Below are 115,343 nucleotides of genomic sequence, written 5' to 3' on the forward strand. Positions count from 1 at the left end.
CCGGCGTCTGCCACACCTGTCGACAACCCGCCCAGGCCACAACCAACCCACAGAAACCCCAGGTCGACAGCACCTAACGAAGCCCTACTAGGACCTGTTCACGAATCCCGAGAGGGGAGTGCGTCCCAGCCACCCGCCAGCGGCGACCGAGTAGACGCTTGGGTCCTGGGCCACTCCCACCCTCGGGGTCGGCTGGTTATTGGTAACCGGCGGGCGCGGTCGCTGTCGGTGAGGACGGGCACGCTCCCTCTCCCCGTGCCCGCGCGGACAACCGGGCAGTTGGCCCACGACCTGACGCTGCCCGAGCTGGTCGATTGGTGGCGCGCGACCCAGGACATCCTCACCGACGAGGCGGGCCCAACCAGCAGAGGGGCCGTCGACGTCGGCGCCAGACTCGACCAGGCTGACGCGGGGCGGCGACACGCTATGGGCGATGGCTCAACGGCACATGATCACCGCGACCGGATTGCTGGACTGCCTCGACCTCGACGACCCGGTCCACCGGCACGTGGCCGTGGAGCAGGCCGCGCAGTTTACCGCGGTGCTCGAGCTGTGCTGGCCCGCCGACCGGGCCGATGGACATCAGCGGCACGTGGCCGACGCGGTGCGCTGCGCGGCCGACGACCTCGCGGCCGCGACTCGGCTGTGGCACCCTTGCCGACGCCGCTCGCCGCGACTCCGGCTGTCACCAGTTTCCTGGTCGTATTCAGCTTTTGTCGCACTTCGACCGGCCGCAGTTGCCCACTTCAAGCGCCGTCTCGCAAGGTGGATCACCACAGAGCGATGAGACGGACGGGGCAGGGACATGGCTGACCAGTTGGGCAGCAGGCCGGGGTTGCTGCAGGATTTCCGGACCCGCGCGGGATTCGCACCGGAAGCGGTGGCGACGAAGCTAGGGGTGGGCCGTACGACCATCTTCAATTGGGAAAATGGTCGTACGGATGGTCCCGACCAGCACCAGTTGAAGGCCTTGGATGAGCTCTACGGTGCAGGCGGTGTGCTGCGCGACCTGTACCTTGCCTTGCGCACGCCCGACGCATTGCCCTCTGGAGGGCAGTGGTACCACAACTTCCAGGGCGAGTCCGGACCGTGCTGGGCGTGGGTGCGCGTGAAGGGCGACAAGCACCGCATCGTGTACGTCGATGCCGGGCCGTTCCGGGCGGAGCAAAAAGTCCAGCCCGGAGCTGGAGTTTTCTTACAAGCGCACGCGTTCGCCCCCAACCCGCCGGTGCACGTGCAGATCGAGGGCGAGGGCTGGGCCGATTTCGGCAAGGGGGTCCTGCCACCCGACATCGGCGCGCCGGTCGTGAACGCGATCGACATCGCGGTGATCGGCCCTCGTGACACCCCCGACTACGCGCTCGTGATGGCCGGGAAATCGTGGTTGCCGTATACGAAGTACAAGGGCATGCCGACCTGGTTTGCCGCTCTGAAGGAGCGCCTCGGCGATCAGGTCGAACGGGCCCGGACTGCTCTCGTGTCCGCCGCGAGGGCGGTGGTGTCCATGAAGACCGATGTCAGCTCCATGCCCGCGTCGCTGGACGAGGTGCCGCGTCACTGGGGTGGCGAGCCGTACCGCCGGCTGAGGGATGCCCGCGGCCTGAGTTTGCAGGACATCGCCGAACTCGCCACCAAGCTGGACGCGTCCCTGCCGCCGGTCACGAAAGACCACGTTCACCGGCTCGAGCACGGCTCGACACCGCGCGTTCCACAGCTGGTGGAGCGCCTTGACGCCGTGCTCGGCGCCGATGGTCGGACGTGCACGGTCGAGGTCACCGACGTCCAAGCCACCGGGCGGCTCACTGCGATCACCTTCCCGACCTACTGGATCGGGCCGGTGTGGGTGCAGTTCCTGCGCACAGGGCAGACGGAGGACAACAACGCCACGCTCTTGTGGAGTCCTTGGCGCAAGAAGCTGACCCTTTGCCATAGCGTTGTGGTGACGACTCGGCGCGCGGAACCGGCACAACCCCCGCTACGGGTAGACCTGCCACCGGGCTGGGAGGTGCGGGCGGGCGTCGGCGTCCACCCGCGGGCAGTAGATGTCCAGGTGGGCTGGGGGCTGATCAACGTCGACCTGGGCTCCGCCGCCCTCGGCCGCTACTTCGCGGTCATGAAGCAGGCTTTCGACGGAGCCCGTCCCCGCTAGAGATCGACCATCCACTGGTCACGGGCGCGGCTGTCCTGCGTCCGGTAGTTCAGCACACCCAAAAACAGGAGGAACCATGCGAGCAACAAAGGTCTTCGTCACCGGGATCGCCCTGATCGCAGGGACGCTCTTCACGGCCACCCCGGCCCATGCGACCTGGAACGACCCCAAGGTCAACGTCAGCGGCCACCTAGACTGCGGTGGCGCGCAGGAAGCGACGTGGGTGTGGTACGAGGCCTCCAACGGCGAGCACGGCTGGGCCGACACGTCGAAGTGGACGTCGGTCAACGGCTGGTGCCGGGCGCATTCCTTAAGCTCATCAAGATCAAGTCCTACCAGGTCAACCTGACCAACGTGTCCAAGGACGGCACTTGGTTGACCATCAAGGTCGGCTGCAAGGGTGTGCTGGGCGGCCCGACCAAGGAGTATCAGACCGGCTTTGGCGTCGACCGGCCGACGTTCGGCCGCGGCGTCACCCAGCACGTCTGCGTCGACGCACCGTTGGGCTGCATCTGGTAGCAGCAGTTCTGGCAGCTACCGCACGCATCTCACGATGACAGCTTGGACCAAGCGGTGCTCGAAAGTTCGCTACTACGCGTCGTGCCCTCGCCCGAAGTTCGGGGAGGGCACGACGTCGCTTCTCGCGAGACGGTGCCTGCGTCAACAGGGGAACCGTCAACCCGCGCTTCGCCGCAGCCATGCAGTGATGCCGTGGGTCCCAGCGTGGACAGTTTCCTGACCTCCGAGCTGGTGATGACGAGCTAATCAGCGTATCCCCTGGCAGGCAACAGTTTTGGAATCTTGGAATCCGTTGTAACTCTCTCACCTGCGACTTAGGCTCGATCGAGGCACTTGGCAGGCGCCTGTCAAGCTTCACGGAATCCGAGCTATTAGAATAATTTAGGATCTTTTTGGAATAACTTGTAAGATTTTGGAGAAGTAGGTTCCGCGCACCTGCTCGCGGAACCTAAAAAATTGTGTTTGGACTGTGGACCAATCGTTTTGCCCAGGCAATGATGAGGGGTGGCGTCACGCTTTAGAGGTCGTAACGCCACTTGCCGACGGCAGCGTCAACTGCCCGACGCGAGTGTTCCGCCTCCTGCATCGCCGATGCAGCAGCCGCAGCCAGCGGGTGGGACGGTCGAGCTCGTGGACCGTCCCACCCGCTCTCGCAGTGACGGAGACCGCAATGGCCGTTCGAGGTTTGGTCCCAGTTCCCGCACCGCCTGCCCGGTCGTCGGGTAAGACACCGATGCTGACCACCCAGGTCGTGTGGCTGATCGGTCTAGTACTCGGCCTGGGCGCCGTGATGACGCTGGTCGGGCACGTGAACGTGCTCCTCGCGTTCGGGCTGCCCGTGGCGGTCGTGATCGCCATCCTGGGCGCAATCGGGATCGGCAGGGCCACGAACACGATGTACCGCGATGTCCTCGCGTTCTTCCAGCAGGGCGGCAACGACGGCCGAGGCACGCCATGACCAGGGTCAGCGTGGTGCGGCCGCAGAAATCCACCACCCCGCGTGCCAGCACGCAGCGGCCTGCCGTAATCAAGAACGACCCCCCGGTCGTCCAGGCTGGGACGATCGGGGTGGCCCATTTACGCAACGCCAGCCCAGGCAGGTACATCCCGGCGGTGCCAATCCACGCCTCGGAGTTGCAGGCGACCAGCGTCTCGGAGTTCCTGAACCTGCTACGGGAACTGCTCAAGCGGTCGGGCGTGAACCGCAAGCGGATCGCCGAGCGCTCCGGCATCCCACAGTCCACGGTGTACCACCTGCTCAGCCCCAAGACCACCACGCTACCGACGAAGATGGTGCAGGTACGGATGTTGGCGGCGGCGTGCGGCCTCGCTCCGACCGAGGTGGAGCGGGTGTCCCGGTTGTGGATCGAACTCCGCGAACTGCCCAAGATTGCCGCAGCGGACACCGACGCCGTCGGTGTCGACCAAGCCGTCGAACCACCCTCTGATCAGCATGTGGTTCGCCCCATGCTCAAGAAACGGCGCGCCATGAAGCTCATGAAGAGGAGCCTCCCGACCCAATTGCTCCCGATGTTCTTCATCTTGGTGCCGATACTGCTGAGTGTGATGATGATGGTGATGTCCGAAATGTCCGAGAGAGGCATCATCGCCCTTCCCGTCGTGATCTCCGTCGCGGCAGGGATGACGGCCGTGTACCGCTCTTGGACCAAGCCGAAGGTCATGGTCGTAGAGCAGCACACGCTGTCCGACGGGACGGTCAGGACGTTGGAGCGGTACGAACGCTCGAACGGGTCATTCGGATACCTGGATCGGACCGTGGACCCCGAAGGACGGGTCAGCTTCTCCCAGTGCGATGAGTGAGACCTGCATCCGTCATTGATCTAGATCGGATGCTTTGGGGGCGTTGGTAAAGGTTGACGGCGCCCCCAAAGCGTTTCGATGGGTTATCCACAGTCTTGCCATATCAAAAATCGAACATATGTTTGATTTGACTTTCGATAAGTGACCCCTACCGGAAGTGAAACGATACAGTCTCGAAAATCACTTTCAGGAGCGACGTGCAGACCAGACCGGACAGGGCGAGCCGATCCAACCAAGAGTACTTGGATTCGCCCTAAGTGTTTCGAAAGACTATTAAAGACGGAAACCGCTACTAGTAGCCGATTTGGCTTTTTCTAGTCATGCTGGCTCCATGCTTCCTCCGCGCGACCGCATCGACGACCTGGCTCTGCTCGTCCACCCCGTCCCTCTCCCCGGCGAGGTCGATCCGCCCGAACTGCTCGACGACGCCCGCGACGACATCGCCGACCGCCGCCGGGAGTACGCCGACAACCTGCGCGCGATGACCGACGACACCGGCGAGGACTCGCTGCTGGTGGTCCTGCGCGCCGCGGCACGGCACCGCGATGTCAACGACCGCCGCATCCGCGACCTGCTCGCCTACGGCCGGCACTGCACCGGCACCCGCCCGGACTACACCTGGGACGCTCTCGCGGCCGCCGCGGGCATGCCCTACTCCACCGTCCGTAAGGCCATCGACCCTGACGACGTCGACCGAGTCCGCGACCTCCTCGGCGGCGGCCGCGCCGCCCCGCCGACCATCGACAGGCACGTCCCGTTGCGCCACGAGCACCTGGTGGACCTGGCTACGCGGATGAACTCCGTGCTGCGGCCCGCGACGCTCGGCCCGGACACCCCGCCGCTAACCTCGATCGCCTGGCTGACCCACCAGATCATCAGCTCGCTGGTCGACCTGCTCGACCCGAACCCGTCCGCAGACATCGACCGCGCCGAACAATTGCACGGCTTGGCCGCCTACGCCGACACCATCCGCCACCACGCCCACCAGCAATGGGCTGGCGAAACCGAAGACGTCGACCTCGCAGCCTTCACCGACGGCCGCGCGGCAGCCGAGACTCATCTGGGTATCGCCGCCCACGTCGAAGCCGCGACCCTGACCCTGGTGCTGCCCGACGGCCGGACCCGGATGACGGTCGAGATGAGTCCGGCCAGGCACCGCGACCCGGAACCGGAAGGTTGGATCCGCTGGCAGGGCGACACGCCGCTGGCCCCGGTCGACGGCGCCCGACACCTCGCCATCTCCTCGGCACTGACCATACTCAGCGAAGTCGTCACCGCCGCCTTGCCGACGGAACTGCGTAAGCAGAACGGCTAACCGCCATCACAGTCACTCGACAGCGGGGAGGAACCGCTGCAACTCTGGCGGTACACCACGGTCGAACCGCACAGACTCGAAGTTGGCGTTGTCGGTGAACGTCGCCGAGCTGAAGTAGGCGTTGTCGGTGAACGCCGCCCAGCCGAAGTAGGCGACGCTGGCGAACGTCGCCGACCTGAAGTTGGCGTCGCCGGCGAACGTCGCCGAGCTGAACCGGGCCGTCCGGGTGATGCAGTGGTTCAAGTCGAAGTCGATCAGGTGGGCGCCGGTGAGGTCAAGGTCGGTGTCGGGCCAGAACGCGGCCACAGGCTGGGAGCCGTCACCTGGTCGCAGGTGGTCTCCCAGGATGCGTTGGGCGGCGACCCGGACCTCACGTTCCTGGACCCGCTCGCGGTACACGACCACCGCCGCCTCGTACTCCGGCCCGGTCTCCGGCTGCGGCGGGTCGCCGGGGAGTTCGAACGGCATCCGCAGGTAGGCGCAGAACACGCGGACCACGGTCGGCCGCTGGTCGAGGTTGTCCTGGGCCAACCGTTCCAGCGCGTACAGGCCACCCAACCGGACCGCGGCCTTGTCCGACCCGAGCTGCTCCACCGCTCTGGCGAACAGGTCGGTCACCCGCCGCGCGGCCGCGTCCCGCTCGGTGGCCTCGGCCACCCGCTCGGCGTGCAACCGGTTGATCTCCGCGACCCGCACCGCGTGCGCCTGGACGTCGACCGCATGCGCCTGGACGCGTTCCCGCTGCTCCAGTTCGCGTTTGCGCTCCTCGAGCTCCAACTCTTGGGTGCGCTGGCGCCGGGCGGCCAGGTAGAGCGCGAACAACCCGCCGCCACCGACCGCGATCGACGCGGCGAGCTTGAGCACGTCCAAGTACGCGGCGGCCTTCTTATCCGAGTCGACGAACGCCAACCCGTCCACCCACCGCCACAACAGCGCCGACGCGACCGCGGCAGCGCCCAGCACCAGCACGGCGACCACCGGCACCGTCCACCGCGGCAACGGCGCCCGCGCCACCGGACTCGATAAAGTCGGGACTATAGAGGTGTTCTCGGAGTCGACCATGTTCGTACGATCGCCTGCCCCATGCCCAGCGCTACACCTTAGATGAGCATGACCAGCGTCCATCGTCGAACCGATCGGAGCTTCGGGATGTCGCCACGACAAGGACCAAGTGGTCTGAAATCCGGGAAATTCTCCGCCATGAGTTCGATTCCGTTTGCCAGATGGATCCGGGTCTCCTCCGGGGCAGCGGCCGGTGACGATTCGGATGACTTCGTGCCCGAAGCGGGCAGAATCTGCTGTTGACGAGGTCGAGACGGCAGTGCTCTTCGTCTCTGGGCTGGAACTGTCGGACAAAGTGAATGGCATGGCAACGAAGCCGATAGCCATCAGTGTCAGATATACGACGGCTTTACGGGGCGGGTTTCGGTCATGAGATCAGGGTCCACCAGCACGGGCTAGGGTTGACGCGCTACGTGTGCCCTGACGGGTGAGATTGTTCCGCCCGATGACCGAACGAAGTCGAGTTCGAGCCACGACCGGAACGAGCGACGAGCACCGCTTGGGCCGGGCCAACATCTCAAGGCTTCGGCCGGTCGTCGTGGAGCGGCCCACCGCGACGAGGCCTGATCCGTCACCCCATCACGACCAACTGCAGCACGACAATGTCATATTTCTTGGTCAACTGCCTATAGAGAGGGGGCGCTAGCTGACGGGGTCGCCCAGGATCTCGCTGATATCAAGGGTCTTGCTGATCATTAGAATCTGCATGCGCTTGTGGTCACGCCAGTTCTGCACGGTCCGCTCGAATTCCATAAGGTCGGGATCGCAGTACTGGACCCTCAGGCGGAGGTTCTGCACGTCGTCCCCCTCTGCTGGAATCGGGAAAAAGATTATCGAGAAGGCGGACTCCGAGGTCTGCAGCGCGGCCACGCCCAGCCGCCATGGCTTCTCACCTGCCGCGATGAGGAAGAAGTGGAGAGCTTGGCCGACGTAGTAGAGGTGCTCCGCAAAGCTACCGCTGCTCTTCCATGGATCTAGAAGCGTCGCTCTGATATGAGTGACGAGCGGGCCGCACATCTGCACGAAATCCAGCAGCGGGATGTCGGGACGGTCTTCACGCAGAAGACGAACGAGTGCGAGCACACTCGCGCGGGACCGCTCAGCCGTATGTGCGCCGCGATCATGGGTGCTGTCGACCACGAGCGTTCTGGTAAGAACTGCGGGCACTGTGAGCTGGTCGTTTTCGATTCTGACCAGGTAGTGGTCCATCAATGTGCGCAGAGCCGAGCGTGCAAGAATTCGCACGTGGGCGACGTTGGCGTCCTGGAGACCTCGGTGGTTGGCGATGGCCTGCACCACGAACGCGGTGGGAATGGGGCTCGGGTCGAGATATACCAGCAGCTCCAGCACCTCGCGGGCGTCCGAACTGAGGCGATCGATCGCCGTCCGATACAGACCTGTCAGCGACGGGAATCCGTCCGCCGTGTCGAGAAGTCCCGCGATGGTGCGACCCAGATCGCGGCGGAACTCGCTGACATCGGCCTGGTCCTCGGCGATCAGGGCGGCGGCAACGAGCAAAGCCAACGGGTGGTGTCCCAGGTCATGGGCGAGAGAGGCAGCGTCTGCAGGCGTGATGTCCGGGAGCACCAGTGACAGTAAGGCAGCCGACTCGGCCGGCTCCAGCTCACCGACCTCGACGTGGTCGACATCGCGCAGGCGGCGTGTGGTGGTCAGCACGACTGTCGTGTCGGTCTTGGTCTGGGTCAGGAACCGTGCGAGTTCGGTGTCCACCGCGTCCTCGATCACCACGAACCGGGGATTGTTCGGCGAGAGCATCAGTTCCCGCAGTGAGTGCGTCGGCACGTGATAGTTGATGTCCTGAATGGACAGTCGCAGCAGTTCGGTGATGATCGATTGCTGGAGCGCCTCCTGGCTTGAGCCGATGAGTCGCACGACCGATGAACCGGCAGCCCGGTATTTTTCGGTGAGCCGCCGTGCCAGCGTCCGCTTGCCGACGCTCGGCAGGCCAGCGAAGGCGATCACCGGCTTTCGGGCATTCACCAGTTCCCGAAACCGGCCCTCCAATCGCGGGCGGGATACGAATGGTTCCGCCTCGGCTGGAACAGCGACGAGCATGCGCCGACGCTTCTCCACGAGCGCGAGAACTGCTTCCGCTACATCGATGAAGCGCTGACGTCTATCCTGCGACTTGCGATATTTGCTGTGGCTGATGCCCAGCACGCCTGCCGCAGCCGTCTCACGCGCGGTGAGATTGGCTTTGTCGGTAGGCGTTCCCGATGCACCCAACGCGATGATCAATGCCTTTCTCTCGGCGTCGGTGTAGCGCTCGGTGACCGGTTCGAAGTCGATGGCGCCCTGCAGTAGCGCGCTGACCACTTTGCTGGCGCGCGGACGGGCACCGACGACGAGGTTCGCAGTGTCCGCCAGCAGCAACAACGGAGCGATCCGGGCATCGTCGTCGCCCAGGTGAGGCACGCCCTTTGTCCGGATGTGTTCGAGCACTTCGACGACATGGTCCAGCTGCACGCTCACTCCGATCACATATTGGCCAGGATCCTGTCAGAGATGCTGCGTCTTCCTTGACAGCGTGGGACATGAGCCGGCTCGCACCATTGTCCACACCACCGCCAGGAGATACCCATGACCAGCACCAACCCCCGTCGCGGCAGCCGACGGGCCCGCCTCGTTCTCATGGCCGCGGCCGTGCGCGGTACCTGCGCCGGTGTGGTGCGCGCCGTCGCCGAGTACCTGCTCGACCTGTTCTGACAGTGAGGGCCGGGGATCGTTCAAGACGATCTCCGGCTCTTCATTCCGCTATCGCGCCAGCCCTGAACGGGGTTAGCTCTGCGCCGAATCTTCACCCGAACAGCAGCACCCTCACCTGCACTCCGGACAACCTTCCAGGCTTCCGGGTAGACCGAAACTCGGAAGTATCTGGTCAGTCTCATGGTGGACGCGCTACGGGTGGGTAGAGCGTGGTGGCGGGGGCCTCGGCAGCAGAGCTCGGTCGGATGGCCACCATCGGGGCGGGTACAGCCGGTGTCCAAACAGTGGTACATGTTATAAATCAATCGTTTCTCGACATGATCCACAATTGCAGGTCCGAAACCCGTCCGGCGGGGGGCGAAGTGTTGCAAAAGGTGTTGAGAAATCGGTGTGTTCAACAAGTCGCCGACCGCCCTTTTTCATAAACTCTGGGGTATGACGCGTACCTGGCCTCCGTCCGACGACTGGTGTGAGGCGGCACCTCGCTGACCTGCGATGCGGCATCTAGTGTCACCAGGTAGGCGACACTCATTGTCAGTAGATCTGGTCCGCATCTTGCTTCTGGAGTGTCGGTAATGTCGCCTCAGCACTGACGTCCTGGTTGGTCCACTTCTTCGCCTCGTTGAGCTCGGGTTGCCGTTGCATCGGATGGACGACAATGCCGATAAGTTAAGAATCCAAGTTGATCTTCTGATGTCGCGATACGCAGGCCGCCTGCCTGCATGTTGATCTTGAAAGGCCTTAACTTACTGGCATTGGGATGGACGAATGCGGATGGATTGGCCTCTGAGCTGCGGTAATGCCCAACTCCTTAAAGTCGGAGCCGGGTTATGTGTGAGGGCTTGGCGTTGGATCAGACCTATTCGATGAGGAGGTAGAGGTCGTTCACGGATGGGATGACAGCCAACTCGGAGTCAACCGCAGCAGCGAACAGGTAGTGTTGATCATCGGGGCGTACTCGCCCGCAGTCGGATCGCTGTTCAAGGAGCAGGCATGAGCCAACCGATGGGATGGGCGCCGAACGGTGCTCCGTGTTTCGCCAGCGGTACCGCGCCGTCGTTTTTATGGATGGAGAAGCAGCTGCGCGAGCATGGCCTCCGGCCCGCTACCGGCGTCGCGGATGCGTTCGTCCAGTCGCAGCACGGTCCGGCGGCGCTCTACCTGATCACCACATGTGTCCTGGAGAACCCGGACGCGTGGCCACCGCTTCGTCCCGCCGATGACGCGCCCGCGGCGAGCACGCCGCCACGATGATCATGGCGAGCAGTCGACTTGATAATCGCCGGGCGACCACGGCGCTTGCGCATGAGCGCACCGGTGGAGCAGGACTGTGACCGGCGCCGGTTTCCCGGAGGTACCGGAGATCGAGAAGGCCTGTCGCACAGCCTATCGGGCGCTGTCGGCTCTCGTCCCTGGCTGCGTCACCGCCGAGGAGGAGTCGTCGCTGCCGGAGATCCTCTCCCAGTTCGGGTTTCTGGTCGACCGGGCCGATCTGGTGATCATCGGTCAACTCGGCCCGGCGGTGTCCTGGCAGGCACCGCCCCCAGGAGACGACTTCGACTTCGACCTGATGATGTCGGGCGTAGACCTCGACGACGACTTCCACACCTTCGGTGACGTCCGGCTCGGCGATGATGTGTTCACCGGCCCGGCCCGGACGTGGTACGACAGCCCGCTCAACCGTGCGGCTCTGGCGTACAAGCGACTGTGCGGATGGGATTTCGCCCCCGGTGAAGCGGGCGTGTGGTTGGTGATGCTGGCACCGATGTCCGCCAGCGGCGGAGAGGACGGACCGTGGTTCTACGGCGGACGGCTCGTCGGCTTCTTGGTGGTCTATGACCGCGACGAGGACGGGATCTATGAGTCGATCGGTCACATCTGGACCGCGACGGCCTGGCAGCGTCGCGGAATCGCCCGCCGTTTGCTGGCCGAGGCACGGTCACGGTTCACCATCACCACCATCGAGGAGCCCCTCACCAGTGCCGGTGCCGCGTTGCTGAAGCGCTGCTGATCCGGCCATTGCGGTTTCCTTAAGGACCCTGTTGTGGTGGCTGGCATGACCATCATTCGTCAACGGCGAGTCGTTCGATCACGCGTTGCTGTCCTGCTCGATAGGCAGGCCGTAGCGGCCTCGCGTAGCGCAGGCGGAAGATAGCGATCGGCGTTACTGACCCTGATCAGCACTCGCTGGTCGATGGGATGCCACGCGGTGACCGACTGCCGAGTCCCTTCAACCTGCTGCGAGACGTAGTCGAACTTATACATGTCCGTTATCTCCAGCAATGTCGGTGGCATGTGAGAAGCTGATGGCAATAAGCCGAGGATCGAAAAGGTGATGCTCAGTGGTCGAACTACACCCTTCGACGTACCTGCAAGCGGCAGCATGGGTGCCCGACGACGACCCGGAGCGTGCCTGGTCGGATGCCGCCGACCTCGCTGCGAACTGGATCTGGGGGCGTAGTGAGATCGAAAAAGTAACGCCCCTCCTGGTGACTAATACCTTCCAGAATGGTGTGGGCATCGGATGCCTAGACGAGATGGCTCGTCGTGGCGGTCAGGCCACACCGCAGGGTAAGCAACGGTTTGATCGCGGTCCAGTATTGGTCTACGTGCCGGATGCCCGGACGCTGAAGTTCGCTCTCGATCTCGCCCACGGCTACTCCCTTGCGATAGTGGAAGCGGTAGGCTTCTCGATTGCCGAGTGGGCGGCAGGCGCGGGAGCCATTAACCTGCTCGACGGCACCACGAGTACCAGTGGCATTCCGGCGGACGTCAAAGCCGACCTCGATCACGCGGTGTTCTTCGGCGGCAATAATGGTTGGACCGGGCCGCATGAAAAACAGCACGCCAGTTCTCACCTCGAAACCCATGTCCAGTCCGGCCGACTCACACCAGAACAAGCAGCATCCTACGTCATATCACAGGGCGTTTCCGACGCGGGAGCCAAAAGACTGCGCCGACTTCTCGAGAAGTCGGCATAGCACATGCAGGAGCTTTATGATCGCGCGTTTGCACGCCTCGGCCGCGTGGCTGTCAAGCGGCAGGAATTCGCTCAGTGCTGGGCGAGTTACATCTCGATGCACCAATGGGACATTGATGTCCGGGACATCGATGTTACCGAGGTTCTACTCGTTGGCCCGTCGCGGAGCGGACGGAACCCTGCCGTGCGAACTCGGCCGCGACCGGGAACTCGTAGGTGCCGTACGGGTTGACGTGTGCGACGACCATGCTGTGCTGCTCAGCGTTCAAACTCGTTGAATCGTAGCTTATCTATTCTGCTGCAAGTAAAGACGCGAACCACAGGTGGTGGCGATCGGCGACAATCGACTCAAATAGATTCGCCGAATCCATCGTCATTCTATTCCGCCGGGCGGGTCGATCCGGCGTAGTCGTCGCCGTTGTACCGGTAGTTCGCGATCTGCACTGGCTGCCCGAAGGTCGGCGCGTTGATCATCAACCCGCCGCCGATGTAGAGGCCGACGTGGTGGATGTTGCCGGGTGTGCCGTAGAAGACGAGGTCTCCCGGCAACAGTGGCTGACCGGCCGGGACGCGCGAGCCTGCGTCGAACTGGGTCTGCGCGGTGCGCGGCAGGCTCACCCCGGCGGCGTCGTAGGCGGCTTTTGTGAGCCCGGAGCAGTCGAACCCCGCATCGCCTCCCGCTGGCCCGTTGCCGCCCCATATGTAGGGCAGCCCGCGTTGCCCGCAGGCGTAGTTGATCGCAGCCAGGGCGATGGCATTGGGGGCCTGGATGGCGTTGCAATCGCCGTTGCCGACGCTGCTGGCGGCGGCCTCGGCGTATTCGGCGGCCTGCTCGAGGACCATGTCGACGTACCAGTCGGCGTGGTTGTAGGAGAAGATCGCCGCCCGTAGGTCGCCTCGACGTACTCCGTTGTCGCACAACATGAAGGTTGCGGCGTGGATGGCGTCGTGCGGGTTGTACCGAGAGGGCGGCGAGGCGCCGCCGGGCGGGATCTGGTGTGCGGCGATGACACCGTTGAAGGTCGGCGCGAGGAACTGCATCGGCCCGCCGGCCCCGGCGTAGTTCTCGCCCTCATGGACACCGGGCAGCGAGGACCGGCCGTGGTCGGTCTCGACCTTACCGATCGCGGCGAGCACGGTCCAGTCCAGCCTGGGGCAGTCTGGGGCCGCGGTGACGTAGAGCAGGCAGTACTCGGGCGGAATGTCGGCGATCGGTGTCGTGCAGTCGGCGATGGTGTTCGACGAGCTGCCGAACAGCGCCTCCACCACCGAACTCACGCCCATGCCGAGGAGGATGGGGATGAGCAGCAGTACGGCCGCGGCGCCGATGGTGATTTTGGCGAGCACGTTCTCACCGCCTCCCCGGCCGACTGGCCCCGCGCGAGGCCCGTGGGCTGGTCGAGGTGGGCGGCATCGGCGAGGGCGGTGGCGTCATCGGCTGCGGCGAGTCCGCTCCCGCCGGACCTTCCTCGGTGGGCGTGACCGGCGGCGGCACGTGCGGCCAGGTGTCGGGCAGCCCAGACAGCGCCCGCCTCGACGCTCCGGCGGCGGCGTGCAGCGGTAGCCAGACCTCGTCGGCCGGGCTCGGATGGGTCGCGTCGGGGTTGAGCAGTTCGGCCGCCGAGGTGGCGACCGGGACCGAGCGCCGGTCGTCGAGCTCGCGCCACACCTTCGCGAGCAGCTGGCGGGCGGCGGCCTCGCGCCGCAAGGTCGGCAGCCACACCAGCAACGGCGTGGTGATACCGGTGGCTTGTGCGAGGGCGGCGTAGCCGGCCAGTTTCCCGGCGACCTTGTTCAGCGGCTCGGTGCCGAAGTCGTACTCGAGAAACCACTCGACCTGCCGGTCACCGTGCTGGTCGTGGTACCTCCAGCGGCCGTAGCCGTCGGGTTTGATCAGGTCGCCGAAGTGGCGCGCGCAACGGGTCTCCGACCACCACGCCACCAGCTCCCCCTGTTCGCCGGACCGGGGGTTGCGGGCTCGGTCGACCAAGGCGGTGAACCACTCGTTGACGCCGACGGTGTGGGCCAGGCGCAAGCTGTGCGCGACGCCGAAGACCCGGTCGTGCCGGTAGCCGAGTTCCTTGACGTCCAGGCCGTCCTCGGCGGCGAGCACGGCCGCGCCGGCGGGCGCCAGGACGTAGTGCATGGGTGCGGTGCCGAGGGTGACGAAAGGCTGGAAGCGGTCGACGACACCCCAGAGGTAGAGCTCACGCAGCCGCATCCGGCCGGAGCGGAAGCTGGGAAAGGCCAGAGCGGTGATCTGGTGTGCCGTGAGGACCTTGTGTTCCCACAGCATCCGGACGATCCACTTGTCGCGGGGGGTAAGCCGCCACGCCAGCACAGCTTGGTGCTCGGCGGTGTTCGCGACACGGGGGGTGGGCCGGGTGGGCTTGTGGCCGCGCAGGGCGCGCTGGCGGGTGGGGTTAGTGATCATGGTGGGCACCTCCGAGTGGGCAGAGCGAAGCCGCCCCGGCGCGAGGTGCGCCGGGGCGTGGTGGACAGGCGGAAGGGGCGGAATAGGGGTGCGGTCAGCCGTTGCGGCGGGGGTCGGCGCTACGCGGGCGCGCGACGGCCTCGCTCCGGTTCGTAGGTCGGGCCGAGCCCGAGGTGCCGCAAGGCCGGGTGCTGGCGTTTCCGACGCCACCCGTGGCGGTCTCGGTCGCGCGAGTGCGAGCCGTGCGGCGCGCCACGCCGCGGATCTCCCGTGCCCGGCCGGGGACGGCAACCGGGAGGGGTTGGGTGAGCATGGTGAACGGCTGGGTTTCCTCGCCGTTGAGCACGAGGCGGACGGCCGCGTGGTAGACGCCGAGGTGGGCGAGGTCGTGATCGGACAGCCGCGGCGCGGTGTGGCGGGACAGCTCGCGCGAGTCCTCGGGGCTGGCGTTGAAGAAGATCTTGCTGCGGGCGTTGGTGGACATGCCTTCCCGCAGTTCGCGGGGAAGTTGGCCGAGGTGCTGGTGGGCCAGGGTCATCGCGACCCGGAACCCGCGGGCTTCGGCGAGCATGTCCTCGATCGGATAGGGCAAGTTGAGGAAGTTATGACACTCGTCGATCACCATTGAGGCGTCCCGCCGCTGCCGTTGCGGGGTACGAGCCCGTCCAGTGGTGGCCTGCCAGGTGCGGGCGACCACCAGCGACCCGACCAGCCGGGTGGTCTCCTCACCCAACGAGCCCTTAGGGATGCGCACCAGACAGATCCCGCCGTCCAAGACCTCGTTCATGTCCACTGTAGAGTGACCGCCCGCGATCGCGTCACGGACGAAGGGCCGCAACAGGAACGCGCGGAGCTTGTTCATCAGCGGGCTGATGACCTGGGAGCGGGAGGAGTCGGTGAGTTCCTCGTACCAGGACCAGAACCCGCGCAGGACGGGGTCGGTGACCCCGGCGATGACCCGGCTGCGGAACGCCTCGTCCGTGAGCAGCTTGGGCAGGTCCGCCAGGGTGGCGACGCCTTCCTGGGTGCGCAGGGTGAGGCAGGCGGCGCGCATGACGTCGTCGGTACGCGGGCCCCAGAACGCCGAGTAGACCCGGCGGAAGACACTGACGAGGTTGTCGACGGTCAGGTCGGTCTCCCCGCCGTCGAGCGGATTCAAGCAGGGCGGCCGGGACTTGCTGTCCGCATCGAAGATCACGACTTGATCGGCCGCCGACTTGGGAAGGCGGGACAGGACATCGGTGACGAGGTCGCCCTTGGGGTCGATCAGCACGATCCCGCGTCCGGCCTCGGCGTCGGCCAGGATCATGTTCCCCAGCAGTGTGCTCTTGCCGGAACCGGTGGCACCGATGACGTGCAGGTGGTGTCGCGCGTCGGGGACTCGTAGGGCGACGGGGCGCTGGTGGCCGGTGTCGCTGACCCCGAGCGGCTTGGCCTCCGGCCCTGGGGCCGCGATCCCTGGCGGCGGGGCGATGGCGCGGGCTCCGGCACGTTGGATGCCGGGGATGGCCTCGTCGGTGGGCAGGTGCGCGATCGCCGCCAGCTCGGGCACCGACAAAAGGTCGCCACGTCCGAGCCGCCGGGAGTCGACCACGACGCCGGGGTGGCGGACGCGGTGGCGGGTGTAGTGGTTGTGCTCTGTGTAGGAGGCGAACGACGCCGCCAAGGCGTGCGCCCGGCCGCGAGCGACCTCCCGCGCCCGGCGAACTTCGCCCTCGTCGGCGTCGGCAGGCAGCAGGGTCGCTACGGCGTAGCGGATGACGGTCTCGAACTGGCTGCCACGCTGCTTGCCGACGATGGCGCGGTTCTGTGCGGCATATTCCAGCGAGGTCTGCGGGTCGCTGTACAAGGCTCCGGTCTTCGACCGCGCTGCAGCCGTCCGCCGTGAGCGGCTGCCGGTGCCGGGGGTGACTGCGTCGAGCAGCCGGCCGACCAGCCGGGTCGAGCCTCCGGTGTGGACTCGACGAGCGGCGCGGCGCGCCTGCTGGACGCGGCGGCCGGTGACCGGCCGGGCCAGCACCTGTACACAGGCGTACTCCTCACGCCCCAGTCCGACCGGCGCGCCGATCAGCGCGCGGATCGGGTCGGCGTCGAAGGCGCTGCGCAGCGGCAACGCCTCCGGCCGGGCCAGCCGCAATTCACCGCCGACCACCAGCCGTCGCTGACTCTTGCCCGGAGTCGGCAGGGGTGGCTCGGCCAGGCCGACGCGGGTGTGTGCGCCGGGCCAGGCTGCCTCGACGGCGCGTTCGACCAGGCCGGGTGGGATGACGCCGGGCACCCACAGCCGGATCGCGACCCCGGCTTCGGAGAACACGTACTCGCACGCCACGTGCGGCTGGCCGGTGAACGCCCGCCGCCACCCAGGGCGGAGCAGGCCGACGAGGTTGGACCACAACGCGGCGCCGCCCGCGGGATCCACTGTGGGCGGGGCGAGCACGGTGACCTGGCGGGCATCAGCCAGCAGCAGTTCGTGGCAGCGGCGTGCCCACCACCGTCGGCCGAGCACGATCCCGGTGATGAGCACCGCGAGGACCGGCGCCGCGATCGGGCCCCTGTCCAGGGCGAGGTTCCGCAGCCGTGTCAGCAATGCGAGCAGGGCACCGCCGGGGTCGCGCAGGTAGTCCTCCATCCACCCGGCGGCGACAGCGGTCGACGAATGCGTGGACGGCATGGTGAGAGGTGGTTGCGGTGGCTGGTCAAGGCCAGCCGATATCCAGGTCAGTGGTCGGGGCAGCATGAACGAATCCCTTCACGGGAGATGTACGAGGCGGTGGTGCGCGCGCAGTCAGACGGCGTCGAGGTGGACCTGGTCGTCGGAGCCGAACTCGTCCTCGTCGGTGTCGTCGAAGCCCAGGTCGACGAACGCGGCCTCGGCCTCGTCGACCGGTCCGGCGGTGTCGGCGTAGGCGGCGAGTTCGGCCGGGTTACTGGTGACCAGGTAGTGCTCGGTCGGGGAGGCGATGCTCTGGAACGCCACCCGCTGCGTACCCGCAGACAACAGGCCCTGGCCGCGGTCGGCCGAGAGCAGGAACGCCCGCTCCCCGGCGGACAGGTCGAAGGTCCGGGTGATCTCGTCGATCGCCTGCGAGGCCTGCCGCAGCAGGATCTGCGTGGCCGCGTTCGCCACGACCGCCTTGCCCAGATCGCTGCCGAGCACGTCGGCGGTGTCCTGGGTCGCCACGGTCAGACCCGCCCAGTGCTTGCGCGACGCCTTCGCCATCCGGAACAGGAACTCGGCGCCGGACTTCTCCTTCATCAGCAGCCACGCCTCGTCCACCACGACCAAACGCGGGCGGCGGATGGCCGGGTTGGACACCCGCCGCCACACCGCGTCCAGCGTGAGCAGGGTGCCGATGCCCTTGAGCTCGTCGGGAAGGTCACGCAGGCTGAACACGGTGAGGTGGCCTTCGGGATTGATGCTGCTGGGCCCGTCGAACAGTTGCTTGAAAGCGCCCTCGGCGAACGGGTGCAGCCGCCCCACCAGCTCGCCCGCGGCCCGGTCGCCAGCCTGCCCGGCGACCGCGAGCTGGTCCCGCAAGACCGACAATGTCGGGGACGGGCGGGTCCACGTCCGGGCGTCGGCAGTGATCCCCACGCTCTGGTACGTCGCGGCGATCGCCCGGTCCAACGCCGCCCGCTCCGCTGCCTCGGACTCGCCTCCGATGAGGACGGCGATGACGGTGTGCAGGAACAGCGACCGGCGCACGAGCGCGTCTTTCGGGGCGGTGCGGCGGCCGTCGGCGCGGGTGTGGATCGGTAGGTCGAAGGGGTTGAGGCGGACTCCTCGCGCGCCGAGGTGGACGTAGGTGCCGCCGACCGCGGCGGCCAGCCTGGCGTACTCGTCCTCGGGGTCGATGACGGCGATCTCGATGCCCCGGTACAGCGACCTCAGCAGCTCCAGCTTGACCAGGTAGGACTTGCCCGCGCCGGAGCGGCCGAGGATCACCGAGTTGTGGTTGTGCATCCCGTCGCCGAACCGGTCCCAGTGCACCAAGCCTTGAGAGCCGACGTTGTAGCCGTAGAGCACCCCGGACGGCGCGGCCACGCTGGTCGGGTCCGGTGCGGGGAGGTCGGGGCTGGTGAACGGGAACGCCGCGGCCAGCGCCGAGGTGTCGAAGGTGCGCCTCATGCCGATCAGGTCCAGCCCCATCGGCAGCGTCGACACCCAACCCTGGAGGCTGCGGTAGGTGGTGTGCTTGGCATCAAGCAGGAGGCTCGCGCACAGCGACCGCAGCGCGGCCGCTTCATCCGCGAGGATCGTCTCGGAGACGGCGTGGATGGTCAGGTAGAGCCCGACCCGAAACAGCTTCCCCTCACCGCGGGCCACCTGCGAGGACAGGTCGTAGGCGTCCTCGGTGGCCGCCTCGACATGGGGATCGAATAGGCGGCCGTGCTCCGCGGTGTGACGGCGCCCGGACTCCAATTTCGCCAACTGCTTCTTCAACCGCGACGCGGCGGTCACCGGGTCGATCGGCTCGATGTGCACCGACACGTCCAAGCGGCCGGGGTAGGTCAGCAGCGGTGCCAGCCAGCCGGGATGCACCTCGCGCGGGAATCCGATGACGGCGAAGCTGGAGACCCATTCACCCCCCACCTCCAAGTGCCGCGCGGCCACCGACAAGGCATCGGGAGTGAACGCGGCAGCTGCCGAGGTGGCCGGACTGTTGCTGTGTCGTGTGCGGGAGGCCATCAGGACCGCCCACCCTCATCGCCGTCGTCCTCGTACTCCCAGTCGTCGAAGTCCTCCTCTTGACCCGCTTGCGCTAGGCCGGGTGGGAAGAGTGAGCCGTCATCGAAGTCTCCCTCACCGAGACCGGCACTGGAGGTGGTGATGACCTCGTCCGCGCCGGCCAGCCCCGCGGAGGGCGGCAGCAGGCTGTCGGGATTGCACGCCGACGCCAGCACCGACGTCGCCTGACCGGCATCGAGCGGGGTGACCACGATCCCGGCCGGGGACAGCAGTTCGATCGCCTCGCCGAGGCGACGCACCAGACGCGATTCCGCCGCTCGGCGGGTTCCGGTGTCGACCTGCTCACCGGACTGCTTGCGGTGCCTGCCGGCCATCGACCCGAGTACCGCCAACGGGCCGGGCCCGCCCAGGCCGTCGGTGGGGGAGGCGACGCCGAGTGGTTCGCGCAGCACGAGCAGGACTTGGCGGCGCAGCAGGTCGGACTGCTGTCCGAGCTGGGCCAAGTAGTCGGCGTGCTCGACCGCCGCGGCCTCCAACGCGGGGTGCGGAAGCCCGCCCGAGCGCTCACGCAGCTCGGCGATCTGGGCGGACAGGTCGAGCCGTTCGGTGCGCACGAGCACCTGCACCGGAGCGGTCAGCGAGTGCAGGTAGCGGCCGAACGAGGCGACCAGCCCTTCCTGCTCGTTCGGGGTCCGCAGCGCGAAGTTCACCGTCGAGGCGACCGCGACCACCGCCAGGCCGTCGGCACCCAGGTCGACCACGCCGGTCTCGGTGACGGCCTCGGCGGGAAGCCGCAGCGCCGAGGGCGAGACCGGCTCCGGCCGCGATACCCGGCCGTCGCCCGTGCGGCGACTCGCGGCCTGGTCGGTGTCCGGGATGAGCCAGGCGGGTGCCGGGCGCACACCCTCGGGCGCGGCGACCCGGTGCCGTGGTGCGACCCGCTGGCGGATCGCGGCGACGAGCAACCTGTCCATCGGCATCCCGTCACGTGTGCCCAGCGCGAGCATCGCCGAGGCCGCGCCGATCGGGACGGCGACGGCCAGGAACACCGGGATCGGAACGAACGCGCGGGTGGCCGCCCAGATCAGGTACAGCACCGTCCCGGCGGCAGTGAGGATGGCGAGTTGGCGTGCGGTCAGAGGGCCGAGGACACGGTCGCGCATGTCGACGTCGGCGGGGATGCGGACTGGTGCGGTCATGAGGTCTTACCTCCTGGCTTGGGCTTCGGCGGTACCGCTGGCGGTGAACTGAAGACCGGTGCCGTCGTCGGCGGCTTGGATGGCTTGGGCAGGTCCAGCGGTAGCCGCAACTGCCGTCCCGCTCGCGAGACAGGGCGAGGAGGTGTCACCGGCGGTGGAGCGGGAGCGGCATTGGGAGCGGGAACCCGACGCACACCCTCGAGTGGCAGCGGGTACTGGCCACCGCGATCGGCCCGGTTGCCCTTATAGGGATCGAAGGGCAACTCCGGCTGCACCACCCGGTTGCGGCCACGCGATGGCGGGGGTGGCGGCGGACTCATGGGGCGAGGTGTTCGACGCACTCCCTCCAGTGGCAGCGGGTATTGCCCGGACCGGGTGGGCCGGTTGCCCTTGAACGGGTCGAACGGCAACTCCAACTGGACTCCACCGCGACGCCCCGGACGCGAGGGAGTCGCTGCTGCGCCGGGTGGGGTTGCCTTCGTGCGCTTCACATCCAGTGGCAGCCGGTACTGGCCGTCGCGTCCGAGTACGGGCTTGTTCTCCGGCCAGTCATCGCCCAGCGGCAACGCCAACTGCTTGCCCTGAACCGAAGGCGACGTCGACGAAGCCCTGCCCTTCGCCTGCGCTTTGTTCCCCGACTGGGCTTTGCCCGTCGGGGTCGCGGGCGCGGTGGACTTCTTGGCGCCCGATCGGACTCGGCGCACACCGGGCAGGGGCAAGATGTACTGGCCGGTGGAGGTGGTGCGGGTTCTCGCGAACGGGCTCGGTGGCTTCTTGGCACGAGCGCGCCCAGCGGGGTACGGGGTGCGGTTGCCCCGGCCACCGAGAAGACCGAAGGTCTTGTAGGCCAGGAACCCCTTCACCACCGACCCGAGCAGCGAGCGTCCGCCGCCACCGCCTCGGATCGACGACATCACCCAGAACGGGATCTTGAACAGGATGTAGATCAACGCGATGGCGACCAGCAGGTTGACCAGGCCGGTGTCGGTCGGCCCGAACAGACCGAATCCGCCGGGCGCCAGGAACACTTTCAACGCGGTGATCAGCGCGAGGCTCTGACCGACCTGGATGGCCAGGCACCCGCCGTAGGTCTTCCACCACCAGTAGGCGATGCCCTCGGTCTGGGGGAGTGCGTGGAACATCATCGCCAGCGGCGCGCCGCCGATCAGGATGATCGTCACCGCCACCCGCACCGCGTAGGTGATCAGCAACGCGACGAGCAGCCCGGCCAGGACGATGCCGATGAACGCGATCCACACACCGCCCTGCGTGGTCGAGTTCACGACCATGTTGCGCAGCGTGCGGGCTGCGGAGTCGGCGTCGACGCCACCGTCCATGACGGCCTCGACCACGGCGTTGGCGATCTGGATGCCCTTGGTCGCCACCCACAGCGACAGCGCACCGGCCAGGAACCCGACCACCAGACGCGGGGCGAGTTCCTTGATGGAATGCCGGGTCTGCAGGGACTGGTAGCTCATCGCGATGACCCCGGCGATGAGCACGAGCAGCCCGTAGGAGACCAGCAGGATCTGCCAGGAGTTGTCCCACAACTCACCCACCCGCGGCAGCGAGTCCGGCATCGGCGTGGTCAACAACGTCGTGGACAGCAAGTCCAGCAGCGGGTTGAGCGCGTCGGTGACCAGGCCCTGGAAGAAGCCGTTGATGGACTCGGTGACGCAGGCGCCGATGTCGGTGATCCCGCAGTCATCCTCGGTCGCCTGGCCTTGGCCGGGTTGGCCGTTTCCGGGGGTGGTGGGCAGCGTGGTGGTCGCGCCGGGCCGCGGGATGCAGCCCTCGCCCGAGCACGGTGTGGACGGCGTGGTGCCAGTGGGAGCGCACTGCTGCAACGGCAGAGTCGGGTCGCACGGCGGCAGCGTCGGAACCGCGGTCGGCAGCGGCAGCCCCGTCATCGGAAGCGTCGTGGTCGGCCGCGGCAGGGTGCAGATCGGCATCGGCGGCGAGCCGGGACCACAAGGGTCCGGATCGACCGTCGGCAGCGGCAGCGGGAGCTGCGCCGCGGCCACCGGCACCACCTGTGGTCCAGAGTGCGGACCGAGTGCCGCGGAGGCGAGTGAGCCGCCCAGCAGGACGACCAGGCTCACCTCCAACGCCACCAGCGCTCGGCTTCGTGTGAAGCCGAAGATGCGCCCGATCCGGTGGGCCTGCCTAAGGCTCACCGACGGAGGCGCGAGCATGTCCTGGCGGGCCGCCGAACATGCCCGGCTTCGCGTGATGGGCGTTGCGTCGTGCGGTGAACCGACGGTGGGTCCGACTGGTGTGCGGCGAGTGGTGGACCTGATCGACGGGCGCATCGCCTCAGGCCCCCACGATGCCTTTGAGGACGGTGACGACCAGCGGCGCAAGCGCGGCCAGGGCGTAGCCGATCCCGGCCGCCTTGAAGCACTCCTTGGCCTTCTCCTGCTCGCCGGGGTCACCGCCGCCGAACACGCGGCGGACACCGCCGATGGTGAGGAACACCGTCGCCAGGGCGGCGAGGATGCCCATCAGCCAGTTGCGGATGTTGGTCAGGACCTCGTCGACGCTGCCCGCGATCGCCAGCACCACGGTGTCCGCGTGCGCGGTCGCACCGGTGGCCACCAGGACTACGGCGACCAGTTCGGCAACCAGCAGGACGTGACGGCGGGTGCATCGGCGGCGGACACCGAGCGGCGTTGTCGTTGACGGTGTTGTGGTCGGCCGGTGCGAGGCCGAGTTCGTGGATGTCTGGGCCCGCAAGAATGCTTCGTGGCGGCTGAGATCAATCCCGCAGTAGGGCTGGCGGTCACCGGACCGGCGGTTGTTACGCGGACGAGCAGAGGTATGGGTCAGGCGCATCGCGACGCTCCCGGAGTCGTGCCCGACAGCCGCTGCGCTGACTGCGGCGGCGTGGGCGAAGAGGTGGTGTGCGCGGGAGTGGCTGGACTTCTCCCGCACCCCTGAACTCCGGAAAATCGGCCCTCCGGGGACACGCGATCTCCGACTTTCGTCGCCGCGGGCGCGCCCAGTTCGGTGACCCTGCGTGATGGCAAGGAATCAGGAGTCGCGTGATCGGCGGCCGTGGCGATGATCAGCGCGTTGGCAGCCTGGGTCGCCAGGTCGTGTTCGGCCACGCCATCGGGGACGTCGTCGAGCAGGTAGGCGACCAAGCGGTGCTCGGCGCGCAGGCGCGCTTTCTTGATTGCTTGGTAGGAGAGATTGCGCTCGGCCGCAGCACTGGCAAGCGGCACGCCTTCGAGCCGGGTGGAGCCGATGAGCTCGGCGTCCGCGGCGGTGATGGCCCCCTCGGCGACGGCGCGGGCGAGGACGAAGTCCGGATGGCCCTGCGGGAGCGTCGGCAGCGTCGAGCGGAGACCGTGCCCCGAGGGCACCGGCGCGTCGAGTGCCTCGCGCACAGCGGCATGGCCGGCGCGGTACGCGGCCCACCGAAGGCGCAGCATCACGCGCGGGCGGCGCAGGTCGATCTCGCCGAGTTCGACGACGAACCCGGCGAGGACCGCGGCGTGGATATCGCTCGGGTCACCGGCGAACTTCGCCGACAGCGTGGCGGCGATGGAAGTCAGAGCGGGCAACGCGACGCCGACCGCGCCCACGGTCCACGTGCCGCCTTCGGTGCGGGCGAGCAGGACCAGGTGCGCCCACGCCGCGTCCCGCAAGGTCTGCGAGCAGCCGCGTCGCAGCAGCCGGTCACGCAGCTCGTTCAGCGGCACCCGCCGCGCCGGAAGACCAGCGAACAACCCGCCGTCCACCGACACCGGGTGCGGACCGGCGACCAACCACTCGAACGCCGACCGGGCAGCGTCCAACGCATTGGAGTCACGCTCGAAACCCGAGCGCGGAACAGCATCAAGTGAACTCATGGAAGGGCTCCCGAAGCAAGTCGGAATCAACGACTTCTCCAGGACGCCACGGCGGGTAGTACCAACCGATAACCAAACTGGTACCGACCTACTACCGGCGAGGTACCGGTGATGTCTGCATGCGCACGAAGGGCGTCTGAAGATCTATTTTTGGAAGCTTTCCGGCTAACTCGAAACACAAGTACAAGATCGAAGCCATTTGGTCGGTAATACCTGTTCAGCTGGCGTTATGTGCTCGCGGTGCTAGCTCGGTACCAGGTTGACGTCAGCCACGAGCGGGCCGTCACGCTCCTGGTTGGCCGCCAACAGAAGATTCTGACGAGATTTGGGAAAGTGTTGTGCGCATCCCTCTCGCTGGCCATCCACCTCGTTACATGAGAACAGGTGTACGCGCGCCACTTCGTCGCAGTGAGAGTCAATGAAAAAGTCTACGAGTGCGTGTCCCCAAAGGGTCTGTATTTCGGAGTTCAGGGGTGTCATCAGCGCCTCACACCACCGGCGCACCCACTTCGACGAAGGGACACCCATGACCCAGCCCGACCACTCCGACCGTCGCGCACCCCGACAGCGCACCGGCTCCACCCACCCGACCCCGACCCGCCCCGACGGGCGACGCGGTGGCGACCGTCGCCCCTGGCCCACTGCCCCGACCACTACCCGCGTCAGCCCCGGCAAGCCCATCTCTGCCACAAGCCGTTCACGGTCCCGCGGGTCGGCCTCGACACCGACTCCGGCGACCGTCTGGACCGCAGGCACCAACCCGATCGCCCTCGACGCCACGTGGCCCGCGGCACTCGTCGAGCGGATCGTGACCTCGTTCAGCAAACCCGCCGCACACGTCGTTCTGCTTGCCCGGCCGGCCCCGAACCGCACCAGTCCGACGCTCACCGCAGTCGGATCCGACGAAGTCGTCGACCACGTCCCCTATACCGAGCCGGACCTCGAACTCGGGGACGCTCTGGCCGCCGTCGAACGCCTCGACCGCACCGCACGCATCGAGTACGTCGCGGTCGATCCGACCTTGGTCGGCCCCGCCTCCCGCCCCTTCTACGCGGACTTGGTCGACGGGCCCGATGTGGCTCCCGCACCCGCCACCACGGCAACGGCAACCACCATTGGCAGGTTCGCGCCGGACACGATGACGGGAGCTTTCGACCGCGCCGACCTGATCGTCACCAGCCTGCCGCCGCACCACTCCGGCGACCACGGCGCAGACCTCGTTTCGCTCTACGCGGCACAGCAGCTGCGCGTCGGCGGCATCCTCGTCGTACTCACGCACTGTGACTGGACGACGGGTGAGTTGACCGACCTGACCGGCGCGATCGTGACCGCCGCGCAGAACGCCGACCTGCTCTACCTCCAGCACGTCGTCGCCCTGCACACACCCATCCGCAGCGGCCACCTTGACCTCGTCGACACACACCAGGATCTTTCCGACGGCGCCGCTCTCGGAGAGGCTCGCGCGCGCCAACTAGCCGCGGTGCGCGGACTGCCCGCACCGCATCGGCGCATCCACTCCGACGTCCTCGTCTTCGCCCAGCCGCACGACCACCAGCCGCTGCACGCAGACGCGGTCTCGCAGCGCGACGACCTCCGATGAACACCGCACCGAACCGCGACTTCACCGTCAGGAAGGCACGCCCGTGACACGCGACGCCAACACCTCACCCACCGCCGAGCCCGTCGGCGACGAACCGACCCAGCGCATCCCGCGCGCCCTCGTCCCCGCACTCGACGCCTCACCCACCGCTGTGGACAACCCTGTGGACAACAGCGGGGACGCTTCGGACCCATCTGCGGTGTCGGTGTGGACGACCGCACAGGCATCGCCAGCCGCGCAGCGCAAGAACAAGTACACGCCCGAGTCGACCGCGCACCCGGCCAAGATGCTGCCCGAGGTCGTCCGCCACGCCGTCACCCACTACACCCAGCCGGGCGACCTTGTGCTCGACCCGATGTGCGGCATCGGCACCACCCTCGTCGAAGCCGTCCGTCTCGGTCGCCGCGCCGTCGGTGTGGAGTACGAGCCCCACTGGGTCAAGGTCGCCAACGCGAACCTCGACCTCGCACGAGCGCAAGGCATCGGCGGCGCCGACGGGATCGACGCGCGGGTGTTCCAGGGCGACGCCCGCCAACTCCTGACACTTCTGCCGCCCGAGCACGTGGGGCAGGCGGCGCTCGTGGTCACCTCCCCGCCCTACGGCCCCTCAACCCACGGGCAAGTATCGGTATCGCCGGGGCAGGGGGTGCAGAAGTACCACCACCTCTACGGCAACCAGCTGGACCGTGGCAACCTCGCCAACATCGGCCACCACCGACTACTCGCCGGATTCACCCGCATCCTCGCCGCCCTGCGCACCTTCCTCAAACCCGGCGGGCACATCGCCATCACCATCCGCCCCTGGCGCGAACACTCCGAACTGATCGACCTGCCCTCCCAGGTGTTGGCCTGTGGACGCGCCGCCGGCCTGATCCCGGTCGAACGCAACGTCGCGCTGTTGGCCCGTGCCGCCGAGACCGATCTCGTCGCCCGCGGGTCGTTCTTCCAGCGGGACTTCATCCGCAAACAGCGCGAGGCCGGACTGCCGCTGCACCTGATCGCCCACGAGGACGTCCTGGTGTTCCGCACCGCGCTGCACAAGACCACCAGCCACACCACCGCTGGTCGCTCGGCGGTCGACGTGATCGAACTCGGGTGGCGCCGCTCGGCGCGACCTAAGACGGTTGTGAACGACTGTGCGAATGAGTGGGGCCGGACAGCATGACCAGCCATTCACTACGACGACGGACGGCACGTTCGCTTGGTCTCGCCTTGGCCCCGGAAGCAACGCCGGAGCCAGGGCAGCTGGCTTGTCCAGCCACCGCACCTGCTGGTGGAAACCGGGCCGTGACGTGCTCGATTCGGTCGAGTTTGGTGTCGAAGTCCGGGTCAGTGGACTCTTTCAGGTTCGGGTGCGTTGGAAGGTGATTCCGTGGCCGCGCAGGATCTGCCGGAGTCGTTCCCGGCCGACCCTGACTCGTCGGACGAGGTTGCGGGTCAGGTGGTCGGCGAGCTTGCGCCCGCTCCACCGGGTGAAGGGCTTGCCCAGGTTGGTGGGCCGGGTGATGGCCGTCGCCAGGATGAACATTTCGTCATCGGGGCTGATCAGGCTGGTACGACCTCCCGCCCACCAACGTTCAGCGTGGCGAGCCCCCGTTCGTCTAAGACGTGGATGACGTCGCGGATGGTGTCCTTGTACGCGACGAGCAGCCGGGCGATCAAGGCCACCGGAGTCCCGGATGCCGAGGCCAGGATGATCGTCGCCCGCCGCCCCCCGGAGCGACTAGTACTTGCCGCGGTGGGTGATCCGCAGAAGCGTGCGGCTCTCGCCCTCGGTTAGTTGTCGTGCTCTGACCGGGTCGGCCACCTGTGTTCCTCCCCCTCGATAACGGTGTCATCGTTATCGAGGGGGAGGAACGCAGGTCGAGGTCCAGCACCCTGCTCGGCGTGTCATCAACCCGGTGAACCTTCGGGTCAATGTGCTAGTCAGCACGCGCATCCAGGCCATGAGCGTGGTGTGTGGCGGCACAGGGCAACTGTTTGCGTTCACCGGAACGGCGAGCCCGTGCGACCCGTCCCCCGCCTAGGTGGCGCTCGCTGGCCACCAGGCGATTCCGCCACGTGGTCGCTGACGTTTGTGCAGTCCAGTTCGCCGAGACCCGTAACGGAGCGTCGCTCTTTTTCGATCTTCGACATACTTGTCGGGTGATGGTGTGACGAGAGAGCGGACATGCCTGGGACTGGCCCCGATGTGACCAGAGTCTGGAGTCTCGGGCTCAGGGCATGATCGGTTCGTGTACAGGTTCGCTCGTCTTGTCGGACTGCGCTACTACTCTCTGTTGAGTCTCAGCATCGGAACAAGGGATATGGGGGTTGAGAACGCGGTGGATGTCTTCGCGGTGCGTGATCGGCTTATCGGTGACTACCGCCGTTACGTCGACGGTTTTCTGCGCGTGCGTGATGAGCGGATCCGCGAGATGGTCGACCGCGAGCTCGACGCCGGGCTGTTGTGGCCCGAACCGTGGCTTTCCCTCAACCCCGCGTTCGCCAGCGGAGGAGACATCCAGCAGCTGGTAGCCGATGGGGTTCTGCATCCGGCATGCGCCCAGATCTTCCAGGTGGGGGGACGCTGCCTGCAGTTGCACCAGCATCAGCGGGACGCGGTGGCAGCGGCGCAGTCCGGTGCGAGCTACGTGCTCACTACAGGCACCGGCTCGGGCAAGAGCTTGTCCTACCTGGTCCCGATCGTCGACCACGTGCTGAGGGAAGGCAGCGGTCGTGGTGTTCGAGCCATCGTCGTCTATCCGATGAACGCATTGGCCAACAGCCAGGAGCTGGAACTGGCGAAGTTTCTGGGGGATACCGACCGGCGGGTGACGTTCGCTCGCTATACCGGTCAGGAGAGCGACGAGCAGCGAGAGCGGATCCTTCAACATCCGCCGGACGTGCTGCTGACGAACTACGTGATGCTCGACCTGCTGCTGACCCGCCCTGATGAGCGCCGCCGATTGGTCGACCAGGCTGGTGAACTGCGGTTTCTTGTGTTGGACGAGTTGCACACCTACCGCGGTCGTCAGGGTGCGGACGTGGCGATGCTCGTCAGGCGCGTGCGCGACGCGTGCGGCAGCCCATCGGTGCAGTATGTCGGCACGTCCGCGACGCTGGCAGGGCCTGGCACGCTGGAGCAGCAGCGCGTCGCGATTGCGGAGGTCGCCGAGCGGCTGTTCGGTTCGCGAGTGGAGCCGCAGCATGTGATCGGTGAGACGCTACGCCGGGCCACCCGCAGCGATCCCGCCCCGGACGATGTCGCCTTGTGCGCCGCGGTCCAGAACGTGGGTCGAGCTGAGGATCTGCGGGATGACCCCCTCGCGGCGTGGGTGGAGTCGACGTTCGGCGTGAGGACGGTCGACGGGCGGCTCGTCCGCCAGCCGCCCACCAAACTGTCCGACGCGGCATCGGACCTGGCGCGTCGCACAGGGCTGGACGAATCTACGTGCACAGGTTCGCTTCGGCAGGTGCTCCTTGCCGGCGCGGAACAGCTCGACGATTTCGGCCGTTCGATCTTCGCATTCCGTCTACACCAGTTCATCGGCAAGGGCGACACCGTCTACTGCTCGATCGAGCCAGAAACCGACCGCTACCTGACAACCCGATATCAAGTGGCGGTTCCGGGCCGCCCTGACGCCGTCCTCGCGCCGCTCGCATTCTGTCGGGAGTGCGGGCAGGAGTACCTGTCGGTCATCCGCACGTCGGATGGATTCCGGCCTCGACTCCCGGACGATGCCGCCGGTGATGCCCGCAGTGGCTACCTGTACGTGGACACCACGACCCCCTGGCCCACTGATCTAACCGAGGTGATGGAGCGCCTCCCTAACGGGTGGCTGGTCGGTCGCCCCGGAGCGGAACAGGTCGATCCGACCAAAGCTGACCACCTGCCTGTCCAAGTCGTCGTGGGGCCTGACGGACATGAGGTCCTGCACGGGCAGGGAGGCGTCCCCGCGGCGTTCGTATCCGCCCCATTCCGGTTCTGCCTGCGATGCCGCGTGTCCTACGAGTCCGCGCGCCAACAGGACTTCGCGAAGTTGTCAAGCCTCGGCTCAGAGGGCCGAAGCTCGGCGACGACGGTTCTGGCCTCGAGCTTGGTGCGAGCACTGCGCGGGGAGGATCTGCGCGATGACGCCCGCAAGGTGTTGTCGTTCACTGACAATAGGCAAGACGCCTCACTGCAGGCAGGACACTTCAACGACTTCGTCCAGGTGGGCTTGTTGCGCAGCGCCTTGCACCGGGCCGTGACCGACGCTGGCCCGGACGGGTTGCGGCACGACACGATGGCCAGTGCGGTCGTCCAGGCGCTGGGGCTACCGCGTGAGGAGTACGCGCTACAACCAGACGTGCGGGGCTTGGCCCGGCAAGAGACCGAACGGGCACTTCGGGAAGCGGTCTCCTACCGGCTCTATCAGGATCTGCAGCGCGGTTGGCGAATCACCATGCCCAACCTCGAGCAGTCGGCACTGTTGAGGATCGACTACGTCGCGCTGGACGAAGCGTGCGCCGACCAGGAAATTTGGCGTACCGGTCTCTTGGCCGACGTGTCCACAGAACAGCGTGAGTCCATGGCACGGGTGCTCCTGGACGAAATGCGCCGATCTTTGGCGATCAGGGTGGCGTCACTGAACGCTGATGGTTTCGAGGCCGTCCGCAATCTGTCCGACCAGCACCTTCGCGATCCCTGGACGATCGCGGAGGAAGAGCGGTTTCTCGCGGGCCGGGTGTGGCCGCGATCCCGACGGCAGGACGACACCAGAGGCGACGCGTTCATCTCGGGCCTGTCGGCCTACGGTCGATACCTGCGCCGTCAGCTACGAGGGGACGGACCGCGCATTACCGCGGCCGACACCGAACTGACGATCGTCGGCATGTTGGACGCATTGGCGCTCTACGGCCTGGTCACCGTCGTGGAGGAGGACCGGGGTGAGCGTGCGTACCAGCTCACCGCGGCGGCTCTGCGATGGCTGGCCGGCGATGGCGTCACGCGCGCACCGGACCCTCTGCGTAGCGCACCGGGGGAGACCGGTGCCGCTCCGAACCCGTACTTCGTCGATTTCTACAGCACCCTCGCGGCCGGGCTGACCGGTATGCGGTCAGCGGAACACACCGCGCAGGTCCCGGCGAGGATCCGTGAAGAGCGCGAAGAAGCATTCCGTCACGCCGGATTGCAGGCCTTGTTCTGTTCTCCCACGATGGAACTGGGTGTCGACATCGCGACCCTCAACGCCGTTGTGCTTCGCAACGTTCCGCCAACCCCTGCCAACTACGCTCAGCGCTCGGGCCGCGCGGGACGCGCCGGGCAGCCAGCGATCGTGGTTACCTACTGCACCACCGGTAGCGCGCACGACCAGTATTACTTCCACCGCTCTGCCCGGATGGTGGCCGGCGCCGTCGCCCCGCCCCGTCTCGACCTCGCTAACGCCGACCTCGTGCGCTCCCACATCCATGCCATCTGGCTGGCAGAGACACGACAGCCCCTCGGGAAATCCTTGGTCGAGCTGCTGGATGTCGGCGGTGAGGATCCGAGCCTGGAACTCGAGCCGACAGTGCAGCACACCCTGTCCGATCGCGCGGCGGCAGAACGCGCGCTGCACCGGGCTCATCAGGTGCTGGCGACCGTCGAGGAGATTGCCGACGCGCCCTGGTTCGACGAGGACTGGATCCGACGCACCGTTGATGACGCGGTCGAGGAGTTCGATCGCGCCTGCGATCGGTGGCGCGAGGCGTTCCGGGCAGCGCGGTCCGAGATGGCTGCGGCGAACCGGGTGCTTACCGACGCCGCTGCCTCGGCGGACGCCGTCAACAGCGCCAGAGCGCAGTATCTGGAGGCCGCGACGAAGCTGAACCTGCTCCGCAATGAGTCCGACGATCTGGGCTACAGCGACTTCTACAGCTACCGCTACTTCGCCACCGAGGGCTTCCTACCCGGCTACTCTTTCCCCCGGCTGCCCGTGTCGGCATTCATCCCCGCTCGTCCGGGAGGTCGACGTCGCGAGGGCGACTACCTGTCACGCCCGCGGTTCTTGGCGATCAGCGAGTTCGGTCCCGGCGCTTTCGTGTACCACGAGGGCTCCCGCTACGAGGTCGTGAAGGTGTCGCTACCCTCCCGCGGCGACGCCGACGGCCGATTGGCGCTGGAACGAGCCAAGCGCTGTCAAAACTGCGGCACCCTATGGAACGACTCCGACGACCACTGCGACATCTGCAAAGTCGATCTCGGCGCATCCGTCCCGAACCTGCTACGAATGACCACCGCGACCACCCGGCGTCGGGAGCGAATCTCCTCCGACGAGGAAGAACGCCGCCGCCAAGGCTTCGACCTCGTCACAGCAGTCGGGCTGCCCACCAGCGGACCCGACGCCAGGCGCGAAGCACAGGTGATCACCGCTGACGGCCGTGAGCTCGCGCGGCTCACTTACGCCGACACCGCTACCATCCGCCGGATGAACATTGGCCTGCGGCGCCGAGCACCCGGTACCCCTGACGGCTACTTCATCAACCCCACCAGCGGCCGCTGGGAGCCGCGGCCTAGCCAGAACCGCCGAGGCCGCGCCGCTGCCGCAGCGGCTGGGGCGCCGCCCGAACTGGTGATCCCGTACGTCGAAGACCGCCGCAATACTCTCGTCTTGCACTGGTCAGACCAGATCTCCCCGGAGCGGTTGGCCACCCTGCAATGGGCACTCAAACGGGGAATCCAAGCAGCCTTCGACCTTGAGGACAACGAGCTCGCCGCCGAAGCACTGCCCAACAACCGAGAACGACGGCGCATCCTGCTCTACGAATCCGCCGAGGGCGGCGCCGGAGTGCTGCGTAACCTCGTCGCAGGTGAGCATTACGACCTCGGTCTCGTAGCCCGCGAGGCGCTCGACATCCTGCACTTCAACCAGGACGGTCACGACCGAGGCTCTGCTCAACCCGGCACCGAGCGCTGCGAACGAGCCTGCTACGACTGCCTGCTGTCCTACGGCAACCAGCCCGACCATCTCCTGCTGGACCGCCACTCGATCGTGACGATGCTGCGTGACCTCGCCGACGCCACCACCGTCCCGACAGGACCCTCAGTTGGCGCTGTCGTGGCGGACAACCCTGCCAACGGGGTGGTTAGCGACCACCCGTTCATGGAGCTGCTGCGCTCTAAGGGTGCACGACTTCCGGATGCCGTCGATGTGCTCGTCGAAGAAGCACAGGCACGTCCGCATTTCGTGTACAACCTGGCCGCCGGCCGGTATGGCGTGTTTATCGACGACGGCCACAACGGCTCCCTCACCGACGAGGACGCCGAAGAACGGCTGCTAGCCCGCCCCCGCTGGCACGCCCTGCGGCTTCGTGAGGGTGAGGACTGGGCCGTGGTCATCGACAGGATGCCGACCGTATTCGGAGGTGGACGTTCGTGAGTTGGCCAACTGGTTCCCTGGTGCGAGCCCGTGGCCGCGACTGGGTCGTGCTGCCCGACAGCACCCACGACCTTCTTCTGCTGCGCCCGCTGGGCGGCGGCGCGGACGACATCGCCGGGGTCCTTCCCGACCTTGAACCGGTCCAATCCGCTACCTTCGCACCACCGGACCCCGACGATCTCGGTGACGCGGTAAGCGCACGGCTGCTCCGCAGTGCACTGCGACTGGGCTTCCGTTCCAGCGGCGGACCCTTCCGCAGCCTGGCGCAGATCGCCGTAAGTCCGCGCTCCTACCAACTCGTTCCGCTGCTGATGGCGCTGCGCATGCGCACCGTTCGGCTCCTGATCGCCGACGCGGTCGGCGTCGGCAAGACCATCGAAGCTGGCCTCATCGTGGCCGAACTGCTCGCGCAGGGCAGCATCGGCCGCTTCACCGTGATGTGCAGCCCCGCCTTGGCCCCGCAGTGGCAACGGGAACTCGCCGACAAATTCGGGCTCGACGCCGAACTGGTCCTGCCCTCCACCGCAGGGCGCTTGGAACGCGACATGCCCGCAGGAGAATCGCTGTTCGAGCGCTACCCGTACACGGTGGTATCCACCGACTTCATCAAGTCGACACGGCGCGCGGACGAGTTCATCAGGGCTTGCCCCGGTCTCGTGATCGTTGACGAAGCACACACCTGCGTCGGGGCCGCCGACGGCCGCACCGCGAGGGCCAGCCAGCAGCGCTACACACTGCTTTCCCGCTTGGCTGCCGACCCCGACCGGCACCTGTTGCTGCTCACCGCCACCCCGCACAGCGGCAAATCGGAAGCGTTCCGAGCCCTGCTCGGACTGCTGGACAAATCCCTCACGGAGTTGCCCGATGACCTGTCCGGCGATGCGCGGCGGCGCGATCGCGAACGTATCGCCCGCCATGTCGTCCAACGTCAACGCGGTGACATCAAGACCTACCTCGACGAAGACACACCTTTCCCCAACCGCATCGCGTTGGAGGACACCTACAAGCTGACCCCGGATTACCGGAAGCTGTTCGACCACGTCCTGCGCTACGCCCGCGAGACGGTGCGTGACTCGGCCGGAGGCCCAGTGCACCAACGGGTCCGCTGGTGGTCGATCCTGGCGCTGCTCCGGGCAATGGCATCATCGCCAGCCGCTGCCGCCGCGACCCTGCGCAACCGCAGCGGCGAAGACGACGTCACCAGCGTCGAGGAGGCCGACATTCGCGGTCAGGCTGGCGTTTTGGATCTCCCCGACGAAGACGAAGCCGTCGACGGCCGCGACACCACTGCCGGAGCGCTGCCTGCAGACGACACCCCACGTGCTCGCTTGCTGCGCCTGGCCAAGGACGCCGATCGACTGCGTGGCGCCAAAGACTCGAAGCTCAAGAAGGGAATCGGGCTCGTCCGGGACCGCGTGGAAGCAGGCGACGCCATCGTGGTGTTCTGCCGCTACATCGCCACCGCCGAGTACGTAGGAACCGCCCTGCGCCAAGCCCTGCCGGACGTCGAAGTCGCGTGGGTCACCGGTGTACAACCACCGGAGGAACGTGAACGCCGAATCTCCGAACTCGGCAAAGCCGAGCGACGAGTCTTGGTGGCCACCGACTGTCTGTCCGAAGGCGTCAACCTGCAAGACCACTTTACCGCAGTCCTGCACTACGACCTGTCCTGGAACCCCACCCGCCAAGAGCAACGCGAAGGCCGCGTCGATCGGTTCGGCCAGCGCGCCGCCGACGTTTATGCGATCACCTACTACGGTGAAGACAACGGCATCGACGGTCTCGTCCTCGACGTGCTGCTGCGCCGCCACCGCGCCATCCAAGCCGACACCGGGGTCGCCGTTCCCGTCCCGCAAGACAGCGACGCCGTACTCACCGCCGTGCTGGAAGGCGTGCTACGCGCCGAGACCGGAGGCCAACTCCAGCTGGAAGGCGTCGAGGAAACCGCCCGCAACAGCCTGCATCAACGGTGGGACGACGCGGCGCAACGGGAGAAGCGCTCCCGCAGCCTGTTCGCCCAGGAACAGATCAAACCCGACGAGGTCTCCCGCGAGGTCGACGCTCTGCGCGCCGCGCTCGGCGGCCCGGCCGAAACCGAGACCTTCGTCGTGGACGCGCTCACCTCGCTCCGGGCCACCCTGACCACCACGCCCGCTGGCTATGTCGCCGCATTGGACGGTCTGCCACCGACACTGAAGGAAGAACTCGGTGGTGCCACGGATCTCCCGCTCGTGCGGATCCCGCCCGCCCCTGATAGGGGAGCGGTACTTACCCGCACCGACCCCACCGTGGAAACCCTTGCCCGCTACATCCTCGACACCGCCCTCGACCCCGATGCAGGGACCGACCGACCCGCCCGGCGGAGCGGTGTTCTCCTCACCGACGCTGTCGACATACGCACAACCCTGCTGCTGCTGCGCTATCGCCTGCAGCTCACGTTGCCCACCGCGACCGAACGTCGCTCGATGGTCGTGGAAGAAGCTCGACTGCTCGCCTTCCGCGGTAGTGCTGGCGCACCTGAATGGCTGCCCGACAACGAGGTCGCTGTGTTGCTCGAGGCCCGCTCCGCTGGCAACCTCCCCCGCGATCTGGCGGCCGAAGACATCCGCCGGGTGCAATCCCGTCTCACCCGCCTCGATCCCCATCTGGACGACGAGGGAGACCGACTGGCCGCCGAACTCCTCTCCAGCCACCGCCGAGTACGCGAAGCCGCTGGCAGCACCGGTGAACTCATCCGCCGCGGCCTCACCGTGACAGCCCAACGCCCCGCCGACATTCTCGGCGTATACCTCTACCTGCCCGCGGGGACATGATGCGCACCTACACCGTCAGCACTATCCGCACCGTCGGCGGTCTGCTACCTCCTGAAACCCTCGAAGCCATTACCGCCAGCGAACTCGATGGGCTGAAGCCCAGTACCTACGGCCTCGCCGAGTCCGAAACGGTACGCGAAGCAGCCAACCGCTCCTGGGAGCGACTCCGGGGAGCCTGGCTTGCTTTCCGACGCACTGTTCCACCTGGAGAGGACACCGGTTACCAGGTCGAAACCACCCGATCCCAATGGCTTCGCGTTCTGTTCGATGAACTCGGTTACGGTCGTCTTCCCGCTGTCCCGGCAGGCGGTCTCGCCGTCGCCGACACCACCTATCCGCTGAGTCACATATGGCAGTGCACCCCGTTGCATCTGCTAGGAGTTGGTGTCGATCTCGACCGTCTCAATCCCGGAGTATCCGGTGCAGCCCGCCGAGCGCCGCACTCCATGATGCAAGAACTCCTCAACCGCTCTCCAGACCACCTCTGGGGCATCCTCACCAATGGTCTCGAGCTACGCCTCCTCCGCGACTCGGCTTCACTCGTCCGTCAGGCATATGTTCAATTCGACCTCGCTGGCATGTTCGACGGCGAGGTATTCGCCGATTTCGCATTGATGTGGCAGCTCTGCCACGCCAGTCGCGTCGAACCTCAACCAGACCCTTCAGCCGCGCCCAGCACCTGCTGGCTGGAACGATGGCGCGAAGACTCCACTACCCGCGGAACCCGTGCACTCAAACGTCTCTCCGCTGGAGTGAAGCAGACACTTAACATTCTTGGTGCCGGATTCCTTGCCGCAACACCCGCGATCCGAGACCAACTTCGCCAAGGCACACTCACCCCAGGGGCCTACCACCGGCTAGTGCTTCGCGTGGTCTACCAACTGCTCGTCCTGTTTGTCGCTGAAGACCGCAACCTCCTCCACGATGATAAGGCCACAGCCGAACAGCGTCGTCGCTACACCGAACACTTCTCCACCGAACGACTCCGACGCAAAGCCCAACGCCGCCACACGACCGAACGCCATACTGACATGTGGACCGCGCTACGCCTGATCATCCGCAGCCTCGGCAACGAAGAAGGGCAACCAGCGCTCGGCCTTCCCGGACTCGGTGGCATATACGACCAAGGCACACTCGGGCCCCTCGAAGACGCAATCCTTACCAACCGCGATCTCCTCGCAGCTGTTCGCGCACTCTCCCTCACCCGCGACGAGACTGGCATGCCTCGAGCGGTGGACTACCGCAACCTCGGCGCCGAGGAACTCGGCAGCGTCTACGAATCACTACTCGAACTCGTCCCCGACTACGACGACCGGACAGGCCGCTATACACTTGACGTCGCAGCAGGAAACGATCGCAAGGAGACCGGTTCCTACTACACCCCTTCGGACCTCGTCGATGTCCTGTTGGACGAGACGCTGAAACCGGTCCTCGACGAAGCGGCGGCCAGCCGTGACCCCGAGGCAGCACTGCTCGCTATCACTGTCTGCGACCCTGCCTGTGGTTCTGGACACTTCCTCGTCGCCGCAGGGCGACGCATCGCACGACGACTTGCACAGCATCGCACAAGTGAGCGTGAACCACCTGAGCCAGCGCTTCGTGACGCTATGCGCGATGTCATCAGGCATTGTCTCTACGGTGTCGACCTCAATCCCCTCGCAGCTGAGCTGGCAAAGGTAGCGCTGTGGCTCGAAGCTCTCGAACCGGGTCGCCCCTTGTCATTCCTCGATGCGCACATCAAGGTCGGCAACGCCCTACTCGGAACTACTGGGCCAGAACTCGTCGATGATGGTCTGCCTGAAGCAGCCTTCACATCTCTGACTGGTGATGACTCGGCCATTCTGACGAAGCGCAAGCGTCGTAACCGTGAAGAATCTATTCACTCTGAACAAGGCGAGTTCGACTTCGGTGCACCTTCACAAGACTTCGGTAGGGCGTTTCAGGATGTGGCCAGTGCCCCTGAAAACACCCTACTTGACGTACACGCTAAAGCTGCAGCCTGGCAGGCTGCAGAAAAAGAGCCTGCACTTATCCGTGCTCGACTCGTGGCAGACGCTTGGTGTGCGGCTTTCCTCTGGCCTCACTTGCCGGATGCCACACCTGGTCTTACTGTTGGTGACATTCGTCGAATCGCCAGCCAGGGACAATCGGGGATCACGTTCGATCAGGTAGTCCAGGTTGGCTACCTCTGTGAAGAGTACCGGTTCTTCCACTGGCACCTTGAGTTTCCTGAGATCTTTCCCCGCGGATTTACCTGCATTGTGGGTAATCCGCCATGGGAACAGGTCGAATTTCAAGACAAAGAGTTCTTTGCGACCGTCGCGCCGGAGATTGCCTCGGCTGAGACGACGGCCAAGCGTAAGAATCTCATAGTCGCGCTACAGTCGCTGCGTCCAGCCTTGTGGGATCGGTATCAGCGTGCACTTCGATTTGTCGATGCCGAGAAGTGTTTTTATCAAGCAAGTGGGCGATTCCCAACCACCGCGCGCGGTCGTATAAACACCTATGCGCTGTTTGCTGAAGTTGGTACTTCTATCGTTAGTCAGGCTGGTCGGGTCGGTCTCATATTGGAAACGGCAATAGCTACCGGTGATTCCACAGCGCTTTTCTTTAGCAAGCTTGTCGAGACTAGCACTGTCGCATGTTTCTTCGACTTTGAGAACGAAGCCAAGATATTTCCAAGTGTAACCAATAAGTTTCGATTTGCGATCCTTGTTGCGACAGGTGGAGTGCCGATCGCAGAAGCTTCGTTTGCTTTCTCGGTTCGTCATGTACGCGACCTTCCTATGCGTCGATTTGCGCTGCAACCCTCCGAGGTGCTACAGGTAAACCCGAATAGCGGAACACTGCCGGTATTTCGAAGCCGCCGCGATGCTGAGATTACCATCGGAATTCATGGTCGCGTTCCGATTTTTTGGGCGAAGGGTGCGGGTGAGGACAACCCGTGGGACGTCGACTTTGATCAAGGCTTGTTTAATATGTCGTCCAAATCGGATCTATTTTCCGACATGGAGACACTTGTTCAGGAAGGCTGGAGGTCTGAGGGCGGAAGCTTTTTGCGGAGTAACGAACGCATGATGCCGCTGTTTGAGGCTAAAATGATTCACCATTTTGACCACCGCTGTGCTACGTATGAAGGGGCCACGCAAGCTCAGCTAAACAAGGGGACGCTACCTAAGCTGACAGTTGAACAACATCGAGATCCGTTTATCGTATCTCTGGCTCGCCACTGGGTTCATCAATCACTTGTATACAAAGAGCTGAAAAATAGGTGGGATCGCAGCTGGCTGCTTATTTGGCGTGACGTCGGGCCATCGGCGAATGAGCGATCAATGATTGCAACTGTGATGCCGATTGCAGCTGTAGGCCACACGGCGCCGCTGATCTACGTTCAGAACGAACCGGTTGCGTGCCTACAGGCCAACTTGGCAGCGCTTGTCCTGGATTACTGTGCGAGGGTAAAACTGAGTGGAAGTCACCTTACCTTCGGTCTGGTTAGGCAGCTGCCAGTTCTTTCTCCTTCCGTCTATTCGAACAAGTTGCAGTGGAGTAATGAACCTGCAACTCTGGGGGACTGGATTACCTCACGCGTTCTCGAGTTGTCGTACACTGCGTGGGACCTCCAGTCATATGCCCAACATTTGGGCGACAAAGGTGCACCATTTCAATGGGATGAGAGTCGGCGTGCCCAGATGCGCGCCGAGCTAGATGCCGCCTACCTGCATCTCTACGGGCTGAGCCGAGAAGATGCTGAACATGTAATCGATTCTTTCTTTGTGCTGCGCAAGAATGAACAAAGAAAGTATGAGGAGTTTCGTACCAAGAAACTTGTCCTGACTGCGTACGACGCGATGACCGAAGGTGAGTTCGTCAGTCCGCTCGATCCCGCACCAGGACAGGGAGAGCGTCACCCGGACCGGAGGTCGTAGAAGTGCCCTTCCAGAACAGTCGCCTCTACGCCGCTGCTCAGCGTGTCGTTGACGCGGGCCTGTCCCACGATGACTCCGTATTTACTCCTGGTCGTCAAGTATGGACCAATGAGTCGGCCAGCGACCTCCTCCAGCGGTTCGTGAACGCACCCGAACTTGGATCTGCCAGCTTCACTGAGAAGCTGGAACGCCAGCTCGCCGGTGCTCCACAAGAGACAGTCCAACTGGCAGCTGAACTGGTGTACTTGCATCTGCTTGCACCGAACGATTTCGGCGGCGCGGCTAAACGCGAGCTCTTGCTGACAGTCTTGGCCTTGGCACCCCAGCCGACCGCGGTGCCGACGGAACTCGACGTGGCACTTGACAGCGGGTTCGGCCGTGCGGGCACCGCATACCGGACCTACCGCGATCGCCAAATCGCCTGGCTGGTCCGATTCGTTGTGGCATGGAAGGCACTCGCACCAGAGGCTCGACGGGCTGCCCTCGCTGACCCCTGGGCATTCCGCGGCATCGCCGACTCGATCCCGATCAACAGCGCATACAGCCAACGCAACGTGCTGCTGCACCTGGCGTTTCCTGACACCTTCGAACGCATCGTGTCACGTCGCCACAAGCAACTGATCATCGAAGGTCTCGCCAAGGATCTGCCGGATCCGACCGGAGACGAGGACCGTGATCTTGCCGTGTTGCGGACCGCGCTTGAACGCCGGAGGGGCGACCACATCGACTTCTACGACAGGGACATTGAGAGGCGCTGGCGGCCACGCACTAGTTCCGGAGACGGGGAAACTGAGCTGCGTGGCTGGCTCGTGCGCGGAGCCAACGTGCATGGTCGCAATCTCGTCTCCGAGTGGTTGACCGAAGGGTACTGCTCGCTCGCCTATCCCGACCTGGGCGAACTACCAGCGGGGCGCACCCGATCCCAGATCGACGCAAAGCTCGCTGAGCGGCTCCCCGAGCTCACGAGCAAACAGCGGTCCATCCACGTTGGTGTGCTCAACCGGTTCCTCAACGAGATGCAGCCGGGCGACATCGTCGCCACGGTCGACGGCGCCAAGGTCTATGTCGGCACGATCACCAGCGCGCCGATGTGGACTGAGACACCTGAACATCTGAGCAACCGCCGCCGCACGGTCCAATGGGCCAACGCGAACACACCGTTCGCCCGAGATCAGCTCCCTGGCTCAACCAGGGATCGTCTGTCCGGCCAGATGACCGTCAGCAGCCTCGGCTCCGAGGTCGCCGAGTTCGCCTCATTGACCGGCATCGATCCTGACCTCGACCCGGCCGAAGTGACCCCCGAACCACCGGTCAACGAACCAGTCGTGCTACCGGAACCCACCGCTGAACTTGCAGATGAGCTGCTCATCGACCTCGACTGGCTGTCCGAGACAGTTGACCTCCTACGGGAAAAGAAGCAGATCATCCTCTACGGACCACCAGGAACAGGAAAGACCTACATCGCCCAAGAGCTGGCGCAGTTCCTCACCGAACAGACCGGCGGCGAACATCGCCTCGTCCAGTTCCACCCGTCCTACGCCTACGAGGACTTCTTCGAAGGCTTCCGGCCGCAACGCGGCGCGACACCCGGCACCGTCTCCTTCGAGTTGGAAGACGGCCCGCTGAAGCTGCTCGTCAACGAAGCCAACAAAGACGTCACCCGCGCCTACGTGTTGATCATCGACGAGATCAACCGCGCCAACCTTGCCAAGGTCTTCGGCGAGCTCTACTTCCTGCTCGAGTACCGCAGCCGCTCAGTGCAGCTGCAGTACTCACCAACCGAGGACTTCAGGCTCCCACCCAACCTCTATCTCATCGGCACCATGAACACCGCGGATCGATCGATCGCACTCGTCGACTCGGCCATGCGTCGGCGGTTCTCCTGGCAGGGGCTCTTCCCCGGAGAGACACCCGTCGCCGACATGCTGCGTCGATGGCTGCACGCGTACGGCCTGCCAGCCGACCGCGCCGACCTGCTCGATGCCCTCAACGAACGCATCGCCGACCGCGACGCCGCGATCGGCCCCTCATACTTAATGAATCCACGGGTTGGCACCGAGGCAGGGCTCGCCCGCATCTGGAAACACCACATCATGCCGCTCCTGGAAGAACGGCACATCGGCGAGAATGTCGATCTCCATGCCCTCTACGGCCTTGACACCCTCCGCAACGGCACCACCCTGCGCGCCCGCACGCGCGAGAAATCCGTACCAGAGGAGGAGATCGGCGAGCCGCCAGCGTGAGGCGCCTGACCCTACCCGAACACAAAGCCCGAGCGTTCAGTCCGATCGCCCGGTCCACAGCCGACGCCCTCACCGCCACCGGAGTGGTCAAAGTCAGCGCAGACCTCGACGGCCGCACCGTGCTCAAGGCGTCCTCATTCGTCGGCGTACTCCGATGTGACGAGATTGAACTTCGGATCACCCCGAAGATCGGCATCCACCGGCTCCTGTGGCTTCTCGGCCACGCCCGCGACCCCAACGGCTGGCGCGACGACGACATTGTGGATCTCTCCATCATCGACGACTTGGTCGCCGCAGTTGCCGTGTCCTTCCACGCCGCGGTCCGCCAAGCTCTCACTCACGGAGTCCTCCAGGGCTATCGCACTGTTGAGGAAGCGCTCCCGCTCCTGCGTGGTCGCCTTCGTGAATCCGACCAACTTCGCCGTCGCCTTGGTCTGGTCGTACCCCTCGAAGTCCGCTACGACGACTACACCGTCGACATACCCGAGAATCGGATTCTGCTCGCGGCAGCCCGCCGCCTGCTCCGTATCCCAGGCCTTCCATCCGCGACCCACGCTGGACTTCGTCAACTGCTGACAACGCTCGCCGACGTCACGCCCCTCGTTGCAGGAGAGAAGCCGCCCGACACCGTGCCGAGCAGGCTGACGCGGCACTACCAACCTGCGCTTCGGCTGGCCCGCATCGTTCTCGCAGGACGCAGCATCGACCAGCCGCCCGGATCCACCGCGGCCAGCGGATTCCTGTTCGATCTCAACAAGGCGTTCGAGGACTGGCTCACGGTGACACTCCGCCGCGCACTCGAACCCCACGGAGGGCGGCTGCGCGATCAGTATCCCAGCCACCTCGACATCCGGCGGCAACTACGCATCCGGCCCGATCTCGTCTGGGAAAGGCAATCTCGTCCCACCGCGGTCCTCGACGCCAAGTACAAGCGCGTGCAGGACAACGATCGACCTCATGCCGATCTGTACCAGATGCTCGCGTACTGCACCGCTCTCGGCGTCCCCGAAGGGCACCTCATCTACGCTTCCGGTGATATACCCGGTTCCCATACGGTGCGCGAGGCCGGCACGCGACTCCGGACCTGGGTACTTGACTTAACTCGGCCGACGGACCACATCCTGGCGCAAGTCAGCAGCATCGCGCATGCAGTCGTCCTGACCGCCTAGGCGATGCGAGTCGATGACCGACCTCGAGCTGACAACACGGCTCCCTAAATCCAAACGTGCGAGCCCGGCATGGTGCACAATGATTGGTTCGCCTTCGTCCGAAATGAACGGTTGTCACCGATGATGCTTCAGATCAATACCGCACCCAACGACGCACTGGCGTTCGAGCCAGCTCGGCGCGTCCTTCGGCTATGGCCAGCAGTCGGCGGGGCGCAGATAAATCTGAGCATCACAGCCAGACGTACGTCTGAGCGCAAAGATGCTCCGCCTTACCAGGTATCCGTGGCGATGCTCATCGGCAAAGCCGCCAGCCAAGAGCGACGACTCCTCACGCACCTGGTGGCGAAAAACTTGGTCAATCCCACCCTGGTTGCCACAGAAGTCACCTTGACAGGCTTTGTCAGCGACGAGCAACTCCGTGCGGCCGAGGCATTGCGTGAAGGAGCCGAGCACATCTGGGTCACCCTCCAGGTCAGCGTGACCTGCGTGGACGGCGACCCGGCGCAATTGGTCGGGGGAACGGGAGAGTTCGGTTTCGATCTGCTCAGTGGCGAATGGGCGCAAGAACTTGAGCGCGTCGACGCTGGCTCGTACCTTGAGATCCTCGTGCCACTAACCAAAGATAAAGATCACGCGACCGCTGTTCGACGCCTGCGAAAGGCGCGCGAGCTCGTCCGAGACAATCACCTGGAGGAGGCACTCGGCGAAACCCGCAAGGTCATCGAGGCAATTCGTGCCGCCGACGGTACCCTCGACATCGCGAGGCAGGCTCGCCCGAAACCGCCACGTGACCGTGACCAGCGCGAGCGCTGGGCCTTCCTTGCCGAAGACCTCTTCTCTCTTCTCAGCGGAGCAGCACACGACGATCCGGGCACCACCGAGCACTTTGTATGGAGCCGTAAGGATGTCCTTGCCCTGGTTGCGGCCACCGCCGGGTTGCTTAACAGGCTCTCCGAACGCGGCGGACAATAGACAACCACCGCCGTCGCCATCGACAACCTGGGGAGGACAGGGTCGGCCGTGTCCCACCATGAGTTCTCTCTGGCGAGCCGCAGTACGAGCGTCTTGATCGCTGCTCATGTCGGTGGACGCCCGGTGCGTCGATGGGCGGAGTAGTCCCACTTGCGGGCGATGAACCTGCGGTTCAGGCGAGCAAGGTGCCAGGCTTGACCGGGAAGATCTTCGGCTAATGGCGACGATCCACCAACTCGGACAGGGCAGCAACCAGAACAGCTCAGCGGGTTCATAGCGAATCAGCCCCATCAACTGCCGTCGCAGTATTGCGTTCTCGTGCCGCAGCACGAGCAGCTCGGCAAGCTTGACCGTCTCGCTGTGCAATACCACTGACGGGATAGACAGCAGCTTCCTGGTCACCTCTGGGATTGACCCGTTTTAATGGACAGGGTCGATAAGTGTGGTCAGGCTACCCGGTCCACCAGGTGGTGTCGGGTGGCTTCATAGGCGGCGGGGCTGAGGTAACTGAGGCTGGAGTGCAGGCGGCGGGTGTTATACCAGCCCTCGATGTATTCGAAGATCGCTTTGTGTGCCCTGGTCCTGGTGGGCCAGGGCTGCCGGTCGAGCAGTTCGGTCTTGATGGTGGCGAAGAACGACTCGGCGACGGCGTTGTCCCAGCATTGGCCCTTACGGCCGACCGACAACCGCACGCCCAGGTCGTCGGCGAGGGTGGCGAGCTGGGCGGATGTGTATTGACAGCCCCTGTCGGCGTGGAAGATCACTCCGGGTTCGGGACGCCGTTGGCGCACGGCGTTGTCGAGAGCCTGGGCGACGAGGTCGGTCCGCAGGTGATCAGCGGTGGCCCAGCCGATCACGCGTCGTGAGGCGATGTCGATCACCGTGGCCAGGTAGAGCCATCCCTCCCAGGTGTGGATGTAGGTGATGTCCCCACACCACCGTCTGTCGATATCCGTTGCGGCGCAGACGAAATCGCGTCGGATCAGATCCGTCGGGACGGTCGCGGCGGGATCGGGGACGGTGGTGGTGCGCCACCGCTTCGGTGCGCGTCCCGCACGTCCCTGCTGCCGTAGGAGCCGCGCGACGCGTTTGCGGGAATGCCGATGCCCCTGCGCTCGCAGCACGGCGTGCACCCTGGGTGCGCCATAGGTGCCCTTGGATTCGTCGTGAATTGCGACGATCCGCGCGGCCAGGTCTGCATCCTGTCGTGCGTGGTCGGTGGGCGTGGCGGTGCGGTGTGCATAGTAGGCGGACCGGGAGACCTTCAGCAGCGTGCACGCCCGATGGACGTTGCCGCCGCCCGCTTGCTCCGCCTCGATGAACGGGTAGACGTTCACCGGATCTCCTTGGCGAAGAAAGCCGTGGCGCGCTTGAGGATCTCCACATCGTCGGTCAGGCGGCGATTCTCCCGCCGCAGCCTCGCGAGCTCCTCGCGCTCGTCGGTGGTCAGCCCGTCGGCTCGGGTACCGGCGTCGCGTTCGGTCTGCACTACCCACTGCCGCACCGCGGTCTCGGTCAGGTCGAAGTCCTTCGCGACCTGCCCCACCGACCTGTCACCCCGCGAGCACAGCTCGACGATCTCGGTCTTGAACTCTGGGGTGAACGACCGCCGAGGCCGCCGCTTCTTCTTGCCCATGGGCTCCATGATGGGACATCCCTCCGGGGACACGCGTCCCCTGATCTCAGATGTCCGTCAAAACGGGTCAAGCCCACTGGCAAGTTCCATTCGGTATCCCACCTTCCGAACACACGCGTTGGCGGCCCTGTCAGAGGCGGACACAACGATTGGTCATGCGGCCAGAGCCCAGTCGCTACTCGATCAGGCCCACACCAGCTCGCGCTCCATCACCAACCAAACCGAGCTTGCCAACGCATTGGCATCAGTGGTCAGGGCACTGGCGTGGTCCGGTGATCACGACCGTGCTGAAGCCGTGGCAGATTCCATAGTCGATTCCTATGAGCGGTGCCATGCCTTGGCTTCGATTGCTGAGAGAGTCGCTGGGGCTGGTGAATTCGACCGATCTGTTGCGTTGATCGATCGAGCGGCTGAGTCAGCTCGGTCGGGAGATCACCTGCGCATACAGGGTGTCAGCTTGGCTTCGTTGGCAGCTACGGCTGGGAAGATTGGTGCTGTGGACCGCGCCTTGAACCTGATCAACGAGGTTGAGGCCATTACCTCCACGATCGCTGGCGCTCGTGGACAGAGCCGCTTGCGCATGTCGATGGCACAAGCACTTGCGGATTTCGGTGAGCTCGAGCGCGCAGAGGCGGTTGCCCAGTCGATCACTCCTTCCGATGACCGGAGCTGGGCGCTGGCTTCCATCGCGTGCGCGTTGGCTCGGCATGGCGAGTTTGACCGCGCTCAGACGCTTGCAGACTCCCTCATCGGCCCATACCAACACAGCTATGCCCTAACAGAGATCACGAAAGCTCCTGACTCACGGGTAGCGGCACGTGCGGTTGCCATGATCTTCATACTGGGCGATCGCTGGCGTGGAGTGCTTGCTGCGCTTGCACAGGTACAACCGGGAGCGCTCACTGCGATCATCGACGAACTCAACAATCTCGCTAGCCTGGAACGATGACGTGTATGAGGCGGAGCTGTGTCGACCCGCGGCTGCCTGGTCACATCCTGTGGCCGGTCAGGGCTCGCTCCCATCGTTAGACCTCTGAGCAGACACCATCTTTAGAGGAGTCTGATGTGGAGATACCTACCAGATGCACGTTGAGGACATCCGTACGACGGAGTGCTTGTGTCCCAGGCTGTTGCGTCCTCGCTGGCCAGTCTCACACTGTACTAAGTGGAGCCTGGCAGTGTGAGGGTCAGGGGTTCGAGTCCCCTCAGCTCCATTCTTTCGAAGAGCCCGTCTGATTGAGCGGTTTCCGCTGGTCAGGCGGGTTTCTTGCTGTTCTGGGTCTGATCTTCGGTGATCGTCTGTTGGTCGTGTTGTGGTGACCCTGTGGAGCAGTTCTGGAGCAGGATTCTCCAGCGTGATCGTCGTGCTGGTCGCTGGACTGGGTGATCGTCGTGTCCCTCTCCCCAACGGTGTGAGGGTCAGTGGCTATTCGTTACGCGGCAAGTGGTCCGGAGACGTGGCGCTGTGACGGCTCGGGAGCCCTCGGGTGCGCTTTCACGTTGAGGTCTGCTTCGTGCCAGCGGCGTTGAAGGTCGTTGAGGAGTCGGAGTTCGACTTCGGGTGCGACGTGGGAGTAGACCTCGGTGACGCGATTCGATAGGTGGTGTCCAAGGCGTCTTGCTTGGGCGATTTCGGGTGCGCCTCCGGCGATGAGCCAGGTCTTGTGGCTGTGCCGTAGTCCGTGGAAGGTCAGTCCGGGTCGGATCGGCACCGTGCGGACGCCTGACTGCGGACGCTCTTCGTTGCCGTTGACCGCGGGTTTGAGGACACGACGGATGAAAGTACTGCGCCACAACCACGTTCCGCCTTCGGCGGTGAACACGAACTCGTTGTCGTGGCGTTCGAGGTGCTTGCGCAGCATGGTGACGAGGAACGGCGGCAGCGTGATCGTCCGAGCCGATGACGCGGTCTTGGGCGAGCCGAGCCAGCGCGTGTGCGCGCTCTCGTGCAGGGACCCGGTGCGGGCGTTGATGATCAGGACGCCGCGGTCGAGGTCGACGTTGTCGCGGTGCAGGCCGGTGAGTTCACCCCAGCGGCAGCCGGTCCAGGCGGCGGTGATGATCAGCAGGCTGGCGGTGTCGCCGCCGAGTGCGGCGGCCTGTTCGGCGATGCGAAGCACCTCGGTTGGTGTTGCCCAGACGCGTTCGCGTTCGATGCGGTGGCTGCGTCGTCCTCGGCGGCGGTAGCGGCGGATGGGGTTGGTGGGGATGAGACCTTCGTCGACGGCGTCGGTGAGGATCATCGACAGGACTTTGACGATGGTGGCTACGGTGGTGTTGGCGTAGCCGAGCTGGCGCAGGTCGCTGATCCATTTGTTCACGCCGAGTGTCGTGATGGCGTTGAGTGGCGTGGTAGCCCAGCGGAGCAGGATGTGGCAGCGCAGGACGCTGCGGTAGTTGTCGATCGTTCGTGGGTCGAGGTCGAGCGCGGCGAACCAGGTCTCGGCCCATTCAGCCACGGTGGTGCGTCCGCGGGTGGGGTCCAGCCAGGTGTTGCGGCGTTGATCGGTCTCGATGTCGGCGGCGTGGTTGTCTGCTGCGCGCTGGGTGGTGAAGCCGGAGATCGAGACGATATGCCCGTCGCCGGTGCGGTAGCGGACTCGCCAGGACTGCATGCCGATCTGTTCCGTCCAAGCCATGACGACCTCCAGAGGAAGTGGTGATGTCGTCCGTTGTCCGCCGTCACCTGCTTGATCGCAAGTCTGGATGTAGACAGCACAGGTCCTTGGGGTGCATGGAAACATCAACTCGAACGCCCACTTGAGAACTTCGGCAGTGCGTGCGTCCTGCTAGTCATTTGGGCAACCTGACGAACGCTAGCTCCGACTCGCACCGTTTATGCAGGTCGTCTCGGCCGAATCAGCGGACGAGGTGGCGAGGGTCGGCAGGGTCGTAGATGCCCTAGCCGAATGCCTCCATGATGTCCAAGTCGTACGACGATGATCGTTGCTGCTGTTGAGGGGCAGGAGTCCGTCCATCATATGGTTCATTCAGTCCTCCTGGATCGCCGCCTCGCCGTCAGGAACGCCCACGTCGGTGTCGAAGCTGAACACGTCTTCCGCGTTTCGCAGTCCTGGGGTCGTATCGAGGATGTCGCTGAGCTGGGGGTTTGGTGTTCTGGATGGTGATCCATAGCGCGTACTCGTCGGCGAGGCACTGCGGTCGTCCGGAAGTGTTGCAGTTCCTGGACAACGTGGGTGATCCGCCACAGGGCTGACCGTGGCTACAGTTGGTGACAGTCGAGCCGGATACAGTCCATTTCGGTGAATTTCTTCGTCCATTAGAGCGCTCAATTCTCGTCGGCGCATCTGGGTAGAATGGGCCGTTGGGCCGTTTCGGTGAGGTGTGTCGGTTTTCCTGCCGTATCGATTGAGAGTCATGCTTGGCTGGAAGTTATGGACATCCCACTCGACGCCACCGCGCTGAGCGCATATGCGGCGCAAACCATGGTGAGCACGATGGTTACCGAGGGCTGGAAAGAGGCAAGGGCATGGCTGGGGAGGTTCTTCTCGAAGTCCAGCGGTGAGGGGGACGCCGAGCTGGCCGTGATCGACATGAGCGAAGAGCAACTCGCCGAGGCGGACGACGCCGACATCGAGGTGCTCCGACGAGCTTCGGTGCGAAGGATCTCCTCGCGACTGGAAGGGTTCCTAACCCGAAACCCGGATGCCTTGGAGGAGCTTCGTTCGTTCCTTTCGGAGCATCCTCAAGCGTCGAATACCTACACGGTCGGCAGTCAGAACGCGGTTGCCACTAACCATGGACAGGTTTTCCAGTCCGGGGGAGCGCAGACGATCAACCAGGCTGGGCGGAACTCGTGACGCCAGACGATACCGAGGTCAGGTCGGCCGGAACGACGCTTCACGCGTGGGCCGACAGCGGTGGGCAGGTCTTCCAATCTGCCGGGCCCCAGACCATCTACGGCCTTGACATGTTGCACCCGGAGCCGATAGCTCCCAACGACTTGACCGTTGCCATGCAGGCCTTCGTCGACCCACCTGGCATGCAGTCAGCCCGCGAGGCGCTGGGAATCCATGGTGTCGCGGTGCTTGTAGCGGAACAGGGTGACGGAGCGAGCACGGCAGCGGTCAGACTGCTCGGCGAGTACAAAGCCAACGATGGTGAGTACGTTGGCAGCTTGCAGACCCTCACTGTGGACTGGGCGATTCCCAACACTTCTCGAATTCCCCGCGAGCCCCGCGTAGGTTATCTGCTCGACCTGACGGCGGAGGACGAAGAGTTGAGGACGGGTTTCCGTAGCGGGCTTGTGCGCCTGGGATCTCAACTTGTGAACTCTGGATCATGTTTGGTTGTCCTGGTGACACGCGATCAATGGGGCGACGTGACGCGCGACCCAGAACTGAAGGGAATCACCGCACCCCTCGGCCGCCCAGACGCACGCGCACTTGCTATAAAACACGTTAACGCACTCCATAGGCGACCCGATCGGCTGCCATCCCTTGACCGCAACGATATCTCAAATGTGTTGTCGTCGCAGGCGAAACCTGGTCTAGCTGCCGAACTGGCGCATGCTCTGGCGATCGCTGAAGGGGAGAACCTTGAGGCACGGCTGCGTGAAGTGTTGGAATGGCGGGAGTACGTGCGTCAACGCTTCGACGATACCGGCGAGCAATGGGAGAGGGCCTTGTTGTGGACCGTGGCCGCTCTCGATGGCGCACCCAAGCGGGTCATCATCGAAGCGGCACGCGATCTGCTAAATCGTCTAAAGATCACCATCGATCTTGGTCAGGCGCTGGTGAAACGGGACCTGACCTCGTGCCTGACCACCATCCAAGCAAGGCAGCACGACGGCACCGTGTCGATCAACGCCGGGATGCCAGGGGTCGCATCGGTGGTACTGGCGCACATCTGGCAGGAGTACGTCGAGTTGCGTGACGTCATGCTGGACTGGCTGACGAGTATCGGTGCCCGCGGTGGCGTGGCGGCATCGTTCTCACATGAGGTGTCACAAGCGCTTCTTTCGCTTGCCGAGCACGACGACGGCGGTGCGGTGCTGAGCTCATTATCCGCATGGGTGAACGAGAACACCGGCCGCCGCGACCTCATCGCCAGGTTGTTGGAAGACGCGGCTTTTGAGGGAAAGGTTGAGCGGCCTGCTCGCAAGTTGCTCCTGGACTGGGCGAAAACGACCAACACCGCACAGCACGCCGTTGTGGCACAGGTCTGTGGCGGGCGGTTCGGCCGCAGATACCCCGAGCGGGCACTCGTGCGCCTGAGGTGGTTGTTCATCAAGGGTGGCGAGGAGTCCAAGCAACGGGCTGGCGATGCCCTCCGAGCGCTGTTCGTGAGCAACGAAGACATCAACTGCGCGGTGCTCAACACGGTGCTTGCTTGGGACGTCGAGGTAGCGCTCGCAGCGTTCACCATGACCATTACGGCAACAACGACGACGTTACCTCAGCTTGCCGTGCTGCTTGATCCCGTGCGCGATCCAGCCGGAGAGGTCGAGCGAGCGCTGGTCGTCGGCTGGCGAATCATCTTTAGCAGCAGGGAGAATGCCGCAGATCAGGTGGCAGCGCTGCGCAGCTGGTTCGACGCCGCTGGTACCGGAGCCTTACCAGGCGACCGAGTCATGGCGATCCTGCGAGCGGCAGGATCATCGGTGTTGGGCGGGAGTTCGGTCATCGGTCTCGCGATCAAGGCGACGCAGGATTCCGGCGGTGCAGGAGCCGACGCTTGTGCACAACTGATCAATGGATTGATGGCCGACGTAGCCGCCGACGCCGGAGCGCTGAGCGGACGTGTTGGGTGAGCTGGTTTCGCCGCAAAGTCAGCGCCATGGATCACGTCCCGCCGTCAGCGAGTGAATCGGTCTTTACCACGGTGCTGCCCAGCCAGTTGCCAGGTCTACGATTCCAAGCCCAGATCGCCGTTTCTTGGAGAGAGGATGCGGATCCTGGCATTGGTGGACCAGCGGCACGCGCCGAAGTCCGTGCTCGCGCGCATATTCGACGGCTTGCCGCCCGGATCACGAGCCGGTGCACCGTGCTGGACTGTGAGCAAGCTGCTGACGAAGTGCTTCTCGGACTGTTCAAGCCTGCTGCGGTCCCAGGCTTGCCCGCGATGAGCACATGGATCCGCGACATCAGCCTGCAGGCGTCGCATGCGGACGTGGCCCAAGCCGAAGAACACCTGGCCGCTCAACGTCACGAGCACTTGCGGGCGTACCGAGTGCGGACGCAGGCCGAGAACGTGCGTGCCCTACTGTCCGAACCCGGTCTGGCTCACGCGTGGTTCCTGGCTAGCGGACGAGCCGAGCCGAACCTTGACGCGCTCAAGGTCCTCAAGGAGGCGTGTGACCTCGTCGTAAAATCCGGAGCCCTGACCGAGGCCGGTCCATCGACGCACGATCCGCTCTCGCACACCGTTTCCTTGCTGCTTAGCAGACTTGATACCACTGAGCGACAGGTTTTGCTTGACAGGTTGCCCGCATTTTTAGAAATGTTCGGCCAGGGGGAACTCGGGGACCAGATGCGCAGCGGCGACTCAGGCGGCGATCTGCCAACCCAGTGGCACATGGCATGAGCAGCTGTGACTCACGCACAGCATGTACACCGAGTTCGGCGGGCAGCGCACAGCGCATGGACCGTGGACGTGTCGGTGACCCACTCTTGGGGCACGCTGGTCTGTGACGTCGGCATGTGGGCGTTGAGGCAGATGCGGTGCAGACACTCAGCGCCGCGTGTCCATCCAGAACGCCGTCGGCCTTCACCACATACGGCGCGTTCATGACCCGCAGGGCACTGGCCACGTTCGTGTCAACTGCGCCGAAAACCAGTCACGCCCACGGATCTTGGGTGACACAATCAGCTCTCTGCAGAAGCAGGAGAAAGGGAAGTGCCGCCGTGGACCAACTGAAGTTCGACCCAGGGCTCGGGACCTACGTCGTTAATGTCGCCCCGGACAGCGTATGGATCTCGAAGGGGATGGGTGCACACAATCTCCAGCTTCAACTGGAGGTGGGTATCCCGGAAGTCGGCGTGGAGGCTGGCAGGTTGCTGTCCCTGGAAACGACCCTCTACGCCCTACAGAGCGCTGGCCCCAGCGTTCCTCTTGGCTCGGCCAACGTGTCGATCCCCTTCACTCCCAACGGCGAGACGCGTCGGCAGCCTCTCCAATACCTCATCACAAACGCTCAGCTGTTGGCCCTCGAACAGAGCCGGGCTGGCGATCTGCGCCTGGAATTGCACGTGCGCGGGTTCCTACCGCAAGCGTCTGGCTTCCCCGGCGGTCCCGTGGCCACCGAACACATCAGCATCGCCGAAAGCCGGTGGCGCCAGCAACTTGCTGGCCTCGGCCGCACCCTCGGCGTCGAGATGATGATCCCCTTCCCCGCGGACGACGAGCCAGTCAGGGGCATCGCCGAGTTTCTGCGTGAGGCACAGCGACTGCTCTGTGGCAACGAGATCGATAGCGCCATGCTCCAGGTACGGAAGGCACTCGAAGCCATCAAGGCAACGAGCAGCTGGAACTGGCCGGGGAAGAAGAACAAAGTCGACTGCACCGCCGACGAGCGATGGGCACTGATTCGCTCGGCGCTGGAAGACCAAGCCAGCGGGGCCATGCACGGCGACGCGGGCACCAAAGACTACGACTACAGCCGGGCAGAGGTCGAGGTGCTGATCGCCATGACCGCGGCTCTGCTACGCATCGTGTCCTGACCGGTGGTTCCCCACCATGGCATAGAGAGAACTGGCAGGGATCGGCTCGTAGGGTCAACTTGGCGATAGGAGGGTGAGGGATGGCACGGCGCAATCCCGTTGCCCGGTTTCTGGGCAATCTCGATCCTGCACATCTGGGTGACCCGTTGACCGAGATCGGCCTGTTCCGTGATTGCGGGAGCGCCGCCGACGCTCGTGGGGTGCTTCACGGTGAGGTGGTCGCTGAGGTCGATGAGATGCTCAAACTCATCGAGGATGCCGACGCGTTCGACGTCATCGAGCTAATGCGGCTGCGGGAGTTCCCGTCGGTCCCGGACCCGAATCTCGAATGGGATGGGTCGGCGCTCAACGTTGAGATCGTCGTCGCGATGCTGCTCGGCCGCGGTTCCCGCAAGCCCACTGACACGCCAAGGATGGACACCCGTCCGCACGAAGCCATCAGCGAGCTCCACAGCCGCGCCCAACGCCTCGGGCGGCTGTCCATCTACCGGCAGCAGTTCGAGGCGCGAATCAGCGACGACCCGCTCGCGCCGCTGGCGGCGGAGTATCAGGGTGCGGTTCTCCACATTCGAAACCTTCAGCATGACACGATCCGCGAGGCCCACGAGAGCCAGCTGTTCGACAACGCCATCGTTGCCCCGCTCATGGCCGAGCACCTCGGCTACACCTACCCCGACGTAATCGCGGTTCGCAACTCCATGCGCCAGCTCGGTGGCGACCGGATGACCAGGCTGCGTGACGACACCGGCGCGATCGTGATGCAGCACCACGGAACACCGCCAGACCAGGTCCCCGACGAGGCGATGCGAGAGTTCGTGGCGGCCATGGTCTCGTTCATGTTCCTGCCAGCCGACCGAGCCGTCATCACCGCCGAGGACATCGCCGCTGATTCCGGCGCCGACGTGGAAGTGGTCCGAGCAGTCCTGGAGTCCTACTCGCAGACGTTCGACGACAGCATCCTGCCCGCCCGCCGGGTTTACGACCTCCTCACGAGTAGCAACCCGTTTCTGATCACGCCTCTGGTTTCAGATGGTGCTGGCAACTACGTGGAAACCACGACCGGCGTGGGACTGGACTCGCTCCGGCGGATCGTGGAGACCGCTCTGGCCGGGACGAAGCAGTTCCACAACTACGACAAGAAGGTCCGTCAGGTCGTCAGCGAACGACTCGCAACCTCCTCACTCGAGAAGTTGCTGCGGACCCCGCCAAGGTTCGCTGGGTTCACGTACTACGCACCCAACGACAACGAAACCCACACCCTCCTCAGCCGCGACTGCGTAAGCCTGAAGACTGTTGGAAAGCAGGTCGAAGGAGACGGCCTGTTCATCGTCGGCGATGTCGCGATCTGCGTCGAGGTAAAAGGCAAGTCCATGGCGCTGGCCGCACGCCGGGGCGACGTCAAGCGACTCTGGAGCGACCTCAAGGCCACCATCGGCGACGGCTGCAAGCAAGCCGCCCGCCTCCAAGCACTCATCGAGACCAACGCTGGCCTTTGGCTCGAGGACGGTACCTGGCTCGACTTGTCCGATATTCGCGAAGTACGGTCCGTCGTCGCACTCCTCGACGACATCGGTCCCCTCGGCACCAGCCTTGGCGACCATCGCGAAACCGGACTGCTTCCCGTCGAACGCACACCCTGGGTCACGTCCCTGCACGACCTCGAAACCATCGCGCAGGTCTGCGACCGCCCCTCCGAGTTCCTCCTGTACCTACGCCGCCGCACTGACTCCGACGTCGCCACCTACTACAAGGCGGCCGACGAACTAGACCTCTTCATGCTCTTCATGAACGCCGACCTCTACGTCGAACCCGACCCTGACAAAGTCCGCGCCGAACACCCCACAAGCGGCCGGGTCACCAGCCGAGATCGAAAAGAGCGGGCTCGCAGCGCCATCCCCACGAGGGTCGGCGAACAGTGCCGCCCCCTCAACGCCTGGATGGGCCGCGAACAAACTCAGGACTCCGCCGACGACGGTCGCCCCTTGAAACCGACCTATCGCGCCCTGCCGCGCATCCTCGAACTCATCGACGTGATCGACGCTCACAGCGATCGCATGGTTCGCTTCGGCGCTGACATCCTTGCCCTATCCGGCGACGGCCAGCGACGTCTGCTCAGCACCATCGACAAGTGCATCCGCCGCGCCCGTAAAGACGGCCGACCACACGACGGCATGTTTTCCCTGGCGGGAGCCTGGGGCCATCCCACCGTGTTCATCGGCTCCCGCCCACGTGGAATCCCTCTGGAGCCATCCCGAAAGCGCCTTCAAGCGTACATGTACGTCAAGCGCCACCTGATGAAGTCGGACCGGTCCTACGGCCTGCTGTTCAACGACGCTGGCAACCTCGAGCTCGCCATCTACAACAACCGTCCGGCTGGAGAGGACGCCGAACTCGATGCACTCGTTGACGAGCATGGTTTGAGGCCCGTGGCTGACACCTCGCCACCAGGTTCACCGTCTGCGCGGCGCACCACACGCCGCTCGCGGGGGAAGAAGAAGCGCCGGAAGTAGTTCGGAGCCGAGAATGCTAGAAGCGTCGCTGGTCCATATGGGGGCACATCCACCCGGCGTGAACCAGACGTGAAAGGCGCGACCGCTCATCGGCGTGTGCGGACGTGCACGCCGGGTCGGGCAGAACGATCAGCTCGCGGCTCGTAGATCGCCGTGAGCACAGTCTGCCTTGGAGGACAGAAAGTGTGCTTGACGTGGTAGCGCCTTGATGGCCGCGGGAGTAGCCTGATGAGGTGAAGTGTCCACGTTGGTGCCGCAGCTCTGTAACCCTTGGGTCGCAGGCGTTTCGTGCGGCCTCGGGCGTCTCTCACGCTGAACGTGATGGAGCGAAACTGGAGCACGGCAGGGAGCTGAACGTCGCCGAACGGCTCGCAACGGCGCTGAACGGCGGTCAACGGCTCTGGGTTTCCTGGGGCAATCGGGTTTTCGCAGGTAGAAGTCCTTTGTGGACCAAACTGGCAGTGTGAGGGTCAGGGGTTCGAGTCCCCTCAGCTCCACAACGTAATATGGAATACAAATCACCCGCTGACCTGGACTTATCTGGTCAGCGGGTGATTTTGTTTGTGCGTCCACCGTGGACTGCGGCTCCCAATCTGGAGCAAATCTGGCGCACGGCGTGGAATGACCCGAAACAGGGGCAGCCATATTGCTCCAGGACCGTTCACCGGTGTCGGGTTGTCTATCACCGCGACTCTTCGCGCCCCGCTAACCTCGACCATGCTGGTTGCGTACCGGAACCGTGTCAGCGTGGGCTGTGCCGCAATGTCAGGGTTACTGGGCGATCCTACGCCAGGTGCTGTCGCCGACGTCGGCGATCGCCGTGTCCCACCGATCTTGCAGGCACTGAAGAAGCTGGACGGTGACTGCCGGTGCGACGTGGGAGCCGAGAGCAGTTCTTCGAGCATGGCCACCGACACCGTCGCGTACTGGCCCGGCAGGCGGTCTGCCCCCAGCAGGTCGGCCACAGCAGACCGCTGCTCCTCGTCGAGGGGCCGACTTTGACCCGGCTGACCTGCCGTCCTGAGGACATCCGCTCGTGCACGGCCTTCCACAACGGCATCAGGGCAGGCGATCCGAGTCGGTCCAACGCGCGCACGACCCCAACCTTGCAAGAGCCGGTCGTCGATCAGCGCTCCGGCACGACGTGGCCCAACCTCAGCAGGGCTTTGCGGAACTTCAGCTCCTGATCCGGGCGGACGGCGAGATGGCGGTCGCCGATCGGGCGGCACAGCCCGCGCAGAGCGCGGTCGTGGGTGATCAACACGGCGAGCGCGGGGTCGGCGCATTCGATCAGGCGGACCTGGCCGAGGTCGGTGAGCTGGGCGCTCCGCCGGTTGACGTCCTCGACCAGGACGCGAAACGCGTCGGGCAGGCCGTGTTCGGTCCGTTCGGCCAAGAAGTCGGCGAACTCGCGGAGAGCACGGCCGTTGCCGAGCGCGGAGAGCAGGCCGGCGGCCGACACCGCCCAGACGCGGTCCGCGGTTTGCTCCGCCCAGGCGGACAGGACAAGCCGGTCCGCGGCGGTGACATCCCCTGTGGCGACGATGTCGAGGTTGGTCAGCACCTTGAGCGGCCGGGAACCGGTCACCGGGGGCCGGTAGGTGTCGACCAGCCCGAGGGCGTAGGCGCCCAAGGCGGTGAGCCTGATCTCCTGGAGGCCGTCGTAGCGGCTCAGCGCGTCCAGGTCGTCGGCGCCCCAGTTGTCGCGGAAGTCGTAGCGCGCCTCGGCAGCAGGGGTGTACTTGAGGTCGACCAAGCCCAACGTGCCCGCGTACTCGAACAACACGGCCAGGGTGTAGCGGCCTTCGAGCAGTTCCCACTCGTGGTAGCCCTCGTAGCCGAGACTGCCGTACTCCGGGTCGACGAGGTAGAGCTTCCACAACGCCCTGTCGGAGCGGACGACGGTGGGGCTCATATTGCCGTGCCGCATCCTGGTGAACAGGACGCCCACGTCCAGCCAGTCACCTTCAGGACAGGTGGCCAACGCCGGTGGCTACCATCCGTCGTCGGGTCTTGGCCGAGGTGAGCACGTTGGGAGCGTGCTGGCCCTTGATCTGCTCGATCCGGCTGAACTCGTCGATGACCGCGTGGGTGAGCCAGCGCCGCCACAGGTGCCGGATGCTCTCCGCGGATGGTTTCCCCAGTACCGAGCGGCCTTTCGGGGTCAGTCGGAGGCGGGTGCCGTCGAGCGCGGCGAAGCCACCGGCTTGCAGCAGCAACGGCCACGCGAACGCGGCGATGGGGTCCTCGGCGTAGAAGTCGCCCTGTGCGAGGTGCGAACCGATGGTGCGGATGGTCGCGGCGGACGGGCGGCTGGTCTTGTCGCTGCACTTCACCTCCCCGGCCGCGCACAGTTCGAGCACGGTGCGCAGGTTGGCGAAAGCCTCCTGCTCGGTGAGCCTTTCCAGCTCAGGAGAGGAATCCACCCGGTTCACGTTCCCTCGCCCGGTGGAGGATCGGGCGAGGCCGGTTCCGAACGGTTCACGCGGTCAGGTTTCCACATCCGCCGGAGGACTCGTGGGCGACCTGCACCTCCGGTGCGCGTGGTGCCAGGTCGGTGGTCACAGGTTCACGCGTGCCAGACGGGCGATGAGGCTGGGCTTGTTCTTGTGCGCTAGTCGGAGGGCAGCGTGGCGCCGGGCGAACTCGTCCGGGCGGTCTTCGCGGTCGGCCAGGGTTCGCAGGTCGACGAGGAGGGCGACGGCGGCGTCGTAGTCGGCGGGTTTGCGGGTGGCGATCAGGGCGTCGACGCGTGTCCAGGCGGCTTGCTCGTCCTGCGCCAGCTCGTCCAGCCGCCGCTCGCGGGCAAGGGTCCTCTCGCGCTCACGGCGGGCTTCCTCCTCAGCGCGCTCGGCCTCTTTCCGCTGCTGTTCTTCGGCGCGCTTGCGCGCCGTCTCGTCCAGGAGTTCGCCCACGGTGCGCCGCGGTGGTGTGGCGGCGGGCGGGGTTGTGCCGTTGTGGAATCGACGCAGCAGCTCCATCCGCACGGTCGCCGCCTGGTCCTGGACGACGCGCAGCAGCAGGCGGTCCTTCTCGGTGCCGGGCAGTGCCGTCAGCCAAGCCGCCAGCCGGTCCGGGACGTCGGTGGTCCCGTCGAGCGGTGGGCTCGCCTCGGCGGCGACCGCGAGCAGGTCGTCGTCGAGGCGGAGGAAGTCGGCCAAGGCGCGCTGTGCCGCGGTGAGTGCGCGCAATCCAGCGGGCACGGGTGGTTCCGGCTCGTCGTCCTCGGCGCGGTCGAACGCTTCCTCGTCGCGATCCCAGGTGCCGTACCCTGCCAGCCACGCCAGGTACAGCGCGCGGTGGTCACCGGCGGCGAGTTCGTTCCGCACACCGACGATGGCGGACAGCGCTCCCTGCGGCTCGTAGTCCCAGTCACCGGTCCCGTCGTGGTTGTGCAGGTCGAGAACGAGGTGGGTGTCCGTCGTCCAGGCTTCGATCTGCTCGTCCACGAGGTAGGGCTCGACCGCGTCCAGATCGAGCAGACCGCGCGGCAGACGCAGCAGGAGGCGTCGGGTGCCCCAGTTGGCGAGGTAGAGGTGCGCGTCGTAGTGGCGTTCCACCAATCGGCCGGGGTCGCCCCGAAAGTCGCCCCACTCGTACTCGTTGACGAAGCTGGTGGCGGTGATCCGTGCGCGGGTGGACAGGGCGCGGACCTCAGCCTGCGCCTTCGTGTTGAGCGGCTGGTCCAGCGCGACGAATTCGTAGTACTGGTACTCGCTCAACGCCCGTTCCGCTTCCCGGTCTCGGTGAGCGGTGCGGCGAGGAAGCCCGAGTCTTCTCCCAAGTGGATGAACAGGTGCCCAGCGAGCGTGCCGTTCTCGGCGAGAACGGCCCAGCCGCGCCCGCTGGCCGGGTCCATCTCGTCGTTGCCTTCCCAGGTGAACTCGACGAAGGGCCGGCCGTCGCGCTCGCTCCAGCGGCAGTCCATCCACCCGTTGACGGCGATGAACCCGAACTCACCGGTCCCGTCCCGCGTGAATTCGATGAACCCCGGCTCGACGAGGTCGATGGCGTCCTGATCCCACTGGTCCATCTCCACGATCCGCCAACGACCGGTCGCACGCCCCGCGAGCTCCGCCACTCGTCATCCTCTCGGATCTGAGTCGATCCGGACAGGACGAATTGCGTTCCGAGCCGGCCGGGTGGAGGTAAAGGGTAGTACCGAGTCGTGGAGGGCGACCGAGCAGCTGCGCAGCGGGCGAACAGGGCCTCTGGGCGACGACAGCGCCGTGGCGTGCGCGAGGCGAGTGGTTAACCGCGGAACCATGGAAGGCGAACCGAGCTTCGCACCGCGCGTGGGAACGCGTATTCGACGGTTGAGCTCGACCTCCATCCCTCTTCATGCTGTGGTGTGTGGAGCAGATCCGGAGCAGGCGGTGGAGTTGAACGAAGCGCGACGGTTTCGAACAGCGGTGAATTGCGCCGGCTGACGTGGCGGTTCTCTGTTCGCGCTGGTCAGGGGGCTTGTTGAACAGCACTGGCAGTGTGAGGAGCCGTGGTTCGAGTCCCCTCAGCTCCGCAATTTGATATAGCAACGGGCGATTCCCGGTTATCCGTCTACTGTGGACTGTCGTTGGGTGGAGTGATCCAGAGCCCCATGGTCGTATCCGGGGGACGGCTGTGTCCGACCCGTGGCGGTTGTGTCGTCCCCGTAGTACCGCGTGCGCCTTGGGGCGACGCATGGTGACGAGTGGTCGGTAAATCCAATATCCGCTATCAGGGTGAAAGTTGTATTCGACTTGGGTTGCATCGGATGTACTATCCGCACTTTTGCGGTTTAACTTCGCGTTCCCGAAACGTTACGCAGTGATGGGTAACGTCCGGTGGCTTGTCCGCGAATTTACCTATCGACGCGTGGTTTCGTGGGCGCTTGTGTTGCGGAAAGATGTGATGAGGTATTGACGAGCGACGTGTGAAAGATTCTCGACGTGGAGTGGCGCTCTGACCCTGTCCGCCATTACCATGCCTTCTTCGTGTTTGTCATGCGATCTGGCTTGTCGGTGCGTGGGGTTGAGGTCGGCGACTGTGGCCAGCGGAATTGCTGCGATCGGGCCGAATGTCGGTGGTGGGAGCCGCAGTCCTGAGTGGGCGGTTGACGGCAAATATTCGGCCCCTGTGATTAGGGTTTTGCGCTTCTGGATGCTGCTGAGGGCTTTATTCTTTTCCAGTGCGACATGAATAATCTGCTGCTAAAAAGAGGTTCAATCAAACGGCCGCCTCTCGGATCTGGGGCGGTCTATCGGCCTGCCCGGGATGTTCGATGTGAAAGGGGCGGGACGTGGCTGAGTTCACGATTGACGACTTCTTGGCCGATAGTGACGTGCAGGAAATCGACTGGATGCGCCCTGGTGGTGCTCCCACGTCACTTCGGCCCGTCCGGATCAACATCGGCTGGGGCGCGGATGCGCTTGAAGTCGCGCTCGCGACGTCGGAGAACGTGCCTCGCATGGATGACGTTCGGCGACTTTGGGCTATGCGCTGGCATCGGCGGGCCGCACCGGTGCTCCTCGTGGTCGGCTACGAGAGGGCCGGTGGTTGGGAGGCGACGGTTTGCGGGCCGGGTGACGATCCAGCGGCCATAGCGGGGCTTGATCTGCGGCAGGTCGACAGGATCTGCACGGCGGCGTTGGCGGAGGCCAATCCGTCGGCCGCGAGGCGGACTCTGCAACGGCTGTTGGACGGTCTCAAGGACCAGTTGATCGCGGGGTTGACCAACCAGGGGCTGTTCGCCTCGCACGAACTCCGCCACGGTGTCCCGATCCGTCCCGACTGGCAGGACGCCCGCACCGCCGGTGAGGCGCTTCTCGACAAGACCGGACTCGACCTCATCTCCGGCCTTGGCTACCAGGTCAGCCCGCACGGATCCGTGGCGCAGGTGTTGACGGCGGACGGTAGTAGGCAAGCGGTGGCGGTGCTGCTCCACGAAGAGGAGTTGTTCGACCGGCCCGGTCAGCGATTCGGGACCGTTTCCCCCGTCATGAGGGGCCTGGCCATCGCGCAAGACCAAGGACTTCACTGGCTCATCGTGGTCAGGGGGACGCAATTGCGCCTCTACCCGGCCAACCCCGATGTGGGCGTCGGTCGGAAGGGGCGGTCTGAGACCTTCGTCGAACTCGACCTGGCTCTTCTGACGGAGGAGGAAGCGGGCTATCTACCCCTGCTGTTCGCACCTTCCGCGCTCGCCGACAACGGAACCGTGGTCGAGATACTCGCGGCGTCCGTCGACCACGCCAGCGCACTCGGCACCAGACTTCGCGAGCGCGTTTACGTCGACGTGGTCCCGGCGCTCGCTGTCGCCGTCGCCAGGGCCATGAAAGCCGATACCGGCTCGGAACTCGACGAGGCGGAGTTGCACGAGGCGTACCACCGCACGCTCGTCATCCTGTTCCGGCTCCTCTTCGTCGCGTACGCCGAAGATCGCGGGCTGCTGCCGTACCAGCGCAACCCGCGCTACACGAAGAAGGCGCTCAAGAGCTTCGCCCGCGAATTCACGAACAACCCCGTCCTCGAGTTCGACGCCGAGTCGCACGACCGGTGGGACGACCTCCTGGCGGTCTGGCACGCGGTCGACGACGGCAACCGCGACTGGGGCGTTCCCGCTTACAACGGGGGCCTTTTCGCCGATGATCCCGAACTGCACCCCTCGGGTGACGCCATCGGTCGCATGCGGCTCACCGACGCGGAGATCGGCCCGGTTCTCAAGGCGCTCGTCATCGACGTCAGCAGTGATGGTGAACCCGGCCCTGTGGATTTCCGTTCGTTGTCCGTCCGCGAGTTCGGCACCATCTACGAGGGGTTGCTCGAATCCTCGCTCTCGGTGGCGCCTGGTGACCTCACGATCGACCCCAAGAGCAAGGCATACCTGCCGGCCAAGTCGGGTGACCGCGTCGTCGTCCCGGCCGGGGCGGTCTACTTCCACAACGCTTCCGGTGCCCGCAAGGCAACGGGTTCCTACTTCACGAAGGCGTTCGCGGTCGAGCACCTCCTGGACACCGCGCTCGAACCCGCCCTGGTCGACCACTTGGCGACCGTCGGAAGGCTTCTGACCGCGGAGGACGAGGCGGGAGCCGCCGACAAGTTCTTCGACTTCCGCGTCGTCGACCTGGCCATGGGGTCGGGTCACTTCCTCGTGGCCGCCATCGACCGCATGGAGAACCGGTTCGCGACGTTCCTCAGCGATCACCCGGTGCCTGCCGTGAACGACGAACTACTCCGCCTGTCGCAGGCGGCGGAGAAGGCGCTCGGCGACGCGGGTGGGCAGGTGGAGATCGACATCTCCATGCTCCTGCGCCGCCAGATCGCCCGGCGCTGCGTCTACGGCCTCGACCTCAACCCGATCGCGGTCGAGTTGGCCAGGCTCGCGATCTGGATCCACACCTTCGTTCCCGGACTCCCGATGTCCTCGCTGGACCACGGTCTCCGGGTGGGCAACAGCCTTACCGGGATGGGCACCGTGGACGAGGCGCTGGCCGTCTTCGAACCCAAGGCGGTGGTCGGCCAGTACAGCCTCTTCGGTGAGCAGATCGTGGACGCGCTCGGGGCGGCGCGGGATCGCCTGGTCCGCGTCGCGCGCACAGCCGAAGCGACGAAAGCGGAGGCGAGGGAAGCTTCTCGAGCACACGCCGAGGCGATGCGGGAGGCTGCGGACGCCAAGACGCTGCTCGACGCGGCCGTGGGTGTCCGGCTCGGGAGGATTCCTGTGCCCACTGACGTCGACGAGGCACTCGCCTCGGGTGCCGCCGAAGTGACGGTCCAGGCCGTACAACGTCTGGGAGCGGTGCACCTGCCATTCTTGTTCCCCGAGGTCTTCATGCGCGAGGCGTCGGGGTTCGACGTCGTGCTCGGCAATCCGCCGTGGGAGAAGGTCCGCTGGGAGCCCGCGCCGTACTGGGTCGGTGTCAGTCCCGGCCTGATCGCGCTTCCTGCCAAGGTCCGCGAAGCGAAGATCGGTGAACTCCGCGCATCGCACCCGCTTGAGGCGGCGCACGAACGAGCCGAGCAGGAGCACCGTGCCGAACTCCAGGAGTACTTCAAGCGCGGGTTCACCCTCAGGGGTGGGACCCACCTCGAACTGGCCCAGTTGATGTTGGAGCGGGCCTTGAAGGTCTTGCGCCGGGGTGGGCGCATCGGGCTGGTGCTCCCGCGGCAGAGCATGGTGTTGGCCGGCTGGAAGAACCTGCGGAAGGCCCTGGTCGAAGAGCATGATCTTCGCCTTGTCCAGGCGCGGAACAACGCGGAATGGATATTCGAGGATGTGCACGCGTCCTACGCCGTTGTTTTCCTCGCAACGGGGCCGTTGACGAACGGACCTGTCCGGGTTTGGGTCGCCACCTCTCCTGACGGGATTCGTTCTGCCGCGGACGGCAACGCCATAGAACTGAGCAAGGAGAACATCGAGTCGTACTCCGAGACCGACGTCATTCCCTGGTTCGTCGATTCATCCGACAGGGACGTGTTCGACAGGATCCGCGTCCGACCGCGCCTGTCCGACAGCGAAGGGTGGATCACCGGGCACCACGATGCGCGGTGGGACTTCAGGGGCACTGGGCCGGACAGGGCACTCGCGGTTCATGCGCAGCCGCCTGGTGCTTGGAAAGTCCTGATGACCGCGCACGTGGACGCGTACGCGTTCGACGCGTCCGCCAAGTTCAAGCAGTCCATCTCGGACCTGGCGAAACTCGTCGCGAAGGGGCGTGGCGCCGCTGTGGGCGAGGGCGGGTTCGTCCTTGACGACACGCATCCCGTGGTCGTTGTGCGCCACCCGAGTCGGAGTGACGACACGCGCACCCTGATCGCCACGGCCTTACCCGAGCGGGACGTCCTGCACAACAAGGGGTACGTCCACGCCGTCGCCCATCAACCCGGCACGTCCGCGGAGAGCAAACTCGCGCTGCTGGGGTTGTTGAACACCAACACCCTCGACTGGTGGGTTCGGAGGTTCGTCGATCGGCACGTGACGGCACCCGTGATCAACCAACTCCCCCTGCCGGACTGGTCGGGTGGTCATATCTCCGCTGTGGCCGACAGGGTCGCGGTGCTGCTGTCCCGGAACCACTACAGCCGACTGGCGGGCGGTATCGACCTCGACGATCGCCTGCGAGGCGTGTCCGAAGACCTGACCGGCGCTCAGGACGATGACCTGCTCGCCGTGATCGAGGTCCTCGCCCTCGAGGGTTACGGCTTGACCGCCGAGGACTTCCTCACCATCAGGAAGGACTTCACCGACAAGGGGCTTTCCCCGCGCCATCTCGACCTGGTGCTGGCGCACCACAAGACGCGTCGCACGAAGGCGGCGTGACCCATGACGAAGCCATCGGCGGGTACCCGCCCGGAGTTCGCGACGAACGACGAGGCCAAGGGAGACCGCGTCGCCTCAGCGATCAACTCGCTCCTCTCCTACTTGCGTGGGAAGTGGGTGGAACCTCCCGCACTGGCCATCGCGACCGCTTACTTCAACCCGGCCGGGTTCGGCCTGCTCGCCGAAGAGTTGGAGAAGGCCGGACCGGTGCGCCTTCTGCTCGGGGCGGAGCCGACGGACGCGGGCCAGCTGTCCCGAGTACGGCCGCTGGGGCGGCGGCAGCGCCGCCGCGGACCGTCCCCCGAGGTGGTTCGTGCGTTGGAAGGGCACGCGCGATCGCTGTTGGAGGACCGCGACCTGCTCGGATTCACGCTTGAGGCCGACATGGCCGCGCGCCGGCTGGTGGCGTGGATCGAGGAGCACCCCGGAGTTGAGGTGCGTCGGTACGAGCGCGGATTCCTGCACGGCAAGGCGTTCATCGTGGAGTCGGACACCACCGGTGTGATCGCAGGGTCGAGCAACTTCACCTACGCCGGCCTGGCGCGGAACAACGAGTTGAACCTCGGGCACTACCAACCGACCACGGTGGGGCAGGTGCTCGCCTGGTTCGACGAGCAGTGGGGCAAAGCGATCCCCTACGACCTCGCAGGGCTGTACAAGGCGAGGTGGGAGCCCTATCAGCCGCTGGACGTCTTCCTGCGGATGCTGCACGAGAACTACGGGGCCGATCTCGAGGACGCGACGGTCGGCTCGAAGCTCGGCCTCACCGCGTTCCAGGCTGACGGCGTGTGGCGGGCCAAGCGAATACTGGACCGCCGCAACGGTGTCCTCATCGCGGACGAGGTCGGCCTGGGCAAGACCTACCTGGCCGGGGAGTTGATCTACGAGGCGACCGTGGTGCGCCGCCAGAAGGTGCTCATCATCTGCCCCGCCACGCTGCGCGACTCCACGTGGACCGGATTCCTGCGCCACCACAACCTCCGTGCCGACGTGCTGTCGTACGAGGAACTCGCGTCGAACATCGACACGGCGGGCAACCGCACGTCAGCGCTCCAGGACCTCGACGAGTACGCGATGGTGGTCATCGACGAGGCCCACGCGTTCCGCAACAACGCCACCAGGCGGGCGGAGGCGTTGCACCGCATCGTCGACTCCAGGGTCCCCAAGGACCTGGTGCTGCTCACGGCGACCCCGGTGAACAACAGCCTCGAGGACCTCTACAGCTTGATCATGTACTTCGCCCGCAACGACTACGCGTTCGCCGATGTCGGCATCCCGTCGTTGCGGCAGTACTTCAACAGGGCGATCGCGACCGACCCCGACAGCCTGACCGCCCAGCACCTGTTCGACGTGCTCGACGCCACCGCCGTGCGGCGCACACGGCGGTTTGTGAAGAACCACTACAGGGGCGACAGGATCCGGGTGAACGGCGTCGAGCAGGAGGTCTCCTTCCCCACGTGCGAGGTGCGCCGCGTCGACTACGACCTCGCGGGTGTGCTGCCCGGCGTGTTCGACGCACTGGCTACATCACTGGGAGCCCACGTGGCAGAGGAGATCATGACGTCGACCGTGGCCGCCGGGGTCATCCTCGCCGACATCGGTCAGGTCCTCACGATGGCGCGCTACGTGCCGTCCCAGTTCCGGCTCGACGGCGACACCGAGCAGTACGAGGCGCAGAACGCGGGGCTGCTGCGATCGGCGCTGCTGAAGCGGTTCGAATCCTCGGCGCACGCCTTCCGCAGCACCGTGGCGAAGATGATCACATCGCACGCTCGGTTCCTCAACGCCCTGGAAGCGGGCTACGTGCTCACAGGGGAGAACCTGCGCGACTTCGTCGCCGTCGGCATGGAGGGTGCCGAAGACTTCCTCGTCGAACTCGAGGACGACGAGGGCACGATGGACGCCTCCAACTACGACGTCGACGCCCTCCGCGGAGCTGTCCAGGCGGACCAGGACATCCTGACCTCCTTGCACGACCGGGTCGGCCACATCGATCACACCACCGACCCCAAGGTCGAACGGCTTGTCGGCGAGCTCGCCACGATCGCCGCTGAGGCCGCCGCGGAGGGCATCGGTGAAGAGGACACCCGGAACAAGCGGAAGGTCCTCGTCTTCACCTACTTCGCCGACACCGCCGACTACATCCACACCGCCGTCAGGAACGCGGTCATCACCGACGAGCGGCTTCGTGCCTACCGGGATCGCCACGCCAAGATCTCCGGCTCGGACGGGAGCGATCGCACCGGGGTGATCACCGGGTTCGCCCCTCGCACAGCGGGGGCCGGGGATGAAGAGGACCTGTACGACCTCATCATCACCACCGACGTGCTCGCCGAGGGGGTGAATCTGCAACAAGCTCGGCACATCATCAACTACGACCTGCCGTGGAACCCGATGAAGCTGGTCCAGCGGCACGGGCGCATCGACCGCATCGGCTCCCTGCACAAGCGCGTGTTCATGCGCTGCTTCTTCCCGGACGAGGATCTCGACCGGTTGCTGGGCCTCGAGGAACGGCTCCAGCGGAAGCTGAAGCAGGCGGCGGCGGCCGTCGGTGTCGGTACGGTCCTGCCCGGCGTCGACCCGGTCGAGCGGTCGATAACCGAGACGCGCGAGATGATCGACAGGATCAAGCGGGAAGAGGCCACTCTGTTCGAGGAGGGCGGCTCCGCGGCCCTGTCCGGTGAGGAGTACCGGCGCAGGTTGGCCGACGCCTTCAAGAACACCGCCACGAGGACCAGGGTCATCGGGTTGCCGTGGGGTTCGGGCGGTGCCATCGCCCGGCGGAACGCCGACCCCGGTTTCGTGTTCTGCGCTCGGGTCGGTGATCACGACAGGCCGTTCCACCGGTACGTGCCGCTCGACGAAGACCTGACGACGCGCACCGTCCGGACGGCGGACGGCGACCTGGTGGCGGAGATCGTCCGGGACACCCTCGCCTGCTTGAACCAGGCCGATCCCGGTGACCGGGACGCACCCGCGGTCGAGCTCGCGGAACCGATGTACCGGGCGGCGTTCGACGCGTGGGTCGTCGCACGAGCCGACGTGCATCGGGACTGGTCGCTCCACACGGATCCAGGAAGGCTCTCACCGCCGCTGCCCAAGGTGATGAGGAAGGCCGTCGAGTACGTCGAGGGACACGGTGCGTTCCTCGGCGAGCGGCAGGACGATCTGGCGTCGCGGCTCAGGGCGCCCTACACGAACAGGGTTCAGCGGGCTGTCCGCGGTGCACTCGCCCATGACGAGCACGGCACGCCGCAGGAGACCGTCGAACGCATCGCCGCGGTGGCCGACGAATACGGACTCAGCATTCCCGAACCGCCGATCCCCCTGCCGCCCGCGAACCTCGAGGACGTCCACCTGGTGTGCTGGACGGCGATCGTGCCCGTGCCTGAAGTCGAGTCGGAATCCGAACGGGAATCAGGAAGCTGATTTCACGGTACGGAGCGGAGGATTGGTGAACCCGGTTCAACGAAGTGAGCCGGGTTCGCCTATCGCCGCGGTTGAATTACCTCTTTCGAGTGGAATATCCATCCTTTGTTACGTTTTCCGCCGCTGATCCGACTTCTTTTGTACACGACTCGGAGGAAGGTGGCTGGTGATCACGATCGCGGCTGTCGACGACCATCCGCTGATTCTGCACGGACTGGGGGCCTACTTGGCGAAATTCGCGTCGGACGTGACGTTGCGCGCGGTCTACCTGTCGGTTTCGGAGCTGTTGGCGAATCCACCGGTGCCGGAGGTGGTGCTGCTCGACCTGCTGCTGCCGGGGGAGCCCGAGGTCGCTGACAACGTGCGCAGGCTGCGCGAAGCCGACGCGCAGGTGGTCGTCTACACCTCCGACACCCGACCTGGATGCGTGCACCAGGCGTTGCGAGCCGGGGCGCTCGGGTTGGTGTTGAAGGGAGATCCCGAGGAGCGGCTGGTCGACGCGATCCGGGCCGCGGCGGCCGGGGAGAGCGCCCATTCCAGCAGGCTCGCGCACGCGATCATCGAGGACCGGCGTGCGTTCATCCAGCTGCCGCAAAGGGAACGCGATGTCCTGACGCTGATCGCGAAAGGGCTTCCCCGCAAGCTGGTCGCGAAGGAACTCGGCATCAGCGAAAAGACGTTGCCGACCTACCTGAGTCGCGCGAGTGAACGCTACCGGGACGCGCTCGGCATTCCGGTGCCGCCGAGTCCGGGTGAGACGGTCGCGTTCGCCTTGGAGGACGGGCACATCGAGTTGTCAGCCGACCGGCCGCTTCGTGACGAGCCCTGACACGTCTCGCACCTACCTCTACGGCGTAGAGCGGGGTATGCAGCGGTCGTTCGCCTCGCTCGCCCTGCTCCTGCTGGGGTCGAACCTCGGCACGATCGTGCCCATGGCGGATCGGGTGCCTCCGGCCGTGCTGGTGATGACGGCGATCTTCGGCGGGTATCTGTGCGTGACCGCCGCCCGTGCCTGGCGTGTGCGCCTGGGCGCGGCGGACAGCGTCACCGGAATGGTGTTGGCCGGGGTGAGCGCCCTGGCCTACGTGGTGCCCACCGAACTGGTGCTGCCGATGGCGACCAGGGGCAACGCCGTGGTCGTGGCGACACTGCTGGCCGCGGGATTCCTGCGGACGCGTCTCGCGGTCGTGAGCTGCCTTGTGCTCGTGCTCGTGTACTTCGCGACCGCGCTGCCGGTGGACGGCCTGGCGGGAGCCGCGGAAGGGTTGTGGCCGATCCTGGCGTCTCCGCTGGCCGCCGGCGCGGTGAGCCGGGTGCTGCGGAGAGCCGCGTCCCGTGCCGATGAAGCTCAGGTTTCCGTGCACGCCGCGCGTGTCCTGTCCGCGTCGTCCGAAGCCCGGCGTGCGGCGCACAAGCAGTTCCAGCGCACCCTGCACGACGACGTGGCGGCGGCCTTGCGAGCTGTGACGACCCTTGGTCTCGATCCTGAAGCGGTGCGCCAGGCTTGTGCCACCGCGATGATCCGCGCCGAGGCGGCGCCCGTGCCGCCGTCCAGCGAGGTAGAGGACCTGCGTGCCGGCCTGGACCTGTTGCCTGGCCCGGCGGGGACGAAGGTGGAGCGGCTGCCGGGCCCACGGGTTCTGGTGTCCGGCGAGGTGGTGCGCGCCGTGCTCGACGCGGCCCGCGAGGTGCTGGCGAACGTCGGGCGGCATGCCAAGGCGACGGTGGTCGTGATCGAGCTCGTGGGCGACCGGGAGGGGTTCGTGTTGCTGATCCGCGACGACGGCGTCGGCTTCCGCACGGACATGGTGCGCCGGACGTCGTTGGGTCTGCGGGAATCGGTCATCGGGCGGCTCGCCGAGATGGGCGGGACGGCCGACGTGCGCTCCGCGCCGGGAGAGGGGACCACCGTCGAGCTGCGGTGGTCGCGCCCGCGCGGCGAACCGCTGCCACCGGTTGTGAAGAGCACGCGCCTGCGAGGCATGACCGCCGCGGTCGACGACTTGAGGCAGCCCCTTGCCGCGGTGTGCCTGCCCTACCTGGCAAGCATGGTCCTGCCGGTCGTGAGCAACCTGGACGCCGCACCGGGGATGGGGTGGCTCGCGGCGTGGTACGGAATTCTGACCGCGGGCACAGTGCTGTTGATCATGTTCGCTTGTAAGGCGGTGCCTCTCGCGGTCGGCGTACTGGCGGGAGTGTGGGCCGGAGGTGGTGCGGCCGCCGCGCTCTTGGTGATCCCCGCGGACAGCTTGACGAACTTCGCCTCGTGGCCCATCGGCGCGACCGGCCCGATGCTCGTCGTTCTGGGCACGCTCTGGCGTTGGCCCCTGTCGGTGGCGGCGCTCTTCGTCGAAGAGGTCCCGTTGCTCGGAATGATCGCCTCCGGCGCCTTCGTCACGCGCTCGTACACGGACGCTCTGCCCGCTGTCACGGCGCCGATGCTCGCACTGGTGATGGGCCTGGTCATCACGAACACCATCGCGAGGCTGGGTGGCGTGGTGCTCGCGGCGGGAGCCGAACGCACGGAGATCGCGGTGTCGACCGCCGCGCGTGACAGCAGGCTTTCCGTCCACGCGAAGCGGATCGCCGAGATAGGAGCCGAGATCCTGCCGTTCCTGCGCTGGTTGGCCACCGCTGACCGCGCCGCGTTCGACCTGGAGGAGACCCGCGTCCGCGCTCGTGGACTGGAGTGGATGGCCCGCGACGAACTGCACATCCCCGGAGTCCTGGACACGAGGCTGCGTCACCTGCTGATGACCGCGCGGGACAGCGGATGCGTGGTGACCGTCCAGGCCGATACCGACACCCTGCACCCTCCGAGCAGTGTGCGCGTCGTGCTCGACGCGGCGCTGTCGACCTCCCCGATGCCGAGGGAACTCATCCTCTCGCTGTCGACCGAGGGCAGTGGGGTGCTGATCAGCCTGGTGTGCCAGCCGCATGACCGCGCACGGGCGGACGCACTGCGAACCGCGCTGCCCTCGGCTGCGGTGACCGAGTACGAGGCCGAGGCCATCGCGGTCGAACTGCTCGTCGCCCTCGACACCTGAGCGGGCTGTCCTGTCTTTTGCGGACAGCGGGGAAGCCACTCCGTCAGTCACTCTCAATCGCATCGGATCACCTGGTCCGGCAACGAGAACAAGACGAGGACGGTGTGTCGTGGGAACTCTCCGCGAAGACTTCAACAACCCGCAGCGCGTGCCCAAGGTCGTCATGCACGTGACGCTGACCGACGCGACCTCGATGAAGGCGCTCGGCGACGCGAACTGGCTGCCCACCATGGCCTGGTTCTTCGAGCAGGTCGGTGACGCGGTGACCCAGCAGGGCGGCACGATCTGCAAGTACCTCAACGACGGGGTGGAGGCGACGTTCCCCGTCGACCTGGCCGCGGAGGCGATCAACTCCGGCATCCAGGTGCAGGAGCGGATCGTCGAGGCCCAGCGGGACAACACCTACCGCTGCAACTGCTCCATCGGCATCGCCACCGGACGCGTTGTGGAGTTCAACAGCGGCGCGTACACCGACTACGTCGGAGCCGTCGTCGACCGCTCGGCGCGGCTCGCCTACGCGGCCAACGCCGGAGCGATCTTCGTGGACGAGGCCACTGTCGGCGCGTCCAACATGATGAGGGTGTTCTCCAACTACGGCAACGTGATCAACCGGGAAGGAGGGCAGTACCTGTCGCCGCTGGAAGAACTGCCGGCCGCCGGGTTCCCCGAGCGGATCAGCTACCACGAGATCCTCTGGGCCGCGCAGCCGTTCAGCGTGCGGGCCAGCGAGGTGACCAAGATCGGCGACATGCCGATTCCGGACCGGTCGCCCGCGCCGAAACCCCTGCAGAGGCGGGAGTGGCTGCGCGGCACGGTGTCCCGTTGGGACGACGAGCGCGGCAACGGATTCCTCTCCACTTCGACGGGGACGTACTTCCTGCACCGTAGTCACCTGGCGGCCGGGATCAGCCGGATCGATGTGGGTACCACGGTGTTCTTCCTCGGGGAGGAAGCGCACGGTGCCGGGAGACACCCGCGCGCCGTGTGTGCGCTGCCGGTCGGTGCCGAACTCTCCGTGCGGATCGACAAGATCCGCACAGCGTTCGGCTTCCACCGGCTGGCCGACTCGCGCAACTTCGGCCGGGAACTGTTCCTGGACCTGGGACGCGGCGCGGAGAGCCGGTTCCAGCTCGGTCAGCAGGTCCGGGTGCGGGTGACGGAGAACCAGGAGGGCCCGGTCGGCGCGGTGATCGTGCCCGAGCAGCAGGCGCTCTCCGCATGAGACCCAGGCGACTGGCAGACGGCACCCGCTTCGCGATGGCGTTGACCATCGCGGGCGGGACCGCCGTCATGGTGGGCGCGTGGTTCGACGGCTACCTCCAGGCGGTCTGCCTGGAGCTAGGTGGCGCGGTGCTGCTCCTTGCTCCGCTCGTGCTGGCCGAGGGTGTCGTGACCGGCCGCATCGGCAGGCGGGTCGAAGACGGAGTGGCGGAGGCGTTGAACGGGGCTGCGGGCACACCGCATCCGGACGACACGGCGCGCATCCGAGACCACCTCGTCGATCACCTGCGGAGGTCGGGGCAGGCCTGGCAGGCGATGACAGCGGACAGCGGACCGTTCGACCTGGCACTGGAGCGTCCGGGCAGCCGCATCGCGGTCGCGATCCGGCAAACGCCGTTCGCCCTGGACTCGGCGACGGTCCAGAGGCTGCACACCGAGGCTCGGAAACTGGGGCACACCGAACTCGTCGTGATCAGCCTGACCTCGCCGACGGACCTCGCGGAGGAGTTGGCCCTCCACACGCCGGGGTTGACGTTGATCGGCGACGTCGCGGACCTCGACGCGAGGCTGGACAACGCCCTGCGCACGGCCGCCGCACGGCGCTCGTGACCGCTAGACAACCGCTTCAGGCAGGTGGTGCGGGGCTGAGCGCCGCACCCCCTGCCCGAAGCCCAGCGAGGTCGGACGCTCACTTGCCCGCGTGCAGGGCGCTATTCCACTGCGGTGGTGGCGGCGACTGGGGTGGTGTTGGTGGGGGCCGTGGGGGTTTCGTTGGGGTCGGGTTGGCGGGAGATGAGGATGGCGGCGGCTGTTGTTAGGGCGGCGCAGCCGAGGATCATGGGTAGGTAGCTGTGTTCTACGTCGGCGATGATGGCGCCGACCTGGCTGCTTAGGGCGACGGCGACCATGTGGAGGGACCAGAGGACGCCGAGGGCGGTGCCGCGGGTGCCTTTGGGGACGATCTGGGTGATCCAGACGGTGGTGGCGACGACGGTGGCGAGGTAGCTGGCGCCGAAGATGGCGCCGAACAGCAGGACGATGGCGGCGGAGTCGAAGAAGGGGAGCAGGAGCATGGAGGCGGCGCGGATGAGGTAGGCGCCCATGAGGGTGGTGCGGATGAGGCCCTTGTCGCAGAGGCGGCCGGCTACGAGGGAGCCGATGATTTCTAGGACGCCGAGCAGTACGAAGGAGAGGGAGCTGACGGCTGGGGCCACGCCGTGGTCGTGCATGTGGGGGAAGAGGTGCACGTCGATGAAGGCCATGGTGGTGCCGCAGGCGAAGAAGGGGAGGATGAGGCCGCGGACGCGCTTGTTCTGGAAGGTGGTGCGGATTCCTTGCCAGAGCGTGGTTTCCGAGGGGGTGGGGCGGCCGCCCTGGCGTGCTGAGTACTTGACCAGCACGAGGGACAGGGGGAGCAGGACGGCGATGAAGACGACGCCGACCGCGAGCAGGATCCGGTTCCACGTGAGGGTGGTGCCCAGGAAAGTCCACAGTGGAACGAGGACGATGAAGCCGACGGCGGCGCCGTTGGTGAGGACGGCGTAGACGAAGCCCGCGTTCCTGCCGCGGAAGAGCTGGTCGGCGAGCACGCCGAGCGGGACGAACGAGAGCATGGTGCAGCCGATGGCGCCGAGCACGCCGTAGGCGAGGACGAACATCCAGATGTCGGTGGCGTAGGCGCAGAGGATCAGCACGCCGCCGGTGGTGGCCGCGCCGATCGCGAGGACGGGCACGGCGCCGATGCGTTCGGCGAGGTGGCCGACGGCGGAGGAGACGAGGGCGGTGACCACCGCGAAGAGGGTGGTGGCGATCGCGAGCGTGCCGCGGTTGACGTCGAGGCCGTCGGCGATGGGCAGGAAGAGCACCTGCACCGTGCTCTTGAGCGACGAGCCCGCCATCGAGATGAGGAAGCTGACAGTGGTCGCGAAAAGGACGAATGCGGTGATTCGGCCCGCTGTTCTGGTCATGCCGCGGAACACACCCCTTTGTCGTCCGGCGGCGCGCGTGCGTGTGCGACACCATTCCAAGATCCATGGCGGAGTCCGGGCGCGCTCCTGCGGGCGCCCGGCGGTCCGCGGGTCATCCTGGCACGGGGGAACTGTCCGGAGAACGGTTTTCCGCCCCGCCGGGGTTTGTTATAAGAATGGCGAATAGGTGGGCACGGCTGGGGTGACCTTGTCGTGGGAAACCCTATTCGCCCGTTGACAGTGCGGCCCCGGTGTGCGTGGAACCGCTTCTACCTGGGGGTTGTCGAGCCATCCGGCCTTCGCATGCCAGGTTTCGGGATGTGCTGGTGAGGGCTGTGCTTCCTGTGCATAATACGGCGGACCCGGACATCCCGCGGTAATGGACAGCGCTCGGTGGGCGATTTTTCCGGTGAACAGCCCATTCGGTGGCGACAAACGGGTGAACCCCCGATTTCACCGGGGCTGGACTTCCGAAATCACGACGGACGGGAAATGGCGGACGATGTCGCAGACGGCTAAGGCAGTGGTCGCACTCGGCAAGGGGCGGCCGGTGGAGGTGCGGGACGTCATCGTCCCGGACCCCGGACCGGGGGAGGTGACGGTCCGGGTCCAGGCGTCCGGCGTCTGCCACACCGACCTGCACTACCGGGACGGCGTCATCGGCGACAAGTTCCCCTACCTGCTGGGCCACGAGGCCTCCGGTGTGGTGGACCGGATCGGGCCGGGCGTGCACAACGTGGCCCCCGGCGACTTCGTGATCCTCAACTGGCGCGCGGTGTGCGGGCGCTGCCGCCCCTGCCGTCGCGGCAACCCGACCGCGTGCGTCGACGACTTCGTGGCGGACCAGCAGATGACGCTGGCCACTGGTGAGCCGCTCGGTGCGGCACTCGGCATCGGCGCGTTCAGCGAGCTGACCCTCGTCCACAGTGGACAGTGCACGCCGGTCGACCCCCGCGTCGACCCGGCGGTGGCCGGGCTGCTCGGCTGCGGCGTGATGTCGGGGCTCGGCGCGGCGATGAACACCGGCGGGGTCACCAGGGGCGACTCGGTCGCGGTGATCGGCGTCGGCGGTGTCGGCGGGGCGGCGGTGGCCGGTGCGAAGCTGGCGGGCGCCACCCGGATCATCGCGGTCGACGTGGACGAGCGGAAGCTGGCCCACGCCAAGGGGTTCGGCGCGACGGACCTGGTCGACGCCCGGAAGACCGACGACGTGGTCGCCGCCATCAGGGCGCTCACCGACGGCCTCGGTGCGGACGTGGTGATCGACGCGGCCGGCTTCCCGGAGACCTGGCGGCAGGCGTTCTACTCCCGTGCGCTCGGCGGTACGTTCGTGCTCGTCGCCCGGCCGGACGCGGGGATGCGCCTGGAGATGCCGCTGCTCGACACCTTCCTGCGCGGCGGCGTCTACAAGACCTCCTGGTACGGCGACTGCCTGCCGTCGCGGGACTTCCCGGCGCTGGTCGACCTGCACCTGCAGGGCAATCTGCCGCTGGAGAGGTTCGTCACCGAGAGGATCTCGCTGGCCGACGTCGAGGAGGCGTTCGTCAGCATGCGCCGCGGTGACGTCCTGCGCAGCGTCGTGGAGATGGGCTGAACGACGGACGACGCCGTCGGGACCGGGGTCCCGACGGCGTCCTGGTGGTCAGCCGAAGAACAGCGACCTGATGCCTGCGGGGAAGCCGATCGCCGCGAGGTCGGGCACGTCCTCGGTGATCACGAGCGACTTGCCCTTGCACCCGGCGTCGGACCAGATCTTGAGCGAGCCGGACGGCTGGATCGACTTGATCTCGCCGCGGACGTCCTTGCAGCCGGGGCCGGTGATGCCGCTGGCGAAGTTGTCACCGCTGAAGTCGTCGAAGTTCTTGCCGGTGAACACGGTCGCGGAGGTCGCGGGCTTCGCGTCGGGAGCGGCGGGCGGCGGCGTGACCGGCTTGGCGGGACCGGCCTTCTGGCCGTCCGGCGTGACGCCGAACCAGGTGCCGCCGACGCCTTGGCCCAGCGTGTCACCCGGCTTGGTGTCCTTGGTGAAGCGGTAGACCGGCCACCCCTTGATGGTCACCTGGAGCTTGCCGTCGTCGCGCTTGACGACGCCGATGTCCTGCTTCTTGATGCCCGCGAAGAAGATCTTCCCACCCGGCATGACGGTGACCGGCGGCCACGTCACGGCGCAGTCGCCGTTGCAGGTGGCCTTGGACGGGTTCGCGGAGTCCTTGTCGAACCGGTACAGCGTCAGCCCGGCGCCGTTGATCACGACCGGGTCCAGGTCGCCCGCGCTGGCCGCGCGCAGCGACACCCACTTCTCGCGCGTCTCCGCCGGAGCGCTCACGGGGGCCATGTCGCCCGCCTTCTCGTCGGCCTTGTTGGACCGGGCCGTGCCCGACAGGGTCTGCACGTCGGAGGTGGTGCCGGAGCCGCTGTCGGGGGACGACGACTGCGTCGCGGGTTGCGCGGTGCCGCCGGTGGAGCCGCAGGCGGACAGCGCGATCGCGCCGACCGCGAAAAGGACGGCAAGGGGCCAGGCATGCTTGCGCAGCATTGGTTTTCTCCGAGTGTGGTGTGGTGCAAGTCGATGTACGACCCAAGCACGCACGCGCGGCCGGATCGGTTCAATCCTTTTCGGATCGACTTCGAGAACCTTGCACGGGCACCGGAACGAGACGCGCTGGGCGTCAGCGATGGGCGTCCACTTGGGACTCGCGCAGCACGCGCAGGAGCTCCTGGCGCAGCCCGGCGCAGACGGCGATCGTCGCCGCCGAGTCGGCGGTGTGCTCGGTGTCGTCGAGGTCCACGACGACACCGCCCGCTTCGCGCACCAGCAGCACACCGGCGAGCGTGTCCCACGGCATGTTCGCGAGGATGACCGACGCGTCCAGCCTGCCCTGCGCGACCCACGCCAGGTCGATCGCCGCCGTGCCGATCATCCTGATCCGCTGCGCACGGGCGCCGAGCCTGCTGAGCAACGCCATCCGGACGGCGTTCTTCGCCTCCGCGCCCTCACCGCGCGCGAAGTCGCCGATGGAGATCACGGCCTCCGCCACGTCGTCCACGGCCGAGGCGCGGACGCGCTCTTCACCGACGAACGCGCCCCCGCCCTGCACGGCGGAGTAGGTCACGCCGAGGAACGGCGCGTCGATCGCGGCCAGCACCCCGCGGCGACCCGCGACCAGGCCCAGTGACACGGCGCACAACGGGATGCCGCGGGCGAGGTTCGCCGTGCCGTCGACCGGGTCCAGGGCCCACCACAGCGAGTCGTCCGCCGGCCCGCTGCGACCGTGCTCCTCGCCGAGCACGCCGATCTCCGGCGTCTCCCGCGCCAGGAACGCCTGCACGGCGTCCTCCACGGCGAGGTCGACGTCGGTCACCATGTCGCGCTCGCCCTTGGCCGTCACCGACCGCGGCGCGCGCTCGGTGACGATCCTGTTGCCGATCGCCACGGCCTCGCGGGCGATCGGCAGCAGGTCCTCGTAGCTCAACGGTCGACCGCGTGCGGCAGGTCGGACTCGAACACGTCCACCTGCGGGAGGTCGTGGCCGAGCCGGTCGCGCTTCGCGGTCAGGTAGCCGATGTTGTGGTCGTTCGCGGGCATCAGCAGCGGCACGCGCGCCGCCACCGCGATCCCGTTCGACTCCAGCGCCTCGATCTTGTCCGGGTTGTTGGACATGAGCCGCACCGACCGCACCCGCAGGTGCCGGAGCACCAGCGCGGCCGGGCCGTAGTCGCGGGTGTCGACGGGCAGTCCCAGCGCCGTCGCCGAGTCGAGCGTGTCCATGCCCTGCTCGTCCTGCAGCACGTGCGTGCGCACCTTCTCGACCAGGCCGATGCCCCGGCCCTCGTGGCCGCGCAGGTAGATCAGGATCCCGCTGCCCTCGCGGACGATCGCGTCCAGCGCCGCGTCCAGCTGTTCGCCGCACTCGCACCGCATGGCGCCGAAGATGTCACCGGTCATGCACTCCGAGTGCACGCGGACGAGCACGTTCTCGCGCATCCGCGTCTTCCCGTAGACCATGGCCATGTGCTCGTGCCCGTCGGCCCGGAACGCCACGGCGCGGAACGTCCCGCGCCTGGTCACCAGGTCCGACTCGGCCACGTCTTCGTGACTGATGGCTTGCTCGTGCATCCGGTCCCCTCGTCACCAGGTTCCGTCCGATCGCATCTAGTCTCGGCCGGAAGTCGTACCGTAACCCGGCTCGACCACACATGGAGGTCACCCTGTTCAGCATTACCGTCCGCGATCACGTGATGATCGCGCACAGCTTCCGCGGCGAGGTCTTCGGTCCGGCACAACGCTTGCACGGAGCAACGTTCGTGGTGGACGCGAAGTTCAACCGGACCGATCTCGACTCCGACAACATCGTCGTCGACATCGGACTGGCCACCCAGGAGCTGGGCGCTGTCCTCGCCGAGTTCAACTACCGCAACCTGGACGAGGTACCCGCTTTCACCGGCGTCAACACGTCGACGGAGTTCCTCGCCAAGGTGATCGCGGACCGGTTGGCGGACCGCGTCCACGCGGGTGCGCTCGGTGAGGGCGCCCGCGGGCTGAGCGCGATCTCCGTCACGTTGCACGAGTCGCACGTCGCGTGGGCGAGCTACGAACGTCCGTTGTGACCGTCCACGTGGTCCTCCCCGGCGGGGTCGACGACGTGACCGCCCCCAGCGGGGGCAACGTCTACGACCGCAGGGTCTGCGCCGGGCTCGGCGTCCACGAGGTGGCCGTCGGGGGTGCCTGGCCGCGTCCGGGGGCAAACGTTCGCGCGGAGCTGGCGGCCGTGCTGGCCGGGTTCCCCGACGGCGACGTGGTACTGCTCGACGGGCTCGTGGCCTGCGGCGTTCCCGAGGTCGTCGGACCGCAGGCCGGCCGACTGCGGCTGGCCGTCCTGGTGCACCTGCCGCTGGCCGACGAGACCGGCCTGACCCCCGCGGCCGCGGCGGAGCTCGACGCCGCCGAGCGGGCCGTCCTGCGGGCCGTGGACGCGGTCGTGGCGACCAGCCCGTGGGCGGCGCGGCGGCTGGTCGGGCACCACGGGCTGGCTCCCGAGCGGGTGCACACCGTCGTGCCCGGCACCGACCCCGCCCCGCTCGCGCCCGGCAGCGGCGGGTCCGGGCGGCTGCTCTGCGTGGCCTCGGTGACCCCGCGCAAGGGCCACGACCTGCTGGTGCAGGCCCTGGCGACGGTCGCCGACCTGCCGTGGACGCTCGACTGCGTCGGGCCGCTGGGCCACGCCGAGCACGTCGCGCGGGTCCGCGAGCTGGCCGAGCGGCACGGGCTCGCCGACCGGGTGCGGCTCACCGGCCCGCTCACCGGCGAGCCGCTGCACCGGGCCTACGCCGCCGCCGACCTGTTCGTGCTGGCCTCCCGCGCCGAGACCTACGGGATGGTGGTGACCGAGGCGCTGGCCCGAGGCCTCCCGGTGCTGGCCAGCGCGGTGCCCGACGCGCTCGGCGACGGCGGGCTGCTCCTGCCGCCGGGTGACGCCGGGGCGCTCGCGGCCGCGCTGCGGCGCTGGTTCACCGACGAGGACACCCGTCGTGAGCTGCGCGGATCGGCCCTCCGCCGGAGGGGCGCGCTGCCGACGTGGGACGAAGCCGTCCGGGACCTGGGACGGGTGCTGGCTAGCCTGCGCGGATGACGACACCTGGCTTCGCCCCGGAATGGCTCTCCCTGCGCGAGAGCGCCGACGCCGACGCCCGCTCGACCGAGCTCCCGGAGCTGCTCGGGCCCGCGTTGAACCGGGACCCCCTGGTCGTACGTGACCTGGGTTGTGGAACGGGATCGATGGGACGGTGGCTCGCCGGACGGCTGGGCGGCGTGCAGCACTGGGTGCTGCACGACCGCGACCCCCGTCTGCTCGACCTGGCCGGTGCGAGCATGACCGGCCACGGGGTGACGGTGCAGACGCGGGAGGGCGACCTCACCGCGCTGCGGGCGGCCGACCTCGAGGGCACCTCGCTGGTGACCGCCTCGGCGCTGCTGGACCTGTTGACCGACGACGAAGTGAACGGGTTGGCCGCCGCGTGCGTAGAAGTCGGTGTGCCCGCACTGTTCACGCTCTCCGTCGCCGGGAAGGTCGAGCTCGATCCGGCCGACCCGCTCGACGCCGCGTTCCAGGAGGCGTTCAACGCCCACCAGCGCCGCGTCGTGGACGGCCGCCGTCTGCTCGGCCCCGACGCCGTGGCGGCCACGACGAGCGCGTTCGAGACCCGCGGCGCCCAGGTGGTCACCCGGCCCAGCCCGTGGCGGCTCGGGGCGGACCAGGCCGCGCTGACGGCCCAGTGGCTGCGCGGCTGGGTCGCCGCGGCCTGCGAGCAGGACCCGGCGCTGGCCGCCGACGCCCCCGCCTACCTGGAACGACGGCTCGCGGGCGGGTCGCGGGTCGTGGTGCACCACACCGATCTCCTGGCGCTCCCGAGGGCCGACTGATGGGCAGGCTGTGGCCGTGGCTGCGCCTGCTGATGGCGGTCGGCATCCTCGTTGCGCTGGGGTGGCGGCTCGGTACCGGCGCGTTCGTGGACGGGCTGCGCGCGATCAGCGCGTGGTCCGTGCTCGCCGCGCTGGGCATCGGGTTCGCGACCACCGTGCTCAGCGCGTGGCGGTGGTGCGTCGTCGCCCGCGGCCTCGGCCTTCCGCTGCCGCTGGGCACCGCCGTGGCGGACTACTACCGCGGCCTGCTGCTCAACTCCGTGCTCCCCGCGGGCGTGCTCGGCGACGTGCACCGCGCGGTGAACCACGGCAAGCAGTCCGGTGACGTCGGCCGCGGCGTGCGCGCGGTGGTGTTCGAGCGGTTCGCTGGCCAGGTGGTGCTGATCGCCATCGGTGTCGCCGTGCTGCTCACCCAGCCCGTCACGGCGGTGGACCTCGTGCCCGGCCGCGGTGTCGTGCTCACCGCGCTGGCGGTGCTCGCCGTCGCGGCCGGGCTCGCCGCGAGCTCCCCGGCCGTGCGCCGGGCGCTGCGGACGACGTGGGCGGACGCGCGGGCGGGCCTGCTGTCCCGCTCCGCCCTGCCGCGCGTGGTGTTCTCGTCCGCGGCGACCCTGCTCGGGCACCTCGCGATGTTCTTCGTGGCGGCCAGGGTCGCCGGGTCGACGGCGTCGGTCGGCCAGCTCGTGCCGCTGTTCGTGCTGGCGCTGCTGGTGATGGCGATCCCGGTGAACGTCGGTGGCTGGGGACCGCGCGAGGCGTTCCTCGCGGTCGCGTTCGGCACGGCCGGACTCGGTGCGGCACAAGGGCTCACCACCGCGGTCGTCTACGGCGTGCTGGCCATGGTCGCCGGTCTGCCCGGTGTGCTGGTGCTGTTCCGCGGTCGGGCCACCGCACCCGTCGTGCCGCCGGTACCCGCGGGGCGGCCGTCAGGCGCCCAGGACGTCGAGGTACTGCCCGAACGACTCGACCAGCGCCGCGAGCAGGTCCTCCCCCTTGCGGCTTGACGCGAGCGAAGGTCGGCCGACGACACCGGACTCCGTGTACGGGGCCAGTCCCAGCGTCAGCAGGTGCCGCCGGTCGTCGGCGAGGTGGTCGCTCGTCCCGTACCCGGCCCGCACCACCTCGGGGTGGGCGTGCAGCAGGATCGACGTCTCCAGCTCACCCGCGTGCATGTCGCTGTCGGCCGACGTCTCGATGCCCGCGGCGGTCCGCGCGCCGTCCCAGTCGGCCAGGCCGGGGAACAACGCCATCCCGTCGGACTCCTGCACGATGTTGGAGAGCACGTAGTTGCCCCCGTGCCCGTTGACCAGGACCAGGTTCGGGACGCCGGAGCGGCGCAGCGAGTCGGCGATGTCGCGCACCACCGAGAACAGCGTGCGCGCCGAGATGCTCACCGTCCCCGGCCACGCCGCGTGCTCCTGCGAGCACGAGATCGTCAACGGCGGCAACAGCTGCACGGGGTACGCGTCCGCGACGGCCCGCGCGATCGTGCACGCGATGACGGTGTCCGTCGCCAGGGGCAGGAACTCGCCGTGCTGCTCGTGGCTGCCGACGGGCAGCACGGCGACGGTCGCCCGGCGGTCGCGGACGTCGGTGGTGGTGTCAAGCGGAACCAGCTGCATGCTCCGCACGGTAGTCAATCCGGTGGCACAGCGCCGGGAGCTCGCCGCTGGCCAGCCTCGGCACCACGTCGGGCAGCTCGTCGAAGCGGCTCTCGCCGGTGATGAGCGCGTCGAACACCGGGTCCGCCAACAGGTCCAGCGCCAGCGCCATCCGCTCGGCGTAGGTCCGGTCCGGACGGCCGACCGTCCCGACCTGGCTGCTGCGCACGGTGAGCCTGCGGGAGTGGAAGAACTCGCCGAGCGGCACGCTGACCCGCCGGTCGCCGTACCAGCTCAGCTCGACCACCCGGCCCTCCGGCGCGAGCAGTTTCAACGACCTGGTGAGCCCGGCCTCGGTGGCGCTGGCGTGCACGACGAGGTCGCACCCCGCCAGGGCGTCCTCGGGCAGCGCGAAGTCCACGCCGAGCGCGTCGGCGACGTCCGCGCGCGCGGGATCGGCGTCCACCAGCTGGATCCGGGCGCCGGGGAACCCCGCGAGCACCCCGGCGACGGCGCACCCGACCATCCCGCCGCCGACGACCGCGATCCGGTCGCCGATGAGCGGAGCCGCGTCCCACACCGCGTTAACGGCCGTTTCCACCGTCCCGGCGAGCACGGCGCGCTGGGGTGGAACCGGTTCCGGGACCGGTGTCACCGCTTCGGCGGGCACGACGTACTCCGTCTGATGTGGATGGAGGCAGAACACCGTGCGGCCGCGGAGATCCGGCGGACCGTCCTCGACGACACCGACGTTGAGGTACCCGTACTTGACCGGCCACGGGAAGTCGCCCTCCTGGAACGGCGCCCGCATCGCGGAGTGCTGGTTCTCGGGCACACCACCGCGCAGGACAAGGGCTTCCGTGCCGCGGCTGATCCCCGAGTAGAGCGTGCGGACGCGGACCTCGCCGGGCCCCGGATCGGGGATCCGTCCGTTCCGGATCTCACTTTTTCCGTCCGAGGTGAACCAAAGAGACCTTGCCGCGCGTGTCATCCAAGAACCTCCGAGAAAAACGACGGGGCCCACTGCCGAGGGGCGTGATGACCACACTTCAGCACAACACCACGATGTCGGCCGTGCCGGAGCACGCGGCGTGGGCGGGCTCCCAAGTCCTCCTGCTCGGTGTGCTCGACGGCACGGTGGGGCTCAACCTCGTCGGTTGGCTCGCCGGACTCGCCTACGCCGTCGCCACCTGGGCGCTGCTGGGCGGCGCGTTGCAGCGCTCCGGCACCGCGCTGGGCCCGGCCGACCGGGTCACCCTCGCCAGGGGCGTGCTCGTCGGCGCCGTCACCGCGCTGGTGGTCGACCGGGCGGGGGAGGGCGTGCCCACGACGCTCGTCGTCGTCTTCACCGCCGTGGCGCTGTCGCTGGACTTCGTGGACGGCCAGGTCGCCCGGCGCACCGGGACCGCGTCGCCGCTGGGTGCCCGGTTCGACATGGAGGTCGACGCCTTCCTCATCCTCGTGCTGAGCGCCCACGTGGCGCTCGCGCTGGGCCCGTGGGTGCTGCTGATCGGCCTGATGCGCTACGTCTTCGTCGCGGCGTCCTGGGCGGCGCCCTGGCTGTCGGCGGACCTGCCGTCGAGCTACGCCCGCAAGACCGTGGCCGCGCTGCAGGGCGTGTTCCTCGTCGTGGCCGCGTCCGGTCTGCTGCCCCGCGCGGAGATCGTCGTCGGGGTCGCCCTCGCGACGCTGCTGTGGTCGTTCGGCCGGGACACGGCGTGGCTGTACCGCAACCGGCCGACCCTGGTGGCGGAGGCCGCGGCGGTGGAAGGATGCGTCCATGTCTGACCGGGGCACCACCGCGCGCAACGTCGGCAACATCGTGCTGTGGGTCGTCCAGATCCTGCTCGCCGCCTACTTCGTCTACAGCGGGTACCTGCTGTTCGGCGACGGCACCGTGCGGAAGTTCGACGAGATCGGCCTCGGCCAGTGGCTGCGCTACCTCACCGGCGTGCTGGAGGTCGCGGGCGCCATCGGCCTGCTCGTCCCGCGGCTGTGCGGACTGGCCGCGCTGGGGCTCGCGGGTGTGATGGTCGGCGCTGTCGGCACCGAGCTGTTCCTGGTGGCCAAGGGCGGTCCCGTGCTGCCCGCCGAGCTGCTCGTGGTGTGCCTCGTGGTCGCGTTCTTCCGGCGGGACACCGTCCTCGCGCTCCTGGCGAGCGTCCGCCGGTCCTGATCAGCGCTTGGGGAAGTAGCGCAGCACGGCCACGTCCCCGAGCTTCTCCACGGCCTCCAGGTGGAACCGGTGCGCGGGCCCGCCGGGGAACTCGCCGGGGTTCACGAACCGCGGCGCGGAACCCTGCCCGATGAGCATGGGCGCGACCGCCATCCGGATCTCGTCGGCCAGCCCGGCCTCCAGGAAACCGGTGTGGATCCGGCCGCCGCCCTCGACCATGAGCCGCTCCACGCCGCGGCGGCCAAGGTCGTCGAGCAGGTCGCCGAGGTCGATCGCGGACCCGAGCGCGACGACCTCCGCGAGGCCGCCGAGGCACGCCGTCGCCGTCACCCGGCCGGAATCCGTTGTGTAGACGAGCTTCTCGCCACCGTGGTGCCAGAACCTCAGGTCGGGGTCGAGGTTCCCTGAGTCGGTGACGGTGACCTTCACGGGGTGCTCGACGAGTCCGGCCGCCACCCGCGCCGCCCGGCGCTCGCCGCTGTTCACCAGCAGCCGCGGGTTGTCCCGGCGCACGGTCTCCGCGCCCACCAGGATGGCGCCCGACTCCGCGCGCATCCGGTCCACGTGGTCGAAGTCGTCCGCGTTGGACAGCGGGAACCGCTCCGCGCTCCGGTCGTCGATGTAGCCGTCCACGCTGACGGCGACGCTGAGCAGAACGTACGGGCGCGTCACGGTTCGTCCGTTTCGTGTGGGCTGCCGGGGCTTCCCGACACGGTACCCACCCCGCGCGGGTGAACCGACCACGTCCCGCGCGCGTGTACCCAGTCGTAGGAGTTCCGCGCGGAAGGGTCTCGGGATGTCGTTGGGCACGCTTCTCCGGCGGAGGGCCGATCCGGCCGCCGCGACCGCACCCACCCGCCGCCGCCGCGCGGTCACGTGGGTCGTCACCGGGTTGGCGGGCCTGTTCGTGCTGCTGGTCCTCGTGGCCCCGGCGGACTTCGACCGCTTCACGGTCGGGGAGTTCGCCCGCGTGCCGCTGGAGGGTCTGGTCGGCGTGGTGGTCCTGCTGGTCCTGCCGCCGCGGGCGCGCCGGGTCGTCGCCCTGGTCGGCGGCGTGCTGCTCGGCGTGCTGACCGTGGTGAAGCTCATGGACATCGGCTTCGACGCGGTGCTGTACCGGCCGTTCGACCTGGTGCTGGACTGGCCGCTGCTCGGACCCGCGGTGGACTACGTGAAGGTGACCGTCGGCACGGCGGGCGAGATCGCCGCGATCGTGCTGACCGCGCTGCTCGTCATCGGCGTGGTCGTGCTCACCACCCGCTCGGTGCTGCGGCTGGCCGACGTCGTGGGCAGGCACCGCCTCGCCGCGACCCGCGCCGTGGCGCTGGCCGCGATCGCCGCGCTCACCTGGGTGTTCCCCGGCGTGCCGGTCGTGTCCTCCAACGCCGTGTCGCTGGCGGTCGACCACACCAAGCAGGTGGGGGTCGGGCTGCACGACAAGGAGGCGTTCGCCGCGGAGTCCGCGGTCGACGCCTACCGCGACACCCCCGGCAGCCAGTTGCTGACCGGGTTGCGGGGCAAGGACGTCGTGATCGCGTTCGTGGAGAGCTACGGCCGCGACGCGGTCGAGGACCCCGAGCTCGCGCCGGTCGTCGACGCCGCGCTGGACCGGGGTACGCGGACCCTCAAGGAGGCCGGGTACAGCTCGCGCAGCGGCTGGCTCACCTCGCCCACGGCGGGCGGCGGCAGCTGGCTGGCGCAGGCGACCCTGCTGTCCGGGCTGTGGATCGACAACCAGCAGCGCTACCGCACGCTGATGGCCAGCGACCGGCTCACCCTCAACGACGCCTTCCGGCGCGCGGACTGGCGGTCGGTCGGCGTCGTCCCCGGCATCACGCAGGCGTGGCCGGAGGGCGAGTTCTTCGGCTACGACCCCGTCTACGCCGCCGCCGACCTCGGCTACCGCGGCCCGCGCTTCGGCTACGCCACCATGCCCGACCAGTACACGCTCTCCGCGTTCCAGAAGGCCGAGCGCTCCAAGCCGGGTCACGCGCCCGTGATGGCGTCGATCCCGCTGCTGTCGAGCCACGCGCCGTGGTCGCCGATCCCGCGGGGCATCGACTGGGACGACGTCGGCGACGGGTCGGTGTACAACACGATGGAGTCCGGCAACCAGGCGCCCGAGTCGATCTTCGGCCGCGACCCCAAGGGCGTCCGCGCCGACTACGCGCGGTCCGTCGAGTACTCCGTGGACACCCTCGTGTCCTACGTGAAGACCTACGGCGACGACAACCTGGTGCTCGTCTTCCTCGGCGACCACCAGCCCGCCCAGATCGTCACCGGGGAGGGCGCGGGCCACGACGTGCCGATCACCGTCGTCGCCCACGACCCCGCCGTGCTGGACCGCGTCTCCTCGTGGGGCTGGAACGACGGCATCAAGCCCGCCCCGGAGGCCCCGGTGTGGCCGATGAGCGACTTCCGCGACAAGTTCCTCACCGCGTTCGGCACGCCGCCCACCGTCGCGGCGGTCAGCCCTTGACGGCCATCTCGCCCAGCTCGGACCACTCCTCGCCGGGGACCGTGAAGTTCACGATCCGCGGCGTGGCGGCGAGGTAGCCGGGGAGGGTCTCGCCCGCCTGCTTGAAGTGGTCGGACCGGACGTGCGCGGCGCCCGCCTCGTCGTCGCGGAACGCCTCGACGAGGACGTACTCGGTGGCGTCGTCGACGCTGCGGGACCAGTCGAACCAGAGGCAGCCGGGCTCGGCCCTGGTCGCCTCGGTGAACTCGCGGGTGATCTCCGGCCACGCGTCGGCGTGGTCGGGCTGCACCCGGAACTTGGCGGTGATGAAGATCATGGCGCTCCTCGGTCCGGCGGGTGTCGGGACCATCGACCCTAGTGCGACCACGGGGTGGTCGCCCGGTCCGCGGTGGCGTCGGAAAACCGGGTGCCTGCCGGGGTGCCCGCGGGCAGGATGACCACGTGCCCACTACGCAGGCCGGGAACCCGTTGCGGCGGCCCGCGTTCCGGTGGTTCTTCCTCGGGCGGTCGGTGTCGCTGCTCGGCGGGTCGATGACGTCGGTCGCGCTGGCGTTCGCGGTGCTCCAGGCGTCGGGCCGGGCGGGCGACCTGGCGGTCGTGCTGGCCGCGGCCACGGTGCCGCTGGTCCTGTTCGTGCTGGTGGGCGGGTCGGTCGCGGACCGGTTCTCCAAGGGGCGGCTGCTCACGCTGTCCAACCTCGGCGCCGGGGTCACCCAGGGCGCGGTCGCCGTCGTGCTGCTGGCCGGTGCCTACGACCTGCGGCTGGTCGTCGTGCTGGAGTTCCTGAACGGCACGCTGACCGCGTTCACCACGCCCGCGCTGCGCGGTGTCCTGCCGGAGCTGGTCGGGCTCGACGAGGTGCAGCGGGCCAACTCGCTGCTCAGCGCGGTGCGCTACGGCGCCCGCATCCTCGGGCCCCCGGTGGCCGGGCTGCTGGTCGTGGCCGCGGGCGGTGGGTGGGCGATCGCGGTGGACGCGCTGAGCTTCGTGCTCGCCGGGCTGTGCATGGCGCGGCTGGACCTGCCCGCGAAGGTGGCGCGGGGCCAGAGCCTGCTGCGGGACATGCGGGACGGGTGGCAGGAGTTCCGCGCCACCACGTGGGTGTGGTCGATCGTCGCGGTGTTCTCGCTGGCGAACATGGTCGCCGTCGGGGTGTGGGCCGTGCTCGGGCCGACCATCGCGCTGCGGACGGTCGGGCAGTCGTCCTGGGGGCTGGTGCTCGGCGTGGAGGCGCTGGGGGTGCTGGTGATGGCCGCGGCCATGTACCGGCTCGTGCTGCCCAGGCTGATGCTCGCCGGGCAGCTCGCGATCGTGGTGGGCGGGCTGCCGATGGTGGTGCTCGGTCTCGGCGCGGGCGTGCCGTGGCTGGCCGGGGCCGCGTTCGCCGCCGGGCTGGGGTCCGGCCTGTTCGGGATCGCCTGGGAGACCTCGCTGCAGGAGCACGTGCCCGCGCACCTGTTGTCCAGGATCACCTCCTACGACGACTTCGGCTCGTACGTGGCCATCCCGATCGGCCAGCTCGGCGTGGTGCCGCTGGCCCTGGTGTTCGGGGACACGCGGGTGGCCCTGGTCGGCGGGGTGGTGTTCTCGGTGCTGGTGCTGCTGCCGTTGGCGAGCGCGTCCGTGCGCGGGCTGCGGCACGGCTGAGGGCGCGCCCGGTCCGCGGCGGGGGCAGGATCGGGGCATGACGAGGATCGGTTTTCTGGGCACCGGGATCATGGGTCTGCCGATGGCGGCGAACATCGCGGCAGCCGGGCTGGACGTGCGGGCGTGGAACCGGACGCGGGCCAGGGCGGAGCCGTTGGGTGAGCGCGGTGTCGAGGTCGTCGACACCGCCCGCGAGGCCGTCGCCGGGGCGGACGTCGTGGTCACGATGCTCGCCGACGGGCCCGCGGTCGACGAGGCGGTGGCGGCCGCCGACCTGGCGAACGGCCAGGTGTGGGTGCAGATGAGCACCGTCGGCGTCGAGTGGTCGGCGGCGCTGGCGCGGGTCGCGGAGAAGGCGGGCGCGGTCTACGTGGACGCGCCGGTGCTGGGCACCAGGCAGCCCGCGGAGGCGGGCGCGCTCGTGGTGCTGGCGTCCGGCCCGGACGACGCCTGCGAGCGGGTGGCGCCGGTGTTCGACGCCGTCGGGTCGCGGACGGTGTGGGTCGGGGAGGCGGGCGCGGGCAGCAGGCTCAAGCTCGCCGCCAACGCGTGGGTGCTGTCGCTGACCAACGCGCTGGCGGAAAGCGTTGCCCTGACGGGAAGTCTGGGCCTGGACCCGGCGCTGTTCCTGGAGGCGATCAAGGGCGGCTCGATGGACGCGCCCTACGCGCGGGTCAAGGGCACGGCCATGATCGAGGACCGCTTCCCGCCCAGCTTCCCCGCCTACCTCGCGGCCAAGGACGCCCGGCTGGTGATCGAGGCGGGCGGTGCCGACGTGGACCTGGCCGGGACGCGGGCGGCGCTCGCGCACCTCGACGCCGCGGTCGACGCGGGCTTCGGCGAGGAGGACCTCGGCGTGCTGTTCCGGGCGGTCCGGTCCAACCGCGCGACCTGAGCGCCGGACCGTTGGATACTGGCCGACATGCGCGGACGTGTGCTTGCGGTGGTGGTGGCGGTGCTGGTCGCCGGGTGCACGGCCGCGCCCGGCGGCACCGGGTCGGCCGGGCCCGCCCCGGTCGTGCTCACCAAGGTCGAGCTGCCCGCGGGCTCGGTGCCCGTGGTGCTGGCGGCGGCCGGGGACGCGCTGCTGGTCGGCGTCCGGCGCGACGGCCAGTCCGTCGTGCCCGCGTTGCTGCGGCGCGGTGCCGACGGGGCGTTCACCGACGTCCCGCTCACCGCCGCCACGCCCTACGGGATGCTCGCCACCTGGTACTCCCTTGCCGTGGACGGCGACCGCGTGCTGGCGATCGGCGGGGAACGCGGGGGCGCGCACGGCAACGTGCGGTGGAGCGCGTGGACCGGGACGACGGCGGGCGTTTCCGAGAAGCTGCAAGGGTTCTCGGTGTTCGGCGGGTGGGGCGCGGGCGAGCTGAACGACGCCGTGTGGACGCCCGCGGGCCCGCTGCTCGTCGGCACGTGGCAGAGCCTCAAGGTCGGCTCGGACGTCGCCGTGTGGACCGCCGACGGCGACACGTGGGTGCGGCAGAGCTCCGCGGGCACGGCGCTGGAGAACACCCCGGAGTCGCTGGGGTTCCCGCTCGCCGCGACCACGACCGGTCCCGGCGTGCTGGTGGCGGGGTGGCGGCTCGCGGGTGGGAAGCAGGAGCCCGCGGTGTGGCGTTCGACGTCCGGCAACACCGGGTGGACGGCCGCGGCGCTGCCCGACGCCGGGACCACCGGCGCGGCGGTCGCGGTGCGCTGCTGGGACGGCGCGTGCGGCGCGTCCGGCTGGGTGGACGGGAAGCTGGCCGTGTGGAAGGTGACCGACGGGGCGGCCACCCGGCTGTCCGGGGCCCCGCCGATCGCGGTGGGGGACCGGGACCGGCTGGCCGCGCCGGTCGACGTGGACGGGCGGCTGACCCAGTTCGTCGCCGACGGCGGGCGGGTGCAGGTCGCGCAGGCCGACGGTGCCGGGTGGACGGTCCGCGACGTGTCCGGGCCGAGCGGCGCGGTCACCGCCGTGGTCCGGGTCGGCGACGTGGTGTACCTGGTCGCCGGGGCGGACGACAGCTCGCGGACGTTGTGGCGGGTGGACGCGGCGGCGCTGCGCTGACGGTCCTGCGGGTCGCCTCCGCGGCAGTTGACATGCTCCAAGACGACCGGTCATATTGAGCCGTCGAACGAGTCCTGACCGGTTGAGGAGAACGATGTCCACCTACCGCGCCTTCGAAGTGACGGGTCCGCAGGACTTCACGCTGGTCGAGCGGGAGCTGGTCCCGCCGTCGCCGAGGCAGGTCCGGGTGCGCGTCGAGGCCTGCGGTGTCTGCCACACCGACGCCTTCTCCATCGGCGGTGCCACCGCCGGACGCCCGGTCGTGCCGGGGCACGAGGTCGTCGGCGTGATCGACGCGGTCGGCGAGGGCGTCACGGCGTGGCGGGTCGGCGAACGGGTGGGCATCGGCTTCCTCGGCGGACATTGCGGCGAGTGCGACCGGTGCCGCCGCGGCGACTTCGTGAACTGCTCGGACCAGCCGCAGACCGGCGGCCAGGTGGAGGGCGGCTACGCCGAGTACGCCTACGCCAGGACGTCCGGGCTGGTGCGGGTGCCGGAGGGGATGTCCGCCGTCGAGGCCGCGCCGCTGCTGTGCGCCGGGCTCACCGTCTACAACGCGCTGCGCGCCTCCGGTGCCCCGGCCGGGTCGCTGGTCGCCGTGCAGGGCATCGGCGGTCTCGGCCACCTCGCGCTCCAGTACGCCAGCAGGCTCGGCCACGAGGTCGTCGCCATCGCCCGCGGCACGGACAAGGCCGCCCAGGCCGCCGACCTCGGTGCTGACCACTACGTCGACAGCACCGACGGCGACCCCGGCAAGGCGCTGCGGGCGCTCGGCGGCGCCGCCGCGATCATCGCCACGGCCGCGCACGGCGGCTCGATGTCCGCGCTGGTCAAGGGGCTGGCGCCGCACGGCGTGCTGGCGGTCGTGGGCGCGGCGGCCGACCCGATCCAGGTCTCGACCACCGAGCTGATCTTCGGCGCCCGCACGATCACCGGCGTCCTCACCGGGAGCGCGATCGAGAACGAGGACAACCTCGCGTTCAGCGCCCGGCGCGGCGTGCGCCCGATGGTCGAGGTGATGCCGCTCGACCAGGCGCCCGAGGCGTTCGCGCACATGATGTCCGGCAAGGCCCGCTTCCGGGTCGTGCTGGAGGTGAAGTAGCTACTTCAGCACCGAGTCGAAGACCACGCTGAAGAAGGCGGCGAAGGACGACCCGTCCTTCGCCGCCCGCGCGCCGACGACCGCGCCCTCCCAGGCGTTCACGACGAACAGCGCCAGCACGTCCGGGTCCTGCCCGCGCAGGGAGTCCCCGGCCTCGCGCAGCAGGTCCGCCACGGCCTTCGTCCACACCGCGAACGCCGTGCGCACGCCGTCGGCGATGGCCGGGCTGTGGTCGGCGGCCTCCGCCGTGAAGTTCCCGAACACGCAGCCGCGCGCGTAGTCGTACCGGGCGATGTCGTCGGCCAGGAACCCGAAGTGCGCGCGCAGCCGGGCGATCGGCTCGACGGACCGGTCGGCCAGGTCCTCCAGGCGGCGGGAGGTGCCGTAGCGGTCCACCACGACGAGCGCGAGAGCCTCCTTGCTCTCGAAGTGGTTGTAGAACGACCCCTTCGGCACGCCCGCGGTGTCGGTGACCAGCTTCACGCCGCACGCGTTGTAGCCGTGCCGGTGGAACTCCTCGGACGCCGCGTCGACGATCCGGTCCCGCACGCTCGGCCTGCCCATGGACGTCCCCTCCGCCGGTGTCCGTCCAATATGAGCGGTCGTCTCAGCCCCGGTCAAGGCGGGTTCCCGCCCTGCGGGAGGCCCGGCGACCGGTCCCGTGCCACCGCGCGGCCGCGAACGTGGTGGGTGTCGTCGCGGCGATCGCGATCAAGTCGATAATGGGCGCCATGGCGACCGTTGTGCTGTTCCACTCCGTGTACGGGCTGCGCTCCGCTGTGCTGGAGGCCGCGGGCCGGTTCCGGGAGGCGGGGCACGCGGTGGTGACCCCCGACCTGTACGACGGGGAGATCGCGCCGACGCTGGACGAGGGCTTCGAGCTGGCGCAGTGGATCGGGTGGCCGTCGATCGCGGACCGGGCGCGCGCGGCCGTGCGGGACCTGCCGCCGGACACGGTGCTCGCCGGGTTCTCCATGGGCGCGGGCGTCGCGGGCGGCCTGCTCAGCGAACGGCCGGACGCCGCCGGAGCCCTGTTCCTGCACGGCACCGGGGCCGTCCCGAGCAACGTGCGGCCGGGCCTGCCGATGCAGATGCACGTGGCCGACCCGGACGTGTACGCGACGCCGCGCGAGGTCTCCGAGTGGGTCAAGGCCGCGGCGGGCGCGCGGGCCGAGGTGTTCCGCTACCCCGGTGTCGGCCACCTCTTCACCGACACCGGCCTCGCCGACTACGACGAGGAGGCCGCCGAGCTCGTGTGGCGGCGCTGCCTCGACTTCCTGGCCGGGCTCTGGAACTAGTGGTCGGCGGCCAGCGCGCGACCGATGTAGTTCGCCGTCAGCAGCGCGAAGATGTACGCCTGGAGCACCTGGACCAGCGCCTCCAGGAACGTCATCGCGACCGCGAACGCGAAAGCCAGCAGTGACACGGGTTTGAGCGCCGCGCCCGCCTCCAGCAGGAGGAACTCGCCGCCGAGGGTGAACACCAGCAGGATGAGGTGGCCCGCGAACATCGCCGCGAACACCCGGATCGCGAGCGAGAGCGGGTCCATGAAGAACCGCAGGAACAGCTCGATCGGCGTCAGCATCAGGTAGACGGGCTTCGGCACGCCCGGCGGGAACAGCTGGTTCTTCAGGTAGCCGCCCAGCCCGTGCCGCCGGATGCCGACGACGTGGAACAGCGGGTAGAGGACCACCAGCAGCGCCAACGGGAAACCGGTGTGCGCCATGGTCGGGAACTGGATGAACGGCACGATGCCGAAGATGTTGTTCACCAGGATGAAGGTGAACAGCGTGACGATCAGCGGCACGTACGGGCGGAAGTCCTTGCCGCCGATCTGCTCCCTGGCGATGGTGTCGCGGCCGAAGTCGTAGACGGACTCGGCGGCGAACTGGAACCTGCCCGGCACGATCGCGAGGCGGCGGGTGGCGGTCAGGAAGAAGGCCGCGACCAGCACGACCGACAACACCAGCAGCACCATGGGCTTGGTGATCCCGGCGACGATCGCGGGCGGGAAGAAGTCGGCGGTGCTCGGCGGTACGAACGTCCCGTCGGCAAGCACGGTGGTCATGGGCGAAACCCCCTTCGTCCAAGCTGTCCGGCGAACGTAGCCGACCGGCTCGAACGAACGGGGGTGCGCCCGTTCGGCCGTCCGTCAGTGGTGCGGCTGCCAGGTGCACATGACGGTCTCCAACGACTGGACGTCCAGCGCCTTTCGGGGGAGCTCCGCCTCGTGGCACCGGTCGGCGCGCAGGCCGTCGAGCAGCACGCCGAGGTAGCGGCGCCACAGTTCGGGCCGCACGTCCTGGGTGTACTCGATGACCGATCCGATCATCATGTGGATGATCGCGATGTCGGTGGCCTCGAAGTCCGCCCGCAGCTGCCCGGAGTCCTTGGCGCGCTGCACCACCTTCATCGCCAACGGGATCAGCCTGGCCTTGGACTCGGCCACGCGCTCCCGGCCGAAGTTGTTGGACAGCATCACCTCCCGCAGGCCGCGGTCGTCGGCGTGCAGGGCGGCGGTGCGCAGCAGCAGGTTCGCGAACGCGTCCCACGGGTCGCCCTCGGTGAGGGCCTGCTCGGCCAGCGCCCCGATCTCGTCGAGCCGGTCGGCGAACATCGCCTCGACGAGGTGCTCCTTGCTCGGGAAGCGCCGGTAGACGGTGCCGACGCCGAGGCCCGCGTGGTGGGCGATGTCGTCGAGGGTGGCGCCGAAACCGCGTTCGCTGAAGACGTCCCGCGCGGAAGCGATGATCTTGCGGCGGTTGAGTTCCGCATCCCGACGCAGGGGCCGCACCGTTGCGACGGGGACTGTGTCCCGTGTCATGGTCCCCAGGGTAGCGAAGTTGAGGGAACTCCTCCACTTCGTGTGTACGCTGGTCGAGTATCCGGAGACATCGACTCCACATAAACCTGTGAGGACTTGCTCATGCCCGAGTCACCGACCGCCACGGTGGAGGCTCCACGGTCCGTCGCCGCGCACAGCGACAACCCGCACCACTCCCGACGCTGGCTGATCCTGGTCATGATCGGCATCGCGCAGCTCATGGTCGTGCTCGACGCGACGATCGTGAACATCGCCCTGCCGTCCGCCCAGGCCGACCTCGGCTTCAGCAACGACGCCCGCCAGTGGGTCGTCACCGCCTACGCGCTCGCGTTCGGCAGCCTGCTGCTGCTCGGCGGCAGGGTCGGCGACATCTTCGGCCGCAAGTACGCGTTCCTGGTCGGCCTCGCCGGCTTCGCCGTGGTCTCCGCCATCGGCGGTGCCGCCAACGGCATCGAGATGCTGCTGGTCTCCCGCGCCGCGCAGGGCGTGTTCGGCGCGCTGCTCGCGCCCGCCGCGCTGTCGCTGCTCACCACGACGTTCACCGACCCCAAGGAGCGCGGTCGCGCGTTCGGCATCTTCGGCGCCATCGCCGGTGGTGGCGCCGCGGTCGGCCTGCTGCTCGGCGGCGTGCTCACCGAGTACCTCGACTGGCGCTGGTGCATGTTCGTCAACATCATCTTCGCGGTGGTCGCGTTCGTCGGCTCCTACTTCCTGCTGCGCCACGAGCCCGTGCTCGGCGACCGGCCGAAGCTCGACGTGCCCGGCACGCTGACCGCGTCCGCCGGTCTGTTCGCCCTGGTCTACGGCTTCGCCAACGCCGAGAGCCACGACTGGTCGTCGGTCTCGGTCTGGGGCTTCCTGGTCGCGGGCGTCGTGCTGCTCGGCATGTTCGTCCGCATCCAGATGACGACGGCGCACCCGCTGCTGCCCATGCGCATCGTGCTCGACCGCGACCGCGGCGGCGCCTACGCGGCGGTGTTCCTGCTCGGCATCGGGATGTTCGCGATCTTCCTGTTCCTCACCTTCTACCTCCAGCAGAACCTGCGGTTCACGCCCATCGAGAGCGGCCTCGCGTTCCTCCCGATGGTCGGCGCGCTGATGCTGAGCGCCACCACGGCGACCACCGTCCTGCTGCCGCGCATCGGCGCCCGGCCGCTGGTCCCGACCGGCATGGTGATCGGCGCGGGCGGCCTGTTCTGGATGAGCCAGATCGGGATCACCAGCACCTACGCCGACGGCGTGCTGTTCCCGCTGATGGTGATGGGCCTGGGCATCGGCCTGGCGATGGCGCCCGCGATGAACGTCGCCACCCTCGGCGTGGACGCGCACGACGCCGGTGTCGCCTCGGCGACGGTGAACACGATGCAGCAGATCGGCGGGTCGATCGGCACGGCGCTGCTGAGCACGCTCGCCGCCGACGCCGCGACGTCGTTCCTGGCGGGCAAGCAGCCCACGCCGCTGCTCATGGCGGAGGCCGCGATCGACAGCTACACCACGGCGTTCACCTGGGCCGCGTTCATCTTCCTCGCGGGCGCGGTCGTGTCCGGGGCGCTGCTGCGCTCGGGCGTGCAGACGGTGCGGGGCTCCGCGCCCGCCGTGCACATGTGATCTCCTGACGGGGTCCTCCGAAGGCCGTCGCGCTCCGGTGCGACGGCCTTCGGCTTCGCCGCTGAAAGCGTTTGCCGTCGCTCCTAGTATTCGGGGGCTGGAATCCCCGACGGAACGGAGCACCTGTGGACAGGCTCGACGCGATCCTCGCGGGCATGGCGTTGACCGCACGGGCACCGGACACGCAACGGGCGCAGACGCGGTACCGGATGGGGCTGGTGGACACCTGGGCGATCCCCGAGGGCGCCTCGGTGCTGGAGATCGGCTGCGGCCAGGGCGACATGACCGCCGTGCTGGCCGAGGCCGTCGGGCCGACCGGCCGGGTGGTGGCGCTGGACAACGCCGACCCGTCCTACGGGAGCCCGGTGTCCATCGGCGAGTCGATGGACCACCTCAAGGCGAGCCCCCTGGGGGACCGGGTGGACGCGCGGTTCCTGGCGGACGTGCTGGACGAGTCGCTGGACTTCCCGGCGGACTCGTTCGACTTCGTCGTGATGTCGCACTGCTCCTGGTACTTCGAGTCCGTCGAGGGCTTCGAGGCGGTGCTGCGCCGGATCCGGCCGTGGGCGCTGCGGCTCTGCTTCGCCGAGTGGGACCTGAGGCCGCGGTCGCTGGACCAGATGCCGCACCTGCTGGCCGTGCTGGTGCAGGGCCAGGTCGAGGCGACCAGCGAACGCGGCGACGGGAACGTGCGCACGCCCTCGTCGCACGAGGGTCTGCTGCGGAGCCTGGCGCGCAGCGGCTGGGGGCCCAGCGCGGAGTCCAGTGTGGACACCTCCGACATGCAGGACGCGGACTGGGAGATCGACGCGTGCTTCCGGATCGTGGAGGAGCGCGGCGAGGGGCTTCCGGGGCTGGTGCGGGACTTCGTGTACAGCCAGGTGGACGTCCTGCGCGGACTGGCGCGGGAGCGGGGGAACACGCCGCTGCCGTCGTACGTTCTCGTGGCGGAACGGGTGTGAGGGGGCGGTGTAAGGGGGCTCAGCCGAGCGGGAGGTCCGGGGGGATCTGCAGGGCGATCGAGACCAGGGAGTGCACCCTGATGGCGATGGCGGCCAGCAGGCCCTGGGTCTCCGGGGTCGCGGTCTCCAGCGCCGCGTTGAGGACGCGGAGGTCGTCGTCGATGCTCGTGAGGATGGCGGTGACGTCCGCGTGGCCGCCGGTGAACGCCGCGGCGATGTCGTCGAGGCTCACGCCCTGGGTCTCCAGGCGCTGGATGACGGCGATGCGGTCGGCGTCGGCGGGGGCGTAGAGGCGGTAGTTGCTCGCCGTGCGGCCTGCGGGTTTGAGCAGGCCGAGGCCGGTGTAGTAGTCGACGGTGCGGATGCTCACACCCGCACGGGCCGCGAGCTCGCCGATCCTGACGAGGGTGTCGCTCATCCCGGTCTCCTTCCCGTCTTGTCCCGGTAACCGTACAGTGTCACGTGCTAGTGTCGAGTGCATGCGTTTCCGGTTCGGTACTGCATGTTGATCTTGTTGGGTCTGCTGGCCATCGTGCTGCTCACCGCGGCGACGGGGTACTTCGTCGCGCAGGAGTTCACCTACATGGCCGTGGACCGCGGGCGGCTCCAGCAGCTCGCCGAGGAAGGCGACAAGTCCGCCGAGCGCGCCTACCGGGTGACCCAGCGGCTGTCGTTCATGCTCTCCGGCGCGCAGCTGGGGATCACGCTCACCGCCCTGCTCGTCGGCTACGTCGCCGAGCCGCTGCTGGGCGCCGGGCTGGCCTCGCTGCTCGGGTTCACCGGGTGGTCGGAGGCGGCGCTGCTGTCGCTGTCCGTCGCCGTCGCGCTGGTGTTCGCGACCGTCGTGCAGATGGTGCTGGGCGAGCTGCTCCCCAAGAACCTCGCCATCGCCAAGCCCGAGGCGCTCGCGCTGGCGCTGGCCGGGTCGACGCTGGTGTACCTGAAGGTCGCCGGGCCGGTCATCCGCTTCTTCGACGCCTCGGCGAACCGGCTCCTCAAGCTGGTCGGCATCGAGCCCGTGGAGGAGCTGCCGCAGGGCGCCACCGGGGACGAGCTGGTGCACATCATCGGCGAGGCGGGCGAGCAGGGGTACCTGGACACCGAGCTGTCGCAGCTGCTGGACCGGGGCATCGACTTCCGCGGGCTGGTCGCCGAGCAGGCGATGACGCCGCGGGTCCGGGTGCACACCGTGCGGGCGGACGAGCCGGTGTCGCGGGTCGTGGACCTGCTCGACACCGGGCACTCGCGGTTCCCGGTGATGGGCGAGGACCTGGACGACGTGGTCGGTGTCGTCGGGCTGGCCGAGGTGCTGACGCTGGCGCCCGAGGAGCGGGCGACCACGCCGTTGCGGAAGGTCGTGTCGCCGACCGTGCTGGTGCCCGCGACGCTGCCGCTGCCGGGGGTGCTGGAACGGCTGCGGGCCGAGCACCGGCAGATGGCGATCGTGGTGGACGAGTTCGGCGGCTTCGCCGGGGTGGTCTCGCTGGAGGACCTGGCCGAGGAGCTGGTCGGCGAGATCCACGACGAGGACGACCTGGTCGGCGAGGTGCCGGAACGGCGCGACGACGGGTCGTGGATGCTGCCCGGTCGGCTGCGGATCGACGAGATCGCCGACCTCACGGGCGTCGCGCTGCCCGAGCACGAGGGGTACGACACGGTGTCCGGGCTGGTGCTGCGCCACCTCGGGCGCACCGCGCGGGTCGGTGACGAGGTGCCGCTGAGCATCGAGACGCCCTCGTTGGAGGACCTGCCGCCGCGGCAGGTCGTGCTGCGGGTGGTGGCCGTCGAGCGGCACGTGCCGCGCACGGTGCTGCTGCGCGTGGAGGAGACGCCGTGAGCCTGTTCATCTCGCTGCTGCTGTTGGCGGGCAACGCCTTCTTCGTCGCCGGTGAGTTCGCGCTGATCTCCGCGAAGCGGCACCGGCTGGAGCAGTCCGCCGCCGAGGGCAGGCGCGCGGCCCGCGCGGCGGTCGCGGGCATCCGCGAGCTGTCGATCATGCTCGCGGGCGCGCAGCTCGGGATCACGCTGTGCACCCTGGGGCTCGGCGCGCTGGCCGAGCCCGCGGTCGCCGAGCTGCTCGACCCGCTGCTGGTCGCGGTGGGGCTGCCGACCGGCCTCTCGCACGCGATCGCGTTCGTCCTGAGCCTGGTGCTGGTGGTGTTCCTGCACATGGTGGTCGGCGAGATGGCCCCGAAGTCGTGGGCGATCAGCCACCCCGAGCGGTCCGCGCTGCTGCTGGCGGTGCCGTTCCGCGCGTTCGCCCGAGCCACCCGCTGGCTGCTGACCACCCTCAACGGCGCCACGAACGCGTTGCTGCGCTTGATGAAGGTGGAGCCGCAGGACGAGCTGGCGCAGGCGCACCGGCCGGAGGACCTGCGGATGCTGGTCCGCCAGTCCGGCGAGCACGGCCTGATCCCCGAGGGCCAGCAGAAGCTGCTGACCAGGATGCTCCAGCTGCAGAAGACCACGCTGGACCAGGTCATGGTGCCGATCGACGCCGTCCTGACGGTCACCGAGGACACCACCGCCACCGAGGTCGAGCAGCTCAGCCGCACCTGCGGCCGGTCGCGCTTCCCGGTGACCGACGCCGCCGGTGTCCACGCCGGGCTGGTGCACATCCGCGAGGTCGTGCGCGCCACGGCCGTGGGCACCGACCCGGTGGCGCGCGAGCTGATGAGCACCCCGCTGCGACTGGGCGCCGACCTGCCGGTGGCCCGCGCGGTCACCGCGATGCGCGAGCACCGCTCGCAGCTCGCGCTCGTCGTGGGCGCGGACGAACGGGTGGTCGGCATCGCCGCGCTGGAGGACCTCCTCGAGGAGCTCATCGGCGAGTTCGACGACGAGACCGACCCCCGCAGTCGACCGGTGTCGCCCTGACACCGGGTACTCCCCATCCCCGGAGGAAATCCTGATGTTCAAGCGGATGCTGAGCGCGTTCGGTGTCGGCGGACCGTCCGTCGACACCGTGCTGGACTCCCCGCACGCCACACCCGGTGGCGTCGTCACGGGACAGGTCCGCGTCCAGGGCGGCAGCAACGACGTGGAGATCGGCCAGGTCGTGCTGTCGCTGGTCACCCGCGTCGAGGTCGAGCACGGAGACCACGAGGGGTCGACCACCGCGGAGTTCCACCGCGTCGTGGTCGCGCAGGCCGTCCGGGTCGCGGCGGGCCAGCCGCTGTCGATCCCGTTCCAGTTCCCGATCCCGTGGGAGACGCCGATCACCGCGGTCGGCTCCACCCACCTGCACGGCATGACCGTCGGCGTGCGCACCGAGCTGGTGATCGCGGGCGCGCCGGACAAGGGCGACCTCGACCCGATCTCCGTGCACCCGCTGCCGTCGCAGGACCGCGTGCTGGACGCCTTCGGGGCGCTGGGCTTCCAGTTCCGCAAGGCCGACGTCGAGGCGGGCCACCTGCACGGCGTGCCTCAGGAGCTGGGGTTCTACCAGGAGATCGAGTTCTACCCGCCCGCCCAGTTCGGCGGCCGGATCAGCCAGGTCGAGCTGACGTTCGTCGCCAACCCGCACGAGCTGTACGTGGTGCTGGAGGCCGACAAGCGCGGCGGGATGTTCAGCTCGGGCGGTGACGCGTTCGGCCACTTCGCGCTGTCGCACCACGAGGCGCAGGGCGCCGACTGGTCCGCGATCGTCAGCCAGTGGATGGCGCAGGTCGCCGAGCGCGGCGCCCAGCACGGCCACGCCGGGTACGGCGGGTACGACCACCACGGCGGGTACGAGCAGCACGGGCACCGCGGACCGGGCATGGGCGCGGTCGTCGGCGGCGTGGCCGCGGGTGTCGTCGGCGGCATGGTGCTGGGCGAGGTGTTCGACGAGGTCGGCGAGTCGTTCGGGTTCGACGAGGAGTAGGTCGCCGTGCGGGCGCCCCTTGACTTGGGGGTGCCCGCACGCCTTGTGGCGCAACGGCTTCCGCCTGGGTCCACATCGGACCTTCGGCGGTCAGTGCGATGTGGTCAGCGGGGCCTCGGAGGTGCGGACGGCGTTCATCCGGTTGACCTTGAACCTGCGGACGGCCGAACGGACCGCGGTGGGCAGGCGGGCGGGTTCGGGCCTGGGGCGGGCACGCCGGGCCGACATCTCGCACACGACGTTCTCGGCGGTGTCCAACAACCAACCGCGCACCCAGTCACCACCGGTGGTGATGGCCTCGGAGTAGCGCCAAGCGCGGACGAGGGTCTCCTCGGCCACGTCCTCGGCGATGCGCGGATCACCGGTGAGCCTGGTGGCGTAGGCGAGAAGGGCACGGCCGTGCTCCTGGTAGAGCCTGCGCACCAGCAGCTCGCCTGCGACCACTTCGGCGCGCGTGGAACGGAAGAGCACCGGATCCCCACTTCGTCATGCTGTTCGCTGTACCCGGACGTGCGTGAACGCGTCTGGAGACAGGCTGCGGCAACGGTTCTACGACGGTAGAACATCCCTAGTGGACAACTGGTGACTAGTTTGTGACCGTGGTGGTGGGGGTGTCAGCGGCGAGGTCAGGCGGAGTGTCGGTGCCGCGAACTACGGGGTGTCGCTACAGCGGTCTTCGGGGGTGTCGCTTCCACGGACTACGGGGTGTCGCTGCAGCGGACCCGGGTGCGGTCGGCTTGACTTGGGGCCCCTTTTTTGGGCTTCGTCGGGCGAAAAAGGGCAGGTGGTAGAGCCTGCCCGCCGCCGCAAGTCTAAGCCCAAAAACCCCAAGTCAAGCCGACCGCACTAGCGGACGAGCATGCTCGCTTCCAGCGTCGTTGGTCGCTTGCTGGCTGCTTCCAGCGTTGTTGGGCTGACTGGTGCTTGTTGTCGTCGTGGCTGTGCAGCTTGGTCGTTGTTGTTGCTGTTGTCAGTTGGTTGTGTCCGAGCGGACTTCGAAGGTGTAGCGGTCGCCGCGGAAGAGGGCGCGGACGCGTTCGACTGGGTTGGTGTTGGGGTCGCGGGTTATGCGGTGGAGCAGGAGCATGGGGGCGGCGGGGGTGGTGGCGAGCAGGCGGGCTTCGCGGGGGGAGGCGAGGACGGTTTCGACCTGTTCGTCGGTGCTGGTGGGGATGGTGAAGTAGCGGTCGCGGAGGCAGTCGAGCAGTGGGAGTTCCGCGTCGAAGACCTCGATGAGGTCGGGGAAGCGCTTGGCCGAGAGGTAGCTGGACTCCAGGGACATGGGTTCGTCGTCGACGAGCATCAGGCGTTCGATGTGGATGACCGGGTCGCCGGGGTCGAGGTCGAGGTCGTGGGCGAGCTCGGCGTCGGCCGCGAGTTGTTCGGCGGTGACGAGGCGGCGGGTGTGGCTGGGTTCGCCGGTGCCGGTCTCGCGGCTGGGGACGCCCAGCGGGCGGACGAGCTTGGGGGGTGCGACGAAGGTGCCGCTGCCCTGCTTGCGCCGGACCTTGCCCTCGACGACGAGCTCGCCGATGGCCTGGCGCAGTGTCATGCGCGCGATGCCGAATTGGGCGGACAGTTCTCGCTCCGGAGGTAGGGGGGCACCTTGCCCCAGTTCCTGCATCAGGTCCAGCAAACGGGTCTTGGCGTGGTAGTAGCGCGGCACCCGACCGTCTTCGGGAATACCAGCCCGAACCGGGTCGGCCGCGCGGTGCGGGCCATCCGGGTATTCGTGCGCCTCGGCCGAGATGACCTGGTGCGATCCGTCGAGCATGCGGACCGCGGGGCGCGGAATCGCGTTCGCGAACACGACCAGCTCACGCCCGCCGACCGGCCGGTGCAGCCTGGTGCGCAGCGTCGACATCACCATCGCGCCGCGGGTCTCCGGGCGCACCGGCGAGTCGCTGTGCCGCACCTTGAGCTCGACCCGGACCGTGTGTCCGTATTCCCGGACCGTGCGCTGCGCGACGACGGTGCCGACCGGGTGGGGCATCCGCATGACCAGAACCTGGTCGTCGTCTTCCGTCCACCACGTCCACGTCGGTGTTGTCCGCATGGACGTGCTGGTAACCAGGCCGAGGATTTCGCCGACGTCTTCCCGGCTCTCCTCGACGACCTTCGTCGTGCGTTCTCCGGTGGGGTTGAGCATTTGAGCCAACCATCTCCCTGACGTGGCCGAACAGGTCGGATGCGGTCAAGACATCGTTCGTGTCCCGTAGGTCCTTCAGGGTGGACGAAATCCCGCGTGATTCGACGTGCGATGGACCCTGACCTGCGCCAACGCCCATTGCCCGACCAAGGGGTCGGCAGGCCCAACCACTACCTGCCAACCCCCCGACCGGTGGGGGTGCACGTCGGTCCCTGCCACCGCGTGCACCGACGCCCCCGCGCGGAAATCCACATGCGAATACGCGGGGACGAAGCCTTCATCGAGTAATAGGGGTGGATCCGCACGAGTCGACTGACGCCCACCTCGATCCCGGACCCACCGCCACATTAGGTGCGAAGTGAATATCGTGCAAACCCCCTGCCCCGATGGACACGATGACCTGCCCCGATGTCCTGGATTCCGGTGAATGTGGAACAAAGTCACGGGTTCCTCACCGGTAATGCGAAACCACCTGATACCGGAGTTTCCCAAGATTGACTTGGCAACAAGTTGTCTAGTCGGAATCCCCCACATTCCCACCGCGTTTAGCCGCGACCTGCGTGCACTTCTGCCGGTTGCCGGGCTGTACCTGTGGCCAACAGCCGGTCTTTGCGCCAAACGCTCACCGGGCACGTCCGGGTCAAGGGGCTTATGGTTCTTTGTCAAAGCCGGTGGGATGGATCACAATGACCAGGCAGGAGGAATACCGATCACCGGACAGTGTGCACGCGATCACGCAGAGGGAACACAGGCACGCGCATTTTCCGTCGACAGCCGAGCGGGAGGTGGCACCGCATGACACCGGGAACCATCCTGCTCATCCTCGCAGGCCTCCTGACGGCAACCACCCTCTTCTTCACCACCCGCCACCTACTCCGCCTCCGCGCCGAACGCACCAGGCTCAACCACATCCGCGCCTCCATCGCCCAGTGGCTAACCGCCGACATGGCAAACCCGCCAGACGAGGTCACAGAACTAAAACCCCCCACCACCCCCACCAACCCCACCCGCCCAGACCCTTTCGGCTGGTTCGGCTCCGGCCCCGGCAACCACTTCAAAAGCTGGATCGCCTAACCCACCAGCACCCCCAGCCCGTCCGACAGTCCGACGGCGAACCCGAGCAAGCGCCACCCCACCCCACCCACCCCACCCCGTTGGGCGCAGCCCGCCAGCGCGCATCCGGCGCGGAGCGCCTGGGGCCTTGTCGGCGCCAGCCGATGCCTGGTCCGCCGCGAAGCGCGGATGCCTTGTCCAAGGGCGAAGCCGAGGATGCCTTGTCGGGCGCAGCCCGATGCCCTGTCGAGCGCAGCTCGATGTCTGGCGAAGCCAGATCCCCTCCCGCCCCCGATACACAGCGCCCTCCTGCCTTGCCCTGTCTTGTCAAGATGGCTTTATCATCTTGACAAGACAGGGCAAGGCATTGAGACAATCGCGCGCCGGGGGCCGGGCTTCGCCAGAGGGTGGGCACCCCAGAACTCTCACGAGGGCCGGAACACGCACAAGTGGGCACGCGCCGCGCTACACCAGCGGCAGGACAGCCGGAACCGGGCTCCACGGGACCAGCACCACGAACCAAACCCCACAGAAAGCACCCCTCAAGACCGCCTCCCAGCCACCCGCCTCTCCCGAACCCTCTCCCGAACCCTCTCCCGAACCCCACCCACCCGAACTCCCGAACCCCCACGCCCAAGATCCCCACGCCCCAACACCCCACGGGTCCCCGCCACCCGCTCATGCCACCCCAACTGGTCCCGCCGAAACGCCGGCACCGCGAACACCCCCAGGAACACCAACGCCACCGCCAGCAGGTCCACCCCGAACCCCGTCCAACTGCTCAACCTCGGCGACAGCAGCACCGCGTAGGCCACCAACCCGGTGACCCCCAACGCCTCGCGGACGAGAACCCGCAACGGATCCGCCCGGCCCCCGTCCAACCGCCGCACCCGGTACCGCATCAACCAGCTGCCCACCGTCCACCCACCCGTCGCAACGGGCAGCACGACCCTCATCACCACGGCCAGCGCGACCTGCAGCCACGCGTTGTCCGGGACCAGCAGCCGTGCCACCACCAGGAACACCAGCGCGTCGGCCACCAGCGCCAGCGCCTTGCGCGGCACGCTCACCGTCCCCGGCCGGGCCACCGCCTCCTCCGCCTCGGGCAGCGCGGGTACCACGATCGCGACCGGTGCGACCATCCACCCGATCAGGGAGCCGGACGTGTTCGAGATCAGGTCGTCGACGTCGGAGATGCGGTACGGGCACGGGTAGATGCCGAAGTTCCCGGTGTACTGCACGACCTCCACGATCAGCGAGATGCCGAGCCCGATGAACACCGTGGCCAGCACGCCCTTGCCGTACGCCTTGTGCAGCACGACGCCCAGCGGGACGAACAGCGCGGCGTTGAAGGCCTGCTGGACGAACGCGGTCGACGTGGCCATCGCGACGATGCCGGACCTGCCGTAGGCGGACATGTTGGCGCGCATGTCGGTCACCCACTGGAACGGGACGGTGGAGAGCATCTGGTCGCCGTTGCACAGGTTCGCGCGGTTCGGGAACGGCAGGAAGATCAGGGCGAGCGCGACCAGGCCGTAGGCGAGCAACCCGTACAGCACCAGCGCGCGGCGCGGCTCGATGCGGCCGAAGCGGTAGTAGTGCAGCGCCACCAGGGGGAGCAGGATCAGCGCGCCGACACCCACGAAGGCCAGGAAGCCCGTGCGGATGTTCTCCAGGTACGAACTCAGCATGTCCATCCGTTCCACAGGGTTGTCCCGCGTCCTTACCCCCGGACCGGCCCGGCGAAACGTGGATGGGCGCTAGTTCCCGCGCATGGCGTGCGCGGCCGCGGCCAACCGGGCGATGCCGACGTCGATGTCAGGTTCGCGGACCCGGCTGAAGGACAGCCGCAGGTGCTCGTGGTCGACCCGGTCGGCGAAGAACCCCGCGCCCGGCACGAACGCCACCGAGGCCTCCCGCGCCCGTGCGGCGAGCGCGGTGGTGTCGACGCCGGGCAGGTGCAGCCAGGTGAAGAAGCCGCCGCGCGGCACGGTCCACGTGCCGAGGCCGTCGACGTGCTCGCCGAGCGCGGCGAGCATCAGCTCCGCCCGGCCGCGGTAGAGCTCGCGGGCCCGCGGCAGGTGGGTGTCGAAGTGCCCGGCGCGCAGGAACTCCTCCAGCATCCGCTGGCCGAGCGCCCCGGCGCACTGGTCGGAGTTCTGCTTGGCCACCACCAGCCGCGCGACGACCTCGGCCGGTCCGGCGGCCCAGCCGAGCCGGACGCCGGGGAAGAACGTCTTCGAGAACGTGCCGATCTGCACGACCACGTCCGGGTTCAGCGACCACAGGCTGGGGTGGCGCTCGTCGGTGAACCCGAGCTGCCGGTAGGCGACGTCCTCGACGACCAGCACGCCGTGGCGGGCGCACAGCTCGACCAGCGCGGTCCGGCGTTCGGCCGACAGCTGGCGGCCGCTGGGGTTCTGGTGGTCCGGGATCGTGTACAGCAGCTTCGGCACCACGTCCGAGGACGCCAGCAGCGCGGCCAGCGCCTCGACGTCCAGCCCATCGTCGTCCATCGGCACGCCGCGCAGCACAGGGTCGAACGCGGCGAACCCGGACACCGCGCCGAGGTAGCTCGGCTCCTCGACCAGCACGACGTCACCGGGGTCGAGCACGGACCTCGCGATCAGCGTGACCGCGTCGATGCCGCCGCTGGTGATCATCAGCTCGTCGTCGGACGGCCGGTGCCCCTGTTCGGCGGCCAGCAGGCCGGCCACCGCGTGGCGGGTGCTCTCGACACCTTCGCTCGGCGCGTACTGCAACGCGATGGCGGCGTCCTCGGCCATCAGGTCGCGGGCGATGTCCGCGACCGTCGAGGTGGGGAAGATCCCCAGTTCGGGGAAACCGCCGGAGAAGTTGACGACCCCGCGCGCGTTGGCCAGCGCCAGGATGCCGCCGAGCAGGTCCTGCTGGGTGCGGGTGCGCGCCGCGAGCCTGGTCGACCAGTCGATGCCCATGCGTTGCGCCCCTGTCGTCCTAGGCCGTGGTGACGCAGCGGTCCGCGTACCGGTCGAGCACCTGGCGGGTCACGCTCAGGCGCGAGTCCACCTCCAGCTTCTGCAGCAGCCGCGTCACGTGCACCTGCACGGTGTTGCGGGACATGCTCAGCCGGGTCGCGATGTCGGAGTTCGGCCAGCCGGCCGCCACCAGGTCGGCCACCCGCTGCTCGATCTGGTCCAGCGGTCGCCCGTCGGCCGCGCCGCGACCGCCGACCCGCCACCGGATGCCGAACGGCTTGAGCCGCGACTCGGCCCGGCGCACGTCCCACGCGGCCCCGAGTCCGGTGTAGACGGTCAGCGCGTCGTAGAACGCCGCGTGCGCGTCCTCGGTGCGGTCACCGGCGGCCAGCAGGACCGCCCGGTCCTCGGACACCGCCGCGAGCTCGACCTTGCGCCCCACCGAGCTGAAGTGCTTGGCCACCGGGACCAGCGCGTCCGGGTCGCGTTCGATCAGCCCCTGGCACCAGATCGCCGCGATCGTCGCCCGCGCGGGCCCGACCTCCTGGTCCGCGCCGAGGTGGCACGCCGCCAGCGCGGCCTCCGCCAGGTCGGGCTCGCCCTGCTCCAGCGCGAGCCGCGCGAGCCGGGGCAGCCACTGGTGGTTCGGCACCATCCTGGGGTAGTCGTCGGCCAGCAGCGGCAGCAGCGCGCGCAGCGCCTCGTCCGGCCTGCCGCGCTGCTCGGCGGAGACCGACAGCGCCATCGCCAGGAAGTCGTCGCGGATCCCGACCGGCGCCGCGGGCTGGTCCACCGCCGTCTTGAGGTGCGTCTCCAACGCCGCCGAGTCGTCGCGGTGCGCGGCGACCAGCGCCTTCACCCCGTGCAGCAACCGGATCGAGCCGTGCTGGCGCACGCCGTGGAAGGTGATCTCCGGGCGGTCCCGCACCACGCCGTCCAGCTCGGCCAGCGCCTCGTCCCACCGGCCGAGCCAGTAGTGGTGCACGGCCAGCGGGATGTGCGGTCCGTCGGTGAGGCCGCGCAGGGTGACCAGGTGCCGGGCCGCCTCCAGGGTCCGGTCCGCCGCGTCGAGGTCGTCGAGGTTCTGCAGCGTGAAGACCTTGTCCTCCAGCAGGCACAGCTCCAGGTCGGCCTGCGCCGGGTCGCCGGACACGGCCGCCAGCGCGGTGTCGACGTGCTGGAGCGCCTCCTGGTGGCGACGGCGCATCGAGGCGGTCTCCCACCTCGTCTCGGCCGCGAGCGCGGGGGAGGTGCCCGCCGGGTCGCCGGGGTCGACCTCGGCCAGCAGCGCCCGGTGCCGGGCCCGCCAGTGCTCCGGCACGTCCGGGTCCGCCACGGCCTGCCGCAGCGACTCCACGGCGCGCTGGTGCTCGCCGAGGCAGTGGTCGAAGTACGCCAGCACGAGCCGCATCTCCGCGGCGCGCTCCGGGTCGCGCGTCGTGGCCAGCACGGTCCGCACCTCGTTCACCGGCTGCTCGCCGAGCCAGAACCGCAGCCGCACCAGCCGGGTGGTGAGCGACTCCCGCGCGCTGTCGCGCAGGCTCGGGCTCTCCACGGCGTGCGCCAGCAGCTCGGCGGCGATCGCGGGGGAGCGGCCCGCGACGGCGTTCGTGTGCGACAGCAGCCACTGGGTGACCCAGGCGTCGGCCGGGACCGGCCCGCCGAGCAGCTGCTCCGCGACCCGTTCCACGTGCGCGCCCGCGTCGTCCAGGGTCTCCGCCGACTGCCGGTGCAGGGCGACGCGCACGGTGGCCGGGATGGCCTCGTACAGGGCGCGGCGCACCAGCCCGTGGCGGAACGCGAACCGCTGGCCGGACTCCCCGATCACGCCCGCGTTGGACGCCTCCTCCACGGCGGGCAGCAGCTCGGAGGCCTGCTTGCCCATCACGGTGGCGAGGTCGCTCAGGTCGAACTCCGCGCCCAGCAGCGCGGCCCAGCGCAGCGCGTCCCTGGTGGTGTCCTCCAGGTGGTCGAGCCGCCTGGTCACGACGGTGTTGACCGTCGGCTGCGAGGGGTACCGGCTGCGGTCGTGGGCGATCTCGGCGATGCCGTCGAACACGGCCACCGCGTCGTCGCGCACCAGCGCCTCGACGATCTCCTCCAGGTAGCGGGGGTTGCCGCCCGCGCAGTCGGCCGTGCCGAGCAGCTCGGCGCCGGGCGTGGTGCCCAGCAGCCTGCCCACCAGCTCCGTCGCGGCGCTCTCGCGCAGCGGGTCGAGCCGCAGCAGCTCGCCGCCGCCCATCGACACCACGGTCCGCAACGGGTCCAGCTCGGCCCGGCGGGGGTGCGGCCTGCACGAGCCGACGAGCAGCAGCGGCAGGTGCCTGCTCGCCTTCGCGAGCCGGTGCCACACCAGCAGGCTGGCGTCGTCGGCCCACTGGAGGTCCTCCAGCACCAGCACGACCGGCCCGTCCTCGCACAGCTCGTCGACGAAGCCGACGACCCGGTCGACCAGGCCGATCAGCCGGTCGACGGCCACCAGCACCGGGTCCTCCTGCTGCCACGGGTACGCGGGCTCGGCGGAGTGCCCCGGCAGCCCGGTGGCGAACTCGGCCCGGCGCGGGTCGGGCGACCGCGAGTCGATGCCGAGGCACGCCAGCACCAGGCTGAGTGGAAAGCGCCTTCCCATTTCGTCCCCGGCCTGCCAGAGCACTTCGCAGCCCCGGTCGACGGCGTCGGCGAGGCCCGTGGCGATCAGGCCGGACTTGCCGATCCCCGGCTCGCCCTCGACCCACACCGCCGTGCCCTTGCCGTTCATCAGCTCGACGAGCGCGCCGCGCAGCGCGGCCAGCTCGGGCTCCCGGCCGACGAACACCTCCGGGTACGCCGGGATCGGCGACCGCGGCACCACGTCGGGCTGGCCGCCCGCGCGCTCGCGGGCGGCGCTGATCTCGTCGTGCACCTTGCGCAGCTTCGCGCCCGGCTCGATGCCGAGCTGGTCGACCAGGACCTCCCTGGTCTCCCGGAACACCTCCAGCGCCTCGTTCGCGCGGCCGGAGCGGTGCAGCGCCTGCATGAGCAGCGCCCTCGGCGTCTCGCGCAGCGGGTAGGCGGTGCTCAGGTCGAACAGCTCGTCGACGGCCTCGGAGAGGTCGCCGGACTCCAGCATGATCTCCGCGCGCCGTTCCAGGACGTCCAGGTGCAGCTCCGCGAGCCTGCCCCGGTGCAGCGCGGCGAACGGCCCGTCGATGCCGGTGAGCGCCTCGCCCCGCCACAGCACGAGCGCCGCGTCCAGCGCGGCCCGCGCGCCCGCCGCGTCCCGGCGGTCCCAGCACTGCTGCGCGGCCTCGCGCAGCCGGTCGAACTCGCGCACGTCCAGCAGGCCGGGTTCCAGCCGCAGGCTGTAGCCGGACCCGGCGGACACCAGCATCTGACCGCCGGTCCACTTGGAACGGACGGGTTCGAGCGCGCGCCGCAGCCGGGAGACGTAGGTGTAGAGGCTGCTGTCGACGGCGCCGGGCGGCGACTCGCCCCAGATGGCGTCGACCAGCTCCTCGCGGGACACCACCTGGTTCGCGCGCATGGCGAGCACGGTGAACAGGGCGCGCTGCCGGGCCGAGCCGAGCGCCAGCTCCGCGTCCCCGCGCCAGGCGCGGACCGCGCCCAGCAGCTGGACCCGCAGCGGTTCGGCCAACTCCGTCGACATACTGCGCCGCTCCCGTTCACAACGCGCACGCCCGCGCGGGCACAGCTGGTGCCAACCGCCCACTTTACCGCTCTGTGCGGGGAAAACAGCGCCCTAAAAAGGCAACACCGTTGACGAATGACGGGTCAACGATGAGGCTGTGGACATACCCGTCGGTACCTCGACGACTTGACGCGAAATGAGACGCGGCTTGCAAGGTTGGGACCAAGACGGCACAACGCGCGAGGCGAGAAGTGCGCGAGGGCAGGCTTCGCAGGTCAAAAGGCCATGAAGAATGATAACCGCGTGACCGAACCGGACCCCTGTGGCACGCTCTCATAGTAAGTTCACGCGGAGTCAAGACTGCGACGCGCGATGCGCGCCGGGCGTCAAGAGTTCGTAGAGGTCGCTCGCCCACACTTCGAATCGAAAGATCGAACTGTGGAGGCACTCATGGCACGGGTACGGGTCGTCGTACACAGCACGGACCCCATGACCTACGTCGGGCTGACGAGCTACCTCAAGTCGCGCCCCGAGATGGTCATCGTCGACAAGCAGGATGCCGGTCAGGCGGACGTCGCCGTGTTCTCGACCGAACGGCTCACCTCGGAGGCCATGAACCGGCTCCGGGCACTGGCCGCCGAGCGCACGGTGCCGACGGTCCTGATGGCGGGCGCGCTCACCGAGGCGCCGCTGCTCGCGGTGGTGGAGTGCGGTGTGGTCGCGATATTGCCGCGCAGCGCGGTGACCGGCGAACAGCTGGTCGACAGCATCATGGCCGCGGCCGCGGGCAACGGCGTCATGCCGCGCGACATCCTCGGCAAGCTCCTCAAGCGCGTGGAGATGCTCCAGCGCGAGGTGCTGGCGCCGAACGGGCTCAACGTCGCCGGGCTGGAACCGAGGGAGGTGGACGTCCTGCGGCTCATCGCCGAGGGATGGGGCACCGACGAGATCGCGAAGGAGCTGCAGTACTCGGAGCGCACCGTCAAGAACGTCATCTACAACGTCACCAACCGCCTGAAGCTGCGCAACCGCGCGCACGCCGTCGCCTACGCGCTCCGCGCGGGCGTGATCTGACAGCAGGACCGATTGTTCGTTTAGTCCACAACCGTGGTGCCTTTCAGCACGAAGACCGGTGATTCCCCCGCCGAGGAACCGCGCGCTTGCTCCGCACTCGCAGCGCGGTCCGGTGATTCGAACTTCGTTTCCCGCACTACCCGGTCGACCGCACGACGCCGATGACGTGGCGCACCGCCGAAGACCGGGGCCAACGGGCCCCGGTCGGCGGTCGACCCGGAAGGTGATTCCACGAAATGATTTTCCGACGCACGTGCATTCGCGCGTGCGGATGCCGGTCAGCGTCCCGTGGCGGACCTGCCGAGCTCGTGGTGCCGTTCGGCGATCTGGGAACGCGACCGGACACCGAGCTTGCCGAGGATCCGGGTCACGTGCGCCTGGACCATGCGGCGCGGCAACGACATCCGGACCGCGATGTCCGGGTTGGACTGACCGCTCGCGACCAGCTCGGCGATCCGCAGCTCGACCGGTGTGAGCGTGTCCCAGCCCGCCGCCGCCCGCGTGCTCGTCGCCGCGACGTCGTGGTGGATGCCGAACTCGTCCATCTTCGCCCCGGCCCGCGCCAGATCCCATTTGGCGTCCAGCTCGGTGTAGATCTCCGCGGCCTCCGCGAACGCCGCCCGCGCGTCGGCGCGCATGCCGACCTTCGCCAGCAGCACGGACGCCTCCTCCAGCGCCGCCGCCAGCTCCACCCGGCGGCCGACCTGGCGGTAGTGCCCGACCGCGACCAGCGCGGGCTCCGGGTCGCCGGTGACCAGCGCCTTGCACCGGTGCAGCGCGGTGTAGGCGCGGGTCGGCACGGACTCCCGCGCCGCCTCCAGCTCGGCGACCTCCATCACCTCGGCGACCCGGTCGTGGTCGCCGACCTCCAGCGCGAGCCGCAGGATGTCTGGCAGCCACTGGTGGCGCAGCATCATGTCCGCGTAGGCCGGGTTGAGGATCCGCTTCACCGCGTCCAGACCGCGCCGCACGTCCCCGCTCTGCACGGCCGCCAGGGACCGGGCCAGCAGCAGGAAGTCGCACGCCTCGCGCTCGGCGGCGGTCACCACGAGCAGCGCGTCGGCGGCGTCCAGGTGCGCCGCGGAGGACGCGCTGTCGTGCCGGTGCAACGCGATCAGCGCGGACACGCCGTGCAGCAGCAGGCCGTTCGGGCCGGGGTCGACGAGTCCCGAGTAGCTGATCGCGGGACCGTCCTCGGCCACCGTGTTCAGCTCCAGCAGCGCCTCGTCCCAGCGGCCGGTCCAGTAGTGGTGCACCGCCGCCGACACCTGGGGTCCGACCGGCAGGCCGTACTTGACCGTCAGCTCGTCCACGGTGGCAAGCGCCACGTCGACCTCGTCGAGCTGGTCGAGGTTCTGCAGGGTGAACATCCGGTTGTCCAGCAGGTTGAAGTGCATGCCCGCCAGCTCCGGGGCGCCGTCCACCGCGACGATCGCGTCGTCCACGTACTTGAGCGCGCTGCGGTGGTTGCGCCGCACCGACTCCACCAGCCACAGCGTCTGCAGCGCGTGCGCGACCAGGTAGGCGTCGCCGTTGGCCACGGCCTCGGCGTGCGCGGCCTTGCCCGCGACCTCCGCCTCGTCGATGTAGGTGACGTCGCGGCGCAGGTGGGCGAGCAGCGACTTGTGCCGCACGTGCCAGATCTCCGGCACCGAGGGGTCCACCTCGGCCTCGGTGAGCGCCTGGAGCGCCAGCTGGCGCTTGTCCTGCCGCAGCAGCGTGGCCGCGAGCAGCTGGCGCATCTCGGCCGAGCGGGTCGGGTCGGTGGAGATCGCCAACGCCTGCCGCGCCTGCGCCTCCGGGTCGCGGGCCAGCCGGAACAGCACCCGCACCAGCGCGACCAGCAGCAGCTCGCGGTTCGGGTCGCGCGGACCGCCCAGGTCCAGCGCCTGCTCCAGCAGCTCCGCGGAGATCAGCGGCGCCCGGTTCGACAGCTCGGCGGCGTTGTCGACGAGCCAGTCGCCGACCCACGAGTCGAGGTCCGACGCGGCCGCGACCAGCTGCTCGGCCACGCGGCTCGACGGCGCTCCCGCGTCCGCCAGCGCCTTGGCCGCCTGCTTGTGCAGCACCCCGCGCATCGGCCCGGAGATGCT

At 67.8% G+C, this 115,343-nt stretch carries 85 protein-coding genes, 1 tRNA gene and 1 pseudogene (1 of these 87 running past the window's edge); 51 read left to right on the forward strand and 36 right to left on the reverse strand.

What is annotated here, in order from left to right; genetic code table 11:
* Positions 1–433: 433 nt before the first annotated feature.
* The 6 genes from CLV43_RS47340 (at position 434) to CLV43_RS37055 (ending at position 5,804) form a co-directional block, all read left to right on the forward strand.
* Positions 434–787 carry a hypothetical protein gene (locus tag CLV43_RS47340; RefSeq protein ID WP_146175044.1) on the forward strand — a complete coding sequence of 118 codons (354 nt, stop codon included), beginning with the start codon at positions 434–436 and terminating at the stop codon, positions 785–787.
* A gap of 18 nt (positions 788–805) precedes the next feature.
* Complete coding sequence (locus CLV43_RS37035; protein WP_106193516.1) at positions 806–2,149, forward strand: helix-turn-helix domain-containing protein; 1,344 nt, start codon at positions 806–808, stop codon at positions 2,147–2,149.
* Between the two features lie 219 nt (positions 2,150–2,368).
* Positions 2,369–2,668, forward strand: a complete 300-nt coding sequence (locus CLV43_RS37040; RefSeq protein WP_146175045.1) for a hypothetical protein — start codon at positions 2,369–2,371, stop codon at positions 2,666–2,668.
* A gap of 733 nt (positions 2,669–3,401) precedes the next feature.
* On the forward strand, positions 3,402–3,626 hold the full coding sequence (locus CLV43_RS37045; RefSeq protein ID WP_106193519.1) for a hypothetical protein: 225 nt from the start codon (positions 3,402–3,404) through the stop codon (positions 3,624–3,626).
* Entirely contained in the window at positions 3,623–4,489 is an 867-nt protein-coding gene (locus tag CLV43_RS37050; protein WP_106193521.1) for a helix-turn-helix domain-containing protein, read from the forward strand. Before CLV43_RS37045 ends, CLV43_RS37050 begins: the two co-directional genes overlap by 4 nt.
* A 331-nt stretch (positions 4,490–4,820) precedes the next feature.
* Positions 4,821–5,804, forward strand: coding sequence for a hypothetical protein (locus CLV43_RS37055; protein ID WP_106193522.1), 984 nt, complete (start codon positions 4,821–4,823; stop codon positions 5,802–5,804).
* 12 nt (positions 5,805–5,816) lie between these two features.
* Here CLV43_RS37055 and CLV43_RS37060 read toward each other — a convergent pair whose 3' ends face one another.
* Together CLV43_RS37060 and CLV43_RS37065 are read right to left on the reverse strand one after the other, a co-directional pair.
* Entirely contained in the window at positions 5,817–6,866 is a 1,050-nt protein-coding gene (locus CLV43_RS37060; RefSeq protein WP_146175046.1) for a pentapeptide repeat-containing protein, read from the reverse strand.
* Between the two features lie 642 nt (positions 6,867–7,508).
* Entirely contained in the window at positions 7,509–9,359 is a 1,851-nt protein-coding gene (locus tag CLV43_RS37065; protein WP_146175047.1) for a hypothetical protein, read from the reverse strand.
* A 108-nt stretch (positions 9,360–9,467) separates the two neighbouring features.
* Here CLV43_RS37065 and CLV43_RS50215 point away from each other — a divergent pair, with 108 nt between their 5' ends.
* The 4 genes from CLV43_RS50215 to CLV43_RS37075 all read left to right on the forward strand — a co-directional run bounded on the left by CLV43_RS50215 (position 9,468) and on the right by CLV43_RS37075 (position 12,574).
* Positions 9,468–9,593, forward strand: coding sequence for a hypothetical protein (locus CLV43_RS50215; protein WP_281262195.1), 126 nt, complete (start codon positions 9,468–9,470; stop codon positions 9,591–9,593).
* Positions 9,594–10,586: 993 nt separating this feature from the next.
* Positions 10,587–10,847, forward strand: a complete 261-nt coding sequence (locus CLV43_RS47345; RefSeq protein ID WP_146175048.1) for a hypothetical protein — start codon at positions 10,587–10,589, stop codon at positions 10,845–10,847.
* 76 nt (positions 10,848–10,923) lie between these two features.
* Entirely contained in the window at positions 10,924–11,604 is a 681-nt protein-coding gene (locus CLV43_RS37070; RefSeq protein ID WP_106193527.1) for a GNAT family N-acetyltransferase, read from the forward strand.
* Positions 11,605–11,935: 331 nt separating this feature from the next.
* The gene (locus tag CLV43_RS37075; RefSeq protein ID WP_211304741.1) at positions 11,936–12,574 is read left to right on the forward strand and encodes a hypothetical protein; all 639 of its coding nucleotides are present in this window, start codon (positions 11,936–11,938) and stop codon (positions 12,572–12,574) included.
* Positions 12,575–12,951: 377 nt separating this feature from the next.
* On the opposite strand, the gene CLV43_RS37080 is transcribed toward CLV43_RS37075, so the two are convergent.
* The 8 genes from CLV43_RS37080 to CLV43_RS37115 all read right to left on the reverse strand — a co-directional run bounded on the left by CLV43_RS37080 (position 12,952) and on the right by CLV43_RS37115 (position 24,753).
* Positions 12,952–13,857: a C40 family peptidase gene (locus tag CLV43_RS37080; protein WP_106193968.1), complete on the reverse strand. Its 906-nt coding sequence runs from the start codon at positions 13,855–13,857 to the stop codon at positions 12,952–12,954.
* A gap of 67 nt (positions 13,858–13,924) precedes the next feature.
* Positions 13,925–15,007, reverse strand: coding sequence for a replication-relaxation family protein (locus CLV43_RS37085; RefSeq protein ID WP_106193530.1), 1,083 nt, complete (start codon positions 15,005–15,007; stop codon positions 13,925–13,927).
* A 94-nt stretch (positions 15,008–15,101) separates the two neighbouring features.
* Positions 15,102–17,678 carry a type IV secretory system conjugative DNA transfer family protein gene (locus CLV43_RS37090; protein ID WP_106193532.1) on the reverse strand — a complete coding sequence of 859 codons (2,577 nt, stop codon included), beginning with the start codon at positions 17,676–17,678 and terminating at the stop codon, positions 15,102–15,104.
* 114 nt (positions 17,679–17,792) lie between these two features.
* Positions 17,793–19,697, reverse strand: coding sequence for a VirB4 family type IV secretion system protein (locus CLV43_RS37095; RefSeq protein WP_106193533.1), 1,905 nt, complete (start codon positions 19,695–19,697; stop codon positions 17,793–17,795).
* Positions 19,697–20,896, reverse strand: a complete 1,200-nt coding sequence (locus tag CLV43_RS37100) for a PrgI family protein (protein ID WP_106193535.1) — start codon at positions 20,894–20,896, stop codon at positions 19,697–19,699. Before CLV43_RS37100 ends, CLV43_RS37095 begins: the two co-directional genes overlap by 1 nt.
* A complete protein-coding gene (locus CLV43_RS37105) occupies positions 20,893–22,998 on the reverse strand; it encodes a TrbL/VirB6 family protein (protein WP_245887248.1) in 2,106 nt (701 codons plus the stop codon). Before CLV43_RS37105 ends, CLV43_RS37100 begins: the two co-directional genes overlap by 4 nt.
* Positions 22,999–23,212: 214 nt before the next feature.
* Positions 23,213–23,494: a pilin gene (locus tag CLV43_RS37110; RefSeq protein ID WP_342749844.1), complete on the reverse strand. Its 282-nt coding sequence runs from the start codon at positions 23,492–23,494 to the stop codon at positions 23,213–23,215.
* Between the two features lie 227 nt (positions 23,495–23,721).
* Positions 23,722–24,753: a hypothetical protein gene (locus CLV43_RS37115; RefSeq protein ID WP_245887249.1), complete on the reverse strand. Its 1,032-nt coding sequence runs from the start codon at positions 24,751–24,753 to the stop codon at positions 23,722–23,724.
* An 808-nt stretch (positions 24,754–25,561) separates the two neighbouring features.
* Here CLV43_RS37115 and CLV43_RS49750 point away from each other — a divergent pair.
* Positions 25,562–26,353 (forward strand): hypothetical protein, encoded by a 792-nt coding sequence (locus CLV43_RS49750; RefSeq protein ID WP_245887250.1) that lies wholly within the window; start codon positions 25,562–25,564, stop codon positions 26,351–26,353.
* 43 nt (positions 26,354–26,396) lie between these two features.
* Positions 26,397–27,518 (forward strand): TRM11 family SAM-dependent methyltransferase, encoded by a 1,122-nt coding sequence (locus tag CLV43_RS37125; protein WP_211304742.1) that lies wholly within the window; start codon positions 26,397–26,399, stop codon positions 27,516–27,518.
* 177 nt (positions 27,519–27,695) lie between these two features.
* On the opposite strand, the gene CLV43_RS48735 is transcribed toward CLV43_RS37125, so the two are convergent.
* A complete protein-coding gene (locus CLV43_RS48735; protein ID WP_211304743.1) occupies positions 27,696–27,881 on the reverse strand; it encodes a hypothetical protein in 186 nt (61 codons plus the stop codon).
* Between the two features lie 706 nt (positions 27,882–28,587).
* On the opposite strand from CLV43_RS48735, the gene CLV43_RS37135 reads away from it, so the two are divergent.
* From CLV43_RS37135 to CLV43_RS47350, 6 genes are all read left to right on the forward strand, one after another.
* A complete protein-coding gene (locus tag CLV43_RS37135; RefSeq protein WP_211304744.1) occupies positions 28,588–33,735 on the forward strand; it encodes a DEAD/DEAH box helicase in 5,148 nt (1,715 codons plus the stop codon).
* On the forward strand, positions 33,732–36,548 hold the full coding sequence (locus CLV43_RS37140) for a helicase-related protein (protein WP_106193537.1): 2,817 nt from the start codon (positions 33,732–33,734) through the stop codon (positions 36,546–36,548). The genes CLV43_RS37135 and CLV43_RS37140 overlap by 4 nt, the downstream gene beginning before the upstream one ends.
* Complete coding sequence (locus tag CLV43_RS37145; protein ID WP_211304745.1) at positions 36,548–40,477, forward strand: Eco57I restriction-modification methylase domain-containing protein; 3,930 nt, start codon at positions 36,548–36,550, stop codon at positions 40,475–40,477. The genes CLV43_RS37140 and CLV43_RS37145 overlap by 1 nt, the downstream gene beginning before the upstream one ends.
* Positions 40,478–40,479: 2 nt before the next feature.
* Positions 40,480–42,720, forward strand: coding sequence for an McrB family protein (locus CLV43_RS37155; protein ID WP_146175049.1), 2,241 nt, complete (start codon positions 40,480–40,482; stop codon positions 42,718–42,720).
* Positions 42,717–43,889, forward strand: a complete 1,173-nt coding sequence (locus CLV43_RS37160) for an McrC family protein (RefSeq protein ID WP_106193542.1) — start codon at positions 42,717–42,719, stop codon at positions 43,887–43,889. The genes CLV43_RS37155 and CLV43_RS37160 overlap by 4 nt, the downstream gene beginning before the upstream one ends.
* Before the next feature lie 282 nt (positions 43,890–44,171).
* A complete protein-coding gene (locus CLV43_RS47350; RefSeq protein ID WP_146175050.1) occupies positions 44,172–44,861 on the forward strand; it encodes a hypothetical protein in 690 nt (229 codons plus the stop codon).
* 446 nt (positions 44,862–45,307) lie between these two features.
* On the opposite strand, the gene CLV43_RS37175 is transcribed toward CLV43_RS47350, so the two are convergent.
* Together CLV43_RS37175 and CLV43_RS37180 are read right to left on the reverse strand one after the other, a co-directional pair.
* Entirely contained in the window at positions 45,308–46,198 is an 891-nt protein-coding gene (locus tag CLV43_RS37175; protein WP_170156182.1) for an IS3 family transposase, read from the reverse strand.
* Entirely contained in the window at positions 46,195–46,497 is a 303-nt protein-coding gene (locus tag CLV43_RS37180) for a transposase (protein WP_170156183.1), read from the reverse strand. Before CLV43_RS37180 ends, CLV43_RS37175 begins: the two co-directional genes overlap by 4 nt.
* Before the next feature lie 508 nt (positions 46,498–47,005).
* Between CLV43_RS37180 and CLV43_RS47355 the strand changes: the two genes are divergently transcribed.
* Positions 47,006–47,446 (forward strand): hypothetical protein, encoded by a 441-nt coding sequence (locus CLV43_RS47355; protein ID WP_146175051.1) that lies wholly within the window; start codon positions 47,006–47,008, stop codon positions 47,444–47,446.
* Between the two features lie 176 nt (positions 47,447–47,622).
* A tRNA-OTHER gene (locus CLV43_RS48135) sits at positions 47,623–47,711 on the forward strand.
* A gap of 219 nt (positions 47,712–47,930) precedes the next feature.
* On the opposite strand, the gene CLV43_RS37185 is transcribed toward CLV43_RS48135, so the two are convergent.
* Positions 47,931–49,136 carry a tyrosine-type recombinase/integrase gene (locus CLV43_RS37185; RefSeq protein ID WP_170156185.1) on the reverse strand — a complete coding sequence of 402 codons (1,206 nt, stop codon included), beginning with the start codon at positions 49,134–49,136 and terminating at the stop codon, positions 47,931–47,933.
* Between the two features lie 756 nt (positions 49,137–49,892).
* On the opposite strand from CLV43_RS37185, the gene CLV43_RS37190 reads away from it, so the two are divergent.
* The 5 genes from CLV43_RS37190 (at position 49,893) to CLV43_RS37210 (ending at position 56,689) form a co-directional block, all read left to right on the forward strand.
* The gene (locus tag CLV43_RS37190; protein ID WP_106193551.1) at positions 49,893–50,318 is read left to right on the forward strand and encodes a hypothetical protein; all 426 of its coding nucleotides are present in this window, start codon (positions 49,893–49,895) and stop codon (positions 50,316–50,318) included.
* On the forward strand, positions 50,315–52,270 hold the full coding sequence (locus CLV43_RS47360) for a hypothetical protein (protein ID WP_146175052.1): 1,956 nt from the start codon (positions 50,315–50,317) through the stop codon (positions 52,268–52,270). Before CLV43_RS37190 ends, CLV43_RS47360 begins: the two co-directional genes overlap by 4 nt.
* Positions 52,267–53,043 (forward strand): hypothetical protein, encoded by a 777-nt coding sequence (locus CLV43_RS37200; protein ID WP_146175053.1) that lies wholly within the window; start codon positions 52,267–52,269, stop codon positions 53,041–53,043. The genes CLV43_RS47360 and CLV43_RS37200 overlap by 4 nt, the downstream gene beginning before the upstream one ends.
* A gap of 320 nt (positions 53,044–53,363) precedes the next feature.
* Complete coding sequence (locus tag CLV43_RS37205) at positions 53,364–54,179, forward strand: hypothetical protein (protein ID WP_106193556.1); 816 nt, start codon at positions 53,364–53,366, stop codon at positions 54,177–54,179.
* Positions 54,180–54,259: 80 nt separating this feature from the next.
* On the forward strand, positions 54,260–56,689 hold the full coding sequence (locus tag CLV43_RS37210; protein ID WP_146175054.1) for a hypothetical protein: 2,430 nt from the start codon (positions 54,260–54,262) through the stop codon (positions 56,687–56,689).
* 1,126 nt (positions 56,690–57,815) lie between these two features.
* Here CLV43_RS37210 and CLV43_RS49755 read toward each other — a convergent pair.
* The 4 genes from CLV43_RS49755 to CLV43_RS37230 all read right to left on the reverse strand — a co-directional run bounded on the left by CLV43_RS49755 (position 57,816) and on the right by CLV43_RS37230 (position 60,770).
* Positions 57,816–58,640 carry a helicase-associated domain-containing protein gene (locus CLV43_RS49755; RefSeq protein WP_245887251.1) on the reverse strand — a complete coding sequence of 275 codons (825 nt, stop codon included), beginning with the start codon at positions 58,638–58,640 and terminating at the stop codon, positions 57,816–57,818.
* Between the two features lie 16 nt (positions 58,641–58,656).
* A complete protein-coding gene (locus CLV43_RS49760; protein ID WP_245887252.1) occupies positions 58,657–59,115 on the reverse strand; it encodes a hypothetical protein in 459 nt (152 codons plus the stop codon).
* Positions 59,116–59,250: 135 nt separating this feature from the next.
* Positions 59,251–60,411 carry a hypothetical protein gene (locus tag CLV43_RS37225; protein ID WP_106193560.1) on the reverse strand — a complete coding sequence of 387 codons (1,161 nt, stop codon included), beginning with the start codon at positions 60,409–60,411 and terminating at the stop codon, positions 59,251–59,253.
* Positions 60,408–60,770 carry a hypothetical protein gene (locus CLV43_RS37230; protein WP_245887254.1) on the reverse strand — a complete coding sequence of 121 codons (363 nt, stop codon included), beginning with the start codon at positions 60,768–60,770 and terminating at the stop codon, positions 60,408–60,410. Before CLV43_RS37230 ends, CLV43_RS37225 begins: the two co-directional genes overlap by 4 nt.
* Positions 60,771–61,967: 1,197 nt before the next feature.
* Between CLV43_RS37230 and CLV43_RS37235 the strand changes: the two genes are divergently transcribed.
* The 6 genes from CLV43_RS37235 to CLV43_RS37260 all read left to right on the forward strand — a co-directional run bounded on the left by CLV43_RS37235 (position 61,968) and on the right by CLV43_RS37260 (position 74,293).
* On the forward strand, positions 61,968–65,987 hold the full coding sequence (locus tag CLV43_RS37235) for an Eco57I restriction-modification methylase domain-containing protein (RefSeq protein ID WP_106193561.1): 4,020 nt from the start codon (positions 61,968–61,970) through the stop codon (positions 65,985–65,987).
* A 3-nt stretch (positions 65,988–65,990) separates the two neighbouring features.
* Entirely contained in the window at positions 65,991–69,416 is a 3,426-nt protein-coding gene (locus CLV43_RS37240; protein ID WP_106193563.1) for an SNF2-related protein, read from the forward strand.
* A gap of 166 nt (positions 69,417–69,582) precedes the next feature.
* Positions 69,583–70,245, forward strand: coding sequence for a response regulator (locus tag CLV43_RS37245; protein WP_106193564.1), 663 nt, complete (start codon positions 69,583–69,585; stop codon positions 70,243–70,245).
* The gene (locus CLV43_RS37250) at positions 70,232–72,463 is read left to right on the forward strand and encodes a sensor histidine kinase (RefSeq protein WP_146175055.1); all 2,232 of its coding nucleotides are present in this window, start codon (positions 70,232–70,234) and stop codon (positions 72,461–72,463) included. Before CLV43_RS37245 ends, CLV43_RS37250 begins: the two co-directional genes overlap by 14 nt.
* A gap of 109 nt (positions 72,464–72,572) precedes the next feature.
* Positions 72,573–73,685 (forward strand): adenylate/guanylate cyclase domain-containing protein, encoded by a 1,113-nt coding sequence (locus CLV43_RS37255; protein ID WP_106193567.1) that lies wholly within the window; start codon positions 72,573–72,575, stop codon positions 73,683–73,685.
* Complete coding sequence (locus CLV43_RS37260; protein WP_146175056.1) at positions 73,682–74,293, forward strand: hypothetical protein; 612 nt, start codon at positions 73,682–73,684, stop codon at positions 74,291–74,293. Before CLV43_RS37255 ends, CLV43_RS37260 begins: the two co-directional genes overlap by 4 nt.
* Before the next feature lie 101 nt (positions 74,294–74,394).
* Here CLV43_RS37260 and CLV43_RS37265 read toward each other — a convergent pair whose 3' ends face one another.
* Entirely contained in the window at positions 74,395–75,651 is a 1,257-nt protein-coding gene (locus tag CLV43_RS37265; RefSeq protein ID WP_146175057.1) for an MFS transporter, read from the reverse strand.
* 502 nt (positions 75,652–76,153) lie between these two features.
* Between CLV43_RS37265 and CLV43_RS37270 the strand changes: the two genes are divergently transcribed.
* Positions 76,154–77,245: an S-(hydroxymethyl)mycothiol dehydrogenase gene (locus CLV43_RS37270; RefSeq protein WP_106193572.1), complete on the forward strand. Its 1,092-nt coding sequence runs from the start codon at positions 76,154–76,156 to the stop codon at positions 77,243–77,245.
* Between the two features lie 48 nt (positions 77,246–77,293).
* Here the strand turns inward: CLV43_RS37270 and CLV43_RS37275 are convergent, their stop codons facing one another.
* The 3 genes from CLV43_RS37275 to ribA form a co-directional block, all read right to left on the reverse strand.
* A complete protein-coding gene (locus CLV43_RS37275; protein WP_106193574.1) occupies positions 77,294–78,187 on the reverse strand; it encodes a hypothetical protein in 894 nt (297 codons plus the stop codon).
* Between the two features lie 133 nt (positions 78,188–78,320).
* Positions 78,321–79,124 carry an inositol monophosphatase family protein gene (locus CLV43_RS37280; protein WP_106193575.1) on the reverse strand — a complete coding sequence of 268 codons (804 nt, stop codon included), beginning with the start codon at positions 79,122–79,124 and terminating at the stop codon, positions 78,321–78,323.
* Positions 79,121–79,768: a GTP cyclohydrolase II gene (ribA, locus tag CLV43_RS37285; RefSeq protein ID WP_106193577.1), complete on the reverse strand. Its 648-nt coding sequence runs from the start codon at positions 79,766–79,768 to the stop codon at positions 79,121–79,123. The genes CLV43_RS37280 and ribA overlap by 4 nt, the downstream gene beginning before the upstream one ends.
* Before the next feature lie 92 nt (positions 79,769–79,860).
* Here ribA and CLV43_RS37290 point away from each other — a divergent pair, with 92 nt between their 5' ends.
* Genes CLV43_RS37290 through CLV43_RS37305 form a run of 4 tightly spaced genes read left to right on the forward strand, consistent with a single transcriptional unit; the run spans position 79,861 to position 83,076 of the window.
* The gene (locus CLV43_RS37290; protein WP_106193982.1) at positions 79,861–80,259 is read left to right on the forward strand and encodes a 6-pyruvoyl trahydropterin synthase family protein; all 399 of its coding nucleotides are present in this window, start codon (positions 79,861–79,863) and stop codon (positions 80,257–80,259) included.
* Positions 80,256–81,281: a glycosyltransferase family 4 protein gene (locus CLV43_RS37295; RefSeq protein ID WP_245887256.1), complete on the forward strand. Its 1,026-nt coding sequence runs from the start codon at positions 80,256–80,258 to the stop codon at positions 81,279–81,281. The genes CLV43_RS37290 and CLV43_RS37295 overlap by 4 nt, the downstream gene beginning before the upstream one ends.
* The gene (locus CLV43_RS37300; RefSeq protein WP_106193580.1) at positions 81,278–82,072 is read left to right on the forward strand and encodes a class I SAM-dependent methyltransferase; all 795 of its coding nucleotides are present in this window, start codon (positions 81,278–81,280) and stop codon (positions 82,070–82,072) included. Before CLV43_RS37295 ends, CLV43_RS37300 begins: the two co-directional genes overlap by 4 nt.
* On the forward strand, positions 82,072–83,076 hold the full coding sequence (locus tag CLV43_RS37305; RefSeq protein WP_106193582.1) for a lysylphosphatidylglycerol synthase transmembrane domain-containing protein: 1,005 nt from the start codon (positions 82,072–82,074) through the stop codon (positions 83,074–83,076). The genes CLV43_RS37300 and CLV43_RS37305 overlap by 1 nt, the downstream gene beginning before the upstream one ends.
* Here CLV43_RS37305 and CLV43_RS37310 read toward each other — a convergent pair.
* Positions 82,999–83,694, reverse strand: a complete 696-nt coding sequence (locus CLV43_RS37310) for a creatininase family protein (RefSeq protein ID WP_106193583.1) — start codon at positions 83,692–83,694, stop codon at positions 82,999–83,001. The two genes, CLV43_RS37305 and CLV43_RS37310, sit on opposite strands and share 78 nt — an antisense overlap.
* Positions 83,675–84,664, reverse strand: a complete 990-nt coding sequence (locus CLV43_RS37315) for a zinc-dependent alcohol dehydrogenase (RefSeq protein WP_106193585.1) — start codon at positions 84,662–84,664, stop codon at positions 83,675–83,677. The genes CLV43_RS37310 and CLV43_RS37315 overlap by 20 nt, the downstream gene beginning before the upstream one ends.
* Before the next feature lie 47 nt (positions 84,665–84,711).
* Between CLV43_RS37315 and CLV43_RS37320 the strand changes: the two genes are divergently transcribed.
* Together CLV43_RS37320 and CLV43_RS37325 are read left to right on the forward strand one after the other, a co-directional pair.
* Positions 84,712–85,461: a CDP-alcohol phosphatidyltransferase family protein gene (locus tag CLV43_RS37320; protein ID WP_106193586.1), complete on the forward strand. Its 750-nt coding sequence runs from the start codon at positions 84,712–84,714 to the stop codon at positions 85,459–85,461.
* Positions 85,454–85,849, forward strand: coding sequence for a DoxX family protein (locus CLV43_RS37325; protein WP_106193588.1), 396 nt, complete (start codon positions 85,454–85,456; stop codon positions 85,847–85,849). Before CLV43_RS37320 ends, CLV43_RS37325 begins: the two co-directional genes overlap by 8 nt.
* Here the strand turns inward: CLV43_RS37325 and CLV43_RS37330 are convergent, their stop codons facing one another.
* On the reverse strand, positions 85,850–86,521 hold the full coding sequence (locus CLV43_RS37330) for a RibD family protein (protein ID WP_106193590.1): 672 nt from the start codon (positions 86,519–86,521) through the stop codon (positions 85,850–85,852).
* A 124-nt stretch (positions 86,522–86,645) separates the two neighbouring features.
* Here CLV43_RS37330 and CLV43_RS37335 point away from each other — a divergent pair, with 124 nt between their 5' ends.
* Positions 86,646–88,328 carry an alkaline phosphatase family protein gene (locus CLV43_RS37335; RefSeq protein ID WP_245887258.1) on the forward strand — a complete coding sequence of 561 codons (1,683 nt, stop codon included), beginning with the start codon at positions 86,646–86,648 and terminating at the stop codon, positions 88,326–88,328.
* Here the strand turns inward: CLV43_RS37335 and CLV43_RS37340 are convergent.
* Complete coding sequence (locus tag CLV43_RS37340) at positions 88,318–88,644, reverse strand: putative quinol monooxygenase (RefSeq protein WP_106193591.1); 327 nt, start codon at positions 88,642–88,644, stop codon at positions 88,318–88,320. The two genes, CLV43_RS37335 and CLV43_RS37340, sit on opposite strands and share 11 nt — an antisense overlap.
* A gap of 125 nt (positions 88,645–88,769) precedes the next feature.
* Between CLV43_RS37340 and CLV43_RS37345 the strand changes: the two genes are divergently transcribed.
* From CLV43_RS37345 to CLV43_RS37360, 4 genes and pseudogenes are all read left to right on the forward strand, one after another.
* Entirely contained in the window at positions 88,770–89,975 is a 1,206-nt protein-coding gene (locus tag CLV43_RS37345) for an MFS transporter (protein WP_106193593.1), read from the forward strand.
* Between the two features lie 34 nt (positions 89,976–90,009).
* Positions 90,010–90,870, forward strand: a pseudogene (locus tag CLV43_RS37350) (NAD(P)-dependent oxidoreductase); the annotation flags it as partial.
* 27 nt (positions 90,871–90,897) lie between these two features.
* Positions 90,898–92,028, forward strand: a complete 1,131-nt coding sequence (locus tag CLV43_RS37355) for a hypothetical protein (protein WP_146175058.1) — start codon at positions 90,898–90,900, stop codon at positions 92,026–92,028.
* A 94-nt stretch (positions 92,029–92,122) separates the two neighbouring features.
* On the forward strand, positions 92,123–93,130 hold the full coding sequence (locus tag CLV43_RS37360) for an alcohol dehydrogenase catalytic domain-containing protein (RefSeq protein ID WP_106193598.1): 1,008 nt from the start codon (positions 92,123–92,125) through the stop codon (positions 93,128–93,130).
* Here CLV43_RS37360 and CLV43_RS37365 read toward each other — a convergent pair whose 3' ends face one another.
* On the reverse strand, positions 93,131–93,694 hold the full coding sequence (locus tag CLV43_RS37365) for a TetR/AcrR family transcriptional regulator (RefSeq protein ID WP_106193600.1): 564 nt from the start codon (positions 93,692–93,694) through the stop codon (positions 93,131–93,133).
* 167 nt (positions 93,695–93,861) lie between these two features.
* On the opposite strand from CLV43_RS37365, the gene CLV43_RS37370 reads away from it, so the two are divergent.
* Positions 93,862–94,428, forward strand: coding sequence for a dienelactone hydrolase family protein (locus CLV43_RS37370; protein WP_106193985.1), 567 nt, complete (start codon positions 93,862–93,864; stop codon positions 94,426–94,428).
* Here the strand turns inward: CLV43_RS37370 and atpB are convergent.
* Positions 94,425–95,198: a F0F1 ATP synthase subunit A gene (gene atpB, locus CLV43_RS37375; protein WP_106193602.1), complete on the reverse strand. Its 774-nt coding sequence runs from the start codon at positions 95,196–95,198 to the stop codon at positions 94,425–94,427. The two genes, CLV43_RS37370 and atpB, sit on opposite strands and share 4 nt — an antisense overlap.
* An 84-nt stretch (positions 95,199–95,282) precedes the next feature.
* Positions 95,283–95,954: a TetR/AcrR family transcriptional regulator gene (locus CLV43_RS37380; protein WP_106193603.1), complete on the reverse strand. Its 672-nt coding sequence runs from the start codon at positions 95,952–95,954 to the stop codon at positions 95,283–95,285.
* Positions 95,955–96,056: 102 nt separating this feature from the next.
* Between CLV43_RS37380 and CLV43_RS37385 the strand changes: the two genes are divergently transcribed.
* Positions 96,057–97,562 carry an MFS transporter gene (locus CLV43_RS37385; RefSeq protein WP_106193605.1) on the forward strand — a complete coding sequence of 502 codons (1,506 nt, stop codon included), beginning with the start codon at positions 96,057–96,059 and terminating at the stop codon, positions 97,560–97,562.
* A 125-nt stretch (positions 97,563–97,687) separates the two neighbouring features.
* Entirely contained in the window at positions 97,688–98,524 is an 837-nt protein-coding gene (locus tag CLV43_RS37390; RefSeq protein ID WP_211304746.1) for a class I SAM-dependent methyltransferase, read from the forward strand.
* 19 nt (positions 98,525–98,543) lie between these two features.
* Here the strand turns inward: CLV43_RS37390 and CLV43_RS37395 are convergent, their stop codons facing one another.
* On the reverse strand, positions 98,544–98,942 hold the full coding sequence (locus CLV43_RS37395; RefSeq protein ID WP_106193607.1) for a MerR family transcriptional regulator: 399 nt from the start codon (positions 98,940–98,942) through the stop codon (positions 98,544–98,546).
* 84 nt (positions 98,943–99,026) lie between these two features.
* Here CLV43_RS37395 and CLV43_RS37400 point away from each other — a divergent pair, with 84 nt between their 5' ends.
* The 3 genes from CLV43_RS37400 to CLV43_RS37410 are packed head-to-tail and all read left to right on the forward strand — an operon-like array spanning position 99,027 to position 102,389.
* Positions 99,027–100,361, forward strand: coding sequence for a hemolysin family protein (locus CLV43_RS37400; RefSeq protein WP_106193608.1), 1,335 nt, complete (start codon positions 99,027–99,029; stop codon positions 100,359–100,361).
* The gene (locus tag CLV43_RS37405; protein WP_211304747.1) at positions 100,358–101,401 is read left to right on the forward strand and encodes a hemolysin family protein; all 1,044 of its coding nucleotides are present in this window, start codon (positions 100,358–100,360) and stop codon (positions 101,399–101,401) included. The genes CLV43_RS37400 and CLV43_RS37405 overlap by 4 nt, the downstream gene beginning before the upstream one ends.
* Before the next feature lie 34 nt (positions 101,402–101,435).
* The gene (locus tag CLV43_RS37410) at positions 101,436–102,389 is read left to right on the forward strand and encodes a sporulation protein (protein WP_106193610.1); all 954 of its coding nucleotides are present in this window, start codon (positions 101,436–101,438) and stop codon (positions 102,387–102,389) included.
* A 90-nt stretch (positions 102,390–102,479) separates the two neighbouring features.
* Here the strand turns inward: CLV43_RS37410 and CLV43_RS37415 are convergent, their stop codons facing one another.
* Together CLV43_RS37415 and CLV43_RS37420 are read right to left on the reverse strand one after the other, a co-directional pair.
* Positions 102,480–102,860 (reverse strand): sigma factor, encoded by a 381-nt coding sequence (locus tag CLV43_RS37415; RefSeq protein WP_106193611.1) that lies wholly within the window; start codon positions 102,858–102,860, stop codon positions 102,480–102,482.
* Positions 102,861–103,359: 499 nt separating this feature from the next.
* Positions 103,360–104,538, reverse strand: a complete 1,179-nt coding sequence (locus CLV43_RS37420) for a GntR family transcriptional regulator (protein WP_342749845.1) — start codon at positions 104,536–104,538, stop codon at positions 103,360–103,362.
* Between the two features lie 795 nt (positions 104,539–105,333).
* Here CLV43_RS37420 and CLV43_RS37425 point away from each other — a divergent pair.
* On the forward strand, positions 105,334–105,612 hold the full coding sequence (locus CLV43_RS37425) for a hypothetical protein (protein WP_106193613.1): 279 nt from the start codon (positions 105,334–105,336) through the stop codon (positions 105,610–105,612).
* 521 nt (positions 105,613–106,133) lie between these two features.
* Here the strand turns inward: CLV43_RS37425 and CLV43_RS37430 are convergent.
* The 3 genes from CLV43_RS37430 to CLV43_RS37440 form a co-directional block, all read right to left on the reverse strand.
* Positions 106,134–107,282 (reverse strand): VanZ family protein, encoded by a 1,149-nt coding sequence (locus CLV43_RS37430; protein ID WP_170156186.1) that lies wholly within the window; start codon positions 107,280–107,282, stop codon positions 106,134–106,136.
* A 69-nt stretch (positions 107,283–107,351) separates the two neighbouring features.
* Entirely contained in the window at positions 107,352–108,548 is a 1,197-nt protein-coding gene (locus CLV43_RS37435) for an aminotransferase-like domain-containing protein (protein ID WP_106193616.1), read from the reverse strand.
* Between the two features lie 19 nt (positions 108,549–108,567).
* Positions 108,568–112,194 carry an ATP-binding protein gene (locus tag CLV43_RS37440; protein WP_106193618.1) on the reverse strand — a complete coding sequence of 1,209 codons (3,627 nt, stop codon included), beginning with the start codon at positions 112,192–112,194 and terminating at the stop codon, positions 108,568–108,570.
* A 432-nt stretch (positions 112,195–112,626) separates the two neighbouring features.
* On the opposite strand from CLV43_RS37440, the gene CLV43_RS37445 reads away from it, so the two are divergent.
* Entirely contained in the window at positions 112,627–113,250 is a 624-nt protein-coding gene (locus CLV43_RS37445; RefSeq protein WP_106193620.1) for a helix-turn-helix transcriptional regulator, read from the forward strand.
* Between the two features lie 278 nt (positions 113,251–113,528).
* Here the strand turns inward: CLV43_RS37445 and CLV43_RS37450 are convergent, their stop codons facing one another.
* Positions 113,529–115,343, reverse strand: partial view of a BTAD domain-containing putative transcriptional regulator gene (locus CLV43_RS37450; RefSeq protein WP_245887260.1) — the 3' end only. It continues 1,881 nt past the right edge of the window; 1,815 of the gene's 3,696 nt are visible here — the last part of the coding sequence; the start codon falls outside the window, past its right edge — the gene reads right to left on this strand; its stop codon occupies positions 113,529–113,531.

Origin of the sequence: Umezawaea tangerina (assembly GCF_003002815.1) — a bacterium.
GTDB lineage: Bacteria > Actinomycetota > Actinomycetes > Mycobacteriales > Pseudonocardiaceae > Umezawaea > Umezawaea tangerina.

Coding starts and splice junctions, on each gene's coding strand:
- CLV43_RS47340 (WP_146175044.1), top strand. CDS start 434: ATGGCTCAACGGCACATGATCACCGCGACCGGATTGCTGGACTGCCTC.
- CLV43_RS37035 (WP_106193516.1), top strand. CDS start 806: ATGGCTGACCAGTTGGGCAGCAGGCCGGGGTTGCTGCAGGATTTCCGG.
- CLV43_RS37045 (WP_106193519.1), top strand. CDS start 3,402: ATGCTGACCACCCAGGTCGTGTGGCTGATCGGTCTAGTACTCGGCCTG.
- CLV43_RS37050 (WP_106193521.1), top strand. CDS start 3,623: ATGACCAGGGTCAGCGTGGTGCGGCCGCAGAAATCCACCACCCCGCGT.
- CLV43_RS37055 (WP_106193522.1), top strand. CDS start 4,821: ATGCTTCCTCCGCGCGACCGCATCGACGACCTGGCTCTGCTCGTCCAC.
- CLV43_RS37060 (WP_146175046.1), bottom strand. CDS start 6,866: ATGGTCGACTCCGAGAACACCTCTATAGTCCCGACTTTATCGAGTCCG.
- CLV43_RS50215 (WP_281262195.1), top strand. CDS start 9,468: ATGACCAGCACCAACCCCCGTCGCGGCAGCCGACGGGCCCGCCTCGTT.
- CLV43_RS47345 (WP_146175048.1), top strand. CDS start 10,587: ATGAGCCAACCGATGGGATGGGCGCCGAACGGTGCTCCGTGTTTCGCC.
- CLV43_RS37080 (WP_106193968.1), bottom strand. CDS start 13,857: ATGGGCGTGAGTTCGGTGGTGGAGGCGCTGTTCGGCAGCTCGTCGAAC.
- CLV43_RS37085 (WP_106193530.1), bottom strand. CDS start 15,007: ATGATCACTAACCCCACCCGCCAGCGCGCCCTGCGCGGCCACAAGCCC.
- CLV43_RS37090 (WP_106193532.1), bottom strand. CDS start 17,678: ATGCCGTCCACGCATTCGTCGACCGCTGTCGCCGCCGGGTGGATGGAG.
- CLV43_RS37095 (WP_106193533.1), bottom strand. CDS start 19,697: ATGGCCTCCCGCACACGACACAGCAACAGTCCGGCCACCTCGGCAGCT.
- CLV43_RS37100 (WP_106193535.1), bottom strand. CDS start 20,896: ATGACCGCACCAGTCCGCATCCCCGCCGACGTCGACATGCGCGACCGT.
- CLV43_RS37115 (WP_245887249.1), bottom strand. CDS start 24,753: ATGAGTTCACTTGATGCTGTTCCGCGCTCGGGTTTCGAGCGTGACTCC.
- CLV43_RS48735 (WP_211304743.1), bottom strand. CDS start 27,881: ATGTTCATCCTGGCGACGGCCATCACCCGGCCCACCAACCTGGGCAAG.
- CLV43_RS37145 (WP_211304745.1), top strand. CDS start 36,548: ATGCGCACCTACACCGTCAGCACTATCCGCACCGTCGGCGGTCTGCTA.
- CLV43_RS37180 (WP_170156183.1), bottom strand. CDS start 46,497: ATGGGCAAGAAGAAGCGGCGGCCTCGGCGGTCGTTCACCCCAGAGTTC.
- CLV43_RS37185 (WP_170156185.1), bottom strand. CDS start 49,136: ATGGCTTGGACGGAACAGATCGGCATGCAGTCCTGGCGAGTCCGCTAC.
- CLV43_RS37190 (WP_106193551.1), top strand. CDS start 49,893: ATGGACATCCCACTCGACGCCACCGCGCTGAGCGCATATGCGGCGCAA.
- CLV43_RS37210 (WP_146175054.1), top strand. CDS start 54,260: ATGGCACGGCGCAATCCCGTTGCCCGGTTTCTGGGCAATCTCGATCCT.
- CLV43_RS37240 (WP_106193563.1), top strand. CDS start 65,991: ATGACGAAGCCATCGGCGGGTACCCGCCCGGAGTTCGCGACGAACGAC.
- CLV43_RS37260 (WP_146175056.1), top strand. CDS start 73,682: ATGAGACCCAGGCGACTGGCAGACGGCACCCGCTTCGCGATGGCGTTG.
- CLV43_RS37265 (WP_146175057.1), bottom strand. CDS start 75,651: ATGACCAGAACAGCGGGCCGAATCACCGCATTCGTCCTTTTCGCGACC.
- CLV43_RS37270 (WP_106193572.1), top strand. CDS start 76,154: ATGTCGCAGACGGCTAAGGCAGTGGTCGCACTCGGCAAGGGGCGGCCG.
- CLV43_RS37275 (WP_106193574.1), bottom strand. CDS start 78,187: ATGCTGCGCAAGCATGCCTGGCCCCTTGCCGTCCTTTTCGCGGTCGGC.
- ribA (WP_106193577.1), bottom strand. CDS start 79,768: ATGCACGAGCAAGCCATCAGTCACGAAGACGTGGCCGAGTCGGACCTG.
- CLV43_RS37300 (WP_106193580.1), top strand. CDS start 81,278: ATGACGACACCTGGCTTCGCCCCGGAATGGCTCTCCCTGCGCGAGAGC.
- CLV43_RS37305 (WP_106193582.1), top strand. CDS start 82,072: ATGGGCAGGCTGTGGCCGTGGCTGCGCCTGCTGATGGCGGTCGGCATC.
- CLV43_RS37310 (WP_106193583.1), bottom strand. CDS start 83,694: ATGCAGCTGGTTCCGCTTGACACCACCACCGACGTCCGCGACCGCCGG.
- CLV43_RS37315 (WP_106193585.1), bottom strand. CDS start 84,664: ATGACACGCGCGGCAAGGTCTCTTTGGTTCACCTCGGACGGAAAAAGT.
- CLV43_RS37320 (WP_106193586.1), top strand. CDS start 84,712: ATGACCACACTTCAGCACAACACCACGATGTCGGCCGTGCCGGAGCAC.
- CLV43_RS37325 (WP_106193588.1), top strand. CDS start 85,454: ATGTCTGACCGGGGCACCACCGCGCGCAACGTCGGCAACATCGTGCTG.
- CLV43_RS37335 (WP_245887258.1), top strand. CDS start 86,646: ATGTCGTTGGGCACGCTTCTCCGGCGGAGGGCCGATCCGGCCGCCGCG.
- CLV43_RS37340 (WP_106193591.1), bottom strand. CDS start 88,644: ATGATCTTCATCACCGCCAAGTTCCGGGTGCAGCCCGACCACGCCGAC.
- CLV43_RS37355 (WP_146175058.1), top strand. CDS start 90,898: ATGCGCGGACGTGTGCTTGCGGTGGTGGTGGCGGTGCTGGTCGCCGGG.
- CLV43_RS37360 (WP_106193598.1), top strand. CDS start 92,123: ATGTCCACCTACCGCGCCTTCGAAGTGACGGGTCCGCAGGACTTCACG.
- CLV43_RS37365 (WP_106193600.1), bottom strand. CDS start 93,694: ATGGGCAGGCCGAGCGTGCGGGACCGGATCGTCGACGCGGCGTCCGAG.
- CLV43_RS37370 (WP_106193985.1), top strand. CDS start 93,862: ATGGCGACCGTTGTGCTGTTCCACTCCGTGTACGGGCTGCGCTCCGCT.
- atpB (WP_106193602.1), bottom strand. CDS start 95,198: ATGACCACCGTGCTTGCCGACGGGACGTTCGTACCGCCGAGCACCGCC.
- CLV43_RS37380 (WP_106193603.1), bottom strand. CDS start 95,954: ATGACACGGGACACAGTCCCCGTCGCAACGGTGCGGCCCCTGCGTCGG.
- CLV43_RS37385 (WP_106193605.1), top strand. CDS start 96,057: ATGCCCGAGTCACCGACCGCCACGGTGGAGGCTCCACGGTCCGTCGCC.
- CLV43_RS37395 (WP_106193607.1), bottom strand. CDS start 98,942: ATGAGCGACACCCTCGTCAGGATCGGCGAGCTCGCGGCCCGTGCGGGT.
- CLV43_RS37400 (WP_106193608.1), top strand. CDS start 99,027: ATGTTGATCTTGTTGGGTCTGCTGGCCATCGTGCTGCTCACCGCGGCG.
- CLV43_RS37410 (WP_106193610.1), top strand. CDS start 101,436: ATGTTCAAGCGGATGCTGAGCGCGTTCGGTGTCGGCGGACCGTCCGTC.
- CLV43_RS37420 (WP_342749845.1), bottom strand. CDS start 104,538: ATGCTCAACCCCACCGGAGAACGCACGACGAAGGTCGTCGAGGAGAGC.
- CLV43_RS37425 (WP_106193613.1), top strand. CDS start 105,334: ATGACACCGGGAACCATCCTGCTCATCCTCGCAGGCCTCCTGACGGCA.
- CLV43_RS37430 (WP_170156186.1), bottom strand. CDS start 107,282: ATGCTGAGTTCGTACCTGGAGAACATCCGCACGGGCTTCCTGGCCTTC.
- CLV43_RS37435 (WP_106193616.1), bottom strand. CDS start 108,548: ATGGGCATCGACTGGTCGACCAGGCTCGCGGCGCGCACCCGCACCCAG.
- CLV43_RS37440 (WP_106193618.1), bottom strand. CDS start 112,194: ATGTCGACGGAGTTGGCCGAACCGCTGCGGGTCCAGCTGCTGGGCGCG.
- CLV43_RS37445 (WP_106193620.1), top strand. CDS start 112,627: ATGGCACGGGTACGGGTCGTCGTACACAGCACGGACCCCATGACCTAC.